The following is a 115,343-nucleotide window of genomic DNA, read 5'->3' as shown; positions in this document are numbered from 1 at the left end:
TCATTCATTAAATCATGATCTTGAACTGTTTTTACAAGCCCTAAAATGATAAGAATGGTAATGATACCCTTTAGAATACCTTTCATGTTGTAACACCCCTTTTTATCTTTATCTCTATATAAGTCGTTGTTTAGATTAATTATATTATAAAGACTCTATGTTAAAATTTCATGCATCTCTAGTACGGACTTTGTATCATTCAAAAGTAGTAAGTATAGTCATTTTGTTTTAAAAATCAAAGAAATGGGAACGGTTAAGTAAATAAAGAAGGAGTGAAGAGGTATGGACTTATTAGATTTTCATAAAAAAATTAAAGGTTATACACAAGAAAAACAACCAGGTTCTGAAAAAGATATGGATCCTAGACCTATTGCTGAAATGGAAGAATACAAAGCTGGCGGTAAACTAAAAGGAAAAGTCGCATTAATTACTGGTGGTGACTCCGGTATTGGTCGTTCAGTAGCGATTTTATATGCCAAAGAAGGCGCTGATGTCGCTATTGGTTATTATAATGAACATGAAGACGCTGAAGATACCGTCAATCGTTTAAAAGAAATCGGCGTTAAAGCAAAAGCATATTCTCATGATTTAAAAGATGCTGATCAATCAAAAAAACTTGTTGAAACTGTGGTTAACGATTTTGGTGGTCTCAATATATTAGTAAATAATGGTGGCGTGCAATTTCCTAATGAAGACTTTTTAGATATTAAACCAGAACATTTCAATGAAACATTTAAAACAAATATTTTTGGTATGTTCTTCTTAACACAAGCTGCAGTACCTCATTTAAGTAAAGGTGATGCAATTGTTAATACAACAAGTGTAACGGCTTATCGTGGTTCTGGTCACCTTATTGATTACTCAGCAACTAAAGGTGCTATTGTGTCGTTCACACGTTCTATTGCAACATCATTGATGGAAAAAGGAATTCGTGTTAATGGTGTAGCGCCAGGTCCAATTTATACTCCATTAATTCCATCAACATTTGATGAAGATAAGGTAGAAAATCAAGGTGGGGATACACCAATGGGTCGACGTGGTCAACCTGCTGAACTTGCGCCAGCTTATGTATTCTTAGCAAGTTATGCAGATAGTTCTTATATTACAGGTCAAATTATCCATGTTAATGGTGGCGATTATATTACGTCTTAGTATGTAGTACTTATGAAGATAATAAAGTATTCTGTCTACGTATAGCGTAGGGAGAATACTTTTTATATTTATAGAAAGAAAAGAGGAAAAGACAATGACTGAAAAAGAAAAAATGTTAGCACACGAATGGTATGATGCAAACTTTGATAAGGAATTAAGAATGGACAGACAGCGTGCTAAAGACTTATGCTTTGAATATAATCATACACGACCTAGTGATATAGAAAAACGCCAAGCGATTTTAAAAGAATTACTGGGCTATGAAGCGAAACAACTTTCAATCAGCAGTCCATTTGACACAGATTATGGTTGGAATATAAAAGTTGGAGAAAACGTGTTTATCAATAGCAATAGTTATTTAATGGATGGTGGTGGCATTACGATTGGCGATAACGTCTTTATAGGACCATCATGTGGACTATATACAGCACATCATCCACTCAATTATCAAGATCGTAATAAAGGATGGGAATTGGCAAAACCTATTCATATAGGAAGTAATATTTGGTTTGGTGCGAGTGTGACAGTGACACCAGGTGTTTCAATTGGTGATGGCTCAGTTATTGCAGCAGGTAGTGTTGTAACAAACGATATTCCACCGAATAGTTTAGCTGCTGGAGTGCCAGCAAAAGTGATAAGAACGATTGATCAAAATGAAACGATAAATATGCCTAATCACTTTGAATAATATAGTAACCAACCTTTAAGCAGTAACACGTATGCTTAAAGGTTGATTTTTATGTAAAATAACAATTTGTATTGAAATTAAATATTTATTATATAATATAATTAAATGATATAATTGTAGAGTGCTGAATGTGTGTATTACTATATGTGCATCATTGAAATAGTTCAATTCATTTTAATGAAACAACTTAAGAGAAATAAAAGCAACTTAGAAAGGATAATGAATATGACACTTAAGACATGTCTTACAAATCAATTAAGACGTAAATTGAATTTTTTATTTAAGCCAATACAAAGAAAAAATAAATCTGCTTATACAAGTAAAGTAATGACTTACGCTAAATATTATAAGAAGAATAACGTTAAGGAATATCAGATATTATATCAAGTGAGAGATGGAAAAAGTATCACAGATAGTCCATATGCAATATTTAAAAGTTTAATTCAGCAACCTCGTTATCGTAAATATAAACACATATGGGTAGTAGATCATCACGAAACATTGTTGTTTTATAAAGCAAGATTTAAGGACTATAAAAATGTAGAGTTTGTTATTAAAGAATCAAGAGAATATTTGAAAGCATTAACGGAGAGTAAGTATTTAATTAATAATTCTACTTTTCCATCCTATTTCATTAAAAAGCCAAAACAAATGTATATCAATACATGGCATGGGACACCTTTAAAATATATGGGATTAGACATTGAAAATAGTCTTTATGGTTCTCAAAATATTATTAAAAACTTTTTAAGCAGCGATTACTTAATTAGTCCTAATCACCATACGACGACGATTTTTAAACGAGCCTTTAGACTTGAAAATATTTATGGTGGAGAATTTTTGGAAATTGGATATCCTAGAATCGATTTAACTTTAAATTCAAATCGACAAGACATGATTAGCGAGTTGAATCATTATCTTCATATTAGTAAAGAACAAAGTATTTTATTGTATTGTCCAACTTGGAGAGGCGAGGATGTCAATGCACCAGAGGCAAGTTTAAATCATATCGTTGAAGAAGTTGAAAAACTTAAACATCATCTAGATTATCAAGTGTTAGTCAAAGTCCATCCTTATTTATATAAAGACGCGCTTAAAATAAAACGTTTAAAACCTTATTTAATTCCTGATTATTTTGATACCAATGAAATATTAGCGATCGTCGATTTAATGATTACAGATTATTCAAGTATCTTCTTTGACTATTTAGTAACCAATAAACCGATTGTCTTCTATACTCCAGATTTGGATGAATATCAATCATCACGAGGTATGTATATTGCTAATCGTGACCTACCTGGTCCTGTCGTTCATCATATTGAAGATGTGATTACAGCGATCAAGCAAAAAGTATATGATGATGATTCAGTAAAGAAAAAATATCAATATTTTAAAATTTTAAACGTCAATATACCTATCTAGATGATGGAACGGTTACTGAAACACTTATTAACATACTGTTTGAGGGTAAACGTAAGCGTCCTAAACGTAAGATCTGTGCTAAGAAAAGAGTGTTAATTTATCCTGGTGGTATGAAAAATAATGGTATTACAACGTCTATCATTAATTTATTAGAAAATGTCGATTATGAAAAATACGACATTACATTGTTTACTAATAAAAGTAAAAATCTTGAAGTTTTAAATAACTTAAATCGTATTAATAAGAACGTTAGAATTATTTTGAGAGTACCTCCATTAGTAGCATCATTGAAAGAAATGTATAGTATCGATTTCGTAAGACAGAGAGGATCAAAAAGTACGTTAGAACATTTGATATATCCGAAGAAAGTATACGAAAGAGAAATGCGAAAAGTATTTGGTCATAGCCAATTCGACTATGCGATTGATTTTAGTGGGTATTCTATGTTTTGGGCTAATTTAATTTTAGCAACAAAAGTAAAACGTAAATTGATTTATTTACATAGTGATATTAAAGCAGATATGGAAAGAAAAGTTAACGGTGTTAAAATACATTATCAAAATTTAAAAGGTGTACTCTCGCTGTATAGTCAATTTGATCAATTAGTATGTGTATCCGATGCTTCTAAAGATCAAAATAAACAGAAGATCAATGATAAATCATTGAATAAGAAATTTGTTACTTCCAGAAATACGATTAATTTGAATAAAATCAATCAACTAAAATTAGATGACTCTGAAAAATTTGAAAAACAACACCAATCCGTACTCGTACGCATCAATAATAGGGATATAAGTTCAGTACCATTTAAGGAAGACGATTTCAAAATTGTAACTGCAGGACGATTATCACCTGAAAAAGGTTTTGACTTACTTATTGAGGCATTTAGTAAAGTACATGTCAGTCATCCGCATACAAAGTTATATATTATGGGGGAAGGCCCTATCCGTGTTCAATTAGAACAACAAATAAAAAGGTTGAAATTAGAAAAACATGTCTTTTTATTAGGACAAAGGAAGAATCCATACTATATCATGAAACAAGCAGACGTCTTCTGCTTAATGTCTCATTATGAAGGACAATCAATGGTATTACTTGAAGAATTAACTTTAAAAGTTCATATTATCGCGTCAGATATTATAGCAAACCGCTATGTACTCGGTAATGGTAAATATGGTACTCTTGTAAGTCATGATATTGATGAGATCACAGTCGCATTAGAACAGTGTATTCAAAAACAACCATCTCAATATGAAGTATTTAACGCACAAGAATATAATCAATTAGCACTTAAAGAGTTTTATAAACTACTCAAATAGTAAAAAACGGTTAGCATATTAATAAAAGCTAACCGTTTTTCTATTAAATAGTGATGTTGTTATGTTTATTATAAGTCAAATAAGCTGTAATACCTTCTTCAATACTATATTTAGAGTTGTAACCTAATGCTTTGAGTGGGGTAATGTCAGCACAAGAATGTTTAATATCTCCAAGACGTGGGGCTTCAAATTGATAAGGTATATGATAATCAAAGCCATGTTCGAACGATTGAAAAACAGCTTTCAAATTTGTTTGTGTTCCTGTGCCTACATTATAGATAAAACCATCCGTTAGAGTAGTATTAAGAACAATTGATAGAGCATTGATTAAATCATCGATATAAACAAAATCACGTGTTTGTTCACCATCTCCATAAAATGTAAAGGTTGAATGATTTAAAAACTTAGTATTCATAATAGAAATGACTCCTGAATAATCAGATGTTGGATTTTGTCTAGGACCGTAAATATTAAAGAATCTTAAACAAGTACAAGGAATTTGATATAAATGATTATAAATCTTAGTATATTGTTCTCCGGCGTACTTTTGAATAGCATATGGAGATAATGGAAATGGTTTCGATTGTTCTACAGATTTAGGTAAATCGGGTAGATGACCATAAATAGCTGCAGAAGAAGCAAATATGACTTTTTTAATATTTGGATTATATGTTCGAATTGCTTCTAATATATTGACAGTAGCATCTATATTAATACGATTGGATAATTCTGGTTTTTCAATAGTTTCTACTACACTTACCATAGCAGCTAAATGAATGACAAAATCAAATTGTTCTTTTTGTATTAACTGTGTTACAAATTCAAAATCGGTGATGTCTTTGATATAAATATGTTCATTGTTCACAAAAGGTATATTCTTTAAAAAGCCGGAACTTAAGTTGTCAATAATATGTACTTCTGTGTCATGTTTCATAAAATATTCTGCTACATGGGAGCCAATAAAACCTGCTCCCCCAGTGATAAGTACTTTCATATAAATACTTCCTTTTCTAGATGTCGGTTAATTATGTTATGATTATTATACTTTATTTTATTTAAATTATAAATTATTTATATAAAAAATGTACTGATAGGGCTATATTGGTATTTGAAGAAAAGTTTAAACAAACAATTTTGTAAGCGGTTGCAAATAAAGGAGTAAGCATAGTAAAATGAAGTTAATGATAGAAAATATCATGATTAAGAAACAAAGGGTTAGAGAATGAATTTAAATATTTAAAAACATATAGGGGGTAATGAAGTATGGTAGTACCTTTCAAAAATGAACCTGGTATTGATTTTTCTGTACAAGAAAATGTTGAAAGATTTCAAAAAACGTTAGAAAAAGTAAAACATAGCTTAGGCCAGACGCTTCCTATTGTCATTGATGGTGAACATATCATTAAGGATGATACATTCGATTCAATTAATCCAGCGAATACATCTGAATTAGTAGCTAAAGTGTCAAAAGCGACAAAAGACGATGTCGATAACGCATTTGAATCTTCAAACAAGGCTTATGACGCATGGCGTAAATGGTCACACAAAGATCGTGCTGAATTAATGCTTCGTGTCGCAGCAATCATTCGTCGTCGTAAAGAAGAAATTTCAGCAGTCATGGTATATGAAGCGGGTAAACCTTGGGATGAAGCAGTTGGAGATGCGGCTGAAGGTATTGATTTTATAGAATATTATGCTCGTTCAATGATGGAACTTGCAGATGGTAAACCGGTCTTAGATCGTGAAGGTGAACACAATCAATATTTCTATAAACCGATTGGTACAGGTGTAACCATTCCACCTTGGAACTTCCCATTTGCAATTATGGCGGGTACAACATTAGCACCAGTGGTTGCAGGTAATACGGTGTTATTGAAACCTGCTGAAGACACAGTGCTTACTGCATATAAACTGATTGAAATTTTAGAAGAAGCAGGCTTACCTAAAGGTGTGGTAAACTTTGTGCCTGGTGATCCTAAAGACATTGGTGATTACTTAGTTGATTCTGTGCATACACATTTTGTGACATTCACGGGGTCTCGTGCAACAGGAACACGCATTTACGAGCGTAGTGCAGTTGTACAAGAAGGTCAAACTTTCTTAAAACGTGTGATTGCTGAAATGGGTGGTAAAGATGCGATTGTAGTAGATGAAGGTGTAGATACAGACTTAGCTGCACACTCTATTGTAACGTCAGCGTTTGGATTCTCCGGTCAAAAGTGTTCAGCATGTTCACGTGCCATTGTGCATAGCGCTGTTTATGATGAAGTCTTGGAAAAGGCAATTGAGTTAACAAAAGATTTAACAGTAGGTAATACTGTTGATAATACATTTATGGGACCTGTTATTAATAAAAAACAATTCGATAAAATTAAAAAATATATTGAAATTGGTAGTAAAGAAGGAAAAATTGAAATTGGTGGAGAAGCGGATGATTCAACAGGTTACTTTATCCATCCAACAATCATTTCAGGATTAACATCTTCTGATCAAGTGATGCAAGAAGAAATCTTTGGGCCTGTAGTTGGCTTCACCAAATTCGATAACTTTAATGAAGCCATTGATATTGCAAATGATACAGATTATGGCTTAACAGGCGCGGTCATCACAAACAATCGTGAACATTGGATTCAAGCTGTAAATGAATTTGATGTAGGTAACTTATATCTAAATCGTGGATGTACTGCAGCTGTTGTAGGTTACCACCCATTTGGTGGTTTCAAAATGTCAGGTACAGACGCTAAAACTGGCAGTCCTGATTATTTATTAAACTTTTTAGAACAAAAAGTTGTATCAGAGATGTTCTAACATAACGAAGTGGTAGGTGCTGTGGAAAGTCGAATTCGTTCGATTTTCCATAGCTTTTTTTATAGTCTTAAAAAGAAAATAAATACTCTAAACAATGTATGAAATATATCTAAAATTTATGAAAAATGAATAAATAAATAATTGTAAAAGTAAGTGAAAAAGGTTATCATTTAAGTGTTGAGAATGATTATTAATTACAAATAGAAAGTGTGACTGGAATGATAAATGTAAGCACTGCATCAAAAGATAAAAAGTATGTAGTTAAACAAATTGATATTCAAAATAAAAACATGCTATATCGTTTAGGTGCCTTTGGCTTAAATGTAGGTAGTAAAATCAGTATTAAACAAAAGTGCTTGTTAAATGGACCAAGTGTTGTTGAAATTAATGGCCAATGTGTAAGCATTCGTCAACGTGATGCACGTTTAATTATGTTAGAGGAGTAAGCCTATGCACGAAAGCTTCTGTATATTAGGTAATCCAAATGTAGGAAAGACATCATTGTTTAATGCACTAACCGGTTCGTATGAATATATTGGAAACTGGAGTGGCGTTACAGTTGAAAAGAAAGTTGGACAATTAAAGAAAGATATTGGCAATTTAATCGATTTACCGGGTATTTATGATTTATCACCTATTTCTAAAGATGAAACAGTTGTCACAGACTATCTGATGACAAATACATTTACAGGTATGATTAACATTATTGATGCCAGTCAATTAAAGAGAAACCTTCAACTTACAATACAATTAATGGAGTTAAATGAACCTATTATCATTGGATTAAATATGGTAGATGTGGCAACGCAAAGAGGTATTAAAATTAAATATGAAGGTCTAATGAGAAAACTGAAAGTACCTGTATTTCCCATTGTTGCTCGTAAAGGAAAAGGTACGGAGGAATTGCTAAATGAATTGTCTTTTTTAAATCCAAAAGAAAAACGTAACTTCAAAATCAGTTATGGTAAAGAAACTGAAGATGCGATTAAGCAAATGACTTCTATCATTCAAGCACATACAAAATATCCTTCAAAACGTTTACGCTTTATAGCAATTCAGTATTTATTAGACAATCCGGAAATCGAGCGAGAACTACCTTCAGTTATTTCCGAACAAATTGAACCTATTAAAGAGAAGTTAAGTCAACACTTAGATGTATCAATACGACAACATATTGAAATCATTCGAAATCAATACATTGATCGTCTATTAGATGGTGTCGTTGAATATCCGAATGAAGAACAGCAATTTTTAACTGAAAAACTCGATAAAATAATAATGAATAGATACTTAGGTATTCCAATATTTCTAGTCATTATGTGGCTGATTTTTCAAACGACATTTACTTGGATAGGAACACCATTATCAGATCAGCTAGATGCTTTCTTTAGCGGACCACTCACAGACTGGTTAAAGGCAGGCATGCATTATATACATGTTGCGCCATTTCTACAAAATTTGATTACAGATGGTATTGTAGCTGGAGTAGGTTCAGTCTTAGTATTTGTGCCACAAATTATTGTATTATTCTTCTTTATTTCACTTTTAGAAGATTCAGGATATATGGCACGAATTGCAGTTTTAATGGATAGAACAATGGAATCAATAGGATTAAGTGGAAAATCATTTATTCCCATGATTATTGGATTTGGTTGTAATGTACCCAGTATTATGACAACACGGAGTATTGAAAATGAAAAAGAAAGGCTAATTACTATTTTAATTGCACCTTTCATGTCATGTTCGGCGCGATTGCCAGTATATGCTATTTTTGTAGGCGTATTTTTTGAAAAGTATCAATCTCTTGTAGTCCTAAGTTTATATGTATTAGGAATTGTAGTGGCATTAATTGTAAGTACATTACTTAACAAGTTTATTCTTAAAAGTGAGAATTCCGTATTTATTGTGGAACTACCTACATATAGAGTTCCATCAGTTAAAACGTTATGGAGAAGTACTTGGGAAAAAGCAAAAGGATTTGTAAAAAAAGCAGGAACATTTATTTTTGGTGGTTCTGTAGTCATTTGGGCATTGAGTTACATCGGTCCTCATGGAGTGAATGTACAGATTGATGAAAGCTTCATGCACAGTATTGGAGAATTCTTTGGACATCTCATTGCTCCATTAGGATTTGGTAGTTGGCAAGCAGGCGCTACGTTAATTCCAGGATTCTTAGCTAAAGAAGTCATTGTAAGTTCTATGGCTATCTTGTATTCTTCTAGTGAAGGTGGTTTAGTCAATGTCATTCAACAACAGTTCACACCGTTATCTGCATATGCCTTTATGATTTTTATATTATTATATGTGCCATGTATTTCAACTGTTGCAACAATTCGTAAAGAAACAACATCATGGAAATGGACACTTACAGCATTAATTTATCCAATTTTTACAGCGTATATATTAACATTTGCATTTTATCAAATAACAAAACTACTTATATAAGGATGATGACAATGACTTTATTAATAAACGTAATCATTTTTGTTGCTATTTTTGGTTACGCTGCGTATACATTATATAAATTCTTTAATCGCTCTACTCAAGGAAAATGTGGTAGTTGCGATACAGATTGTAATTGTGATATTAATGCATCTAGCGAGTTAAATGAATTAAAATTAAATCATATAAAAAACAATAATTAATAATAAATAACCCCCGTCGAATTAAGACGGGGGTTATTTATTAAAACGATATAACGATGGTTTGATCAGTAATTAATCGTTTTAATATTAACTAATTTATGAAAAACGTCATCCATTTCTTTAGGCGTAAGTGTTGCCTCCTCATTTTTTTGCCACTCTAAAAAACCACCTATAATTGAACCAAAAACATAGAAAACTAAGCTTTTAGGAATGGTTTCTTCAAGTGCTATCCGATCCATATTTTCATAAACATCATTTTTGATAATATCTATAAGAAACTGATTTCTAACTTTGTTGTATTCATTATCCTCTTCTTGCATGTGTTCGATTTTAGACAATGTTTCACGATTTAATGAATTAGACAAAACTTGAAACGGACGATTAATACGTTCCTTAATATCAATTGCAAAGTAATTTTTCCCAATGACTTCAAGTAAATAGACGAGTAGTTCATATTTATCATAAAAGTGTTTATAAAATGTAGTACGATGAATACCAGCATTTTCACAAATTTTATGAACTGTAATAGAAGAGAAGGGTTCTATTTCTAGTAAAGCATATAAACTACTCGTTAACGCTTTCTTAGTCTTTATCACTCTTAAATCTTTATCATTCATGTCTTTCTCCCCTAACATGTAAACTATAAAATATTTATATAGAGATACATAATATATGATTATAGAATAGAAATATCTATAAATAAATAGAGAATAACTAATAAATTACAATTTAATAAAAGAAATGATTTTTTATGTTTAGCGTTAAATAATTTATAATATAGAAAAGTTTTAACTAGGATGAATAGGGTATACAAATTTTAAAGAAATTAATTAGAATTATAAATAAAAATTAAAAAATTATAGAAAAATAGTATTCTTTATAGAATGATTCAATGATAATTCGATAAAATATAAAAATACTCTATACTGGAGGATGGTAAAATATGAAAGGTAGTAAAAGATTAAATCAAATTAAAGAAGATAATAAAAAACAACTTAAAAAATTATTTAAGTATGACAAAAATAATGCTTTATCATTTAGTAAACCAGATCGTGAAAAAGTTCAAGATAAATTTGGTGTATATGTTATTTTTGATAAAAAAACACCAATATTTGTAGGGCAAACTGGAGGATATTCAACAGGTTATCAACCTATTACGAAAGACTTATTTAACAAAATGGGACAATATAACTTAAAATCTGATGTAGGCACAACAAAATTTAAAAAAGGCTTAGCTCAACAAAAAGGTTTGAACGAAGACGATATTAAATCAATCACTGCTGAAGATTATGGATTAAAATTCCAATATGTAAATGTTAAAGATGAGCCAGCATTTATCAATATATTAGAAATTTTAGCATTAGAATATGCTAAAGATAAAGGCTATGAATTATATAACTTCAATTAAGAACTATTGTATTCTTAAAATAAACTTAGTATTAAACAGTTATAAATCAATGTGTCAGAATTGATTAATGGAAGCGAGAAGAGGAATTCAAATGAATTCAGTCTCGCTTCTTATTTTTTATTACAATACAATAGAGTAAGGAGGAAGCTATTATGTTCTATTCAATGCTTTATCACTCTCCAGTAGGTAATTTAGAAATCGTTACAGACGGAGAAGTAGTGACGCAATTAGAATATTTATATCAATACACGCATTTACGTTTTCCTACAAATCATGAACTATATATTTTAAAAAAAGTAAAGCGATGGCTTGATGACTATTTCTTAGGAAATAATCCAGAGATTGATTTTCCTTTACAACCTCATGGTACATCTTTTCAACAAGAAGTATGGGCTTATCTTAATACGATCCCATATGGAGAGCTTACTACTTACGGAACGATTGCAAAACATATTGGTCAATTATTAAACAAACCAAAAATGTCTGCACAAGCTGTAGGTGGAGCTGTAGGAAAAAATCCAATTTCTATCATCATTCCTTGTCATCGCGTTGTAGGAAAAGATGGTAGTTTAACAGGATATGGTGGAACAATTGATAATAAAATTAAATTGTTAGAAATTGAAAATGTGAATATGAGTCAATTATATCGACCATTATACACAACTAAACCATAAATAAAAGGCGCCTAAGACATAATGAGTTGTCTTAGGCGTTTATAATGTTTTGGGGAGATGGGATGACGAATTCATTTTGAGTACATCGTCCCACCTTTTTTAATATCGGATTGATATACATTATTCAGGAGAATGATAATATCTAATATCATCTTCAATGTTTTCTAAATAAAAGATATGTTTATCGTTTTCTACGTTTTCAATCTCATGATTAAAAGATAAATCATCAAAACGTCTGAAGAACGATTCGTATTCTTTTACAGATACTTCTTGACGCTCATTTAATAAAGCTTGATGTGCTTTTTTATCTAAGTGTTGTTCAAAACCTTCCACTACTGTGGCGCTAAAGAATTCTCCCACTGATCCAGAACCATAACTAAATAATCCAATTGTTTGACCAGGAGTTAAAGTTCTGTTTTCAAGTAATGAAATTAAACTTAAATAAAGTGATCCAGTATATATATTACCTACATAACGATTATAGTATACAGCATCTTCATAACCAGACGTTAATCGAGATTGAGTCGTTTCATCAGTATCATTAATGATAGAATCTAATGCTTTTTTGCCCATTTTAGTAAAAGGCACATGGAAACATAATGATTCAAAATCGGATAATGATTTATCTTCACGACGTGCATACTCTTTCCAACTTTCTTGGAATGATTCAATATATGCATCTTTTGATAATGCGCCTGCAACAAGTGGATATTTATAACCAGTCGGTCTCCAGAAATCATACACATCTGCTGTATAAGCAACAGCATCATTGTTTAATTGTAAAATGCGAGGCTGATGTGAAATTAACATTGCCACTGCACCAGCACCTTGTGTAGGTTCACCGCCTGACTCGATACCATAACGTGCTGTATCACTTGCAATGACCAATACTTTTTCGTTAGGACGGTTTGCAAGATAATCTTTAGCAAGTTGAATTGCAGGTGTAGCTGCATAGCAAGCTTCTTTCATTTCAAAACAACGTGCAAAAGGTTGGATATTTAATAAATGGTGAATTTGAACTGCTGCGGCTTTAGCGTTGTCGATAGCAGATTCAGTAGCAACGATAACCATTCCAATATGTTTTTTATCATCTTCTGTTATAATATCTTTAGCAGCATTGGCTCCCATTGATACGATATCTTGAGATACTGGACTTACTGCCATTTGTGTTTGTCCAATCCCAATTAAAAATTTGTTTGGATCAACTTGACGAGCCTCTCCAAGCTTCGCCATGTCTACATAGTATTTAGGGACATAAAAATTGATTTTATCGATACCTATATTCACAGGCATGTCATCCTTTCGAATAGTCTAATTTTAACAATACAATACTCTGTATTTTACCAAAATAAATTACTAAAATACAATTATATCTATATTACAGGCAAGGAGATAAAGAATGAAACAAATCGCTATTGTAAGTGCTAAAAGAACGCCAATTGGCAAATATAAAGGGAAATTGAGAAATTATTCAGCTGTTGAACTAGGTACAACAGCTTTAAAAGGAGCTATTGAATCAATTGATATCGATCCAGCTCTTATTGAACAAGTTATTTTCGGAAATGTCTTACAAAGTGGTATAGGACAAAACTCTGCACGACAAATTGCTGTTAAATCAGGTATTCCTGATACAACTCCAGCGATGACGATTAATGAAGTATGTGGTTCAGGACTTAAAGCAATTATTTTAGGGAAGCAACTTATTCAATTAGGAGAAGCTAAAGTCGTTGCTGTTGGTGGTGTTGAAAGTATGACTAATGCACCTAAACTTATTTTAAAAGACGGAGAAGACCCTGTAGAAAGTTTTATGCATGATGGATTAACGGATGCTTTCCATTATGTTCCAATGGGAGTCACAGCAGAAAATATAGCTGAAAAATATCATGTAACACGTGAAATGCAAGACGAGTTTGCTAACCATTCTCATGCTAAAGCTGCAAAAGCCGTTGAAGAAGGTAAATTTGATAACGAAATTATAAAAATGACAGACGTTGAAGGTAATGAGATGACTTCTGATGAAGGTATAAGATCAAATAGTAGTGTTGAAAAATTATCTACTTTGAAAACAATATTTAAAGAGAATGGAACAGTCACTGGTGGTAATGCTTCGAGTATTAATGATGGATCATCTGCCCTTATTTTAATGGAAGCAACATTTGCAAAAGAACATGGATTTGAAATTCTTGGCATAGTAGGAGATTACGCTGAAGTAGGTTGCGATCCACAATACATGGGTTATGCACCTTTTTATGCAGTAGAAAAATTATTAGAAAAAACACATCAACACATTAATGATATTGATATTATAGAAATGACTGAAGCATTTGCAGCTCAAAGTATACCTGTTAAGGATCATTTAAAAATTCCTGATAGCATTTTAAATATTTATGGTGGTGCCATTGCATTAGGACATCCTATTGGTGCAAGTGGTGCACGTCTCGTTACAACACTTGTGAATGCTTTAGAACAAGAACATCAACATACAGGTATCGCAACAGCTTGCATTGGTGGAGGACTAGGCATTGCTTTAATGATTGAAAAGGGAGTACATTAATATGAAAAGTTTAGATAAAAACTTTCGTCATTTATCAAGAGAAGATAAATTAAAACAATTAGTAGACTACGGATGGTTAGATAAAACGAATTATCAAACATTATTAAGCAATCCAGTTATTGATGAGGAAGTGGCAAACAGTCTCATCGAAAATGTCATTGGCCAGGGTACGTTACCAGTTGGATTATTACCTAAAATTATCGTAGATGAGAAAGAATATGTGGTACCTATGATGGTTGAAGAGCCGTCAGTTGTTGCTGCTGCGAGTTATGGAGCGAAACTTGTTAACCAAACTGGAGGATTTAAAACGATAAAAAGTGAACGATTGATGATTGGACAAATCGTATTTGATGATGTTAAAGATACAGAAGACTTAACACAACGCATTCAAAAACAAGAAAACCAAATTAAACGTATTGCAGATAAAGCCTATCCTTCTATCATCCGTCGTGGGGGTGGCTATCGTGGTATTGATATAGATGCGTTTCCTAATGAACAGTTATTATCTCTTAAAGTATTTGTTGATACTAAAGATGCGATGGGCGCAAATATGCTTAATACCATTTTAGAAGCAGTGACAGCCTATCTAAAAAATGAGTTAACAGATCAAGAGATATTAATGAGTATCTTATCTAATCATGCAACGTCTTCTGTTGTAAGGGTAGAAGGTGAGATTGATATCAATGATTTAAATCGCGGCGATTATTCTGGTGAAGAAGTAGCTAAGAGAATGGAGCGTGCGTCAGTGCTTGCACAAGTCGATATTCATCGGGCAGCAACACATAACAAAGGAGTCATGAATGGAATTCATGCCGTTGTTCTAGCTACAGGTAACGATACACGAGGTGCTGAAGCAAGTGCGCATGCTTATGCAGCACGTGATGGTCAGTATAGAGGCATTGCCACGTGGAAATATGATGAAGCCCGTGGACGTCTTGTGGGCACAATTGAAGTACCGATGACTTTAGCCATCGTTGGCGGAGGAACGAAAGTATTACCAGTCGCGAAAGCTTCTCTAGACTTACTCAACGTTGAGTCTGCTAGAGAATTAGGACATGTAGTGGCTGCAGTAGGTTTAGCACAGAACTTTTCAGCTTGTAGAGCCCTTGTTTCAGAAGGTATTCAAAAAGGACATATGAGTTTGCAATATAAATCATTAGCGATGGTTGTAGGCGCTAAAGGTGAAGAAATTTCAAAAGTTGCTGAGCAACTTAAACAAGAACCTAAAGCAAATACCGAAGCGGCTAAACGTATTTTAAAATCAATACGTCAATCTTAAAAATAAGCCATGAGAATTTAGAAATGGAAGAGATTCCATCACTAAACTTTCATGGCTTATTATGTTATGTCAATTAATAAATGTAATTGTAATTACGCGCAGCAGATGCACTAATATATCGCGTACTGTATGCTAGCGGACGGTTATAATTATATTCTGAAACAAGAATTTTTCCATTACTGTAAACACGTTCAATGATGGCAACATGACCGTAATATCCTGCAGTTGATTGCATAATAGCATAGCGTTTAGGCTTATGTCCTGTTCTATAACCAGCACGTTGAGCTCTATAGTACCAGTTTTTGGCATTGCCCCATTGATTTGAAACAGGTTTACCTAATTGAACACGGCGTTGATATGCCCACCAAGTACATTGATATTTATTATAATAGTTATAACCAGCTGCTTCAGAAGTATGTGTATGTTCAACATTTTGATATGTATAAGTTCCAGTAAAAATAATTGTCGTAGCTAATATTAGACGTAAAATGAATGTTTTAATTTTCATTAAGTTCTCCTTAAAAATCAAATAATTTAAAATCTAAAATAATAATATTATTTAAAAAGTTGTAATACAATATAAGAAATGAATTATACAAATAACTGTAATACTTCTGAAATATACGTAATATACTGTAGCTAAATTTTTGTATAAAAAAAGACGCCACGATGGCGCCTTAGTGAGATGATACTTCCATGTAATGTATAATTACATTTTGTTGAAATCATACATCTGTGAATTGGTTAAAAACAGCTAATGCTCTTTTAACACTAGTCACCGGTATGTTTTCAAGACACGGATTTGTTCGAAAATATAGCAATATTTCGTTTTGGCTCTTCACGTCTTTAGGAAAAGTGTTATCTTGATTAATCCAATTTACCAATTCACCTAATGGTGTGTCATCGCCTATAAAATTTTGCATAAATTCGTAAAAGCTCAATTCATCACCTCATATTCGCTTGAGCCGATTTTGATTATAACATTTTTTGTAATTTGAAAATATAGTTTTGTTTATATGAAAAATAATTTATTTATAAATATTATTTTTCCATAAAGTATACATATTTGAGTAAGTTATCGAATGAATTCAAATTGAATGAATTTACATTTTTCTTACAAAAATAATGTATAATAAAAAAAGAATTTTTTAAGAAGGTGAGCAATTGGATATCAAGCATATGAAATATTTTATGGAAGTTGTGAATCAAGGTGGTATGACAAATGCTTCTAAATCTTTATATATTGCTCAACCAACTATAAGTAAAGCAATAAAAGATATTGAAAAAGAATTAGACATGCCTTTATTCGATCGACAAAAACGTTATTTAGTTCTTACAGATGCAGGAAAAGTGTTTTATAAAAAATGTGAAGAAATTTTAGCATTATATGATAATATTCCAAATGAAATTAATGGCTTGCTTGGTTTAGAAACAGGTCATATTAATATTGGGATGTCAGCAGTGATGGATATGCAACAGTTTATTAATATTTTGGCGGAGTTTCATAAATTATATCCAAACGTTACCTATAGTCTTAATGAAAGTGGGGGTAAATCGATTGAAAATCGTTTGATTAACGATCAAATAGACATTGGCATTACGACCATTCCTATAGATGAGAACACATTTGATTATGTGTCTTTATATAGTGAAGATTTAAGACTTATAGTGAGTGAAGAACATCAGTTAGCTAAGCGTTCATCTGTGACTATGGCTGATTTGAAAAATGAAGATTTTATATTATTCAATGAGGACTTTTATCTTAATGATAAAATTATAGCTGCTGCAAAAAATGCTGGTTTTATCCCAAATACAGTGTCCAATGTATCACAATGGAATTTCATCGAATATTTAGTAATAGCACGATTAGGCGTTAGTATTTTACCAGAACATATTGCCAAGATGTTAAAAGATGAGATTAAAAGTATAAAAATTGAAGACTCAGGTATGAGCTGGGAACTTGGAGCAATTTGGAAAAAAGATAAACTTTTAAGTTATGCCACTTCTAAATGGATAAAATTTATGACTGAGAGATTGGAAAACAAGTAAACGATTCATTTTTACAAATAGTGAAAAACCTTAACGTAGGTTCTCTCACTATTTTTTTATTTTTAAAACGGTTCCATAGAAAATAACTATAAGTTATATATAAAATCAATATTTTTATAATCTATCAATATAGATTACAATTTTGAATATAGACTAAAAAATCGCTGTAACAAATTCGACAAATTTATGGAGGTCAGTCGTTTTGAAAAAAGCATTAAATATTATAGAGATTATTCTTCAAATCGTATTGGTGGTAGCGATTAGTATTATAGGTTCACTGCTACAAAAATGGCTACATATACCATTAGCAGGAAGTATTATCGGTATGATATTATTTTATATTTTATTACATTTTAAAATTATTCGTGTTGAATGGGTTTCTAAAGGAGCCGACTTCTTATTAACCACAATGGTCTTCTTCTTTATTCCTTCAGTTGTAGGAATTATGGATATTGTTTCTAATATCACTACAAGTTATATTATTTTCTTCCTCTTGATTATTATTGGTACAAGCTGTGTGGCACTTGTTTCTGGATTTATTGCTGAAACAATGTCTAAGAAAAAACCTCATACTAAGAAAGGAAATCATTAAAAATGGATATATTAAAAGGCGTTTTAATGATATTATTAACTGTTGTAATGTATAAACTTGCTCAAATATTACAACGTAAATATAATAACCCATTATTGAATCCAGCATTAATCGGTTCACTTGGAATAATTATTGTTTTACTTTTAACACGTCAAAACTATCACGATTACATGATTGGCGGTCAATGGATTAACCATCTATTAAATGCCACTGTTGTATGTCTTGCTTATCCACTTTATAAAAATAAAGATAAGATTGTAGAAAATATTGGGGTCATTTTTTCAAGCGTCATGGCTGGCGTGATATTGAATTTTGTGTTAGTGTTTAGTTCGTTAAAGTTATTAGGTTACTCAGAAGAAACAATCGTAACTATATTACCTAGATCAATCACAGCTGCTGTAGGAATTGAAGTTTCTCAAGAACTTGGAGGTACAGATACGATTACAGTACTGTTTATCATTACTACTGGATTGATAGGTAGTATGATGGGTTCAATGCTACTTAAGGTTGGTCAATTTAAAACATCAATCGCGAGAGGTTTAACATACGGAAATGCATCACATGCTTTTGGAACTGCAAAAGCGTTAGAACACGACATCGAATCTGGCGCATTTAGCTCAATTGGAATGATTTTAACAGCAGTTATTAGTTCAATTCTTATTCCAATTATGATTAAGTTGTTTTACTAAAGGGAATACAGAAATAAAATGTATATTTAGGAAAGGGGCTATTTAATCAATGGCGAAAATTAAAGCAAATGAAGCATTAGTTAAAGCATTACAAGCTTGGGATATTGATCACTTATGGGGTATTCCAGGTGACTCAGTTGATGCAGTAGTAGATAATTTAAGAACAGTTAGAGATACTTTCAAATTTTATCATGTACGTCATGAAGAAGTTGCAAGCTTATCAGCTGCAGCATATACAAAGTTAACAGGTAAAATCGGTGTAGCTTTAAGTATTGGTGGACCTGGGGTTGTTCACTTATTAAATGGTATGTATGACGCTAAAATGGACCGTGTACCTCAACTTATTATTACAGGTCAAACGAATAGTACATTATTAGGTACAAAATTCTTCCAAGAAACTAACATTTCTAAAATGGTTGACGACGTAGCAGTATTCCATCACCAAGTTCAAAAAGGTGATGACTTATTTGAAATTACAAATGAAGCGATTCGTACTGCATATGAAAAAAATGGTGTAGCAGTTATTATTTGTCCAAATGATCTATTAACTCAAAAAATTAAAGACACTACAAATCGTCCAGTAGATACGTCTAGACCAGTGTTACCAACACCATCTTATCGTAGCATTAAAAAAGCTGCTAAATTAATTAACAAAAGTAAAAAACCAGTTATGCTTGTTGGGGTAGGTGCAAAAAATGCTTCAACTGAATTACAAGACTTCATTGAAGCAGCTAAAATCCCTGTAATTCATACATTACCAGCTAAAACTGTTTTACCTGATTCACATCCATACAGTGTGGGTAACTTAGGTAAAATTGGTACAAAAACGTCTTACCAAACTATTCAAGATGCTGATTTATTAATCATGGCTGGTACTAACTTCCCTTATGCAAATTACTTACCTAAGAAAAATATTAAAGCGATTCAAATCGATACAAATCCAAACGTAATTGGTGAACGTTTCGATATTAATGTTGGTATTGTTGGTGACGTTAAATTAGCATTCCATCAATTAACTGAAGCAATCAAACCAGTACCTCATCGTTCATTCTTAGACAAAACGTTAAAACGTAAAGCTGTATGGGATAAATGGATGGAAAAAGACATGAATAATACAAGTGCTCCAATTCGTCCAGAACGTTTAATGAAAGCTATCAATGATTACAGTAAAGATGACGCTGTATACTCAATCGATGTTGGTACTTCAACTGTTTGGGGTACACGTTACTTAGACTTAAATGTTAATAATAAATTTATTATCTCAGCATGGTTAGGTACAATGGGTTGCGGTCTTCCAGGTGCTCTTGCTTCTAATATTGCTTACCCAGGTCGTCAAGCAATTGCAATTACTGGTGACGGTGCATTCCAAATGGTAATGCAAGACTTCGCAACTGCTGTTCAATACGATTTACCAATGACAGTCTTCGTATTAAATAACAAACAATTATCATTTATCAAATATGAACAACAAGCTGCTGGTGAATTAGAATATGCCATTGACTTCTCTGATATGGATCATGCTAAATTCGCTGAAGCTGCTGGTGGTAAAGGTTATGTATTAAAAGACCCTAACCGTATTGATGAAATTGTTGAAGCAGCATTAAATGAAAATGTACCAACTGTTGTTGATGTACATGTTGATCCAAATGCTGCGCCATTACCAGGTCAAATCGTTAACGAAGAAGCATATGGTTATGGTAAATGGGCTTACAGATCTATCACAGAAGATAAAGAATTTGACTTTGATAAAGTACCACCAATCTCTGTAGCTGCTAAACGTTTCTTATAAGAAATAGATTCGACACACTGACGAAAGTAATGCTTTTGTCAGTGTTTTTTTATGAATATTTAAATTATAAAAAATGTAAAATATTAGTAAAAAAGATATTGAAAACGCTTTATATTATAGGTATAATTAAATTGTTAAAAAAGAACTGCGTGTTACTATTCGATTAGGCATGAGCAGATAAGCTATCATTATTTTTGTCATAAATGATGGGCTTATTTGGTCATGCTTTTTTAATGCGTAAAAAAGATATATTGAAAGGATTGAATCAAAATGTTTAAAAAGCTATTTGGACAATTGCAACGTATTGGTAAAGCATTGATGTTACCTGTGGCAATCTTGCCTGCAGCTGGATTATTACTAGCAATTGGAACAGCTTTTCAAGGTGAAGCATTACAGCAATATCTTCCATTTATTAAAAATGGAGTAATTCAAAATATTGCTAATATGATGACAGGTGCTGGTGGTATTATTTTTGATAACTTACCTATCATTTTTGCACTCGGTGTAGCAATAGGACTAGCAGGTGGAGATGGTGTAGCAGCCATTGCAGCTTTTGTCGGATTTATTATTATGAATAAAACCATGGGAGCATTCTTAAATGTTACACCAGCACAATTGGAAGATCCATCTAAAGGATTCGCAAATGTTTTAGGCATACCTACACTTCAAACTGGAGTGTTTGGTGGAATTATTATAGGGGCTCTAGCAGCTTGGTGTTATAACAAGTTTTATAATATTTCCTTACCATCGTATTTAGGGTTCTTTGCGGGTAAACGTTTTGTGCCGATTATGATGGCAACGACATCGTTTATTTTAGCTTTCCCAATGGCTTGGATTTGGCCATTCATTCAAAATGGATTAAATGCATTTAGTACAGGTTTGTTAGATTCTAATACTGGATTGGCAGTATTCTTATTTGGATTTATTAAACGATTACTTATTCCATTTGGTTTACATCATATTTTCCATGCGCCATTCTGGTTTGAATTTGGTTCTTGGAAAAATGCAGCTGGAGAAATTATTCGAGGAGATCAACGTATTTTTATTGAGCAAATACGTGAAGGTGTTCATTTAACTTCAGGTAAATTCATGCAAGGTGAATTTCCTGTTATGATGTTTGGATTACCAGCAGCAGCATTAGCAATTTATCAAACAGCTAAACCTGAGAATAAAAAGGTAGTTGGAGGTTTGATGTTATCAGCAGCTTTAACATCATTCTTAACTGGTATTACTGAACCGTTAGAATTTTCATTCTTATTCGTAGCACCATTATTATTCTTTATTCATGCAGTACTTGATGGATTATCATTTTTAACACTTTATCTACTACATTTACATCTAGGATATACATTCTCTGGAGGATTCATAGATTTTGTTTTATTAGGTATTCTTCCAAATAAAACACCATGGTGGTTAGTGATTCCAGTAGGATTAGTTTACGCTGTTATTTATTATGTTGTATTTAGATTCTTAATTGTTAAATTCAACTTTAAAACGCCAGGTCGTGAAGATAAACAAGCCTCTGTAGCTAATACATCTGCAAGTAAATTACCATTTGATGTGTTAGATGCAATGGGCGGTAAAGAAAATATCAAACATTTAGATGCTTGTATTACGCGTTTACGTGTTGAAGTCAATGATAAATCTAAAGTAGACGTTGAAGGACTAAAAGCGCTTGGTGCTTCAGGGGTGCTTGAAGTAGGAAATAATATGCAAGCGATTTTTGGTCCTAAATCAGATCAAATTAAACATGATATGGCACGCATTATGAATGGAGATATCACAAAACCTAGTGAAACCACTGTGACTGAAGATACATCAGATGAGCCAGTACAGTTGGAAGAGGTAAAAGAAACGGATATCTATGCACCAGGTACAGGTCATATAATTCCATTATCTGAAGTGCCAGATAAAGTATTCTCAGAAAAAATGATGGGTGACGGTATTGGATTTGTTCCTGAAAAAGGCGAAATTGTAGCACCATTTGATGGTACAGTTAAAACGATTTTCCCAACGAAACATGCCATCGGTTTAGAATCTGATACAGGAATTGAAGTATTAATTCATATTGGTATCGATACAGTGAAATTGAATGGTGAAGGTTTCGAAAGTTTAGTCGATGTCAATGAACCTGTCACACAAGGTCAACCATTAATGAAAATTAATTTAGCATACTTAAAAGAACATGCGCCAAGTGTCGTTACACCAGTGATTATTACAAATCAAGGTGATAAAACATTAACATTCGATGATGTTGATTCAGTAGATGCTGGTAAACGCATTATGACAATTAAGTAATAAAACAAGCCTGGGACATCATATGTGTCTCAGGCATTTTTAATGTGTTGACAGTCGATGACTGAATTGAAAAGGTGTGGTCTCAAGTTTTTCAATTCTAATCCTCTTTGCCATGGCGGGGCGACGAATTCAAAAAGAATGCTGTCCCCCTTATTTTTTATTTAATATACAACATTATTCAGTTATATCATTCTCAATTAATAATTTAATCGCTTTATGATCTGTAGCATTTCTAAATAAGTCATAAGCATTTTCAATGTCACTTAATTTACTATAATGTGTCACGAGTTGTTCTGGTTGAATGATTTTAGATTTGAGAGCTTCCAACAATTCTTCAGTGGTATTAGCAGAAACTAAACCCGTTGTAATGTTGATATTTTTAATCCATAATTTTTCGATATCAAATTGAACGGGTAAGCCGTGAACACCAACATTAGCAATTGTTCCATCGACGCCAATCAACTTTTGACATAAATCAAATGTTGCTGGAATACCAACTGCTTCAATAGCAACATCGACGCCACGATGATTGATATCTTTGATTTGTTGAATTGTTTCATTCACATGACTAGAATTAATTGTATGAGTCGCGCCAAATTTTTTGGCTGTAGCTAAACGATGATCGTCTAAATCAATCATAATTATTTTTGAAGGTGAGTAGAATTGAGCAGTTAATAAAGAAGCTAATCCAACTGGTCCAGCACCTACAATAGCAACAGTGCTACCAGGTTTTACTTTTCCTTTTAATACACCAATTTCATAACCAGTCGGTAAAATATCTGAAAGCATCACGAGTGCTTCATCAGATAAAGAAGTAGGAGCATGATATAAAGAATTATCTGCAAAAGGGACTTTCACATATTCTGCTTGCGTACCATCAACAAGATGTCCTAATATCCATCCACCGCCATTTTCACAATGAGCATAGATACCTTTTTTACAGTAATAACATTTGCCACAAGATGAGATACAAGACACAATGACTTTATCGCCGACTTTGAAGTTATTGACATTAGAACCAACAGATTCAACAATACCAATACCTTCGTGACCTAATGTGGTATATTGAGGAACTTCAGGTGTGTCTCCTTTAATAATATGTAAATCAGTACCACAAATTGTTGTTTTGACCATTCTAATAATAGCTTCAGTACTTTCCGTAACAACTGGTTTTTCTTTATCGACGAGCTTAGCTACGCCAGGTTTTTCATAGATGTAAGCTTTCATGTTGATTCCTCCAATATAAATTGTGAATTATTTCACAAACATTATAACATTAATTTAATAAGATGTATTCTATTTTGAAGAGAAAATCATTGAACTCTTGTTAAACGTATTTAACAAGAGGATTTAGATGAAAAAATAAGTGTAACATCGTAAAATAAATATGTATAAGAGAACTAGACCGTTAAATTAAATAAGTAGGTGAAAATATGACTAAAAATATTGAAAGTATAGAACAATTTCATCAATTTATTCAAACGCATCGATTAGTAGTGATTCATGTTATGCGGAATCATTGTTCAGTATGTCATGCGGTATTGCCACAAATTGAAGATATCGTCAATGATTATTCTAAAGTACATTTTGCTGTTATCAATCAATCTAATGTAGAAGCTATTGCGGGAGAACTATCTATATTTACTGTTCCAGTGGATTTAATATTTTTGGACGGAAAAGAAATGCATCGACAAGCACGTTTTATCGATATGCAAGATTTTGAGCACCAATTAAGTTTAATGCATGAGAGTTTAAAATAAGTTAAGAAAGCCTAAACACGATAAGTGAATTGTTGTGTTTAGGCTTTTTTTTACTATTTATTTAAGATTGATTCAATGATAGCATCAGCACGTTGTTGATGCTCTAAAATAATATGACTTGATTGTTTGAAACGAGTAAGTTCATCTTCTTCTAATGTCAGTTCAATGACACGATCAGCACCATTACCGTTAATCACTGTTGGCGTTCCAATATAAAGGTCATTTAATCCATATTCACCTTCAAGATAACTTGAAACATTCATAATCACATTTTTATTAAATAAAATAGCTTCTACAATACGTACTAAACTTAATGATATGCCAAAGTTTGTAGTACCTTTTCGAACGTAAATATCATATCCCACTTGAGTAGTTTGAGAAGCGATAGATTGTTTGAACGTGGTTTTGTCTACTCCTTTATTCAGTAAATCAAGAACAGGTTCGCCGGCAATTTGAGCATGAGACCAAACAGCTACTTGAGAATCACCATGTTCGCCAATAACAGGCGCATAGACATTTTGTGGTGCCACATCAAACGTGCGACTTAAGAAAAATTCGAAGCGGGCTGTATCTAATGAAGTTCCTGATCCAATAATTTTATTCTTAGGAAATTGAGACACACGTTTTATGACATAACTCATAATATCGACCGGATTAGATGGAAGTACAAAATAACCATCGAAACCATGAGCAATGACTTTTTGAATCATAGGCACAAAGATATTTACATTATCTTCTAATAATTTTAAACGTGTGTCGCCTTTATCTAATTTTGCACTTGCACAAATGACGACGATATCAGCATCACTACAATCACTATACGAACCAAGATGTACATCTACAAACTTATCTCCAAAAGGTGTAGCATGGTTTAAATCCCATACATCTGCTTTTGCTTTATCTTCATCAATATCAATAATAGCTAGCTCATCGACTAGTCCTTTATCTACAACTGCATGTGCAAAGGCAGAACCTACGAATCCACTACCAATAAGCACAATTTTATTTCGTTTCATTCATCATAACCTACTTTCTAAAATAAAATAAAAATTCTGATAATTATATTTAGAATAGCACGTATCACTATTTTTTTAAATCTTTAAAAGTTGAATAAGCGATTTACTAAAATATAATGACTCTGAGGTATATAATAATATAGAGTATAGGAGGTTAAAAAATGAAAAAACGATTGTTAACCGTAGCGACATCTGCAATTCTTGGAACTTTAGCTTACATTAAAGTAAAAGAAAAACGCAGTTATCAAAGCTTTATTACTGAAAAATATATTCGTATGTCTGGAATGAAAAAAACATTTGAAGATGTGAATGAGGCTAAAAAAGCATTAGAGGAAGTCAAACCTTTAACAGCTGGTAAATATGATGGGACAGATTATGAGTTTAAACATCGTGCGCATACTAGAAGTATTAATGGGTCTGTCACATATATTGTTAATGATAAAAGAGAACCGCATCAAGATGTTGTGCTTTACATTCATGGTGGTGCTTGGTTCCAAGATCCATTAGAGAATCATTTTGATTTTATTGATCAACTTGCAGGAGAATTGGATGCACGAGTGATTATGCCTGTTTATCCTAAAGTACCTCATAGAGATTATCGAACAACATTTGAATTACTAAAAAATATTTATCAAAAAGAAATATTAGAAGTAGAAAATCCACAACATATGACGATAATGGGAGATTCAGCAGGTGGTCAAATTGCTTTATCATTTGCACAATATCTTAAAAAAGACACACCATTACCACAACCAGGACATATTGTGATGCTGTCTCCAGTTCTTGATGCAACATTTAGCAATCCCGAAGCTAAAAAATATGAAAAAATAGATCCTATGTTAGGAATTGAAGGAAGTAAATATTTCATTCAATTATGGTCTGGTGATACGCCAATAGAAGACTATAAAATATCGCCAATTAACGGAGATTTAGAAGATCTTGGTCGTATATCTATTTTTATAGGAACAAAAGAAACGCTATATCCAGATGCATTAAAGCTCTCTAAAATGTTAAATGATAAAGGAATTGAACATGATTTTACACCAGGGTATAACTTATTCCATATTTATCCTATTTTCCCATTACCAGAACGTCAAAAGTTCTTTACACAACTAAAAAATATAATGGGAAAAGATTAAATACTAGTTTGAACGTTAGTGTTATTTTTAAAAGCATTCAAATAAAGAATAAAATATTTTTGATATCACATCTGCCTAGGCTGTTTTTAAAAGTAATAATAAAATAATGAGTAAAATGAGTATCATTCTAAGCATTTGAAATAAAATGAAAATCGAATTTTAGGTTGGGAAATTTTATCGAAATTCAATAAAAATATGTCACTTATTAATGGTCTAGCAGTAAGTAACATACCAATTCGCATTTTATATAAATATAAAAACAGATACTAACTTGTATTATTCTCTAGAGTTAGTATCTGTTTCTTTATATTCAGTATTAATAGTATCGTTATGTGAAGATAAGACATCTTCCTTTTTAATTTCAGTAAAGTTTAAAGTCGAGTGTGATGATTCGTTTTTATTGATTGTCTCGTTAGGAAATTGAGAATGATTGTTGATATAACGATGGTCAGTATCTAGGACAGAATGACTCATGTCATTTCCTTGTAGACTGCCAATCAAAATAAAAATGAGATAACTAGAACAAGCCAGTAAAACTAAAGCAAGATAAATGCCAACTGCAATTTTAACAGGTTTAGCCATAGATTTATCCATTTATGTCCTCCTAGAGTCATAGCAATGTTTACTTATAAACTAACATGAGAGTTTTAAGTAAATGTAAATAAGAAGTAAATATTTATCAATTTACTATTAATAAATGTAAGGTAATTAAATTTTTTTGGTATTAATTTGAAATAATCAATAATTTGCTTGAGAAAATATTGATATTCTATTAACTTTTTTATAATTTTATACTATTCTTAACTTAATATTTACATTTTTAAAGCTGACTAAATATTAAGATGATAGCATACCCTTATTAAAGGGTTTAACTCATTCATTAAGATGATATTAAATAAAATAAAAAATATGTTTAAAGAGAGGGACATCAGTTTGATTCTCATTATAATTTGTATCGCTTTGATATTATTTCTAGGAATCAGAGAGAAAAAGCGACATACACACCGTTTAAATAAGATTCCTTTACGAATAAATATTAATGGCATTCGTGGTAAATCAACCATTACAAGAATGATTTATAGTATTTTGCGAGAAGATCAATATCATGTTATTGGTAAAACAACAGGAACAGATGCCAGAATGTTGTATTGGTTTACAGAGAAAGAATATCCTGTCCTTAGAAAACCGCAAGGCGCCAACATAGGAGAACAAAGAGACATTGTGCAAAGAGTAGTTAAGCAAAAAAGCAATGCGCTTGTTAATGAATGTATGGCAGTTAATCCAGATTATCAAATTGTCTTTCAAGAAGATTTAGTAAAAGCGAATATTGGTGTCATTGTCAATGTTATGGAAGACCATATGGACGTATTAGGGCCGACACTTCAAGATATTGCTCAAGCATTTACTGCAACGATTCCCCGAAATGGAAAATTAGTAGTCATGAAGGATGAGTTTACAGACTTTTTTGCTAAAGAAGCTAAAAAACGTAAAACTGAACTTATTGTTGTAGATAAAAATGATATACCTGAATCATACTTAAGAAAATTTAATTATTTAGTATTTCCTGATAATGTAGCCATCGCTTTAGGTGTAGCTCAAGCTGTAGGAGTTGAAAAAGACGTTGCACTGCGCGGAATGTTAAATGCACCTCCCGATCCTGGAGCGGTTGAAATTAAATATTTTAATGCAAATAACACAAAAAATGTATTTGTTAATGCGTTTGCTGCTAATGAGCCTCAGTCTACGAAAGCGATATTAAATAAAGTGGAATCATACGATTATCCTTACACAAAAAAAGTAGTGATTCTTAACTGTCGTTCTGACAGGGTAGATCGAACGCGACAGTTCGTTGAGAACTTTATTGAGGACGTCGAATTTGATACCTTAATTTGTACAGGAAAAAGCACGCAAATGGTTACAGATTTAATGCAACGTCTACCTGAAAAAACATACATAAACCTTGAAAATCATGATTTTTCAGATATAGAAAAAGCGATTCTTAATGAATCACATCAAGCACTTATATTCTGTGTTGGAAATATTCATGGTCCAGGTGGAAAAATAGCAGAATTTATAGAAGGGATAGAATAAAATGATAGGTTCGGAGTTATACTTTTCCCTATTTGTTGGTATTGTATTAAGTTTAATTTTTGCAGAAAAATTTGGGATTAATCCCGCAGGTCTTGTTGTACCTGGTTATTTAGCACTTATTTTTGATCAACCCATTATGTTACTATCTGTATTGGTCATTAGTTGTCTCACTTATTTTATTGTTACGTTTGGTATTAGTAGATGGGTCATTCTTTATGGTAGACGTAAATTTGCAGCGATGATTTTAACTGGTATGGTTCTAAAATTTATTTTTGATTTAATTTATCCACTCACTCCATTTGAAGTTGTAGAAGTTTCAGGTATCGGAGTTGTTATTCCTGGTATTATTGCCAATACCATTCAAAAACAAGGTGTTGTAATTACATTAGCTACAACAATGTTATTAACATGTATTACTTATGTCATCTTGTTCTTATATAGCTTTATTAATTAATCGCGAGCGAGGAGCGCATAATAATGAAAAAGAAAAAACGATTATCAGCGAGCGAATGGTTACTTAAGCAATCAAAACGACATAAACGAAGAAACTTTTTGTATACGTTTATTGTCTTAGTTATCACAGTAGTACTTCTAATTTTTGCTATTCGAGCTGTTAAAGTTGAACCTGTAGAGACGATGCCACATTCAGGTAATAGTATTAGAAATACATATTTAGGAAATATCACTTTGAATAATGACATCAGAAAGGTCAATTTAAATGATGTTTTTAAAAGTTTAAGACAGCCATTACAACAAAGTGATTTTTCCACAGCTTCTTTATATGTGAACCAATTTTCTAAAAATCCTAAAGAAAATTTAAACAAAAACATAGAAAACATTATGTTTTTAAAAAAACAAAATATTAAAAGTATCAATTTAATTAATAGCACTATAGATAATGTACAAGCGCAAGATTTATCCAAAAAAGTTGAAGCACAAACAGATTATAATTTTTTAACTGGAAATGGTTCGAATCCAATTAATAGTAAAACAGTGCAACAAAAAGTTAAAAATAAAAAAGTCGCTAATGTTTCGTTCACAGATATTGAATCGTATTATGAAGATCCTTTAAAAAATACGACATCTATTAGCTTAGATCCCAAAATTTTTGTACCATTAATTAAAAACTTAAAGGAAAACAATGATCTTGTAGTTGTGAACGTAGATTGGGGGATTCCTAACGAACGTAATATAACAGATCGCCAAAAAGCTTATGCTCATGCATTAGTTGATGCAGGTGCAGATGTAATCATTGGCCATAATACAGTTATACAAAGTATTGAGAAATATAAACATGCTAGTATTTTTTATAGTTTAGGAAATTTAACCTCTACTGATTTTCTATCAAAAAATCAAAAAAGTATAGTGGTTCAACATGATTGGGATGGTCAGCATCATCAATTTCAAATTACACCTGTTCGCTCTGCAGATGGAAAATTAACAAAAGATCATATGAATAGTATGGAGTCACAACGTTATTACAATAATATTAAAGATAAAACAATTCATCTGAAAGAAAAGAATGGGGGGTATTCTTTTGAATATTAAACAACATTGGTTACCTATTGTTACAACACTCATTATTATTGCTATTTTATTAATGGTTACATTTGCTAGAGCAAATGAAGGTCTCGATAATTACGAAAAAAATGAATTAAATAAAGCCACGGAGCAATATTTATCTAAAGGGGCCAAGTAGTATGAATATCTATAATAAAGTGACACTATCAGTCATTTTAGTGATTACAATTTTAATCTCATTTACATTTTATTTTTTTAATAAAGAAGATAAACCTGATAAAGATGATCTATATGAAAACAAGATTGCTAACCGTAAATCAGCAACCTCTGATGAGCAAAAAACGTATGGTGTCGCTTCAAACAATGCTATCGCAACACGTGTAGGTAATAAAATTATTGAAGATGGTGGTAATGCAGTTGACGCAGCGGAAGGTGTCGCATACGCGCTTGCAGTAACAGAACCTCATTCATCTGGATTAGGTGGTGGCGGCGCTACACTTACCTACGATGGTAAAAATGGTGAAGAACCTCGCATGTATGAATATAAAACAACATCTTCATTTAATTACAAAAAGGGAGATAAAATAGGGACACCTGGTTTTGTACGCGGTTTACATGATATGCATGAAAAAGAAGGTAAAATGGATGAGAAAAAAATCTTAAACTATATCATTCCATTAGCTGAAGATGGCTTTGAAGTGGATTCAGAGTTAGAACGTAGTTTGAAATTATTTGGTTCTGACATTGATCGAAACTCTCCCTTCTTTAAAGGCAAGCGTACAGTTCGTGAAGGTGCAATTGTAAAACAACCTGCTTTAGCAAATACTTTAAAGAAAATTCGAGATAAAGGGCCGGATTATTTTTATAATCATATTGGAAAAAGTTTATCTAAACAATTAAAAAATCAACTCACTGAAGAGGATTTTAAACAAGTAAAAACAGAAGAAAAGAAACCTATTAGTACAAAATATTTAAACAATACTGTTTATGCTGCATCTAACCCATTAGGTGGGATTTTAATGGAACAAGGTTTGAAGATTGATGAAAGCGTAAATTCTGCAAATGATCGTACAGATTATATTACAGGGATTGTCAAATCTCGTGATATTATGTATCGAAATAGAGATATTGTTAATGGCAAAGAATCTAGTAGCAATACCTACTTGTCTCAAGATTATTTATTAGATAAGATTAACGGTATCAATTTTGACGAACAAGGTAGTGACTTCAATACACAACGTATTGATAACACAAGTACAACGCACTTTGTAGTGATTGATAAGAACGGTAAGTTAGCAAGTACTACAAATACATTATCAAGCTTCTTTGGAACAGGTAAATATGTTAAAGAAGGTTTTTACATGAACAACTCACTAACAAACTTTTCAACAGATCCAAACAGTCCAAACTATGGTGAGAAACATAAAGCACCACGTTCTTATACGTCGCCTACTATTATTGTTGGACCCGACTTCTATATGGGTATTGGTTCGCCAGGAGGAAATAAAATTCCAACGATTCTTAATGAAGTCATTGTAGATTATTTAAGAGGAAATGGTACGTTGCAAGAATCTATTAATAAGCCACGTTTTTATAATGATGGTGGAACAATCTTCTATGAAAATGCTATGGATGATAATGATGTCAATATTTTCAAAAGTCTAGGTTTCGGTGTAGAAGAAAAACGTAACGATCCTAACTTTGGTAGTGTTCAAGGTGCTGTTTATAACAAAAAAGATAGAACAGTGGAAGTTGGACAAGATGTAGGAAACAGATAATAAAAAAGGACAAAAATCAATCGGTTTTTGTCCTTTTTTTATTTACTCAAAATAAGTATTGAAATAATTATTTAAAACGCTATCATAAATACATAGATAGCTAAATTTAATTTATTTACAATAGAAAATATAAAAATAATAAATTGTCATTAATATAATTATATGAATAGTGATATAAAGGGTGAGACGTATGAAAGAAGCAGTATTAGGCATTGATCTTGGAACTAGCGCAGTTAAAATTATTGCGGTAAATCAAACAGGCCATGTAATCACTTCAACAAGTGTGCCTTTAAATTTAATACAATCCCAACCTGGATATAGCGAACAAGATCCAGAGGAATGGTTTAATGCAGTTAAAACAGGCATATATCGGTTAAATCATTCTGATGAAATGAAATCGTATAAAGTGAAGGGCATCTCATTCTCAGGTCAAATGCATGGACTAGTAGCCTTAGATAAAGAAGGTCACCCTGTACGACATGCTATCCTTTGGAATGATACACGTAATTCAGAACAATGTAAGCAAATTCGAGCGGTTTATGGAGAGCGATTAAATGGAAATCCGATTCTTGAGGGTTTTACACTCCCTAAGATGATGTGGGTAAGTACACATGAGACTGAACTATGGAAGAAAGTAGATGTGTTCGTTCTTCCTAAAGATTATGTACGTTATTGCTTAACGGGTAAGATTCACATGGAATATTCTGACGCTGCAAGTACGCTTCTTCTTAGTCCAGAAACGCATGATTGGTCAAAAGAAGTTGGAGATACATTTGATATAGGAGATGTTTATCCATCACTTGTGAAATCCACAGACGAAGTTGGAATGATTCAAGACCCCTTAGCGAGTGAACTTGGTTTTACATCTCCAGTAAAAGTATTTGCTGGGGGTGGAGATAATGCCTGTGGTGCCATTGGTGCAGGTATAATCAATGATAATGATACATTATGTAGTATTGGTACTTCTGGTGTAATCGTAAACGTAGAAAAAAGTAATCAAACGCAGTATAAAAATAATATACATTTTTTTGATCATAGTGTTCCAAATACATATTATGCAATGGGAGTAACGTTGGCTGCAGGATATAGTCTTAATTGGTTAAAGAGAACATTTTTTGATAACGATACGTTTGATGAAATTGTTAAACAAGCGAGTACCTCGTCAATAGGTGCAAATCGTTTATTATTTGCGCCTTACCTAGCTGGTGAGCGTACACCACATGGCGATGCATTTATTCGAGGGAGTTTCATTGGTATTAGCGGTAACCATTCTAAATCAGACTTTGCACGGGCGGTACTAGAAGGTATTACCTTTTCTTTATATGATTCAATTCAATTGATGCGAGAAGCGGGAAAAGAAATTACACATATTACTTCAATTGGTGGAGGGGCAAAAAGTGAATTTTGGCTTCAAATGCAAGCTGATATTTTTAATGCATCTATACGTAAATTAAAGCATGAAGAAGGACCAAGTATGGGGGCAGCAATGATTGCGGCGTATGGATTACAATGGTTTGATTCTTTTGATGACTGTGTAGCACAATTTATAGACGTTGAACATACATATGAACCAAATTTGCAACGACACCAACAATATGAATCTTATTACAACATTTATAAACAAATCTATCAACATACACATCAACTTACAGAAGCATTATTAAAGATTTAAAGCGTTTAGCCCATGATTATTTAGAAAGAAACTCGAAGAATCAGATGACAAAGTAGGGACAAACATCGTTTTTATGTCCCTACTTTTTTAATAGTAAATTCCGATTAACATTCCTTATTATAATTAAAATATTATATTTTATAACAAATATATTGACAAAAATCTAATATAGATATTAAATAATATATATAAATTCCTCATTCCAAATAACACTATCTGTTAAGTATGGAAAGGAGTGATAGTTATGAACGATACTCATTTCATTGATCAACTATCACACGTAAATATGATTGAGACCCTTTATTTAAATGCCAATGATTTTAAACCCTCTATGAATCTTTTCCTAAATGTATTATTTAAACGATTATTACTAGAATATTATGTATATATTCGTACAATTTATAATAAGTATGCATGTTTAGAAATGACATTTCTATCCTTTCAACTTTTTTCCAATCATTTTCATGATTTATGTTATATCATGTATACACTCATCGATACACAAAATATAACAACTTATTCTAACGTTTTAGAATAGTAAAACAATATAATTAAGTATGTTTGTGCGTATAAGAGATCCGCCTCGGTAAGAAACAGAGTGAGTAAGAAAACAATAAATAATTGATAAAATTCAATCAAGTGGTGAACATTCATATTACTAAAAGATGAATTATAACTGAGTGTATTTATAAACATCTTTTTCAGTAGAAGTGGGAATATTTCTCATTTCTACTGTTTTTTTATGAACAAAATTAATATTTTGCGTCTAATTTTTTTACATGAAAATTAAATTCGTTAAAATACTTAAAATGTGAATTATTTCACAAATTAATGTTGGATTTATTATATTAGGTGTTGAAAACGTTTTCTAACGGGTGTACTATGACATTGGCTAGGAAATTAGAGAGAAAGAGGTTAACGGGAAATGAATATTATTTTAGGTGTTGGAACACTTGTATTAGTATTAATTGTAATGACACTTTTCTTAAACTTTGCACCATATGGGAAACAAGGATTACAAGCCCTGTCGGGAGCAGCGTGTGCGACTTTCTTACCACAAGCATTCTTAAGTTATGCGATAGGTGGCGTTTTCCATATTCACTTCTTCCAAGTGATTGGAGATTTAGCAGGAAGTTTAGCTGGCGTTGCAGTAGGGATTTTGACATGTGTTAATTTAGGTATTTCCCCAGTATTTGCAGTTATCGTTGGTTTAGTATTACATGATTTTAAATTACTACCAGCATTTATTGCAGCGTATGTTATTTCATTTGGTATTAAATTTATTGAGAAGAAAGTACCAGAAGGGTTAGACTTAATTACAGTTATTTTAATTGCTCCAGCTGTTGCATTTGGCTTAGCAACGGTAATTAGCCCAGGCGTAATGGCTGTGTTGCAACAAATTGGTGGCGCAATTACTGCTGTAGGAGATAGTAATCCATACGCTTTAGCAGTGATACTTGGATTAGTAATTCCAGTTACAGGTATGACACCATTAAGTTCAATGGTACTGACAAGCTTATTAGGTTTAACAGGTGTACCAATGGCAATCGGTGCATTAACTTGTACAGGCGCTTCATTTGTTAACTACGTGATGTTTAGTAGATTAAACATTGGTGGTCCATCTAAAGCATTTGCAGTTTTTGTTGAACCGCTCACTCAAATTGATTTAATTGCTAAATATCCATTACAATTATATGGAACAAATGCCTTGATTGGTGTAGTAAATGCATGTATTGTAACATTTAGTGGACTAGTAATAAATGTAAAAGGTATGGCTACACCAATTGCTGGTGCAATTGTATTGTTTGGCTTTAATACACCAATGAAAGCAGTAATTACAATCATTGCTGTAGCAATTTCAAGTATCATTTTGGCGTTCGTTATCAGTACATTGATTAAAAAATTCAATCTCATGGATTTATCTATTAAATTACCATCTAAACAAAAACAACCTAAGGAGAGTGTTTAAGAATGGCTACTAAAAAAAATTATGACTATCAAAGTGCGTTTGATATTATTGGGCCAGTCATGATGGGACCTTCAAGTTCTCATACAGCTGGAGCAGTAAAAATAGGGAATGCTGCTTTTAATGTACTAGGAGGCATTAAACCAGAAACATTAGCAATTCATTATTATGAATCATTCGCAAAAACACACCAAGGGCATGGTACAGATTTAGCAATTGTAGGTGGTGCAATGGGTTATAGTACGTTCGATAGTCGAATTAAAGATTCATTAACTATTGCTAACGATTTAGGTATTCATGTTGACATTATTGAAGAAGATGGAGAAAGTATTGGAGAACATCCAAACTGTGCTTATTTAATTGCTGAAGCGAATGGACGTCATATTGAAGTGATTGGTAATTCTATAGGTGGCGGTACCATTAAATTGAAAAGAATTAGTGTTGAAGGTATAGATGTTAACTTTAATCATGGCTTACCTATTTTAGTCATGGATGGATCTAAAAATAAGTCGGAAGTGAATCATTTCTTAAATGAAGTAAACGAACTTGGCGTAAGTATAGACAAAGAATTGGTTGAAACAGATGATGATAATAGTTTAGTTGTTTTACCGTTAACAAAAGCAATCAAAGAATCAACATTAAATCAAATTAAAGAAAAATATAATCACTTAAACATATCCTATATAAAATAAAGGAGGATTAAAAATGTTCGATTCAATTAGAGAAACTATAGATTATGCTGTTGAAAACAATATGTCATTTGCGGATATTATGATTCAGGAAGAAATGGATTTATCAGGTCAATCACGTGATGAAGTTAGAGATTTAATGAAACAAAATTTACAAGTCATGCGTGATGCTGTAGTTAAAGGAACTACAGGAGACGGGGTAGAAAGTGTCACAGGGTATACAGGACATGATGCAGCTAAAATTCGTGATTACAACGAGAATTATCATGCTTTATCAGGTTATGAAATGATGGATGCAGTTAAAGGTGCGGTAGCAACAAATGAAGTCAATGCAGCAATGGGTATTATTTGTGCAACACCGACAGCTGGTTCCTCCGGTACGATTCCGGGTGTATTATTTAAATTAGAAAAAACACATGGTTTAACAGAAGATCAAATGATTGATTTTCTATTTGTTGCATCATTATTTGGACGTGTGGTTGCAAATAATGCGAGTGTTGCTGGAGCAACGGGAGGTTGTCAAGCAGAGGTAGGTTCAGCATCAGCTATGGCAGCAGCTGCTGCAGTATCGGTCTTTGGTGGTGAACCAGAAGCTTCGGGACATGCGATGGCATTAGCTATTAGTAACTTATTAGGCCTTGTGTGTGACCCAGTGGCTGGACTTGTTGAAATTCCATGCGTCATGCGTAATGCCATTGGTTCAGGAAATGCATTAATTTCAGCTGACTTAGCATTAGCTGGTGTGAAAAGTAGAATTCCAGTCGATGAAGTCATCGAAGCGATGGACAAAGTAGGGCGAAACTTACCAGCACAACTTAGAGAAACTGGACTAGGTGGTTTAGCAGGTACACCAACAGGAGAAGCCATTAAACAAAAAATCTTTGGTAATGCAGAAGATCCAGTCAATAGTTTTTCATAATATTTAAAATCCTAAACCATTCTTGAATGATAGCATATTCAAGAATGGTTTTTTATGCCTTAAATTATCAGAAAATTTCAAAAAATAATTGCAATATTTCACTTTTAATTATAAAATAACTCAAAAGGGGATGATGATATGCTTAGATTATATATCTTATTTTTAGCCTTCATCATTAATACAACGTTAACACGTGTATGGACGATCGAAGGAACTTGGGAGAATCTTTTACTTCAATCAATGTCTATGAGTATAATGTTTGTATTTCTTTTTTACTATGTGTGTTTTATGCTTGAAAATAGAAAACATAAAAAAATAGATAGACTTAGAGATGAAGAATAAACAAAAAGTCGAGACAGTTATGTGAATAACAAGATCTCGATTTTTTTATGAATTATTTGTCCGTATTTAAATCATATTGATAGAAAGCTAAATCAAGCCAACGTTCAAATTTATAGCCTACGTTTTCAATCGTACCAGCATGTTTAAAATTAAATGTTTCATGAAGTTTAATACTTGCTTCATTTGATGTATCTATGCCTGCCACTATAGTGCGATACTGGCGGTGTTTAGCATCATCAATTAAATGTTCGAGTAAATGTGATGCCACGCCTTTTCCACGATAGTCTTTATTTACATATATAGAATGCTCAATAGAATATAAATAGGCTGGCCAATTTCTAAATTGACCATACGTGGCAAACCCAGCTACTTTATGATCTATTTCAAATACAAATATAGGTTCATTTGCAAGCGCTTTTGTTTCGAACCATGCTTCTCGTTCATCAAGACTTTGTGGATGATAAGTATATACAGCCGTTGTATTCAATATGGCCTCATTATAAATATTTAATATATCAGGTAAATCTTTACGTTCTGCTTCTCTAATCATGATAAGCACCTACTTATAGTATTTATTGTTCATTTAAGCACTTGTATGAAGTTAAATTAAATATATGTCATATAATCTAACATTTTATTTAGAAAAATAAATGATATACTATGAATTAAGAATTTTAAAATTAAAGGAGTACCACTTAGTGAAAAATTGGACAAATCGACTCATGACCATTATTGGTGTGATTTTGATATTAGTAGCAGTATATTTATTCGCGAAACCATATATTGATAATTACTTACATCAAAAAGATAATGACGATAAAGTAGAACAATACGATAAAAATGATAAAAGCAATACATCAAAAGAAAGACCTACGATTCCAAAAGATAAATCGGAAATGGCAGGGTATATCAGTGTACCTGACGCAGAAATCAAAGAACCTGTTTATCCGGGTCCTGCGACACTTGAACAACTTAATAGAGGTGTAAGTTTTGCAGAAGGTGATGAATCACTTGATGATCAAAATATTTCTATTGCAGGACATACGTTTACTGATCGTCCACATTACCAATTTACAAATTTAAAAGCAGCAAAAAAAGGCAGCAAAGTTTATTTTAAAGTTGGAGATGAAACTCGAAAATATAAAATGACAAGCATTCGAGATGTAGATCCTGAAGATGTTCAAGTACTGGACGAACATAAAGGAGAAACCAATCAACTGACATTAATCACGTGTGATAATTATAATCAACAAACAGGCGTTTGGGAAAAAAGAAAAATTTTCGTAGCTAAACAAATTAAATAAATACTTTAGTTGACCGTTCATCTTCTCATTGATGAGCGGTTTTTATGCATAAAATTTTATTCTTTGTATGTAATTTCTAAATGTGAATATAGTTTCACTCTTCAAGTACTGACTTCAATCCCAATCATAAGATGGATATAATGGACGATGAAAAGTATTGTAAGGGGGAAACAACTCATGATTAGAGCAATTGCAGTAGATATGGATGGGACATTTTTAGATACAAATAAAGAATATGACAAAGCGCGCTTTGAGACAATTTTTCAAGAATTAAAACGAAACCATATTGAATTTATTGCAGCCAGTGGTAATCAATATGCTAAGTTAAAGTCTATTTTTGGAGAGCGAGACATGTATTTCATTTCTGAGAATGGTGCAGTGATTTATCATGGCAATCAATTGTATAATTATCGTAGTTTTGATCAAGCTATATATGAAAAAGTAGTGAATTATATTCATCTTGATCAACACATCGACGAATTCATTGTATGTGGACTTAAAAGTGCATATATTTTAAAAGATACGTCGGAAGCCTTTAAAAAAGATGCTCATTTTTATTATCGTCAATTAGAAGAAATAGATACATTTCAACCTTTACCTAATGATGAATATGTGAAGATTGCATTAAATATTAATCGTGAGACACACCCCACTTTGGATATAGATTTAGAAACAAAGTTTAAAGAAGAAATTAAATTGGTTTCAAGTGGCCATGATAGTATTGATATTATTATGCCTAATATGACAAAAGGCCAAGCGTTAAAACGTTTGTTAAAAAAATGGGAAATGTCACCATCAGAATTAATGGCATTTGGTGATGCTAACAATGATAAAGATATGCTAGAATTTGCAGAGCATAGTTATGTTATGGCAAATAGCGATGATCAATCATTATTTGATATCGCAAAATTTGTAGCGCCAAGTAATGATGAACAAGGGGTACTTCAAATGATAGAAGAAAAAGTATTAAAGAGTGAGATAGAATAATTTGTCGCCTCATTCAGTGGTCGACTACCAACACATAAAAATGCCTAGGACATCATAAGTTGTCCTAGGCATTTTTATATATCAAATCTTAGTTTAATTGAGTGTCACATTTACCTGTGTTAATGACAGATAATGCAGCATTTAATCCACCTTCAACTAAGTTTCTAACTGCTTCATCTGAGAAGAAAGCAATATGAGGTGTCACTAAGATGTTTTCATTTTCAATTAATTCAAGTAACGTTTTATCTTCAATTTCTTTACCTGTCCAGTCATATGTGAAGTAATCAGCTTCATTTTCATATGTGTCAATGGCAGCACCATATAAAGTACCATCATTTACAGCATCAATTAAAGCTGGTGTATCAATAACAGCACCACGAGCAGCGTTGACTAATACAGCGCCTTTTTTCACTTTGCTAAACATGTCAGCATCGAATAAGTGGAAGCTTTCTTTGTTAGCAGGTACATGTAAAGAAATGATATCAGCATCGGCAATGGCTTCTTCAACTGAATCTTTATATTCTAAGAAATCTAATGAGTTGTTTGGATATGCATCATAGCCTACTACTTTTGCACCAAAACCAGCATAAATTTTACCAGTTGCAGCACCAATACGGCCTGTACCGATAATTGCAACAGTCATGTTTTTAACAGGTGTAGACATGATAGGTGCAGCCCATTTGAAATTATGTTCTTGAACGCGTTTTTCAATTGCAGGAAATTTACGTACTAATTGTAAAGCAATTGATACTGAGTATTCAGCAATTGTTTCAGGTGAATAACTTGGTACGTTAGAAATTACAATATTGTGTTTTTTTGCAAGATCTAAATCATACATATCAAAACCAGCAGTACGTTGAGCGATTTGTTTAATACCGTATTTTTCAAGTTTAGGATAAACAGAATCTGATAATTTACCGAATTGCATTGTCGTTACGCCATCGAAACCTTCTAATTGATCTACTGTGTCTTCGCTTAAAATATCTTCAGAAGTAACAACTTCTACATTGTATTCTTTACCCCAATTTAAAGCGTCTTTTTTTTCGTAATCACGAGTTCCGAAAAACATAATTTTTGTCATTAAAATAACCCCATTTCATTTTGTATAAATAAGTTAAAATTTAATAAATACGTAAGACTAAAGTTAAAGTAAGAGATTGGGTACAACATCATTGAATGTTATCTCTAACACAACTTACAACCCTATTATATTGTGAATTAGTTCACAAATCAATTAAAAAGGGTCTTTTATTTTGTATAATGTGAAATTATATACATAAAATATCATTTAAAATAAAATATTACAACATAGAAATAGGTGGATCCTTTTGAGCTAATTATTTTGGGTAAAATAGTTTGTATTTTATAATTTGAGTAAGTTTTTAAATAGAGGAGTGGATGACTATCAATCAGATTCAAAATACCATTATAGATGCGTTTAAATTTAGATTTGCTACTAAGGAATTCGATACAACAAAAAAGATAAGTGATTCTGAATTCAATACCATTCTTGAAGCAGGACGATTATCTCCTAGTTCGTTAGGTCTTGAGCCTTGGAGATTTCTTGTGATTCAAAACGAAACGCTGCGTGAGAAATTAATACCTTATAGTTCCGGTGCACAAAAACAACTTAAATCTGCCAGTCATTTTGTACTAATTTTAGCTCGTAAGAATGTAACACCGACGTCTGATTATGTACAGTCATTTATTAGAGGAATTAAGCAGTATGAAGAGAGCACCATTCCAATGTTTGAAGATAAAGTACAGGAATTCCAAACACATTTTCACATTAATGACAACGCTAGAACCATTTTGGATTGGGCGTCTAAACAAACCTACATTGCATTAGGCAATATGATGACAGCAGCTGCATTAATGAATATTGATTCCTGTCCAATGGAAGGTTTCGATTTAGATGGCGTAACTGAGTTATTAGAACATGAAGGGATCATTGATAGTAATCAGTTTGCACCTTCAGTTATGGTAGCTTTTGGTTATAGAAAAGAGAATCCTACAAAACCTAAAACGCGTCAACCACAAGAAGATGTAATTGAATGGATAAATTAAGCATAGTTTTGTAAAAAAAAGGGTAAACAATCAATATACAAAACGTATCATTGAATGAAGTGAATTTAACATTACTTTATAGAGAGTTACGTTATGATTTATAAACAAAGAAAGAGGGATGAAAACGTATGGCAAAAGTAAATGTTAGAGATTTTTTAGATGAACAATATGATTTATTTATAAATGGTGAATTCCAACCAAGTGAAAGTGGAGAAACACTTACGGTAACTAACCCAGCAAATGGTGAAGAATTAGCTAAAGTTGCTAAAGCAAATGAAAAAGATGTTGATAAAGCAGTGCAATCAGCACATGATGCATTTGATAGCTGGAGTAAAATTTCTAAAGCAGAACGTGCAGATTATTTATTAGAAATTAGTCGTCGTATTGAAGAAAATAAGGAACACTTAGCAACAGTTGAATCACTTCAAAATGGTAAACCTTATCGTGAAACTTCAACGATCGATATTCCTCAAGTAGCTGAACAATTTAAATATTTTGCAGGAGTATTAACGACTGATGAAGGTTCGGTTAACCAAATAGATCATAACACGATGAGTTTAGTTGTAAATGAACCTGTGGGAGTAGTAGGTGCAGTAGTAGCATGGAACTTCCCAATCTTACTTGCATCTTGGAAATTAGGTCCAGCATTAGCAGCGGGTAATACAGTGGTGATTCAACCATCATCTTCTACACCATTAAGCTTAATTGAATTAGCTAAAATTCTTCAAGATGTGTTACCTAAAGGTGTAGTCAACGTCATTACTGGGAAAGGTTCAGAATCAGGTGATGCGATTTTCAAACATGAAGGTGTAAATAAATTATCATTCACTGGTTCAACAAATGTAGGCTATGGCGTTGCTAAAGCAGGCGCTGAACGTATTGTGCCAACTACATTAGAACTTGGCGGTAAAAGTGCTAATATTATCTTTGATGATGCAAATTTAGATCAAGTCATTGAAGGCGTTCAATTAGGTATTCTATTCAACCAAGGTGAGGTATGTAGTGCCGGTTCACGTTTATTAGTACAATCATCTTTATATGATAAATTATTACCAAAATTAAAAGAAGCGTTCGAAAATATTAAAGTAGGTGACCCATTCGCTGAAGATACAAAAATGGGTGCACAAACTGGCCCAGAACAAATTGAAAAAATTGAAAGTTATATTAAATTAGCAGAAGAAGATGACAAAGCAAATATCTTAACGGGTGGACATCGTATTACTGATAATGGTTTAGATAAAGGCTACTTCTTCGAACCAACCATCATTGAACTTTCAGATAATAGTCATAAATTAGCACAAGAAGAGATTTTTGGACCTGTTGTTGTTGTTGAAAAATTCGAAGATGAAGAAGAAGCAATTAACATTGCTAATGATTCAGAATATGGTTTAGCTGGTGGTGTCTTCACTACAAACTTACTTCGTGCATTAAATGTTGCAAAAGCAATTCGTACTGGACGTATTTGGGTTAATACGTATAATCAAATTCCAGCTGGTGCACCATTTGGTGGTTATAAAAAATCTGGTATCGGTCGTGAAGTTTATAAAGATGCAATTAAAAACTATCAACAAGTTAAAAACATCTTTATTGATACAAGTAATGAAACAAAAGGCTTATACTAATTAAAATATAATTAAATAGTTTAATAAATGTTTTGAAATGTCGACAAAGGTATATACTTTGTCGGCATTTTTTTATGGAGTATGATTAAGAAATAGAAAAGTATGACGGATTTCATTTTGAAGTTGTATAGTCTTTTCGGTAACCTCAATCCCACTTATATGCAGACGTTTTGATGAAAATCTAAATATTAAGATCTTCGAACTGAAATCAAAATTTAATATAAATTGTATTTTCAATTTAAATATTGATGGTTAATATAATATAAATACGTCTTTATACTTTAAGTTTGATGAAGTTTAAATACATTATATATTTTGAAAAGGGAAAATGATGAAACGTTTAAAATTTTTAGTTGTTTATTTAGTTATTACAATTATAGTAAGCGGTTGTTCAAACATTGATAATGTAAAGCGTCCTAAAGAAGCCTATACACCTAAATCATTAACTGTTGAATTTGTTCCATCTCAAAATGCTCAAATCCTTAACGCTAAAGTAAAACCTTTGCAACAATTATTATCTGATGAGCTGGAAGTTCCTGTAAAAGTACATATAGCAACAAATTATAATACAATGGTAGAAGGGTTGAAATCGAAAAAAATCGATATTGCATTTATTTCTCCTGTTTCTTACACATTAGCTCATGATGCTCATGCAGCAGATGTATTGTTAAAGTCAAAAGGTTACCTAGTAGATAATAAAGGGAATCGAACACATCATCTTGTAGATTACTATCGATCTCAAATTGTGGTTCGTAAAGACAGTAATATGAATCATTTAAAAGATTTGAAAGATAAGAAGATAGCGTTGCAAGATGTGGAATCAACGTCAGGATATATTTATCCTTTAGCATCTTTAATGGAAAAAGGAATAAAAAAGGCTGATATTCAAATTCAACAAGTGAAAGGTCATGATCAGGGGTTAATTGCATTATTAAATCATGATGTAGAAGCTGTTGCTACATATCAAGATGCTCGGGCAGATTTAAAAAAAGAGTATCCTAATATTTATCAAGAAACTAAAGTGATTTATCGCACAAAGAAAATTCCGAATGATACCATTTCAGTACGTAATGACATGAGTAACAAATGGAAAAAGAAAATTAGTCGAGCATTTATTGAGATAAGTCATACAAAAAAAGGTAAACAGATTATTAGTGATATTTATGGTCATCAAGGTTATGAAAAAGCAAAAGATAGTGACTTTGATACTGTAAGAAAATATCGAGATATTGTAGATTAAAAAAAGTTTGGATGATTGTCATCCAACCTTTTTTAATCAGGAACCACACTCACATCTCCATGAACAGTCATACTAAAACCTTCAGGTGATGTTAAATTCGTTTCTTTAGCGTGAGGTTGATAGATATCAATATGCGTTAATCCATAAGTATTCTTATTGTCTGGATTTACTTGATTAGATTGCCATGTATTCACAGCAATGTGATGATGATAGTGTTGTGTAGAAATAAATAAACTTTGAGGGAGTTTTGAAATGTGTTCAAAACCAAGTTGATCAATATAGAATTGACGAGCCTCTATCAAATTATGTGTTTTTAAATGGAGATGTCCTAGTTTTCCATCTGATGGAAAACCTTGCCAACCCTTTTCAGTACGATGTGAAATTAAATCTTGGACATCAACTTCAAGGGTATCCATTTTAATAAAGCCATTCTCCCATTCCCAACCACTAGAAGGGCGATCTTGATAGACTTCAATACCATTACCTTCTGGATCATTGAAATATAGCGCTTCACTTACTAAATGGTCACCGCCACCAACAGGCTGATTTAAACGACTCATATGATATAGGAAGTTAGCTAAGTCTTGTCGTGAAGGTAATAAATAAGCGATATGAAAAAGGCCAGCTTCTCTAAAATCAGGATGACGTCCATGATCTAAAAGATGAAGCGTTAACGTGTGACCATGTTCTCCAACATTAAAAATGGTTTGTGTGTCAGTTTTCTTTTTAATAGAAAAGCCGAGTACTTCAGAATAAAAGTGATTCATTTTGTTTAAATCTTTAACATTTAAAGTGACGTTCGTCACTTGCATTGCTTCTTTTGAATGAAATGCAGTCATGTATTATTGCCTCTCTTTTTTTATACTAAGTATATTAAATATACTAGAATGATTAATAGGAAACAAGATAAATCACTTGATTAAAAAAATCCTCTAGAGAATGATTCTCTAGAGGATTTTATTTTACTCTTATCCTAAATAAACATCTTGGTAACTATCATTTTTTTCTAATACATCTTTTGCAAATGGACAAGAAGCGATAATTTTTAAATTATTTTGACGAGCATGTTCTACAACTGCATCAACTAATTTAGTTCCTAAACCTTGACCACCTAATTCATCAGATACACCAGTGTGATCGATTTCAATTTCATTGTTATCTACTTGTTTGTAAGTGATTTCTGCTTTAGGATTATTTTCGTCTTCACCTACATAAAATTTATTGTTACCTTGTTTAATTTCTTCAGCCATATTACTTCACTCCTTATATAATGTCTTAGTATTATTTATCACATTTCTACTAAATTAAAACATTACATAAATAAAATTTAGAATATAAAAATTATAAAAAATTTAAATACAAAGTTATTGCTTTTTTATAAAAGAACAGATATAGTTGAGAACGAAATTATTACGTTTTGGAGGGGTTTGTGTGAAGAAGATGATCGCAATTATCGGTTTAATGTGTTTGTGTCTCATATTATCTGCTTGTAGTACAAACCGCGATATCACTCACAAACAGAAAAAAGTAACAACTGAGAATAAATTAAAAATTTATACCACGGTTTTTGCGTTTGAAAGCTTTACAAAACAAATTGGTGGTAAATATGTGGATGTAGATACGATTTATCCACCGGGTGCTGATATGCATACATATGAACCTAGTCAACGCGATATGATTAATATTGCAAAAAGTGATTTATTTGTTTATTCAAGTGATCATCTTGATCCAGTAGCAGCTAAAATTACAAAATCAATGAATAATAATGATATGAAATTAGCGGTTGCAAATAGTTTAAATAAACAAATCCTTGTGAATGAAGATGATGATCACGATGAACATGGACATCATCATGAAGCAACATCATATGATCCTCATGTTTGGCTTGATCCAATACTAGACCAACAATTCGCAAAGAAAATTAAAGATGATTTAGTTCATAAAGATTCTGCGCATCGTATATATTATGAGCATAACTATAAACAATTAGTTGAAGATTTAAAACAAATTGACCACACATTATCTAACATAACGACGCGTCCTAAACGAGATAAAGTCATTATTTCTCATGATTCATTAGGATATTTAGCGCGACGTTACCACTTCGAACAAGAAGGGGTTAGTGGTATGAATAATAAAGAGCCAAGTCAGAAAGACATCTTAGCGCTCATTAATCAAATAAAAGACACACATGAACCGTATATTTTATATGAACAAAATATTTCTTCAAAAATAACCGATGTGATTCGTAAAGAGACCCAAACTCAACCTGTAAATTTTAATAATTTAGCAGTATTGTCTCAATCTCAATCAGAAGATCAAACACTCACTTTTCAATCCATTATGAAAAAAAATATTCAAGCCCTCGATAAAGCATTAAACAAATAAAAAGGAGAGCAAGAAAGAATGTAACGCCATTCTTTCTTGCTCTCTTTTTTTATTTTTAATTTACCATCTAATATAACTTACAGTTGTATTGTAATATTCTTCAAAACCATGAATACCGTCTGCACCACCAAGGCCAGATTCTCTCCAACCTGCGTGATAACCATTGACTGCTTCTTCTGCCTCACAGTTCGCATACACTTCTCCAAATTTTAAACGTTCAGTAGCTGTCATAATTTCTTTTAAGTTTTCAGAGAAAATATAAGATGATAGACCTGCATTCGTATCATTTGCCATATCAATAACGTCATCAAAGTTTGTATACGTAGTTATAGCAAGAACAGGACCGAAAATTTCTTCTTTAAAAGCACTATCAGTCGTTTTTACATGATCTAAAATTGTAGGAGCGTAGAAGAATCCTTCACGATCTAATTTATAGCCACCTAATACTAAATCTGCGCCATGTTTTACTGCTTCTTGAACTTTATCATCAATACTATCTAATTGTTTTTGATTAATGATTGCACCATAGTCAGTGTTTTCATCGTATGGATCTCCAACTTGAAGCGCATCCATTTTATCTTTCACTTTATTAATAAAGTCATCATGTACATCTTCATGAACAAAGATACGTTCTGGACATGTACATACTTGGCCAGCGTTATTAATACGTGCAGTAACAATATAATCAACAGCTTTATCTAAGTCAGCGTGTTGTGTGACAAGAACAGGAGCATTTCCACCTAGTTCTAAGTTAAGTTTTTTAATGCTGTCAGCCGTATTTTTAAATACAGCTTTACCTGCGCCCATACTACCCGTTAATGAAACAAGCTGAATATCTTTATGAGTTGCCAATTGTGTTCCAACTGTTTCGCCAGTACCTGGAACGATTTGAATAAGACCAGCTGGAATAGTTGAATCACGGAAAAGTTCAGCAATTTTTAATGTTAATAATGTTGTTTCTTCACTTGGTTTGATAACGACAGAACAACCCGTTACAATAGCTGGAATCACTTTACGCATAAGCACTAAAATTGGAGCATTCCAAGGCACAATACCAGCCGTCACACCGATAGGTTTTTTTGTCAGTTGAATGGTTTCGTTTACTATACTATTTTGTAATACTTCACCTTTGTTACTCATACTTAAACTTGCCATATAATCAATGAATTCTATTGATTTATCAATTTCACCTTTAGCTTGTACTATTGTTTTACCTTGTTCTTTAACGTATAAATGAGCAATGTCATCTTTATGTTGTTCAAGTAAAGGAATTAATAATTTTACATGCTCAGCACGTGTAGGCGCTGGTACTTTTTCCCATTCAAGTTGAGCGTGTTTAGATTTTTCAATTGCGTCGTTGACCTCTTCTTCAGTAGCGAATGTAATCGTATCGATTGTTTCTCCCGTAGCAGGGTTAATCACGTCCATTGTTTCGTTTGACTTACTTTCTACAAATTCATTATTAATAAATAGTTGATTCGTCATTAACGACACCTCCATACCTATTATTCCCGTAAAGTATTAAATTTAATCTATAAAAAAAGAAGATTCAAAAGGAGATTAATGTTCTCCCTTTGAACCTTCTTTTTTTGCATATTTAAAATGTCTAACCCCTTTATATAAAATAGGAATGAGTAGAATAAAGCCGAATAACCCCATAATTGGAAATACTTTGCCAATAAGTGAAATAAAGCCGATAAATGTACAAATGAACGTCACGATTGTCATGACGATAATAAGTACAAAATATTGTTTTGAAAACGGTGTTGTGAAACGAGAGGCGAATGCGTACATTAAGCCTACAATAGTATTATAAATCACTAGAATCATAATAATAGACATGATAGTTCCCAAAATAGGTGAGATATGTCGTGCCAATAATAAGGTTGGAAGCGCTACGGATTTAATATCATTAAATTTTGTCATTAAACCTAAATTAATCATTAAAAGTAAAAATGTAATAATGACGCCACCAATTAATCCGCCCCAAATAGAAGCACGTTGGTCATGTAAACGTCCCCCCATGACACTTAGAAAACTGAAGGCAGCAGCAATTTGTAAACTGGCATAATTGATGCCATCAAACCACCATCCAAGTGAAATAGATGATTTATGTTGTGCATATTGATTTGCACTTTCAAAGTCAAGATGGCCAGTTGCAAGATAATATATCGCAATAATTGTGGCAACGATAACTAAGAAAGGTGTAACGATACCTAGTACTGCAATTAAACGATCAAACTTTAAAAATAATGTAATCAAAATAAGACCTACGAGAATAAGTGAACTAAGCCAATAAGGTAAATGAAAACTTTCTTGAATTGTAGATGCACCGCCTGCGCTCATAATAATAGCGAGTGAAAACAAAAATAATGTTAGGACAATATCAAATAATCGAGCAATCATAGGGTGTAAATAGTAATGAATGGATTCTGAATGATTATGTGATTTTATGTTGTAACCAGTATTTAAGACGAACATACCGCCTAGTGTGATGATTAATCCTGTAATCATAATCCCTAATACACTGAATTGACCGTTACTTGTGAAAAATTGGAATATTTCTTGACCTGTAGCAAAACCAGCACCAACGACAACGCCTACAAAAGCAAACGCTACGATCATCGATTCTTTTAAAACTTTCATTTTTAAAAATCCTTTCTAAATCAAACACATGAGAATATATTAATCTATTTTAAAGGACATTTTATTAAAAATAAATATTAAAGTTTACTTGTAATGAACATTGTATTTCTCGAAAATACATTTGAAAGAATTTGTATAAATTTTAAGTTATATAGGGTATATAATAGTTTATAGTTCTTATATAAATGTTATTTAAAAAATGTATTTAATATACTATACATTAGTCAGTAAAATTTGATAGGATAGTGCAATATATTCAATTTAAATAAGGAAGGTGTAGATATGTTATTTGATTTACCTGTAATGCTAGTTATTGTATTATTTCTTGCATTAGGTATCTTTAGTCAATGGTTAGCAAATCGAATTAAATGGCCTTCGATTGTAGTAATGTCGATTGTTGGTTTATTAGTAGGACCTATATTAGGACTAGCAAATCCTGAGCAAACGCTAGGTTCAGAGGTATTTAGTCCAATTGTATCTCTTGCGGTAGCAATCATATTATTTGAAGGAAGTAGTAATTTAGATTTTAGAGAATTAAAAGGCATTTCTAAGGCGGTTATACGTATTATTACGATAGGCGCCACAATTGCATGGGTTCTTGGAGCCATTGCCTTACATAAAATTTTAGGTTTTCCTATTTCTATCGCTATTGTTATGGGAGGATTACTTCTTATTACTGGACCAACAGTGATTCAGCCACTGTTAAAACAAGCAAAAGTTAGAAACAGTGTAGATACTGTCTTACGTTGGGAAAGTATTATACTTGATCCACTTGGTCCAATACTAGCATTAGCTGCATTTTATGTGTATCAAATCGTTGGACAAGGTTTTGGTTTCCAATTACTCCTTATATTTATTTTTAAAATGTTGATTGTAGCATTAATTGGCTTTGGTGCTTCATTCTTCTTCAATTGGCTTATCCAACGTGATGTCATACCACAAAATTTAATGCCTTCCATTCAGTTGGTGTTTATATTGCTCGTGTTTAGCATCTGTGACCAAATTCTCGATGAATCTGGTTTACTGGCAGTAACCATTTTTGGGTTAATGATGGCCCGTTATAAACGACATGATTTAATTTATAAAGAGTCAGATCATTTTATTGAAAATATGTCGTCCATTCTAGTTTCAACGGTGTTTATTTTAATAACATCATCATTAACACCCTCTGTATTGATGAATGTATTATCATGGAAGCTTGTGATTTTCTCACTTGTCATGATTGTGTTAGTACGTCCAATTGCTGTTTTATTATCTACCATTGGTACTGAAATCACTAAAAAAGAGCGTGCGCTTGTAGCCATGATGGCACCAAGAGGGATTGTTGTATTAACTGTAGCACAATTTTTCGGTGGATTATTCTTAAATGATAATATGAAAATGGCATCTTATATTACACCGGTAACATTTGGTTTAGTATTTATTACCGTAGTCATATATGGTTTTAGCTTTACACCAATAAGTAAAATGCTTGGTTTAGCAAGTACTGAACCTCCAGGTGTCATTTTAGTAGGTGAGAGCGAATTCTCTTATCACTTAGGTAGACAGTTACAATCGCATGGTATTCCAGTGATGGTGTTTAACTTGTTTAGTAACACTTCTGATAAAGCTGAAGAACTCGGTTTTGAAATTTTTAAAGGAAATTTATTATCAAGTAGTGATCGTATGTATGCAGACTTAATTCGCTATAACAAATGCTTATTAATGACCAAATCATTTATTTTTAATAGTCTTGCATTTAATGAGTTAGTTCCAGAATTTGGATTAAATAATGTAAATATGATGCCAGTATCATTTACAGATGATCAAGCACGTAATAATTTAAATGGACCGCTTCGTAATCATATTTTATTCGATGAGAAGCATAGTCCAAGATGGTTTGACAATGTGATTACGAATCAAAATATTGTCGAAGTTCCAGCCACTTCATATCATGATATTACAGATAAAGATATGATTCTTTATCACATTAATGACGATAAAGAAGCGACATTCCATAGAAGTACAAAATCAATGGATGAATATGACAATGGAACATATGGTATTTTAAGAAATGTATATAAATAATAAAAGCGCCCGGCGACAGTTCATTTGAAGTGTCTCCGGGCATTATTATAGGTTTATTTTAAATATCTGTCGTGCATTAATAATTTTAACATGCGAATTTGTTCCATAATGTCTTTACCGACATTCGTATCTCTAATTTTTTTACGTTGTAATTCTTCATCAACGACACGTCGTACTGATAGTTCATCAGCACCATCAGATAAGACATTCTCTTTAGAATCAAAGAATTGGTGTGCTACAAGTTGCATACCAAATGAGTTGTAAAGTAACGTGTAACCTGCGATACCTGTAGTAGATTGATACGCTTTTGAGAATCCACCATCAATGACTAACATCTTACCATTGGCTTTAATAGGATCCTCGCCATCGATTTCTTTTACTGGCGTATGTCCATTGATAATACGACCTTCATCAGGATTAAGTCCGAAATCTTTTAGCATTTTGCGAATCATATCTACATCTTCACGTAAGTAATAATACGGGTTTTTTGGTTCTTTATGAGACGCTTTATCTTCAATGAAGTAGCGCTCAAATGTAGTCATGGCACGTTTACCAAATAAAGAACTATATTTTCCTGTCCATAAATACCATACAAGATCCGTAGATAAATCATCTGTTTTCTCTTTGTCGCTAAATGCTAAGCGCACGTGACGTTCAAAGACATCTAATAAATCACGGCCTTTATGTTTTACACCTTCAATTTCAAAAGCTTCCATTTCGCCATGATCATCTACAGGAATGCACCCATGAATAAGAAGATTTCCATTATAAGGGAGGTATAATTTACCTTTTTGCATTAGAAAGGCCATATGACGTTTTAATTTTTCAGATTGTTGGAAAGACAGTAATAATTTATTAACAACATCTTCTTCTTCTGGTAATAATGTTGCAGGATCTTTAGGGTCCACCGTACTAAAGCAAGTATCTTTTAAAGGATATGTTTTACCATAAATTGTAATTTCGTTTGTATCATAATTTATTTTTTCTAAAACTAAACGGTCTTCCATTTCAAAACTTGGGCGACGTTTAATAATTGGCATTTCAAGCTTAAATTGAATCATTGCAATGGCTTGGTGAATCTTAGTAATTTGTGCTTCTTCGTGTTTAGATAAGCCCACTTTTTTATCCGGACGTTTTTTCGGTTTGAACGCTGGGTTATCGCCATCGTAATGTTTTTCAGCTAAAGTGAGGAGTGGTCTTAAATTAATACCATATGCATCTTCAATAATATCTAAGTTATCGTAGCGTGCACATATACGTAGTAAATTGGCTAAACACACTTTAGAACCTGCATAAGCTCCAATCCAAAGTACATCATGATTCCCCCATTGAATATCAACAGAATGATAGTCAATTAATGTATCCATAATTTTGTCAGGTTCTGGACCACGATCGTAGATATCACCCACAACATGAAGATGATCGACGACAAGACGTTGGATGGTATAAGATAATCCAATAATTAAATCATCTGATTGCTCAAGCTCGATAACTTGATTTAAGAGTGTTTCATAATACGATTTTTTATTATTAAATTCATTATTTTTATAAAGCAACTCTTCAATGATATATGTATACTCTGAAGGTAAAGCTTTACGTAGTTTTGAACGCGTATATTTTGAAGAACAATATGTGATTAAATCAATCAAACGCTCGATTGTCAGGATATACCATTCATTTAACTCACGTTTTGAATTAAAGTCATTCTTAATGAGCTTTAATTTTTCTTCTGGATAATACACTAGCGCAGCTAAATCATCTATTTCTTTTTGAGATATGTTACCTGCAAAAATATCGTTAATTTTAGCACGGACATTACCAGAGCCATTTCTTAATACGTGTTGGAACGATTTATATTCACCATGAAGATCGCTGACGAAGTGTTCAGTACCTTTTGGTAATTCTAAAACGGATTCTAGATTAATAATTTCTGTTGCAAGTTTTTCAGGACTATCAAATTGCTGAGATAGTAAATCCAAATACTTTTTCTTTAATTCACTTTCCGTAGATTGAGACATTTGATTTCACTCCTGTATGGGAAATTTATTAGATAATAAGCAGAGAAATAAAACCGCTTACATAAATTATCGTTAAAAAGCATCACTTTTTCAACAGTGATGCTTGAATTGTTGTAAATTTAATTTGAAAGTAAAATGAATGTCCTTATTTAGCGTTATTTTTTTTGAAGAATAGACGATAGAGTACATAAAGAATAATAATGATAAGAATCACATACATAAAATAAGAATATGTATGGATGCCAGACATTAATACATCGAAACTATCGCTAAGAAGACGACCAAGTAAAATTAAGGCAAAGTTCCAAATCGTTGTGCCTAATAAAGATAACATCGTAAATGTTGCCACGTTCATTTTATTGATACCTGCTGGAATAGTGATTAATACACGTAAAACAGGAATGAAACGACATAATAGAACTGCCCACGCACCATAACGTTTAAACCAGTCGTTCGCACGTTTCACATCATTTCCTTTAAGTTTGAACCATTTACCATACTTATCAACAAATCGATAAATACTTTCCTCTTTAATTAAACGACATAAATAATACAAAATAAGTAAACCGATAAATGAAGCAATTGTTGAAATAATAAATAAGACTAAAATTGAAAGACCTGATTTAACTGACATTAAACCTGCAAATGTTAATATAATTTCAGAAGGCACAACAGGCAAGACATTTTCTAATAAAATAAGAATAAAAATGGCTGCATAACCCCATTGGCCTATAAAATTTGTAATAATTTGTTCCATTATAAAGTTAAAAATCCTCCGTTATTAAACATTACTCGAATAAAAAATTCATAGTAAATTCATTATATAGGAATTTACTATGAATTGCTTGTTATAACATGATAGGGATTGTACAACTCATTTTAAGGATTTTAAATATTGATGATACAATTGTTCTGCTTCATTATCATCTTCCACGCCATAGACATTCATTCTACCATCTTTGAATAAGGTGATGTCATAATTACCGTCTTTAATTAGCTTAGCAAATGAGGTTGACTTTACAATATCACCTGGGAAATGTTCAGCATAGTCAAAAACAGTAGGTTGATATCTAAATAGGTAGGTTTTTCCGCATAAGCTTTCAATATTCTGTTGTTGTTTCGTTTCTAATAATTTGTAATGACCTTTACCACATACGTCACATTCATCATCTTTTAAAATATCGATATTCAATGCTTTATAATCAATATGAAATGTATCAAGAGTAATTAACTTATGAGAAAATCCATGACCAGATAAATAACGAATCGCTTCTGTGACCTCATAGCTTGCTACCTGTGTAATCACAGGCGGTAATACGCCATTAATAGCACAACTCTCTGCACTGGTTGGAATTTGTTTTAATAAACATTTCAAACAAGGTCCTTTGAAATCAATGCCGTAAACGGTACCTTTACTGCCTACAGCAGCACCATACACCCACGGAATATGGTGTTTTTGACAGGCTTCGTTAATAAGATAACGAATTTTGAAATGATCCATACCATCAATGACAATATCAGGATTGACGGCTTTTAAAATGTCCTCAATAGTTGTAGAGTCAATTTCTTGGTAATAAGTTTGAACGTTGACATTTGAATTAATGTGTTCAATCTTTTGTTTAACTGCGTGAACTTTAGGGACCATATTGTGAGCATCATCTTCAGTATAGAGTGCTTGGCGATGTAAATTAGATAATTCAACGATATCCATATCGACAATGGCTAAATGATGCGCACCCATACGTGCTAAAAGCTCTGCAACGTGACTTCCTAACGCGCCTGCACCAAGTATTAAAATGGTTGCATTGGAGAGGGCATTTTGGCCCTCCTCTCCAAATGCATGATAACGCAATTGACGGTGATAGCGTTGCATTATAAGAATCCTAAACCTTCAGTAGGGCTTGATGCTTGGGCAGTATATTTTACTGGAATACGTCCTGCTTCATATGAGAGACGACCTGCATGAATACCAAGTTTCATTGCTTCAGCCATTTTAACAGGGTCTTTTGCACCTGAAACTGCAGTGTTTAAAAGAATAGCATCAGCGCCTAATTCCATCGCATGACACGCATCTTTTGGTGAACCAATACCAGCATCCACAATAACGGGAACATTAGAATGTTTAATAATGTAACTTAAATTAAGTTGGTTATTAATACCACGTCCAGTACCAATTGGAGAAGCAAGTGGCATAACAGCATGAACACCTAATTCTTCTAAACGTTTCGCTAATACGACATCATTAGAAATGTAAGGACATACGATATAACCTTTTTCTAATAACACTTTACATGCTTCATATGTTTCAAATGGATCAGGTAACAATGTTTCATCGTCACCAATCACTTCAACTTTAATCATGTCACATACTCCAGCATGTTTTGCAATTTCAGCGATACGAATCGCTTCTTCAGCAGTTTTGGCGCCGGCTGTATTTGGAAAAGTAATAAAGTCGTTAAGATTAACACTTGCTAATGGATTAGGTAAGTTTTTATCATATAAATTCATACGTCTTACAGCAAAAGTCAGTACATTCGCTTCTGCTGCTTCAATCGCTTTTGTTTGCGTCGCTTCATCTTCAAATTTTCCTGTACCTAATAATAAACGAGATTTAATTTCTAATGGTCCAATTTTAAACATTTTATCCGCCTCCAACAAATTCTAATAATTCTAATCGATCATCTTCACGTACTGTATGTTGATCGTAGTCTTCTTGTTTAATTAAAGTTTTATTATGTTCGACAATGACACGTTTAGGATCTAATTCAAGAGATTCAAGTACAGATGTAATAGATTGTTCTGAATCAAAATTGAATGTGTCCCCATTAATGATACACTTCATGATTTAACCTCCTTGAAGCACTAAATGATTCATATCGACGCGGTTTAACACCGGTGAGTATCCAATTGGCGATATCACGACCGATAATAGGCGAAAGTAAAATACCGTTACGATAATGACCAGAAATCACAAATAAACCTTCATCAATACGGTCCATTATCGGTATTTCTCCTTCAGTATATGGACGGACACCAGACCACTGTTTAATGACTTTTCCGTGTGCGAGTTCTGGTATACGTTCATTTGCAAAGTGGTGTAACCAAGAGATGCCATCGTATGTATTACCAACTGAATAGTTATCAAACTCGCTTGTGGCACCAATTAAGAAACGATTTGGATATTTTGGCACGATATAACAGCCATTGGTCATAAATACGGTTTCTTTTAAATCCAAGTGGTCATTTTCAATCAGTAAAACTTCACCTTTTACACCGACTACATCTCTAGGTAGTGAGTATTGAGTTAATAATTTAGATGTCCATGCGCCTGCTGCCACAATGACTTTCTTAGCTTGTAATGTGCCTTGTGACGTTTCAACATCGTAGTACCCATTTTGGCGCTGAACAGATTGTACCTCTGTATTGACATATCGCTTAATTTGACGTTGCTTTAAAGATGTAAATAAAGCTTTAGTGTAGTGATTGGCATTAATCTGTCCATCTTGTGGAATGTAAATAGCCATTTCACTTGATGTTACTGTACCATTCGTTAAATGAGTCAGTTCCTCATCTGAAAGAACAATGACACTAGAATCTAAACCACTTAAAAACTGATACTGTTTTTCTAAATTTTCAACATCTTCAGGACGATTAGCTACTTTAATTAAACCTGAATTTTGAAACTGAATATCAATACCTGTCTCATCTTCTAAATCTTGACATAATTGTGGAAAGAGACTTCGTGATTCAAGAGCAAGTCTAAATAAATCAGTATCTTCAGTAAATTCATTTTGAGCACCTAACATGCCACCTGCTTTATATGACGCGTGTTTACCTGGTACGTCACGATCGATAAGTGCAATGTCAAGGTGAGATTGACTTAATTGGCGTGCAATAGACATGCCAATCACGCCCGAACCTATGATTAAAACATCATGCATCTTTCAACCACTCCTTTCGCAATAGTTCAATTTGTTGTAAAGATGCGTTCATAAAAAAAGAAATCGCACAAATTCCTTTAAAACCATGAGGTAATTGAAGAATCGTTTTTTCAGTGATACCTCCAATGGCATAAATGGGAATAGGAATCTCTAACACACGCTGAATCTCTGCTTTTGATCGAGGCAATTGATTAGGTTTTGAAGGTGTCTTAAAAATGTGACCAAAAAAGACATAATCAAGATCGTGTTCATAAGCTGCTTTAACAGATTCAATTGAATGTGTAGACATACTCACTTCAATCTCTGGATGCGTTGATTTATAGCTAAATGCATCTTCATCCATTTCTCGAAAATGAATATGAGAGAGGTGAAGTTGTTCAAGTAAATGTACATCACTATGAATAATGATTTTTGATTTAGGGAATCCTTTTTCTATAAGTGATGTTAAAAATGAAGACAAATCACTTGATGACATGGGAGTACGAAACAATAACCCATCTATTCCATCCGAGATATCAAGAAAATGTTGTACATCATCATTGGTTAAATCTTTATATTTCGTTATCGCTATAAAAATGAACATCACTCCTTATTAAACAAAAAACGCTATTTCCCTGCAGTAGGGAAATAGCGTTTTGTTTAACTTTACGATATCCTAGTCGCCACTTTCCTACGCCAGTACAAACTGGATCAGGTTCCAGGAATTATAAAGTTCTTTCTTTACTCTCAGCCTTAAACAAAGGCACTTCCAGTGGATCGTTTATTCAGTTGTGTTTAAAATAAACATCAGCATTTTTGCTTCAATTTCATTCTACAACCTTTTTTGATAGAGTTCAAATACAAAAGCAAATTAGATTTATAGCCATATCCTTTTTAATCAGGAAAACACGTTTTATATAGCCATGTATAAATTAAATAAAAAATATTCAAAAAATAATTGTAAACGTTTACAAAAGCTGTTAATATTATAAAAAATATATCAGAAAGCCTATGAGATGAGGCTTGAAAGGCGGTTGGAAACAACAGGGAAAGACGTGATTGGGAGTTTTCATTGTCAACGTATAAGTAGAATCAACACAATTTTAAAGGGAAGCAGGAAAAATAATTATGGTACAAAGACAAAAGAAAAGTAAGGTTCGTTGGTATTTCGCTATCGCATTCTTTATTATTGGGGTTATTGCATGTATGGATAGATCTAATATCTCATTTATTGCACCTCAAATGATGGAAGATCTTCACATGACAAAGCAACAATTTGGTTTATTAGCTTCATTCTTCTCACTGGGTTATGCATTGATGCAAGTCCCTTCAGGTATGTTAGCAGAGAAGTTTGGTCCGCGTAAGATGATTTCAATCGCATTATTATGGTGGAGTGCATTTACAATTTTAACGGGAATGATTAAACATCATGGTCTATTATATTTAGTACGTTTCTTATTTGGTATCGGAGAAGCGCCAATGTATCCATCTAATGCAGTATTCAATTCAACTTGGTTTGCTAAAGATGAAAAAGGGAGAGCATCGAGTGCGTTGTTAGCAGGATCATATTTCGGTCCAGTATTAGCACCAGTAGTTACCATCGCAATTGTTAATGCATTTAACTGGCAAGCTGTATTCTATATTTTCGGTGCGGTTGGTATTGTGATTGCAGCACTTTGGGCAATTATTGCAAAAGATTTACCAGAGCAACATCGCATGGTCAATGAAGCAGAAAAACAGTATATCATGCAACATCGTGATTTAGTAGAAACAACTAAATCCGTAGCACCTTGGAATCAATTTTTTAAACGCATGAGTTTCTATGCCATTGCAGGGCAATATTTCGTAGTTCAATTTGTTATTGCTCTATTCTTAATTTGGTTACCTACTTATTTAACTGAGCAATATCATGTACAATTTAAAGATATGACAATTAGTGCTTTACCATGGTTTATTATGTTTATTTTAATTTTATCTGCGGGTGCGATTTCAGATAAAATTTTGCATAGCGGTCAAAGTCGTTTTGTAGCGAGAGGGTTAATTGCAATTGTTGGCTTTATCGTATTTGCTATCTCCATCTTCTTTGCAGTTCATACACAAAACTTATATGTGACCATCTTTTGGTTATCACTTGGCTTAGGTGGTATGGGTATTTCAATGGGAATGAGTTGGGCAGCAGCAAATGACATTGGACGTAACTTTGCTGGTACAGTATCGGGTTGGATGAACTTATGGGGAAATATTGGTGCGTTAATCAGTCCGTTTTTAGCAGGTGCATTAGTATCATCACTTGGCTGGACAATGACATTCCAATTATTAATTATTCCAGCGGTGATTGCAGCTGTATTATGGTTCTTTGTGACACCAGACAAACCATTAATTAAAGACGAAAGTAGACATATTAAATAATATTTATACATTATCTACAAAAGTAAAAGCTTGGGACATTATCAGTTGTCTCAGGCATTTTTAATATATTGACTATCGATGACTGAATTGAAAATCAATGCGGCCTTTCTTCTTACTATCGTTTTCTTTTTATAATAGACGGGTAAAACGTTATAATTATATTTGGAAGGTGATTATATGATTATTATTAATGCGAAACTTAAAATTAAAGAAGATGTGCGTAATGACTATTTAGATTTAATGAACAAATTAGTTCAAAGTTCACGTCAAGAACCGGGTAATACATTTTATGCTCATTATGAAGATGTAGCAGAACATAACACATTCGTTGTTGTTGAAAATTATAAAGACCAAGAAGCGGTTCAAGCACATAACCATTCAGATCATTTCAAAGCATTTAGTGAAAATATAGGAAAATATGTCGCTGAAGAACCTGTCATTGATGTAGCAGAAACAAAATAATAACTAAACTTGCCTTGTCTAAGTGATATTTGTGCTTAGGCAAGGCGTTTTTCATGTTATGATAAGATGTATGAAAAATGAAAGGAAAGATAGTAGTGAGACATGTGATTGCTTCATTAATAAGGTTTGATAAGCCTAAAATTAATATATGGAAAGGTATACGCCAAGGATTATTAATGATTATCCCAACATTGATAGGGTATTTACTAGGACATTTTAGTTTTGGTCTACTCGTAGCAACCGGAACTTTGGCACATACTTATGTATTTAAAGGTTCAGCACAATCCATGTTAAGAACAGTCATTATTTGTACGTTATCCTTTACCATTTGTATGATGCTTGGAACATTAACTGTCAATCAGCCAGTTCTGTACGGCGTATTATTATTAATCGTTACTGTCATTCCATTCTATGTATTTAATGTGTTAAAAATTGCGGGTCCTTCATCCACATTCTTTTTAGTTACATTTTGCTTATCGAGTAACTTACCTGACGCTCCAGAACAAGCACCGATTCGTGGCTTAGCGATTTTTATTGGAGGAATGTTAGCGACATTAGTCGTCATTTTAACTATTGTATTCCAAAAACAAAAAGCTGAAGATCGAGCGATTACCTCTGACTTTCAGACGATTAATAATTTAATGCATCACTTTAATGATGCTGAAAAATTTAAAGACATTTCACAAGACATAGTAACGAAGTTTAAAAATTCAGAGAAACTATTGATTACATCGACTACTGCGATGAGTGAAAAGTTAAGTTCTCGCTTTGAAAAGTTATTGCTTCTTCATACATCAGCCCAAGGAATTTATGCTGAGTTACTTGAACTAAATGAAAAAAATATTCGTCCTATCCCTCAAGAACTGATTGAGATGATGGATATGATTACAAGAAATGCCTATAAATTATCTTCAAAACGAGAAAAATGGACGAAAAAAGTCGATGTGGATGAACCATTTGAAAGTTTGATGCAACACATACTTAAAATAGATGAAATTGCGCAATTACGACCGGAACAAATAGAATCTGAAGCGAGTATTCGTAAGCCGTTATATAGTAAACGTATCGTTCAAAACTTAACACTCGATTCCATTATTTTCCGTAATGCATTAACGTATGCTGTTATTATGGGCGCAGCTATTTTTGTCTCGTTATTTTTCAATATCCAACGCTCATATTGGATTCCATTATCCGCCCATACAGTATTATTAGGATTAACGACGATTCGTATGTTAGACCGTTCATTAGCACGGGGTCTTGGAACAATTGTAGGAACTTTACTTCTATCAGCCATACTCTTTTTCCAACCTCATTTAATTGTCGCAGTCATTTTAATGGGACTGTCTGCTATGATGACAGAAGGATTTGTCGCAGCAAATTATGCTTTTGCAGTTATTTTTATTACAACACAAGTCATCCTGTTAAATGGTTTAGCCTCTGGTAATTTATCCATTGATATTGCGTATACACGAATTGTTGACGTATTGATCGGGATTGTGATTGCGGTCATTGGTGTTTTAATCATTAATCGAAAAAATGCGTCAACCATGTTACCTACTGTGATTGCAGAAGTGGTACGTAAAGAAGCGGTTATTTTCCAATATTTATTTTCAGAAAATAAATACCAAGATACAGCACGTGATAGAACAGAAAGTTTATCATTATCTGTAAAAATGAATAACATGACACAAGTGTACAATTCAGCCAATGGTGAATTATTCTCAAGTAAAGAGGCCATTCGTTATTATTATCCAAGTATTTTTGCCTTAGAAGAAATTAGCTTTATGTTAATGCGTGCAATGCAAGACAAACAACGTCAACGCATTTCAGAAAAACAAATGGGAGAATATCTTGTCACATTTGAAAATGTAGCAAAACATTTTGAATTACGCGGTAGTCTTAATGAAAAAGAATTGACGGATTTACCACAGTATAATTATTTAAAATCTGCCTTAATGAAGTTACAAGATAATTGTGTAGCAACACGTAAAGACGTTGATCATACAAATCATCAGAAAACGGTGGACGCTTAATATCAATGTATGACGTTTCATTATAGCGTAGGGTGGTAAAGCTTACTAAACACTATAGAGGAGCGTGACATCATGCCTTGGACAATGAATGATTATCCACAAACTTGGAAACATTTAGATGAATTAGAGCGTAAAAAAGCCATTGATATTGCAAATGCGATGTTAAAAGATGGCTACAAAGAGGGAGACGCTATTCCTATTGCAACAAAACAAGCAGAAGAATGGTACAAAGATGCCAGTAAAGAAGAATTAGAAGAATTAAAACATAAACATATTACTCAACATCAAAAAGATCCATCAGCACAACCTGAACTGAATGATGAAGATGTTCATGTATATTATGAGAATCATGAATGGAAAGTTAAAACAGAAGATGCAAAACAAGCGTCTGATACGTTTAGTACTAAAAAAGAAGCAAAACAACGTGCCAAAGAAATTGCTAATAATCGTGGTACACACGTGATTGAACATCAAAAAGATGAATAATGTAATAGAGTCCGAGTAGCAATGAAACCTGCTATTCGGATTTTTTTATGACTAAATGACTCAGACTAAATGAGTAGCGTCAAGTCTAGGTTATCATTTTTAGTTCACTTAAGAGTTAGATATAATATACAGTGATGATTAAAGGAGGCAACAAATATGTACGTAGAGAGAAAATCATCATTGTACATTGAAGAGCTACGCAGTGAATTCAAAGAAAATATTGATAAGTTTAAGAATGGAGATGAAGCATTCGATAGGCTAGTGGGTTTCGTAGAACTCGATCATCTATATTCTTCTGCATTAAAAGAGATTAGTACGAAGTTAGATATTTTAGATGACAATTTTAATCATATTTACAAACATAATCCAATTCATCATATGGAACGTCGCGTCAAAGAAATGACGAGTTTAGTTAAAAAATTGCAACGTAAAGGTTTAACTGTAGATGCAGAAACAGCGAAAACCAATATTTTAGATATCGCCGGTATTCGTGTAGTATGTAACTACCTTGAAGATATTTATGTGATTGAGAAGTTATTATTAAAACAAGAGGACGTTAAATTACTTAAGCGTAAAGATTATATACAACACCCAAAAGAAAATGGTTATCGCAGTCTTCATATAGTCGTGTCGATTCCAGTCTTTCTAGCTGATAGAGTAGAAGCTACACCAGTAGAAATTCAAATTCGAACTATTGGTATGGATATGTGGGCAAGTTTAGAACATAAAATTCGTTATAAAAATAATACCAATACAGAGGACTATAAAGACAAACTTAAAGAATGTGCAGTAGAAATCTCAGATGTCGAAGCAAAAATGCAAACCATTCACTCAGAGATTCAAGATAAAGATAAATAATTTAGTCATATAGCGAAACGATAGAAACGTATAGCTATTGTTTCGCTTTTTTATATAAAATAAAATGATATATTTTTATGATAAAATAAAATAATAGTAATATATATTTTTTGGAGTTTTAAAATGATTGAACAGAATTTTAAGTCACAACGATATGAATTAAAACAATTTAAGGGTGAACACATTGAAGTCGCATTTGCCGGAAATATGAATGCAGATAAAACCATCGTATTTATACATGGAGCAATGATGACATATCGCATTATGTTGTTGTTTGAGCCTTATTTTAGAGAGAACAACCTTATTTTTGTTAACTGTCCAAGTAGAGGCGAAAGCTCTAACATTGTAAGAGAACAACATACGTTAGATGATTATTCCGAGCGTATCAATGATGTGCTTTCACAAGTTATCGAAACATACGGTATTAAAAATTTAATTATCATAGGTTATTCTATGGGAGGTATGATTGGCACACGCTTATTAAAATTTAATACGTTACCTATTTCACATCTGGTTTATTTAAATAGTGCTGCACGTATTACACCAAATCAAAGCATGTTGTCACGTTTATTTACTTCAAATAGTAAAAGAGATCATTTTAAAGATGAGATGATTGCTTGTAAAAATTTACCGCAATATATTTTGAAAAAATCTTTTCATAACAAAAATAATAGCATTCGTAATTTATTTTCATATATTGCACCCATTAAAACGATTATTACAGATATCATTTATTCTACAAACGCAGATTACCTTCCAGATATAGAAGAAATAGAACAATTTCCTAAACTGTTATTTATTTCAGGTGAAGATGACGAAATCATTCCTTACACGGATTCACAAGAAACAATGAAAATGTATAAAAAATATGGCGGTGAAGTAAATGAGGTCGTATATTCTGGTATCGGACATATCGACTTTCCTACTGTCTTGGATAATCTGCCTAATGGAACCATAGGTATTATTGACCACATTAAACAGTGGATTCAAGAAGAATAAGACGACCGGCAGACTTCACAAGCAAATGTTAAAATCATACTTGCTTATGACGTAGCGTCATTAGCTATGTTAACAGTAGGAGGTGAATGATATGTCACACTATACGATTGGAGAATTGGCAAAACAAAGTAAAGTCACGATTCGAACATTACAATATTACGATCGAAGAGGATTACTTATAGCTCATCGACAAACTGACTCTAATCGGAGATATTATACTGACGAACATGTAAAGCAGCTTGAACTGATTTTAGTATTAAAACAATTAGGATGTACGTTAGATGAAATAAAGACATTACTTGATGAAGATACAAATATGAACACGTTTAAAACATTACTTTCATTGAGAAAAGATGCGTTACATTCAAAAGTAGAGATGTACAGTCATACATTAAATCAAATTGAAAAAGTTGAAACATACATTTCTGAACAGTCAAGTGCGCCTATTAACCATCTTACTGACATAGATGACGCTATGAAACAAGAATATAAAATAGCATACTTTAGAAAAAAGATTTGGATAAGTGCTGGAATCTTAGGGATCATACACTATAGTGGTTTACTATTAAGTCTATTAGGACGTTCAATTAAGCCATTGATCGTTATATTCCCCATCTTAATCACATATGCCATTGTGCTGACAGCAATATATTTAAAAAAGGTGTTATATCTGTGTCCGAATTGCCAGCATACATTTAAACCTACATTAGGTGCCTTCGTGAAAGCGAAACATACACCTAAAACAAGACAATTAACATGTCCCAACTGCCATCAAACACATTATTGTATCGAAGTATATCAAAACGAATCGTAATAAACACCTGGCTTATCATGAGCTAGGTGTTTTAAATTACAAAAAAGTAAGCGCTTGCAAAATTTGAAATGGTGTATTACTATACTTGTATACAAGTTAACGTATTGAGGTGAAAAGATGGAACAACATTATCCGAAACAATGGAAAAACAGAATGACTACAGGGGAAAGTATCGCTGCGGAACTCAGGTTTCAGATTGTTAACAGTACACTTGAACCCGATACATTACTAACTGAAAATCAAGTGGCTAAACAATTCGATGTGAGTCGCTCTCCAGTTAGAGATGCATTTAAACTGCTGCAAACGAATCAACTCATTCACCTCGAACGTATGGGTGCAAGGGTTCTTGAATTTGGTGAACAAGAAAAGAAAGAATTATATGATTTAAGATTAATGCTTGAATCCTTTGCATTTTCAAAATTAAAGCATATTGATAGAAAAAAAGTGATTAAAGAAATGAGAAAACATTTAGAAATGATGAAAGTCGCTGTTCAATTTGAAGATGCTGAATCCTTTACGCAACATGATCTTCAATTTCATGAAGCATTGATTCACGCCTCTCGACATCATTATCTTCAAACATTTTGGAATCATTTGAAACCCATTGTAGAAGTACTTGTATTATGTTCAATGAGAGAGCGAATGAAAACAAATAAAGAAGATTTTGACAGAATACACCGTAACCATTCGATATTTATAGAAGCGGTAGAACGTTATGATACGGATACATTAAGAGAAGCGTTTCATTTAAACTTTGATGATGTAGGTAAAGATATTGAAAGCTTTTGGTTACAATAAATAGAAGGAAGAAGGAATAGGTATGAAATACATGATTGGAGTAGATATTGGAACAACAAGTACGAAGTCAGTACTTTATGATGAACATGGTCAATTTATTACAAAACATCATATTGGCTATCCTTTACATACGCCAAACGTTGATGTTTCAGAAGAAAATCCTGACGAATTATTCGATGCCGTATTAATGACAGTCAAACATGTGGTTCGCGAATCTGGGGTGCATAAAGAAGATATTAAACTCATTTCTTTTAGTGCGCAAATGCATAGCTTAATTGCATTAGATAGCCAACACGAGCGCTTAACTGAAAGCATGATTTGGGCGGATAATCGTGCGAATCAATATGCTGACTTGATACATGAACAATATGGGGGACATGACATTTATAAACGCACAGGTACGCCCATTCATCCTATGTCACCACTCTCTAAAATCTTTTGGATGAAACATGAACAACCAGATATTTATCAAAAAACTGCAATGTTTGCGGATATTAAAACGTATATTTTCTATCAACTTTATGGAGCATACGTGATGGATCACTCTATGGCTTCAGCAACAGGTATGTTTAACTTACAACAGTTAGACTGGGATCAAGAAGCACTTGAATTACTCGGTATTTCAACCTCTCAATTGCCTCAACTTGTACCAACAACATACATTTTAAAAGGGATGAAAAAACGTTATGCCACATTGATGGGTATCGATGAAAATACACCGGTTGTGGTTGGTGCAAGTGATGGGGTGTTATCAAATTTAGGCGTTAATAGTTATAAAAAAGGTGAAGTTGCAGTCACAATTGGGACATCAGGTGCGATTCGTACAGTCATTGATAAACCTCGTACAGATTATAAAGGTCGCATTTTCTGTTATGTCTTAGATGAAGACCATTATGTGATTGGTGGACCGGTCAATAACGGCGGTGTCATTCTTCGATGGTTACGAGATGAATTACTCGCCAGTGAAGTTGAAACAGCAAAACGCTTAGGAGTAGATCCTTACGATGTACTTACTAAAATAGCGAGTCGTGTTAAGCCAGGTGCAGATGGCTTAATTTTCCATCCGTATCTTGCGGGAGAGCGTGCACCCTTATGGAATGCGAATGCACGGGGTTCATTCTTCGGGTTAACATTGTCACATCAAAAAGAACACATGATACGCGCTGCACTTGAAGGGGTGTTGTACAACCTTTATACCGTCTATTTAGCACTTGTTGAAGTAATGAATGAAACGCCAAATACGATTAAAGCAACAGGTGGCTTTGCGAAAAGTGAAGTATGGCGTCAAATGATGGCAGATATTTTTGATACTGATGTTATCGTACCAGAAAGTTATGAAAGTTCTTGTCTAGGTGCGTGTGTCCTTGGTTTAAAAGCATTAGGAGACATTGAAGATTATTCAATTATCGAAAATATGGTGGGTACGACTCATGCACATCAACCCAACCAAGATACAGTAAACGTGTATCAACAACTTGTAACGATATTCATAAACTTAAGCCGTACACTTGAAGACCGCTATGAAGAAATTGCAGATTTTCAACGTAAACATATGAATTAATCTACGTATTTAAATCAATTAAACGTCAAAGGGGAGAAGACAAATGGGAACAATATGGACACTAGCAAGTGTTGTTATTGGAATCGTATTACTATTGACACTGATTATTTTCTTAAAACTAAACACATTTATTTCATTAATTATTACATCGATTGTCACGGCCATCTTATTAGGCATGCCTTTAAATAAAGTAATGGAAACGATAGAAGCAGGTATGGGCGGTACCCTAGGTCATATTGCACTTATCTTTGGATTAGGCGCAATACTTGGCAAATTACTTGCAGATGGTGGAGGCGCCAATCGTATTGCAGATACACTGATTGATACGTTTGGACAAAAACATGTTCAATGGGCGATGTTGATCGCAGCTTTCATCGTTGGTATTGCATTATTCTTTGAAGTAGGACTCGTATTACTCATTCCACTTGTATTTACCATTGCTAAACGTGCTAAAGTGTCACCACTGAAATTAGGATTACCTATGGTAACAGCGTTATCTGTGACACATGGTTTCTTACCACCACATCCTGGTCCTGTGGTCATAGCAAAAGAATTAAAAGCGAATATTGGACATGTGTTACTATATGGGATTATTATTGCCATTCCAGTGACACTCATTGCAGGTCCGATTTTCAATACATTTGCCCAAAAACTTATCCCTTCTGCTTATACACGTGAAGGGGATATTTCAGCACTTGGTTCACAAAAAGAATTTAAAGCATCTGAAATGCCAAGTTTTGGTTTAAGTATACTCACTGCTGTATTACCTGTTATTTTAATGTTATTATCAACGGTTGTTCAATTAGTGACTGGACATGAAAATGCTAAAAATCTGTTTGAACAAATCATTTACTTTATCGGTACAGCAGGTACAGCGATGCTAATTTCAGTCATCTTTGCTATTTTTTCAATGGGCTTACATAGAGGAAGAAAAATGGATGACATTATGAAATCTGTGACGAATGCTATTTACCCAATTGGGATGATGATTTTAATTATTGGTGGTGGCGGTACATTTAAACAAGTTCTCATTGATGGCGGTGTAGGGGATACGATTGCTAAGTTATTCGAAGGTTCAACCCTATCACCTATCTTACTAGCATGGATTGTCGCTGCAGTATTACGTATTGCCCTAGGTTCAGCAACTGTTGCAGCGATTTCAACAACAGGTATCGTCTTACCATTATTACAACATTCAGATGTAAATGTGGCACTTGTCGTACTTGCCATTGGTGCAGGTAGCGTGATCTTATCACACGTTAACGATGCTGGGTTCTGGATGTTTAAAGAATATTTCGGATTGACCGTTAAAGAAACCTTCTTAACTTGGTCATTACTTGAAACCATCATTTCAGTATCGGGTATCATCTTTATCTTATTCATTAGTTTGTTTGTATAACTTATAAAAGAAGTGAGAGAGAAATCAATGAATTTCAATCTTACTTCTTATTTTTTTATAGCATGGAAGAATACAGTCAATCGCTATGAATGACAATAAAAGAATGATAAACTTACTTATAATATAAAAGACAGAATGCGTAAAGGAGATATTCGAGTTTGAAACAGATAAAGAAAGCCATCATACCTGCGGCTGGTTTAGGGACACGTTTTTTACCAGCGACAAAAGCCATGCCTAAGGAAATGCTTCCTATTTTAGATAAGCCAACGATTCAATATATTGTTGAAGAAGCGGCACGTGCAGGCATTGAAGATATTATTATTGTGACGGGTAAACATAAACGTGCGATTGAAGATCACTTCGATAATCAAAAAGAATTAGAAATGGTCCTTGAAGAAAAAGGTAAAACAGACTTATTAGAAAAAGTACATTATTCTACAGATTTAGCGAATATCTTCTATGTACGCCAGAAAGAACAAAAAGGATTAGGACATGCCATTTATACCGCACGTCAATTCATTGGTAACGAACCGTTTGCAGTATTATTAGGTGATGATATCGTGGAATCTGAAGAGCCAGCGATTAAACAATTAATGAATGTATATGAAGAAACAGGACATTCTGTTATTGGGGTGCAAGAAGTGCCTGACAATGTGACTCACCGTTATGGCATTATTGATCCATTAGAGAAACAAGGTCGTCGCTATGAGGTGAAACAATTTGTTGAAAAGCCTGAACAAGGTACAGCACCTTCTAATTTAGCGATTATGGGACGTTACATTTTAACGCCAGAAATTTTTGATTATTTAAAAACACAAAAAGAAGGCGCCGGTAATGAGATTCAATTAACCGACGCGATTGAACGTATGAATAGTGCTGTTCCAGTGTATGCATATGACTTTGATGGTGATCGTTATGATGTTGGAGAAAAATTAGGATTCGTTAAAACGACAATAGAATACGCGTTAAAAGATCCTAAAATGAAAGATGAACTCGTCACATTTATTAAACATTTAGGATTATAATAATTAAAGTGCCTAAGACATTGAAGAACAAGTGGTGATTCTTCAATCTTCTTAGACACTTCAATCTCATCAAAACTAAACCTAAAAACAGGACACACCCTATTTTCCGCTAAGGCGTGCCCTGGATTAGAGAAGAGATAAATTGTCGACAAACACTTCTCTAACCATCAATCCTCAACATCTCAGAATTTTTTTCTGAGAATCTTTTCCTCAGCGTCTTAGGACTTCTCCTAAGACATTTTTATTATATAATATAAAATTTGAATATCATAGATATTGCAATAGTAATAATTCGACTAATAATAGCACTTTTCGGGAGAATTAAAATTTTCTTAGATAAGTGATGTTTTATTTTTAAAGAAATTCAATCCTAGTATGTTATTGATGAAAAAGCGAAGTTTGATAAAATTATAATAAATAAACTAAAACAGAGGTGTTATTTATGAAAAAACATATTAACGTTGTTGGTGCAGTTATTTATTCGGAAAATAAAATCCTATGTGCACAACGTAATGAAAATATGAGTTTACCTCTAAAATGGGAATTTCCAGGTGGAAAAATAGAAAAGGGAGAAACAGAAGAAGAAGCTTTAATTAGAGAAATAAATGAAGAAATGAAATGCGATTTAACTGTAGAAAGTAAAATAATAGCAGCTGAATATGAATACGATTTTGGGATCGTTAACCTTACAACTTATAAATGTACATTAAATAATGAAATGCCAACTTTAACAGAACATAAAGAAATAAAATGGTTAGAACCCGATGAACTTACTGAATTGGATTGGGCGCCTGCTGATATTCCAACTGTAGAAATAATTGTTAAAGGTAAAAATTAATGGAAGACAAACTAATATTAAATCTAAAACAATCCTTAAAAAAAGGATTTATTGATAAAAATCTGACAAATGAAAGTAATTTAACTCCTAAGTTACTTGTAAACAATAATAATCAAAACGTGCTTACTTCTATTATTAATGAATTAGAAAAATGTTGTTCTTTTTTTATATCTGTAGCATTTATAACAGAAAGTGGTTTAGCAAGTTTAAAAACTATATTCAATGATTTAAATCATAAAGGGATTAAAGGTAAGTTAATCACTTCTAATTATTTAGGTTTTAATACACCCAAAATGTATAGAGAATTATTAAAACTAGAAAATATAGAAGTTCGATTAACTGATGTAGAAGGCTTTCACGCTAAAGGATACATATTTGATCATAAAGATTATTCTTCAATGATTATAGGAAGTTCCAATTTAACATCGACTGCTATGAAAATAAATTATGAACATAATATTTTATTATCTACTCATAAAAACGGAGAGTTAATTTATAATTTAAAAAATCAATTTGAAGTGCTTTGGGAAAATAGTATAAGTCTAAATTCTCAATGGATTAATGATTACGAAGAAATATTTGAGTCTAAATTATATAAAGATTTTTTAAAAATAAATAGAGAACAAAATCATTTGGTTAACCGATTTAAAAAATCTAATGAAATCCAACCTAACATTATGCAAGAAGAAGCATTAATGTCTTTAAAAAATCTTAGAAATTCTGGAGAGAATAAAGGATTAGTAATTTCTGCAACTGGAACAGGTAAAACGATTTTATGTGCCTTAGATGTTAGAAACTATAATCCTCAAAAATTTTTATTTATTGTTCATAATGAAGGTATTTTGAAAAAGGCAATGAAAGAATTTAAAAAAGTTCTTCCTTTTAATCAAGAAACGGATTTTGGCTTTTATACTGGTAAACATAAAGATATCGAAGCAAAATATCTTTTTGCAACAATTCAAACATTGTCTAACAATAATAATTATGAAGTTTTTGATAAAAAAGAATTTGATTATATTGTTTTTGATGAAGCTCATAGAACAGATGCATCGACCTATCAGATTATAATGAATTATTTCCAACCTAATTTTATGCTTGGAATGACTGCTACACCTGAAAGAACCGATGAAGGAAATATTTTTGAGTTATTTGATAATAACATTGCTTATGAAATTAGGCTACCTAAAGCTTTAGAGAGCGATATTTTATGTCCTTTTCATTATTTTGGAGTAACTGATTACATTCATAATGGTGTAACAAGTGATGATTATACTGAATTAAAAGATTTAACTTCAGAGGAAAGAATAAAACATATTATTGAAAAAACAAATTATTATGGATACTCAGGTAGTCAGTTAAAAGGACTTATTTTTGTAAGTCGAAAAGAAGAAGCGACTGAAATAGCTGAAAAACTATCGTTTAATAATATTCCGAGTAAAGCTTTAATAGGCTCAGATACTCAGAATAAGAGAACAAAAGTAATAAATGAATTGGTTAATGGAAAAATAAATTATATTGTCACTGTTAATTTATTTAATGAAGGAATAGACATTCCAGAAGTTAATCAAATAGTAATGCTAAGAAGTACTCAATCTAGCATTATATTTACTCAACAACTTGGAAGGGGCTTAAGAAAAAGTTCAGAAAAAGAGTTTGTAACGATTATCGACTTTATTGGAAATTATGAAAATAATTATTTAATTCCTATTGCTTTATCAGATAATCAATCTCATAACAAAGACGACTATCGAAAATTTCTGACTGAACCTAATAAATTAAGTGGTGTGTCAACTATTAACTTTGAGGAAATAGCTAAAAAGAAAATTTTTAAATCAATTGATCATGCTAATTTAAATAGTACTAAAATAATAAAAGAAGCATTTGAAAGTGTAAAAGAAAGAATAGGTAGAACACCTATGCTTATGGATTTCATTACTCAAAATTCTATTGATCCCAAAGTGATTATCTCTAAGTTTAACAATTATTATTTATTTCTGAAAAAATATAATTATATTGAAAAAGATTTTAATAAAGATGCTGTTAAAAATTTAACTTTTTTATCAAAAGAATTACTACCCGGATTAAAACAAGCTGATTATAAAATTTTAGAAAGTATAATAAGTGAAAATAATTATGCATCAATACCTAAAGATGACTTGGAAACTTCTTTAAATATTCTATCTTTAAACTATTTTGGAAAAAATGAAAATGAAAGATATGGTAGTCCAATTATAGATATCAAGAGAAAAAGACTAAGTAAAACTTTTTCTAAGTATCTTGAAGATGAAGATTATCAAGCATTTGTTTTGGATATTCTAGCCATAGCAAAATATTATAATAAAAAAATTCAAGATTCTGGAAATGATTTAATCTTATATAATCAATATACACGCTTAGATTTTCTTAAATTAGTAAATTGGAGAAATCATGAGAAAAATATGGCAAATAATATATATGGCTATAGAATTTTGGATGAACACATACCATTATTTATTACTTATCATAAGTCAGAAGATATAGATGATAGTATAAAATATGAAGATCATTTCTTAAATCAAGAAGAGTTTGCTTGGGTTTCAAGAAAAAATGTATCATTAAAGAATAAAGAAATAAAGCAAATTATTAATCATAAAGAGGACGGAAAGACAATATATATTTTTGTTAAGAAAAATGACTCTGAAGGCTCGCAGCATTATTATTTAGGAGAAGCTGAGTATGTGAAAGGTAGCGCAAATGAGACAACTAATGTCACGGAAGATAAGATTGTGACCATGAATTTTATAATGAAAACTCCAATTAGAGATGATATTTATAGATATTTAGTAAATTAAATAGCGATTTATTGTTAGTTTTAATTAAATTAAATACATTGGGTGAATATATATTTAAACGTATTTTATCACTAAATATTTTTTAGAAAAGAAGCATAAGATTTAATGATTTTATGCTTCTTTTTTAATTAAAAAGGAATATGAAGGTATCGAAACTTTTTATTCCCTAACATACTTGTCATTTAAATTCAACTTACATGTGAAAAAATGAACAAACAAATTTTCAAATTATTGAACTATTTGTGAAAACCATCACATACCCCTTTTAAAATAAAAAAAAGCGTGTATGATAAGAATTGTAAGGAATAAGTAATTGGAGTGATACTAATGAGAAAAGTAATAGAAGGCGTTATCTTTTCTGAAGAAGGCAGCTACGATATTTATTTAAAAACAGGCGTAAACCAAGGATTAATTAGTGATATAAAAGATGGATATATGACAATTGATTCAATGTCTTATTTAGACGCTGAACGTCTATATTTCTATGGTCTCGAACGTAAAACACTAGTTACAAATTAAAATACAAAATTGAATGACCTCCTATAACATTCAAGAACGTATCCTATCATGCCCTCGTTGGTGAGCAGTCGAGGGCATATCCTAAATATACCCCCAATCATTTTTAGATAATGTGTTAAAACCCGCATCTCACTTCCCTTGATGCGGGTTTATTTTTATGATAAAGATTTAAAGTTGTTCTTCACTTCATTATATTGGTACTCTTGATTATATAATTTGAACTTATAGCCATCTTCACTAGAAAAAGGCATTCGAATATTTGGAATGTGATCCATTCGTGCAATAAATTCTCTTTCTTGGCGTGTACGTTCTTTGACACTCATGTGTAACCATTCTTCTTTAGTAAATAAATCTTCGAAACGAAATGAAAAACTTGTGCGACCTACTTTTTGACGTAATGCTTGAACTAATGGACTAAAATCTTTCGCAATCACAGACATATCTATTCCCCTTTATTTATAGTCATATATATCTTCACTTTATTACGTTTAAGTTTAAATTACAATCTATAATTGAGACTTTAAATTGATAATGACGTTTATGTATAAAGAATTATGGAAATGGAATGAATAAACAACAATAAAGGATGATGAATATGGCTAAATTAACAAATAAAGTTGCGATGATTACAGGTGCAAGTAGTGGCATTGGTGAAGCAACAGCCAAACGACTTGCTGAGGAAGGTGCTAAAGTTGTGCTAGCTGGTCGTAGTGATGAGAAGTTACAACGTGTTGCAGAACATTTGAATGAAGGCGACTACCTTATTACGCCAACCAATGTGATGTATCGTGATGACGTTGATGCTCTTGTAGAAAATGCGATTGCTAAATTTGGAAAAATTGATATCTTTGTCAATTGTGCAGGCATTAACTTATCTTCTAAAATCACAGATTACAAAGTAGACGATTGGGATAAAATGGTTGATACGAATATTAAAGGATTGTTATATGGTCTGAATGCTGTACTTCCTCATTTTGAAGAACAATCTAGTGGTCATATTGTCAATATGGCATCTATTTCAGGCTTTGAAGTTAATAAGACGAGTGCATTATACAGTGCAACGAAATCTGCTGTATTACGTATTGTAGAAGCTTTAGAAAAAGAGCTTGCGCGAACGGGTATTAAATCAACCAGTATTTTACCTGGAATGGTAGATACACCTATGACAGAAGGATCTGACTTTGGTGATAGAAAGAAATTAGATCCTGAGAATATAGCGGATGCGGTGATTTATGCAGTGACGCAACCTGCACATGTGAATGTTAATGAAGTTGTCGTTCGTCCAGTTTAAATCTAATGAGAATAAAAGCGTTTCGTGCCTATGGTAGGAAACGTTTTCTTTTTTTATCCGTCAATATTGGTGTTGAAATGTTACACTTAGATTGAAAGATCATATAACTTAAAAGGGTGATAAAGTGATGGAACAACGTTTATTTGAATTGTTAGATGTATTAGTTAAATATAATACGGAGAGTCCTCCTGGACGTAATACGGATCCTTTACAAGATGACATTGAACACTTATTAAAAACACTAAATTTTGATATTCAACGTGAACATTTATATGAAAATGATAGTGTTATCGTCGCAACATTAAAAGGGGAAGATGAGGATGCACCTAAATTAATTCTCAATGGTCATGTAGATGTGGCGAATGTGGACGATGATTCTAATTGGCAATATCCACCGTTTCAACTGACTGAAAAAGAGGGATGGCTATATGGTCGTGGTGTGAGTGATATGAAAGGCGGTATGGCCTCGCTGTTTTATGTGCTTGAAAAGTTACATCAAGAAGGACGACGACCTAAAGGAGATATTGTCGTGCAATCTGTAGTAGGAGAAGAAGTGGGTGAAGCGGGAACGAAACGCGCATGTGAAATTGGTCCTCAAGCAGATTTGGCATTAGTATTAGATACAAGTGAAAATATGGCACTTGGACAAGGCGGCGTCATTACAGGATGGATTACGGTTAAAAGTAAGAATACCATTCATGATGGCGCACGTAGTCAAACGATTCATGCAGGTGGAGGTTTATTTGGTGCGAGTGCAATTGAAAAAATGACCAAAATCATTCAAGCACTGAATGAACTTGAACAGCACTGGGCAGTGATGAAACATAGTCCTGGTATGCCACCAGGTGCGAATACGATTAATCCAGCAGTGATTGAAGGGGGACGCCATCCTGCTTTTATTGCTGATGAATGTCGTTTATGGATTACGGTTCATTATTTACCGAATGAAAGTTATGAAGACGTTACAAAAGAGATAGAAGCGTATTTAAATCGTGTTGCAGATGCAGACATTTGGTTGAGAGAGAATCCGTTACAGTTCGAATGGGGCGGTGAATCAATGATAGAAGATAAAGGAGAAATTTTTCCAAGTTTTACTATTCCATTAGAACATCCAGGCTTTAAACAATTACAAGATGCACATTATCACGTTCATCACAGTGAAATGAAACATGGTATGAGTACCACAGTGACAGATGGAGGTTGGACAGCTCATTTTGATATTCCAACCATTTTATATGGTCCAGGTAGTCTAGAAGAAGCCCATAGTGTAGATGAAAAGATAGAAGCACAAGAACTTCAAACTTATAGTGATGTGTTATATACATTCTTAAAACACTGGTATGAACATCCTGAGAAATAAACTAAAAAGCCAAGTCGTGCTGTTGAATGACACGACTTGGCTATTTTATAGTCACATTATTTTTTTAACGTGTTTCGAAGACGATTGACCCAGCTAGCTCTTCTTTTAGAAATGACGGGCATTCCTGAAGGCTGGGTTGCCTCCTTTTTTAGCTTTTTACCATACTTAACTGCTTCTTTCATCAAGTAAGCTTGTGAATTTAATGGAGATAAATCATTTTGAACGTAATGATACTCACCATACTGATCTTGATAACGTCCTTTTTGATTATCAGATAATTGTAAATTCATAAAGTCTACAAGACGTTTACCGATTTCTTTATCTTCTACAGGGAATAAGATTTCAACACGTTTAATCATGTTACGTGTCATGACGTCTGCAGATGATAAATAAATACGTTCGTCTCCATTATTGTAGAAGTAATAAATACGAGAGTGTTCTAATAGACGACCTACAATACTTACAACTTCAATATTTTCACTGACACCTGGAATGCCTGGTTTTAGGCAACAGATACCGCGAATAATGAGTTGAATGGTAACACCCGCTTGAGATGCTTCAAATAATTTTTCAATGATGGCCTTATCCGTTAAGGAATTCATTTTCATCATAATTTTACCGTTACCATGTTGACGATGACTTGCAATTTCTTTATCAATCCGATCAATAAAGACGTCACGAATATCGAAGGGTGCGACAATTAATTTATTATATTCAGGTTTAACTGAATAACCACTTAAATAGTTAAAGAAATTAATGGCATCTTCAGCAATTAATGTATCTGTCGTAATCACACCCATATCTGTGTATAGTTTTGCAGTTTTATCGTTATAGTTACCTGTACCTAAGTGTACGAATGAAGTTAATTTGCCTCCGATGCGTTTAACGACTAGAGCAATTTTACTATGCGTTTTTAAATGGGTCATACCATAAATAACGTGACAACCAGCATCTTCTAACATACGTGCCCAATGAACGTTATTTTCTTCGTCGAAACGCGCTTTTAATTCTACAAGGACAGTCACTTGTTTACCATTTTCAGCCGCTTCTTTTAAGCTTTTAATAATGGGTGAATCTTTACTTACGCGATAAAGCGTTTGTTTAATCGCAATCGTGTTAGGATCTTCAGCTGCTTCACGAATAAAGTCGACGATAGGTTCAAATGATTCATATGGATGATGGAAAAAGACATCACGTTTTAATGCAAGATCATACACATTATTGTTACCTAATGAACGTGGAATTTGTGGTGTGTATTTATCATATGTTAAATATTTTAATTTATGGGATAGATGATCAACTAAGCCAAAGATAAATGTTAAATCTAAAGGTCCGTTAAGTAAGTAAACATCTTGTTCATCTACTTCTAACGTTTCTGTTAGCCAACCTAAATCTTCGATAGAAGCGGTACGATTGTCGACTTCTAAGCGTACAGCAGAACCACTTTTACGTTCTTTTAAGAAACGTTCGATTTCGATAAGTAAGTCTTCAGCGCCATCTTCATGAATCGTTAAATCAGCATTTCTAGTAATTCTAAATGTAAAGGTATTTAATACTTCATAGCCTGTAAATAAGTGATTGATGAAGTGTGTAATGACATCTTCTACCATGACTACATATTGTTTTGAACCTTCATTATAAGTTAAGAATCTAGGGATAAGAGATGGAATTTGAACAATAGCTGAGTTAATGGCATCATCTGTATCGATATCTACGAAGATATTTAGACTTTTATTATTTAGTTTTGGGAAAGGGTGATATGCATCTATACCAAGTGGTGTTAACGTTGGTAAAATCGTGAGTTTAAAATCCCTTTCTAACTTACTTAAAATAGAGTCAGATAAGTTTTCTGGTTTACACATCACAATGTCATAATTGCGTAATTCTTCGATAAGTTCGTTATAGCGTTCATATTGCATATTGACATATTTTTTAGCTTTTTCTTGAATAGCATCTACTTGTTCTTGTGGTGTCATTTGTGTTTTATTTTCAGGTTTATCGAATCCCATTTTTACTTGGTCTTTTAAACCAGCCACACGCACCATAAAGAATTCATCTAAGTTCGAACTAAAGATAGATACGAAATTTAATTTTTCTAATAGTGGATTGTTGTTATCATAAGCTTCTTGTAATACACGATAGTTGAAATCTAACCAACTAAGTTCGCGATTATTATAGTATTTCGGCAAGCTAATATCATAGTCTCCCAATTGAGTTTGCATATTCAAAATACACCTCGTCATTTCTTCGATTATCAATCTTTCTATTTATAAACATATATAGTCTATGACAGAACTATCTATTCATAATATAGCATACAAATTTTAAGATTTTGTAAAGACAATGGATACTGATCCTTTAAGAATCTTTTCAATATGCTTTTTCTGTCTTAATGCTTGATATTTCTCAGCAATCGGTTCGCCTTCAGTATAATGTACGGTCAGTTCATAATCGTCATTGCCTTTTTTCGTTTCTTTTAAACTCACGTCTTGAACAAAGCCAGTTTGTGAAATATTTAAAGCATTCACAAATTTAATAATGCCACCTAATGCTTGAATGGTTTCAATTTCCTTATTACTAAACCAATCTGTTTCTTTACAATAGAACTTAAGTAAAGATTTATTTTTAAAACTTGCTAAAAGGGCGAGTTTAACGCGATCTTTATGTGTATAGCCATTAATCATTGAGTTCGCGATAATATAATACGTATGTGGAGAACTTGAATCTGAATCAATAAATCTACCTAAATAATAAATATAGGCGCCTGCTTCAAATAGACGTTGCTCTGCGTCATTAATCTTTAAATCACCTAAATCCATTAATTGTTTTAATAAAGATTGTGCTAATTTTAAACGACCTTGCGAGCTATGTTCTTCGATATGATAGTCATGTGCTAAGAAATAAATCGCTTCTTTACGCACATTATGTTTGTCAAATACATCTGGATAGCGTGAGCGAATTTGTTTAATAATATAGCCTTCACGTAAGCCATTTCTTGAAAATGTGAATTGCTTAGCATCTATTTTTTTATAAAGGGTCTTAAATACTGATACTGCTGGAAGAATAATATCTGCACGATCGCGACTTAATCCATCTAGGTTATTTAATTCGTCACGTGAACTTTTACGTATTATGTTGTACACTTCATCAATATCTTTATCTGACATTGTATAATTGTGTACGCCACTTATAGGATAAGTGTGTTCAGATTGATGAATACGTGCTACGTTACGTGCAGAACCACCAACGCCGACTAAGGCAACCTCTTGATCTTTAAGCCAATCCAATGTACTAAATTGTTGAGATAAAAATTTCTCCATATCTTTGATCGCACCTTTATCATTGTGGTCTTTGCCATCAAAGAATTTATGTTTTAACGTGACTACACCGAAAGGAAAACTATGTGATTCAAATAGTTCTTTATCCTTAAATAAAGTAACTTCCGTTGAACCGCCACCGATGTCTACAGATACGCCATTTTCAATTTCAGTGGTATGAATAATAGCATAGTAACCATAATATGCTTCTTCTTTTTCAGGAATAATTGAAATTTCAATATCAATTTCATCTTTCACTTTTTTAACAATGTCATCTTTATTCTTAGACTGACGAATCGCTGCTGTTGCGATAGGATGTAATGCTTTTACTTTAAATTTTTCAGATACAGATTTAAAACTGCGTAATGCTTCAATGAGTACGTTAATGCCTTCTTGGCTCATTTTATTTTCTTTTGTCAAGTATTGACTCAAGCGAGCAGGCGTTTTAATGTTGAGCAATTCATTTAATCCTGCATCTTTGCTAAATCTAAAGATAACTAATCTAATCGTATTTGAGCCAATATCTATCAATCCTATACGTTCTTCCATCATGGCCTCCTAAGTCTTTCAATACTTCCTATTATAGTTTTATTTTACATGAATTTTATAAATAGAAAAAGATACGAATCCTATTTGCATTTCTTTGGATGTAGAAAAGAATTCAATTGTAAAACGATTTCATTTTTAGTATAACGTTTAATCTAAACTGTTTAGTGGAACAATAAGGTTGTATTAGAAAACAAGTTCACTAGGAGTGTGACAAGATGAAACGTTTAGAAGATAAAATTGCAGTTATCACAGGTGCAAGTACAGGTATTGGACAAGCATCAGCAAAAGTGTTAGCTAAAGAAGGGGCGCATGTCTTAGCACTTGATATTTCAGATGAATTAGAAAAAACTGTAGATGACATTAATCAAGAAGGCGGTAAAGCGACAGCTTATAAAGTTGACATCTCTCAAGATCAACAAGTGAAAGATTTTGCTGAGAAAGTTAAACAAGACTATGGTCACATTGATATTATCTTCAACAATGCAGGTGTAGATAATGGGGCAGGACGTATTCATGAATATCCAGTTGAAGTATTTGATAAAATTATGTCTGTTGATATGAGAGGGACGTTCTTAGTAACGAAATTCTTATTACCATTAATGTTGGATAATGGTGGTTCAATCATTAATACAGCTTCATTTTCAGGACAAGCAGCAGACTTATATCGTTCTGGTTATAATGCCGCTAAAGGTGGCGTCATCAATTTCACTAAATCGATTGCGATTGAATATGGACGTGAAAATATTCGTGCGAACGCGATTGCACCAGGTACCATTGAAACACCGCTTGTAGATCATTTAGCTGGTACATCTGAAGATGAAGCGGGTAAAACGTTCCGTGATAATCAGAAATGGGTCACTCCACTTGGTCGTTTAGGACAACCTGAAGAAGTAGGTAAATTGGTTGCTTTCCTAGCATCAGATGATAGTTCATTTATTACAGGTGAAACGATTCGTATTGATGGCGGTGTGATGGCATACACTTGGCCTGGTGAAATGTTAAGTGAAGATAAATGGAAACATTCTGTAGAATAAATCATAATGGATATATTAGCATTTAAGTGTGAGAGATGGCTTCAATGTGAAGCTGTCTCTTGCTTTTTATGTATTTAGATAAATTACCATATTTTATGAAAATGTTATAATGTTGATGTCGTCTTTCCTTTAGACGGTCGTACGTTTAAAGGGGGTGAAGTTATGACGTTAATATTTGTACTCGTTATCGCACCTATATTAAATAGGTGGCTCAATATATTGTTTGATTATTGGTTTGAACAATATAAGAATAAAAAAGACGGCAGATAATCCAATACACAAAGAACCCCTAGTCTAGGGCAATAGACTAGGGGTTCGTATCGTTATGACGTTAATACTCGTTAATGTGATATTAACATAAGTAGATGTAATATTTCAATATTCAAATTACCATTTGATTTGATTGTACGTTTGGTCATTTAAAGAACGTACAATTTCAGTGATTAATCGTACTGAATTTTCATAATCATCTGTATGGAGAACAGATACATTTGAGTGCATATAGCGTAATGCTACACCAATGGCAATTGTTGGAATACCATCGTTAGCAACATGGATACTACCAGCATCTGTACCACCGCGTGGTGTGGTATCCCATTGAACCGTAATATAATGTTTTTTTGCCACTTCTTTAATATGTTGACGTAAGCCTTGATGTGCCACATTTGAAGCATCCATTAAAATAATGACTGGACCGTCACCAATGGCTGTATCACTACCATATTGTGCCATTCCAGGTGTATCGTATGCGACCGCAACGTCGACTGCGATAGCTAAATCGGGGTTGATTTTATTTGCTGCGACTTTAGCGCCACGTAAACCAACTTCTTCTTGTACAGTGCCACCTGCATATAAATTAATACCAATTGATTCATCTTTAAGATTGTTAAGTACGTCAATAGCCAGTGCACAACCGTATCGATTATCAAATGCTTTGGCAGTTAAATATTTACCATTTGCAAGTTGTTCAAACTCACTATAAGGTGTAATCATATTTCCAATTTCAATACCGTATTGTTCAGCATCTGCTTTACTTCTAACACCAATATCAATAAACATGTCTTTGATATCGATAGACTTTTTGCGTGCGTCTGGTTCGAGTACATGTGGAGGTTTAGAACCAATGATACCTCGTATCTCTTTACCATCGTCAGTCGTGATAGTTACTTTTTGAGATAACATCACTTGGCTCCACCAACCGCCAATAGGTTGGAATTTAATAAACCCGTTATTGTCAATTTTAGTGACGATGAATCCAATTTCATCTAAATGACCAGCTAACATTAATGATTTAGATCCCGTTTTACTTTTCTTTTTACCAAAGATACTACCCAAACCATCTTCGATAATCTCATCACTAATAGGTGTTAAATAGTCTCGCATTTTTTCTTTAACTTGGTATTCATAACCAGCGATACCATTAACATCTGTTAATGTTTTTAGTAATTCGATAGATTCTTTCATACATTGAGTCCTCCTAAAATGTTGTTAAGTGTATTGTAGCATGAATAAAATGAATTTTATGAAAAATAGTTTATCATATCTATGTAAATTAAATGTATCCTATTCATAGTTAGTAAGTGATATAATTTGTGTAAAATTAATATGGGGAAGTAGATGAGTATGATGAAAAAAGTCTTAACATTATTTGCGTTGTTAGTGTTAAGTGTGAGTATATTAGGAGCTTGTACTCAATCACGTTCAAAAACATACGAAGGTGATATTGATGGTAAGCATGTTCTTACAACATTAACTTATAAAAATAATAAAGTGATTAAACAATCAACTGTCAGTACGTTAAAATATGAGGACCTCGGAATGTCTAAACAAGAAGGTAAAAGATCTTTTAAAGATTATCGTCCATTAAAAGGAAAAAAGGGTGTAACATATACGCTAAGTAGTAAGCATCAAAAAATAGTTGAAAATATAGATATTGATTATAACAAAGCAAACTTAAAAGACGTTAGTCGTTACTTTACATTAGCGCATTATTCTAAAAACTATAAAAAAGTAACAATGGACGGTACGGTCAAAGAACTTAAAAAAATTGGATTCCAGAAAAAAAGCAATATGAATGAAGAATAATATAAAAGTGAGACAACAATTGGCTTAGATGGATTGTCTCACTTTTTTGTTGACTATTGAATAAGTTTTAATTTATAACTTGCGATATCTTCAATATGTCCATTTTTTCTTTTAATCACAATATGATCTTCTGTAATTTCGTTTGGGCTTTTAACACCTACTGCAGCCGCAACATTAAATAATCCTTCATGTAAACTCGTCACATAGTTTGTGACACGATATTGCTTTTCTTCAACAATTAAAGCTTTTTCTTTTTTAGGATCAGTTGTTGCGACACCAACAGGGCAAGTATTTAAATGACATTGTTGACTCATAATGCAACCAATACTAATCATCATACCTCTTGCAATATTACATAAATCAGCACCAAGTCCGAGAGCAATGGCTACTTTATCAGGTGTAATAAGTTTTCCAGATGCGAATATCTTCATATATTTGCGTGCATCATAACGTTCTAAAACACCAGTAACGATTGGAAGGGCAGTAAAAAGTGGGAGGCCAACACCATCTTGTAATTCTTGGAATGTTGCGCCAGTTCCACCTTCACCACCATCAACAGTAATAAAGTTTGGATAAATATCTAGATTAATCATTTCTTGAACAAGGGCCTCAACTTCATCAACTCTGCTTACAACAATTTTAAAGCCTACAGGTTTCTGACCGAGCTTTTGCAACTTAGCTACAAATTCTAATAATTCTTTCGGATTATTAATGAAATCGAAACGGTTAGGCGAGTTGACAGTCTGATGGGGTTCGATACGACGAATTTTAGCAATTTCTTCTGTGACTTTATTGCCCTCCATATGACCACCACGGGTCTTAGCACCTTGTGCAAGCTTAATTTCAAATGCTTTAACTTCTTTATAGTTTGCCACATTTAAGAAAGCTTCTTCACTAAAAGCACCGTCTTTATCTCTCACGCCGAATAAACCTGGTCCAATTTGATAAATAATATCGCAGCCACCTTTAAGATGATATTCAGATAATCCACCTTCCCCTGTATTCATCCATGTGCCAGCACGTGCAAGTCCTTGAGATAATGCAGTAATCGCGCGCCCACCTAATGAGCCATAACTCATACCAGATTGGCCTACTAAACGTTTGACTTTAAAGGGATGTGCTAATTCTTCGCCTATAATAACTGCATGATCATCTGATAAATAATAAGGATCGATGTGTTTATTCTCACGATGTTCTTCACGCTTAAACAATCGTTCATTATCGATTGAATAAATAAATGTTGAAATCATTGAATGGTTATCAATTTGAAGTTCTGACTTTTGTAATGGAAACATAGCGTTTCGAATATAAAAGCCTTCTTCATAGTTTTTTTCTGTACCAAAACTAGTCATTCTTAAATGATATTTACCTGCTAAAACGATATCAGTATATTGATTTCTTGAAAATGGTTTTCCTTCGGTATCATTTGCAAATAAATATTGACGTAATTCTGGTCCTATTTTCTCTGAAAAGTAACGTACTCTGCCTAATACAGGAAAGTTACGTAACACACTATGTTGTTCTTGTCTTTTATCTTTGAATAAAAGAAATAATCCAACCATTAATATAGAAAGTAACACCATAATAATAAGAATATTAACTATAAATTGCATGACAGTAAGTAAAGTTGTCATGCCCATCCCCCCTCAATTCTCTTTATACTGTAAATCTTACATCAAAAAATTTTATTTACAAATATAAATAAATAGATTTAATATTTATCTTTAAATATCAAATTATGGAAAAGTTAGAATCTCTTATGACAATAATGTTTTTAAATGATAAAGTACTATATGCGTAGATAGTTGAGGTGATATATGAAAAAAGAAAAAGATGTGATCACACAAGTGGTATCAAAAAATCGATGGAGTAGTCCTAAAATAATAAAAAAGGATTTTCTACTCATTCCTTTATTTATCTTTTTCCAAATTTTAACGCCTATTATTATTGTTTTTGGCGTATTAGGTGTGACGGCTATGGTTACCCAACAACCACCGCCATCTTATTTATATAATGTGATGCTAAGTCTAAGTTTTGTGATTGCCCAATTTATTGTGTTAGGATTATTTTTTACATTACACAAATTTTATATTGCGAGTGTTGTACGACGACAATATCGTATTGCGATTCATCAGTATTTGAAATTTATGTTCATCATCGTAATGGTTAGTGTGATGTTATATTATGGTTTTAATGCATTGGCACACATATTACCGCATCCTTTTGGCTACGTAGACACACAAGCACAACGTCGTTTAGAAGGATTGTTTATTCATCCAAGTGCACTGATATTCACTTTTATTTCAGTAGTATTATTACGCCCCTTAATTGATGAGTTACTATTTCGTCATCTATTGATTCATGAATTAGGTAAAAAATTTAATCTTTTAGTAATGATGATTGTTAGTGTGTTAATAGAAACTATTGTCCAAGTATATGATTTAATTTCAATATTGGAAGCCATACCTTACATGATTATTTCAATAGGTGCAGTGATGGTATATATGAAAAGTGGGAAAAATTTAGCAGCGTCCTATCTTTATCATAGTACTGTACAACTCATCATATTTATTATTACAATGATTGATAAGCTTGTTTAAATAGAAAGAATAGGAGAGTTATATGACTTCGGAACATAATGATACATACTACCAAACCTCAGAGCAGCGACCGATAAGAAATGAATTTGATTCAAAACGTATTGTTAAACGTGATTTTTGGCTCATACCTACATATTTAGTCATGAATATTGTTTTTCCGTTGATTCTTACATTTATTGTGATGGGAATAATTTCAGGCATCACAGGAGGTCATATATCGGAAAGTAAGTTTACAAAATATTATTTAGGATACGCCCAAGTCTTTACGTTAATTGGTCAATGTCTTGTATTAGTAGTCTTTTATTTAATGCATCGCAAAACCATTATTCCTATTGCCATCTCACGTTTCAAAGCTTTAAAAAAACATATCCCACTCATTATTATTATGATGGTGGCCCTTTATGTGTTGCAAGGGGCATATGGTTATTTAGTAGAATTTTTACCGAAACAATATCAGTTTGATGATACAGAAAATAACAAAATGATTATTAAAATGTTTGAAATCAATTGGCTTTGGCCTGTTTTATTTTTAGATATTGTGATTATTACACCTGTTGTAGAAGAATTATTATTTAGACATTTGTTGATTCATGAGTTAGGTAAAAAATTAACGTATGGTGTGATGTATGTCGTGTCAGTACTCGGATTTGCAGGATTACATATGACAAGTGCATCATCACCATTTGAAGTTGGTCCTTATATAATTATGGCTACAGGATTTGTTGTGGCATATCACTTAAGTGGTCGAAATTTAGCGATGACGATTACCCTACATATGATAAATAACTTTGTTTCTTTTATAGCGATTATGATGAGTATCATTTGGGGTTAAGGGTAAGAGGTAAAGTCATTGAAATTCAAAAAATAGTAACATTGAATTTCATTACTTTGCCTCTTTTTTTGTTATGATAAAAAAGAATATGTCATCCCATTAAAAAGTAAAGATAAGGAGGAAACGCTTGTGTTATTAGAAGTAAAACATCTGACCTACAAAGCAGATCAACGAACGATACTCAATAATATTAATTTTAAATTAGATCAAGGTGAAACCGTTGCAGTGGTTGGTCCTTCTGGAAGCGGAAAAAGTACATTCTTAAAGCAACTCAACAATTTAATTAGTCCGACTGAAGGAGAATTATTATTTAAAGGAAAACCATATGATGAGTACAGTCCTGAAGAATTACGTTCTAAAATTAGTTACATGATGCAACAAAGTGAATTATTTGGAACGACAGTAGAAGATAATATGGCTTTCCCAGCATTAACGCATCATGATCAATTTGATGAAGATAAAGCGAATGATTTACTTAATAAAGTCGGCTTGTCAAACTATAGTCTAGATTCAAAAGTAAAACATATGTCTGGTGGAGAACGTCAACGTATTGCTATTGCACGCCAGTTAATGTATCAACCAGAGATATTACTCCTAGATGAATCAACGAGTGCACTTGATACGCAAAATAAAGAAAAAATTGAAGATATTATCTTTAAATTAGCAGATGAAGGCGTCGCTATATTATGGATTACGCATAGTAATGATCAAAGTATGAGAAATTTCCAAAGAAGAATTACTATTAAAGACGGTCAGATTACAAATGAGGAGGTGTTAAGTCATAATGAGTAATACAGCGCTTTGTTTAACAGCATTATTATTATTAATTCCTATTATTATTTCATATAAAGAAGGCTTACATATTATCAAAGATTTAGTCGTTGCTTCGATTAGAGCAGTAGTTCAATTATTAATTTTAGGATTGATATTAGAATATATTTTTAAAATTGATCAAGTATGGATATTATTGATTGCAGTATTAGTCATTATTATTAACGCTTCTTGGAATACAATTCATCGTGCATCGCCTGTTATGCATCATGTGTTTTGGATTTCTTTTGTTTCTATATTTATATCAACAGCAATTCCATTAGCATGTGCAGTGCTTGCTGGTGCCATCGATTTTAAAGCAAATGATGTCATTCCTATCGGCGGTATGCTTGCAAATAATGGTTTAATTGCCATTAATTTGGCATATCAAAATTTAGATCGTGCGTTCGTTCGAGATGTAGATGATATTGAATCTAAGTTAACATTAGCAGCAACGCCAAAGCTTGCATCTAAAGGGGCGATTCGTGAAAGTATTCGTTTGGCGATTGTTCCAACAATCGATTCTGTAAAAACATATGGATTAGTGTCTATTCCGGGTATGATGACAGGATTAATTATTGGAGGTATGGCACCATTACAAGCCATCAAATTCCAATTACTTGTTGTGTTTATTCATACTACTGCAACGATTATGTCTGCATTGATTGCAACGTATTTAAGTTATGGTCAATTCTTTAATGCACGTCATCAACTCGTAGCACGTACAACGAATATAAAAGACAATAACTAAATCTCAACGACACATTTTTTCGCACAAAAGTTTAAGAAATTATTATATAATGAAACAGTTACGAATGATAAAGGTTACCATTGCGTAACTGTTTTTTTATACCAAAATATAGAAAGAAAGGAGTTCTATGCATGTCTGTCATGCGAGTGGCAACCTTCATTATTAGTGTGTTTATCGTCGGTATGGTTGAGATGATGGTTGCAGGAATTATGAATTTAATGAGTGGAGATCTCGGTGTCTCTGAAGCAATTATTGGTCAGCTTGTGACTTTATATGCATTAACATTTGCTATTTGTGGCCCCATACTTGTTAAGCTTACAAATCGCTTTGCAGTACGACCGGTCTTATTATGGACACTCGTTGCATTTATTATTGGAAATGCCATGATTGCGATGGCGCCTAACTTTACTATTTTAGTGATTGGACGTATCTTATCTTCAGCAGCAGCGTCACTCATTATCGTTAAAGTCTTAGCTTTAACAGCGATGTTAACGATACCTAAAAACAGAGGAAAAATGATTGGTGTCGTTTATACTGGATTTAGTGGGGCTAACGTATTTGGCGTCCCGATCGGTACGATGATTGGGGATGCAATAGGTTGGAGATTTACGTTCTTATTTATTATTATTGTGAGTGTGATCGCCGGTGTACTGATGATGGTGTATTTACCATCAACATCAGAATTAAATCAAGTTCAACGTCAATGGGGTTCAACTTCAAATAAACAGCCAAATACATCTAAAATTTTAAGACCGGTGGAGGTAGTCAAATATTTAGCAATTACTTTTTTAATTTTAGTAGCAAATTCTGTGACATTTGTTTATATTAATCCTCTTATTTTGAATCATGGTCATCAAATGGGATTTGTATCATTGGCGTTATTAGTGAATGGGATTGCAGGAGTGATTGGTACGTCGTTAGGTGGCATATTAGCAGATAAACTTAGCAGTAAACGTTGGCTAATCATTGCCTTTTCTATTTTTATAGTTATGATGTTGATAATGAATCTTATTTTGCATACTGTTACCCTATTATTAATTGGATTGTTTATATGGAATATTGTACAGTGGAGTACCAACCCAGCAATTCAAAGTGGTATAATTGAACATGTTGAAGGTGATACGAGTCAAGTGATGAGTTGGAATATGTCGAGTCTGAATGCGGGAATAGGATTTGGGGGCATTATTGGAGGACTCGTTGTTTCAAATATCTCTGTTCAAGCAGTCACGATTGTGAGCGCGATGGTTGGAGCTATGGGTCTTATTATTGTCTTAAGTTTAAAAAATATGTCTTATATGAGACATTAAAGAGGAAGTGGAACAGAATTCATTTTGAATTCATTGTTCCACTTCTTTTTATTTATATATATAACAATAAGGTGTTTGAGGAGAATAAGATGGCCACGGCATAGTGTGGTATGTCGCAAAATAGATTAAATCATCTATCATGTGTTTACTGAGATGACGTTCATGTTCTAATGAGTTCACACCATGCGCTTTTAAAATCTCTAATTTTCCAAACCAAAACACTAAATCTAAAATATGATAAGCAGATTGAAACGGTGATGCATTAGAAAGGCACCAGTCAAAACGTAACTTCCAACAATGGGGATTGTTGTCAAGTTGATTTAAAAATGAAATTGTAGGTGTTTCGAAATAATGCGTTGTCACCATACGGGCTTGGTCTTTACCAGTTTGAGCTTGGGAAATGTGAAGGTGTATATCATTTAATTTCATGACTTCCACAAAGCGCTCAGATGATAGTTTTCTAGATTCATTACGAATATAGATATTGCCTTCTTCTTTCGTAGTACCTATAACAACCGGTTTAGTAAATTGAGAAAGAGGACGAGACATGTTTGACTCTTGAATAGGTGCATAAATCAATTCAAGACCTTTTGATTTCCCGCGTGATGCTTCATCATAAGCCATTAATGATAATATATCTAAAGTTGTTAAGTGAGTCATTCTTTTTTTAGGACAATAGGTATCTTTCAGATAGGCAAAATGAGCTGCTTTCTTTTGTCCTAATAAATGAGAATCAAGACGTAGCGTTCCACTTAATAACATCACTTGATGATAGTATTTGTCTAATTCTGGTCGTTGCATTAATGCCATAATACTCATACTGCCAGCAGACTGTCCCATTAATGTTATATTGTTTGAATCTCCACCGAAATATTTAATAAACGTATGTACCCATTGGAGTGCATTAATTTGATCAGACAAACCATTGTTTTTATTATAATCGCTATTGAAGTAAGACCAGTCTAAAAACCCTAAAGCACCTAAACGATAATTAAACGTAATGACAATGACATCATGTTGTGCAACAATATGTTCAGGTGTATAAAGTTCCTGAGAACCATGTCCGTTCACAAAGCCACCACCATAAAAGTAGATAATGACAGGCTTATTGTTATATTGATTGTTTTGACACCAAATATTTAAATATAAGCAGTCTTCACTTTGGTTAAATAATTGAGCATGTGATGAGAAGAAGGTTTCGAGTTTGTTGTACGGTTGTGGTGGTATAGATTTAAACGATGTTGCTTCAATGGTCTTATCCCAAGTTTTTAAGCATTTCGAGTGTTTAAATCGATGTTCATTGATAGGTTTATCAGCATAGGGAATCCCAAGAAAGTAATTAATTTTCTTTTTAGTATAGCCTTTAATATCTCCGCCATGTGTTTTAATTAAAGTCAACAGTATCATCTCCATACTTATCTTATATCTAATATAACATTAAAAAAAACGTCTGAAACAAGGTGAGACTATTCTCTAACTTGTTTCAGACATTTGAATGATTATTCGTTACCTTTAGCAGCTGCTTCAGCTTCTTCTGGTGAACCGTCTTTCATTTTTTTATTGATTTTCTTAGCACGTTTGAAGTAAATACTATTGAAGTGACTTGAAGAACCAATTTTATAAAAAATGAGGGACAACACTATAATAGCAATAAAGTCATATGGGTAGTGAATCCAGTTCATACCTTTAAATTCTTTACTACCTATAAATGACATAGCAGCTAATAAAATAAGATAGACAATAATCCATAAGCTACCGCCAATTTGCTTTTTAGTATTTTTCCAATTCATTTTATATTCATAGAAGAAGTAAATTGGTAAACCTAAAATAATGATTAAAATAACTTCTGCTGTAGTAGGCCACATTGCCCAATAAATGGCCAATGATGCTAATACAAATGATAAAGGTGCCATGATTTTTAATAATTTTCCACGGAAAGGACGATGCAATTTAGGTCCCATTTTACGTAACGCAATAACGGTAGTAGGGCCTGTAAGATAGGCTACTAATGTTGCAGTTGAAATAACAGCTGCAAGTACGCCCCAATCACGGAATAACGTTACCATGATAATACTCATGACAGCATTAAATGCAATCGCAACACGTGGAATGTTATATTTTGAATTAATTTTTCCTAAGAATTTAGGAATATGACCATTTTTTTCCATAGCGCTTAATACACGACCAGTAATGGCTACAAATGATACACCAGTACCAAATGGAGATACTACGGCTTCAATATAAAGTAAAATGGCTAACCAATTAATACTTAATAAAATTGCCATGTCTGCAAATGGTGAATTAAAGTTAATACCGTGCCAACCATGTGAATGAATCATTGATTGTGGCATTGAAGTAATAAATGTACTTTGTAATATAATGTATAAAATTGCACTTAATGTTAGTGAAATGGCGATACCACGTGCAATGTTTTTCTCAGGATTTTTAATTTCTGAGCCCATATTAATGATCGTTTGGAATGCATTAAATGAGAAGATAATACCTGATGTTGTTGTTGCTGCAAAGATAGGTGCACTACCATATGGCATAAATGTATTCAAGGAATGACCATAGTTTCCTGCATCAAACCCTGAGATCGTTAACATAATAATTGTTAGGAGTGGCACACCTAATTTAAATACAGAAATTAAACTTGTAAAAGATGTTAATAATTTTACAGACCAATAATTTAATAATGAAAAGACAATAATGATAATGTAAACAACAAATAAACCAACTGTGCTTACAGAACCATTATGCATCAATGCCTGAGTTGGCTTAGCCCAGTCCCAAGGCCAAGAGCTGATATATTGGACTGCAGATACTGCTTCAATTGGAATAATCGTTACGAGTGATACCCAATTTGCCCATGCAGCAATAAAGCCAAGTAATGACCCATGTGTATATTGAGCATAGTTACTCATGCCACCAGATTGTGGAAACATTGTTCCTATTTCAATATAGTTATAAGAAATCGTTCCAATAACTATGAAGCCTATGACCCATGAGAAAATGGATGCTGGTCCAGCGACTGAAGATGCTTCCCATGCTCCAAAGAGCCAACCAGAACCAATTAACGAACCTAAACCGAGTAACACGAGTTGCGTTAAGCTAATTTTATTATCGTTTTTATTCTTTCCCATAAATACTCCTTTTAATTTATTTTATTTTTTATAAAAAAACTACGATATAATTATACGCTTATCATTTAATTAGTCAAACTAAATATTTAGGAGATTTCAAAATATTATTAAAAGGAGTTTATTAGATTTTTCTACAATATAATGATGATAATGTTATGAAAAAGTGTGTAGTGAAACCGATGTAGAGATGATAGGCATAAAATCGTATGATTTGAAATAATACAAAAAAACCCTGTAAAGAAGGAAAACTTCTTTACAGGGTTAAAACATTTAATTAATATTTTTGGTCACCATTTAATTTAACTAGGATTTTAGCTTGTGATTTATCATTCACTAATTGATTGAATCCTGATTCAACGATGTCAGCTAATTCAATTTTATCTGTTACAACGCTCTTAACATCTAAGCTGCCATTTGCGATTAAATCAATTGTTTGTTGGAATGTTGTTGGTGTATAAGCAATAGTAGACGTTAATTTAACACCAGAGTTTGTCAATAACATTGGATCAAAGTTAACTTCGTGTGCAAAGATTGAAACAATGACAACACTACCTCTTGGGCGTGTTACTTTTACAGATTGTGCTAATGTTACTCCAACACCAGCTACTTCAAAGGTTACATCTACACCGTTTTCAGTATGTTCGTTTACGAATTCTAGTGGATCAGTATGACCAGAGTTTACAACGTGAGTTGCGCCCACTTCTTTAGCTTTAGCTAAACGTTCTTCTGATAAATCAAATACAAAGATTTTACTAGCACCAGCTGCTTTAGCTGCAACGACTGTTAATAAACCAATTGGACCTGCACCAAAGATAGCCACTGTATCACCAAATAATAAGTTACCTTCTTTAACAGCTTGCACTGCTACTGCTGTTGGTTCAACTAATGCACCTTCTTGAGCAGACACATTTTCAGGTAAGTGATACACATTGTCTTCAGGTGCATTAGTAAATTCAGCGAAACCACCATCTGAACCCAATCCGATGAATGTATACCCATCGTATAAATCTAGATTTTCTTCTTTTTCACGTGCAGAAACAGTTGGGTTTACAACGACACGGTCGCCTTTTTTATATTTTGTAACGTCTTTCCCCACTTCTTCAACGATACCTGAGAATTCATGTCCTAAAGTTACAGGTGCTTTTTGACCTAAGAATGGATCAGGTTTGTCAGTTGAAATAAATACTGGGCCTTCTAAATATTCGTGTAAGTCAGTACCACAAATACCAGCCCAAGATACTTTAACTTTTACCTCGTTATCTTTTAATTTTTTTGGTTCACGATCTTCAACGCGAACATCTTTTTGACCATACCATACTGCTGCTTTCATGATATATAACATCCCTTTCATAATAAAAACACTTTACAATTATAGATTAATACGAGTAACTCAGAAATTCAAATATATATAAATGAATTGTTACACACTTTAGAAAAATTTGACAATTTTGCGAATTTTAATTGTAGGCAATATAAAAAGGCTAGAATGTACTGTCTACAATGAATAGTTGTATATAAGGAATATTAAAATTAAAAACTTAAAAAAATAATTAGGTAAAAAAATTAATTATTACGTATAAATAATGTTTCAAAAAATTATAAAGGGTATATAAGTATAGGTGGTGGAATTTTAACGATTTCTATTAAAATTCAATTTTTTAAAACTTTATTACGCAATGGCCATATGGTTCTTGATTGAGACAATCAAACATAGAATACTTTGGCTTTTTTGTATTTAAAATTTTCCATCATTAATACGATAGAAGGGGACATCCTATGACGCTTAGTATAAAGAACCTTACTAAAATTTATTCTGGAAATAAGAAAGCAGTCGATAATATTTCTTTAAATATTGAAGCTGGAGAATTTGTTGCATTTATTGGAACAAGTGGTAGTGGTAAAACAACAGCATTAAGAATGATTAATCGCATGATTGAACCTACAGAGGGTTCAATTGAAATGAATGGTAAAGATGTACGTAGCATGAATCCAGTAGAATTACGTCGTAGTATTGGATACGTGATTCAACAAATTGGATTAATGCCACATATGACTATCAGAGAAAATATTGTGCTTGTTCCAAAACTTTTAAAATGGTCTAAAGAAAAGAAAGATGCTAAAGCAAAAGAGTTGATTAAATTAGTCGATTTACCTGAGGATTATTTAGATCGTTATCCGTCTGAACTGTCGGGTGGACAACAACAACGTATTGGTGTAGTTAGAGCGCTTGCAGCAGAACAAGACATTATTTTGATGGACGAACCGTTCGGTGCATTAGATCCTATAACTAGAGATACGTTACAAGATTTAGTTAAAGATTTACAAAAAAAGTTAGGAAAAACGTTTATTTTTGTAACTCATGATATGGATGAAGCGATTAAGCTAGCAGACAAAATTTGTATTATGTCGAAAGGCCAGATCGTTCAATATGATACACCGGACAATGTTTTAAGATATCCAGCAAATGATTTTGTTAGAGAATTTATTGGACAAAATAGACTGATTCAAGATCGACCAAACATGAGAACGGTTGAAGATGCAATGATCAAACCCATTACGATTCAAGCTGACGATTCTCTTAATGATGCAGTCAATATTATGAGAACCCATCGTATAGACACTATTTTTGTAGTGAATAATAAACATCGTCTTTTAGGTTTTTTAGATATTGAAGATATAAATCAAGGATTACGTCAAGGTAAAGAATTAATTGATACGATGCAGCGTGATGTTTATAAAGTACATATCGATTCAAAACTACAAGATTCAGTACGAACTATTTTAAAGCGTAATGTACGTAATGTGCCTGTAGTAGATGATCATCATACATTAATTGGACTGATTACACGAGCAAACTTAGTAGATATTGTGTATGACTCCATTTGGGGTGAAGAGAATGAAACGAGTCACTCTTCTAAAACCTATTCAAATGAAGTTGAGCGAGAGAATGAACGTCAAAATGAAACGCAACAACGTTTAACATCGCAAGGTACACAACGTTATCATGAAGATATTATGAACGGAACAGATAGAGAACATACCCATCATACTGATGATACGGGAGTGGATCGTTAATGAGAGACTTTTTTGCACAATACGGAGAAGAACTCGTATCGAAAACGATAGAACATTTCTATATTTCTATTATTTCGTTACTTATTGCTATTGTCGTAGCTGTACCACTTGGTATTTTATTATCAAAAACAAAACGTACGGCGAATGTTGTATTGACTATTGCAGGTGTACTTCAAACGGTACCAACACTTGCCATTTTAGCGCTTATGATTCCAATTTTTGGTGTAGGTAAGACACCAGCAATTGTAGCTTTATTTATCTATGTATTATTACCTATCTTAAATAATACAGTATTAGGAGTTCAAAATATTGATAAAAACATTATTGAAGCTGGAACAAGTATGGGGATGACAAAACTTCAATTAATGAAAGATGTGGAATTACCCCTTGCCTTGCCATTAATTATTAGTGGTATACGTCTTGCAAGTGTATATGTCATTAGCTGGGCTACACTTGCGAGTTATATTGGTGCAGGTGGTTTAGGTGATTTAGTATTTAATGGCTTAACTCTCTATGAACCACCAATGATTATTAGTGCTACAATTTTAGTGACTTGTTTAGCACTAATTGTGGATTTCTTATTATCTTTAGTTGAAAAATGGGCTGTACCTAAAGGACTTAAAGTATCTAGATAGTTTAAAAGGGAGGAATGAACAGCTATGAAAAATATTAAATATATATTTATCGTTCTTGCATTGTCTCTCGTCGTATTATCTGGATGCGGCTTACCCGGTTTAGGTGACAGTAATTCGAAAGACAGTGTGAAAATCACAGCGACTGAAAGTAGTGAAACCAAAATAGTAGCAAATATTGAGAAATTAATGATTGAACATTATACAAATGGAGATATCAAACCAATCATTATTGGAAATTTAGGTTCAAGTATTGTTCAACATAATGCACTTATGCGTGGAGATGCTAATATGTCAGCGGTGCGTTTTACAGGAACAGAGTTAACCAGTGTACTTGATGCACCCCCAACTAGAGATGCGAATAAAGCTATGGATGAGTCACAGCGATTATTTAAAAAGAAATATAATCAAAAATATTATCATTCACTTGGCTTTGAAAACACGTATGCGTTTATGGTAACAAAAGAAACTGCTGATAAATATCACTTAGAAAAAGTATCAGACTTAGAAAAATATAAAGATCAGTTACGCTTGGGTATGGATACTCAATGGATGAATCGTGCCGGAGATGGATACCCAGCTTTCCAAAAAGAGTATGGCTTTAAGTTCAAAAGTGCACGTCCAATGCAAATTGGTTTAGTGTATGATGCACTTAAAAACAAAAAATTAGATATTGCCGTTGGTTACTCCACAGACGGACGTATTGCGGCATATAATTTGAAAATCTTAAAAGATGACCGTAACTTTTTCCCACCATATGATGGTAGTCCGTTAGCCACAGAAGAATTAATTAAAGACCATCCAGAGATTGATAAAGCTTTAACAAAACTAGAAAATACAATAAGTACAAAAGAAATGCAAAAACTGAATTATGAAGCAGATGGAAAAGGAAAAGAACCAGCCGTCATTGCAGAAGAATTTATTAAAAAACATAACTATTTTGAAGATAAGAAAGGTGGTCAATAACAGTGAAAGGGAATGTGTTAAGTTCGCTTTATGAATATTACACTTTGAATTTTGGCTATCTGATGGAACTCTTTTTTAAACATTTATTAATGTCTATATATGGAGTATTGTTTGCCTGTATTATTGGCATTCCAATTGGTATTTTAATTGCACGTTATTCAAAAATAGCATGGCCAGTGATTACTATTGCTAATATTATTCAAACCGTGCCAGCCATTGCAATGCTTGCTATACTGATGTTGGCGTTAGGGCTCGGTCCATCAACGGTTGTATTTGCAGTATTTTTATATGCCTTGCTACCGATTATTAAAAACACCTACACAGGTATGACAGAGGTTGACTACAATATTAAAGACGCAGGTAAAGGTATGGGAATGACTAATAACCAAGTTATGCGTATGATTGAGCTTCCACTATCGTTATCTGTGATCATCGGTGGTATTCGTATTGCACTTGTTGTAGCAATAGGAATTGTTGCTATTGGTTCATTTATTGGCGCACCGACGTTAGGAGACATTATTATTCGTGGAACCAATTCTACTGATGGTACAGTCTTTATTCTTGCAGGTGCGATTCCAATTGCATTAATTGCTATTTTAATTGATATTGGTCTACGTTTATTAGAGAAAAAATTAGACCCCACACATCGTTCTAGTAAACGAGTACAAAGTTTAAGATAAATTAAAAGCGTTGCTTAGACGATGACTAAGTTGTTACTTAGTTCGTCAGCAACGCTTTTTTTATTAGAATAATAGTGAAGCAAGTGGTGGTACGATTACAACAATAATCACACCTACAATCACTACTGCAATACTTCCCATTGATTCTTCTGTTTCTCCTAGTTCTTTAGCAGCGGCAACACCAAGTGTGTGTCCACTTGTACCAAGAGCTAAACCACGTGCAATTGGATTTGAAATTTTAAACATTTTTACAATTTTGCCACCTAATGCTGAAATAACGACAGCGTTAAGGATAACTGCTAATGATGTTAATTCTTTTACGCCACCGATACCGTCAGATACTGGTAAGGCAATCGCAGTTGTTGCAGCTTGAGGTAACATAGACGCACTAATTTGATCACCTAAGTGGAATAATGTTGCAACTAAATAGATTAAGATTAAAGCTACTAGTGTACCCACAGCAATACCACCAAAAATTTGTAACCAATACTTTCTAAGTACATGACGTTTTTTATAAAGTGGAATCGCGAAACTAATTGTTGCAGCTTCTAAGAAGAAGTTGATAATATCTCCACCAATTTTATAGTTATCGTAACTAATACCTGTTACTTTTAAAAAGACAATTCCTGCCACCATCGCTACAAATAAAGGTGCCAGTAGGAAAAAGCCATTTGTTTTTTTATAGAAATATTGTGCAATAATATATGGAATTAATGAAACTAAAATACCAAAATAAGGTGTTGTAATACCTAAGTGATCAACCATTAGTTTTCCTCCTTAAGTCGTGTTTTTTCATTTTGTTCTTCAGTAGGGAATAATGTTTTTGTTACAAATAATTGTGATACATAGCCCACACTGACTAATAATAATAATGTTGAAATAATAATTAATAGAATAATTAAAATTGGATGTTGACTTAAAAGTGGTAATGAATTAATAACTGATACACCGGCTGGTACGAATAAGAAGCCGATATTATTTGTTAGAGCGGTTCCCACACCCTCTACTTGACGTAATTTTACGACTCCTGAACTTAATAAAATAAATAATAGTACGAGTCCGATTACCGATGCAGGCATTGGAAACGGAATAAATGATTCAATAATTTTTGAAACAAATAATACAGCAACAATAGTTAATACTTGGATAAAGAAATTGTAAGTTTTACCTGCTTTCTTATCTCCCTGAGTATTAGCGGTAGTTGAATTGTTTTTCGCCATATTGATACTCTCCCTCTTTTTCTTTTCTCTTGATAGTAGTATAAAATGAAACCGCTTTCTTTAGTTGGATTTAGAAGTGAGTTACGAAAATTAATAGGTGAGTTGCAGTATTTTCCAGTTGAAAATCAGAAAGTGTTTATAGAACAACAAATAAGCTATGATGTCATTAAAACAGCTTTTAATCTAACACTTGATTATATGAAGCGTTAGGTTAAAAGCTAACTTAGAATAGATATTAAACAAGACCAATTTCTTGTTTGAATGATTTCATAAATGAACGACTAACTTGAAATTTGACATTCGTTGTCATTGTCACTTGATACGTATAATTAAACCATTGTTCGACACTTTCGATATACTGCTTATTAATAATCGTAGCCCTATGGATTTTTATAAACAATTGCTTAGGTAATTTCTTCTCATAATAATTGAGTGGTTCTGTCGTTTCATATGTTTTTTTTAAAGTCGTAATAGTCGAAATTCCGTTGTTCACAGAAATCGCAACAATATCGTCTAGATTAATGACATAAATACGTTCATCCACTTCGATAGGAAGTACACTTTGATTATTATTATAAGAAGAAGTACTCGTTTGTGATTGTGGAGAGTGAATAGGATCAGACAATGTTTGAACCTGTTGTTTAGCGTTTAATAATCGTTTTACTTTTTGAACTGCTTGTTCAATCCGTTCTAATTCAAAAGGTTTTAATATATAATCCACTGCATCTAATTCAAATGCCTTTACTGCAAACGTATCATGTGCCGTAGCAAAAATGATATAAGGGGGGTGTTGCATTTTTCGAATTTTATGAGCTAAATCAATCCCATTCTCATCCATTAAATTAATATCTAAAAATACTAAATCATAGGTATGACAGAGTAGTTTTTCTAAAGTTTCTTCAATATTTTCAGCTTCATCGATTATTTCGAAACTAGATATTTCATTTAATAAGTAATGTAATTCATTACGTGCTAATGGCTCATCGTCAACAATAAGTGTCCTCATTTAACGTTCCTCCTTTATTAAATGGTATGGAATCATACAGGATACTGTTGTTCCATGATTAGATGTATCAAAGTGTAACGTTGCACTAGAACCATATAAACCAGTGAGGCGGCGATTTAAGTTTTCTAATGCACTGCCAGTTCCAGTGTCTGAAGCTACACTGATTTGTCCAAGTGAGGGTAATTTTTCAGGCGCTATACCATGTCCATTATCACTAACTGATATTTTTAATGAGGTTTCTTTGTATTGAACGTCTACACAAACAATGTTATCTTTTCGTCGATGTTTGAATGCGTGTTTAATTGCATTTTCCACCAAAATTTGAATGATAAATGGTGGAATTAGCACTTGTTTATAGACATCATCAATATGATATTTAATTGTAAATCGATCTGGAAAACGTGCTTGTTCTAATGATAAATATGCTTTGACTTGTTGTAATTCTTTTTCTAAAGTAATCGTACTATTACGCGCACCTTGTAAGTTTGATCTGAAAAATTGGCTCAATTGCAAAAGTAACTTGCGTGCTTTTTCACTGTCAATACGTACGAGTGCTGAAATGGTATTAATCGCATTAAAGAAAAAGTGTGGATTAACTTGAGCTTGTAGAGACTTAATTTCAGCATCTCGTAACAATTTACTTTGCGTTTCGGCAAGTCCCAATTCTAATTGACTTGAAAAAATATCTGCTAAACCTCGAGCAAGTTGTTTAGTTGATGTCGTAATATGATTATAGTCTGTAAAATAAAATTTTAAAGTACCTGCGACGTTTCCATTCGTCATTAAGGGGATAACGATAGCTTCTCGAAGTGGACAATTCGGATTATTACATCCAATGTCCTCTTTTGAATTGGCTTCTTTTAATTGACCTGTGCGTATGACTTCTTTAGATAAATTAGTAATGATTTCTTTTTTAGCGACATGATGATCGCTACCCGCACCTACGTGTGTTAAAATATCGGTTTTATTAGTAATTGCCACAGCAGATACTTTCATTAGTCTCAGTATAATTTCAGCTACAGGACGAGCTGATTTTTCATTTAATCCTGAACGAAAATAAGGTAGTGTTTTGTTTGCTAATTCAAGGACGTCATGAGTTTGAATTGCACGTGTTTGTTCTTCTTGTTTTAAAGTAGACAGAATAATAGATAAAAATAACGCAGTTCCAATACTATTAATTAATATCATCGGTAAAGCAATAAATTTTACCAATGACCAAGCATTAGAAACATCATCAGCAAAAATTAAAATACAAGCCATCTGAATACTTTCGTTTATTAATCCAATCATTGCACCTATTAAAACAGTTGGATAACGATTATGTCTCATGGTGCGATATCCATAAAATCCAGAAATTAATGCAATGATGACTGATGAAAATAGGTAAGTATAAGCATTTGCTCCACCAATGATGATTCGTGATAAGCCCGAAATAATACCAACGATAATCGCCACAAAAGGACCACCAATTAAACCAGACATTCCAATCGTTAATACTCGTGTATTCGCAAGTGACGTTTCGTTATTTAGATGATAGTAAATATTACTAGAAATAATTTTGCCATGCTCAATTTCAATTCCAGTAAAGTTAGAAATAATTGCGAATAATGAAAATAAAATGGTGAGTTCTATTTGAGAACGTAATTTTTCACGTGCACTCATAATCGTCTTGAAGTGATTAATATTCATTAAAATGTAAGCAATAATAATAATTAAGCCCACACGTTCAAGTAATAAAATAAATAAATTAAACATTTTTGCACCTATTAAGTATATTAATAAAATTTAAAAGTTTTACTACACTTTTTATTATAGTATGGAAAATTTAAAGTTGATAGTTTAAAATGTTTACTTATAAATACTTAGCACTTAATTTATATTAAATGATAATTTATTTTGGAAAATAATATTTAAAAAGAAAAAAAGATTTTTATATCCCATTATAGTAAGCTATGATAAAATTTTAATGTAGTTTAAAATTATATAGTTTTTGGGCAAAGTAGGAGGAATTTTTTTATAATGGAGTCTTCAAAAGAATTTAAGGGAGATAATCGGTTACTCGTTGGAATTATTATTAGTGTATTAACATTTTGGTTGTTTGCGCAATCGTTACTTAATATTGTGCCCACACTACAATCATCATTTAATACCGATTTGGGTACCATTAATATTGCAGTGAGCTTATCTGCCTTATTTTCTGGTTTGTTTATTGTAGGTGCTGGAGATGTTGCTGATAAATTTGGTCGCGTCAAAATGACTTATTTGGGACTAGGCTTAAATATCATTGGTTCATTATTATTGATTATTACACCAGTTCCATGGTTATTACTGATTGGACGTGCTTTGCAAGGTTTATCAGGTGCATTCATTATGCCATCAACTCTTGCGATAATTAATGAATATTACATAGGAAAAGAAAGACAACGTGCATTAAGTTTTTGGTCTATTGGTTCATGGGGCGGAAGTGGAATATGTTCATTGTTCGGTGGATTTATCGCTTCAACAATAGGATGGCAATGGATTTTTATTATTTCTATTGCTTTGTCGATACTTTCATTTTTCTTAATTAAACACACACCAGAAACAAAAAATGAACCAGATACTGATACAGACAATAGCGGTTCAAAATTTGATGTTATAGGTTTGATTTTATTAGTTATTACATTATTAAGTGTCAATGTGATGGTAACACAAGCATCTGATCGTGGATTATTATCATCTGTCATTCTATCATTATTTGGAATATTTTTAATTGCTGGTATATTCTTTGTTCTTCGTGAATTTAAAACTGAGAACCCACTTGTTGATTTTAGTTTATTTAAGAATAAAGGATATAGTGGTGCTACACTTTCAAACTTCATGTTAAATGGAGTAGCAGGTGGTACGCTCATCGTAGTAAATACATACTACCAAAGTCATTTAGGTTTCACTTCATTACAAGCAGGATTAATCTCTATCACTTATTTAGTAGCAGTTCTTGTAATGATTCGTGTAGGTGAAAAACTATTACAAAAATTAGGTGCTAAAAAGCCATTGCTCATAGGTAGTGGATCTACATTTTTAGGGTTACTACTTTTATCACTAACCTTCTTACCTAATTTGTTTTATATTATTTCAAGTATTATTGGTTACCTACTATTTGGTATTGGGCTCGGTATGTATGCAACACCATCTACAGATACAGCAGTTGATCAAGCGCCAGATGATAAAGTGGGGGTTGCCTCTGGATTGTATAAAATGGCTTCATCATTAGGAAATGCATTTGGTGTAGCTTTATCAAGTACGATTTATGGTGTTTGTGCAGCGAAAATGAATTTAGAACTTGGTGGTTTGGCGGGCGTACTCTTTAATGCCATCATCGTTTTAACTGCTTTCTTTGTCATTTTCTTCTTAATTCCAAGTAAAACTAAACGTGCTTAATTAAAACTGGATATTCATACCATTTAAATCTGAGGTGCGCTAGAGTGCCTCAGATTTTTTTATTGATAAAAAAATAAATGTAAACATAATAATGAATACTTATACAGAGTGATAATGACTTCTACGTCAATTATTGAAAAATAAAATTAGTTCTAATTTTATCAAATTATTTAGAATATTCTGTTTATATTATTGACGATATTTTATTAAAGTAGTATTTTAAAAATAATATTAAAAGAAGGAGTCGAATGTTATGAAAATAGCAATTGCTGGTTCAGGAGCGTTGGGAAGTGGTTTCGGTGCAATGTTATACCGCCAAGGTAATGATGTTACACTCATTGATGGTTGGGAGCCACAAGCAACAGCTGTAAAACATGAAGGTTTACATATTGATATAAATGGAGAAGACTATCATTTAAACATTCCTATGTATCAAGATACAGAAATACCAAGTGATCTTCAATTTGATATTGTATTTTTATTTACAAAAGCTATGCAACTTGAGAGCATGTTAACACATATCCAGCCACATATTCATGATACAACAATTATGGTGTGTACAATGAATGGTTTAAAACATGAAGACCGTATTGTAAATTATGTAGATAAATCACGTATTGTTCGTGGTGTAACTACATGGACGGCCGGATTAGAATCACCTGGACATACTCATTTAATGGGTAGTGGTCCAGTAGAGATAGGTTCTCTTGTGCCAGAGGGACAGAATAATGTTGAAGTGATATATAATCTATTAGAACAAGCAAAACTTAATCCACATAAAAGTGAAGACTTGCAACAATCTATTTGGAAGAAGATTTGTGTAAATGGTACGGCAAATGCGCTATGTACCATTTTAGAATGTCGTTTATCAACATTAAATGAAAGTGAATACGCAAGAAAACTTGTATATGACATTACTAAAGAGATAGTAGAAGTTGCTACTGTTGATGATGTACATTTAAATGCAGATGAAGTCTATCACTATCTTATCGATTTAAATGATAAAGTAGGTCCACATTTCCCATCAATGTATCAAGATTTGATTAATAATAATCGACGTACTGAAATTGATTACATTAACGGAGCAGTGGCTCGCTTAGGTTCAGAACATCATATCGATGCGTCAATTAATCAATTTGTAGCGAACATGGTACATGCCAAAGAAGAGCAATGTCAAGCTAAGTAAATAGAGTGCAAAAGTGAGTTAAAAGTGATTAACTCACTTTTTAATTTGTAATCATTAAGGGTAAATATAATATATAGTGAGATAAGGAGTTGTGAAATTAATGAAACAATCAACAAAAAGAGTTATCATGACGGGCGTTATTGGTGGATTATTAAGCGGTGCAGTTAAAATGGGATGGGAAGCACTCATCCCTCCTAGAACACCACAACGTGAAGAAGAACCACCACCAATGACATTACTGCATAAATTGAATTTACCTGACAATGTTAAACATGCTACGTACCGTTATAACGAGAACGATATACCTATAACTGTCATGGGCATTCATTATGGCTTTTCAATTGCAAATGCTATCGTATATGGATTACTTGCTGAAAAGTGTCCAAAAGTGACGACATTAAGAGGCACATTCTTCGGTATTTTGATTCATATTGCTTTTCATGAATATATACTACCTAAATTAAATCTAACACCACAAGTTAAAGATTTACCTAAAGAAGAACGCATTTCAGAATTATTAGGTCATATTGTTTGGATGAATACGATTGATTTAATACGAAATAGTCATCGATAAATAAAAAAGGAAGAGCGTGAGCGTCTCGCTCTTCCTTTTTATATAATTAATCTTATCAATGATTAGAAGTGTCTGAGGATGTTTCTGAAGTAGTTTGACGCTTTATTTCTATGCGTTGTCTTAATTTTTCTCCCTCAATTTTACCGACTTTCGCATAATGACTATGAGCAAAATGCATTTGAATAATTAAAAACGTTGCACTTATAGCCCAATATAAACTTAACGCTGATGCTGAATGTAATGATGCATAAGTAATAAATAAAGGGGATAAGACCATCATAACATAATAAGATCGACGTTCATTTTTAGGATAATGGATTGAGTTGACAAGAGGTTGTATAAAATACATCACAGCTGCAATGATGGTCATGATTATATCAGTATGCATTAAATTAAACCATAAAAAATGAGGATGCTGAGTAATACCACCACTTGTTGGATATTTAATTGACGTATATAATCCGAGAAGAATTGGAATTTGAATTAAAATTGGAAATGTGCCAATTAAATTTTTAAAAGGATTGATTCCATACTCATTATATTTTTTCATTAATAATTTATTTGCTGCACGTCGTTCTTCAGGCGATTGAGCTTCTTTAATTTTTTCTTGGATTTTATTAATTTCTGGTTTTACGACATCTGTTTTGCCACGAATAACATGAATATTTTTTACTTGAATACACATGAGTGGCATCAGTATTAAACGCAATATAAATACAATGACGATAATAGCTAAACCATAGTTTTCGTTGAATGCATGTCCTAAGACATGGAGTAAATCATCCATCGGTTTTACAAATACAGTATAAAACAGGCCGTGTTGTGCTTCTTTATGAGAATAGTCACAACCTGCAAGCATTATTAAGGACATCGGTAATAAGAACCATTTCTTTTTCATATTTAAACTCCTATACACTGGTCTTTAATAATCTTAGTCTTAGTGATATAAGCTTAACATAATAATGAAGAAAAGAAGAAATACATGTTTTAATAGACTATATTGGTCGTTTGGATAGCGTTGTGATTTTAAGGATAAAATAACTCCATAGACTTGTCAGTAATAAGACGAAGCTAAATAATGTTATTTTCGCTTGTAATGGTAACCATGACATCATAAAACGCCAATCAGAATTTGATAATAAGAGTATTGGAAGTAAGTGAAGTATCGCTAAAATAAGTGTGAAAGTTAACATCATCATACTTATTTTGATGAGTAATCCACCAGACATCGTTTTAAAATAAATAGACTTAAATTTAAAAATTAAGCGATAGATTATTAGAAAAACACTTGCTACAGCTATCAGTAAAATAATAGTGATGATGATAAATACGATATTCCACTGATTAATAAGATATTGTAACGTTTTAATATGTTGACCATTACTCATTTGTGTATTGAGATGCTGTGCAAGTTCGGCTACATTTTTTGAATAGCTATTAGCAAGAACTACAATGCCATAGTCTTTTTTGGGATTTAAAATAATATATGAAGAATAGTTTTCAAGTGTACCAGGATGATATACAATTGTTTCTGAATGATTATCATCAATAAACCAACCTGCTGCATAGTGAACGTCTTGAGAATGATCTATTGCTTTAACTTTAGGCTGATGCGTTAGTTGAACTAATGATGCTACTTTTTTTGGCGGATTAAGTTGAAACTTCAACCAAGAGGCTAAATCTTTCGTGTTAGTCATCATATAAGCAGCTGGATTATCTCCTAAATTAAATTCAGGACTATCAGCATAAGCTTTTCCTTTTTTTATTACATACCCTTGAGCGTCATTGTTCTTTTTCATATTACTTTCTTTTACTGTTGATTGCGTCATATGTAATGGAGTGAAAAGATGTGTGCTTAAATAATTCGCATATGATTGATGAGAAGCCTTTTGAACAATCAAACCTAAAATATCATAATTCATGTTGGAATACTCAAATTGCTTGCCTGGTTTAGCATCTAAGTTACGTCCTTTGATACTATGAACAAGGCCTTCTAGACTGTTTGTGTCTTTTGTGATGTTGTCATCATTTGTGATGTCTCCTGAAATACCACTTGTTTGAGCAATCAATTGATCTACTGTGATATCTACTTTTTTATGATTATATTTCATATAGAAACCTGGAATATACTGGCTGACTTTATCATTGAGATTGATTTTATGTGCCTCAACAAGTTGCATCATTGCATAACCAGTAAATGCTTTGGTATTTGAAGCAATTTCAAAACGCGTATGCGGTGTGACTTTGGATTTCTTTTTAATATTTGAAAAACCATAGCCTTTATTAAGAATCGTCTTATTATTTTTTACAATAAGAACGGACATTCCTGGAATATGATCGTCTTTCATTTTATTAACAATCATGTTATCAATATAACTTTGTGACGATGGACTAAACATTGAATAACTAGATTTTAATTTAATAGCTATGGAAAGAATAATGATTCCTACTAATAAAATCATCCCAATCATGATCAATTTTTTTTTCATTTTCCCTTACTTCCTTACTTAATACTTCTTAAAATTAAACCTCTAAAAATAGTATAGCAAGTTTAAACTTAAACGGCCCTATACAAATATTAAATACTGTTGACACCTCTTTAAAACTGATAAAAAGAAAATATTTCAAAAATATAATTGTAAAAAGTTACTTAAAATGTAATTTATACTATATTATTTCCGTGGAAATGTATACTTTTTCACTAAATGGGAGTATATTTTATCCATTAAAAATGAATATAAAAAGAGGTAAGGATGGATTATGTTCACTCAATTTAAAAGACTTATTATTGGTAAGCCCAAAAAAAATAGAGACTTAAAAAATGAAAAAATAAGTAACTTTAAGGCTTTAGCAATTTTATCTTCTGACGCATTATCTTCAGTAGCATATGGTCCAGAACAGATTTTAATTACTTTATCTGTGGTTGGAGCTATTGCATCTTGGTATACATTGCCCATTGCGACCGCTGTTTTAGTGCTACTTGCGGCATTGATTCTATCATATCGTCAAATTATATATGCTTATCCTAAAGGCGGAGGAGCGTATATGGTTTCTAAAACAAATTTAGGAGAAAAATGGGGATTGCTTGCAGGTGGCTCTTTATTAGTAGACTATATTTTAACCGTCGCAGTAAGTATTTCATCAGGTGCAGATGCTTTTGTCGCAGCGTTTCCAGGATTATATCACCATAAAGTATTCATTGCATGTTTATTAGTACTATTTATTCTAATAATGAATTTACGTGGTTTAACAGAGTCAGCAACTGTGCTCTCTTATCCAGTTTATTTATTTATACTTGGATTAATAGTCATGATTGTTATTGGAACATGGAAAGTGGCAACAGGACAAGCTGAACCTCATATGCATGCGACAGTAGGAACCGCAGTGCCAGGTGTCACATTATTTTTATTACTTAAAGCATTTTCTTCAGGTGCATCATCTTTAACAGGTGTAGAAGCTATTTCGAATGCAGTAACAAACTTTAAAGATCCTGGTTCTAAAAATGCAGTTAAAACGTTAATTACTATGGGAATGATATTAGCTTTCTTACTTGTAGGTATTGTGGGATTAGCATATTGGTATGGTATTATGCCACAGACTGAAACAACCGTATTATCTCAACTTGCAATGAATATTTTAGGGCATAATGTAGGATATTATTTTGTACAAGTAACGACTGTTATGATTCTTGTCCTTGCTGCTAATACTGGATTCACAGCCTTTCCAATGTTAGCTGCAAGTATGTCAAAAGATAAATATATGCCACGTATGTTTAACGTAAGAGGAGACCGTTTAGGTTATTCAAATTCAATTATTACATTAGGCATTTGTGCAATGTTGCTTATTATCTTTTTCCATGGTAAAACTGAAAATCTTATTCCTTTATATGCAGTAGGTGTATTTATTCCTTTTACACTAGCTCAATATGGGATGGTTTTAAAATGGATTCGTGGTAGTGAAAAAGGATGGTCTACTAAAATTATTGCAAATGCTATAGGGGGTACTATTACTTTTATCGTATTTATGATTTTCTTAATTACGAAATTTAGCCAAGTATGGCCAATCTTAATCTTTTTACCGATTGTTGTATATATATTTACGCGTATTAATAGACACTACAAGGATATTGCTGAGCAACTTAGCACAACTAAAATTGTTCAAGATATGCCAGTAGTTGATAAAAATCTAGCGATTGTACCCGTTAATACGATCACTACAGCATTAAATAAATCTATTTATTATGCACATATGATTGCAGATGATGTGATTGCTGTACATGTATCTTTCGGAGACCAAACTGATAATTTATTTATTGAAAAATGGAACAAACAATATCCAGATATTAGACTAGTGACGTTACACTCAGAATATCGCAGTGTCATTCGTCCGATTTCTCGATTTATCGATAAAATTAATAAAAAAGCGAATGCTCAAAACTATGTCATCACAGTGGTTGTCACTGAATTTATTCCTAAAAAACCATGGCATAACTTTTTACACAATCAAACGAGTTTGCGATTAAAAATGCATTTATTCTATCAAAAAAATGTTATTTTAGCGACGGTTCCTTATAAATTACAAAAGTAGAAGAAAATAAAAAGAACTCGAGAGATACAGGTCTCTTGAGTTCTTTCTATATATTAATGATTTAATTCATTGGCAAGTACAATTTCATTATAGTTAATATTTTCACGTAATTGCGTGGCAATTTCATTGGTAACTTTATTTTTAGAAATCAATTCGTCTAAAATTTGACGCTGAGTATACAATGCATCTAATTTAGCATCATATTGTTGTTGAGTGTTTAATTCATGCATAAATTTATTTTCTTCACGTTGATGTTTTCGATTATGATGTTGTCTTAACGTACGTGATAGTGCGTAATATTGGTTGATAATTAAACTGACTTCGAGGACATTTGTGCTATTTTGTTCTTCTTGAAGTCTCAAAGTCACCTGACGGTTAACAATACGTATAATGTGTTGTACTTTTTTAAAGTTATTTCTTAATTCTTTTCTGTCAGTATAGCGCTGTTGTTCAAATGAGGATTGATTCACACTATGATGTGAATCTTTTCGCGCTTTAAATCTAAGTATGATTAACTTACTAAAACGATTTAATTTCTCAATAAAAGACATTTCTCTAAATGATTGTGTAAATTCCATTACTTTGCGATAATCACTTAAATCTTTTTTAGTAATACGCTCCTGTTTAATTAACTGTTGAAGCGTCTCAGTTTCAACTTCTTCTGCAATGTCTCTTAATCGATGTAATTCTTTCGTATTTTTATCATCGCTTTCCATGTCGATTAAAAATGATAATTCATTAAAATATTGATTCAGAATAGGTCGATAATCGATATCTTTGTGCGTAGCTGCTTTTTCTTTTAATGTGCGAATAACATGTTGAATCATGAAAATTTTAGCGGATTGATAACTCATACCTTTGAAGTGTGATTGTTGTTTGGATGGCGTAATGAATGGAAGAATCATTTGTGCAAAAATTAAACTGATAAGTACCATCATTGAAGCAATAAATAGTAAATCGTTTCTATGATCAAAGTTCTGATTGCCGTTAATAATGAATGGTAATGTTAATGCCATTGACAATGAAATCGTTCCATGAATGCCACACAAAGTCATAATAAATGCATAACGACTCCGTTTTGGTGGTTGTGTTTCTTCTTCGTCATCGAGATATGCTTCAACATTTTTCGGATAGTAAAAATCTTTGAACAAAACATAGACCCAAATAAATCTAAAGATATAGATGGCAAATGCTATAAGGAATGCTACCACAATTAGAAAAACTAAATTTTGTGGTTCATTACGTACAATTTCCAAAATAACTTCTGGCACAATATATCCTAAAACGACGAAGACAAAGCCATTTAATGCATAACTTAATGTATTCCAAATTTGATTATAGTTCATTTGTAATTCAGTTTGGGCGCGAATGAGACGATCTCGTTCTAAACCATGAATCAACCCAGCTACCACAACTGCAATAATCCCAGAAGCATGAACTTCTTCAGCAATAAAATAAATGACAAAAGGAGTAAGTAATTGGATGAAAGTCAATGTATTACTATCTTTTAAACCTTTATTAGAAGTGAGGTAAACACGTAAACTGACGACTAAAGCGCCAATTATTGCACCTACTAAAATACCAAGAAATGTTGAGAGTAGAAATTGACCAATTGCATTTATAGCTGAAAAACTACCTGTCACCAGAGCAGTCACTGCAATTTTAAAAGAAATAATACCTGCAGCATCATTTAATAGAGACTCTCCTTCTAAAATTGCCATAGACCCTTTGGGTAATACTTTACCTTTAGTAATGGCTGATACAGCAACTGCATCTGTCGGACATAAAATAGCTGCAATAGCAAAAGCAGCTGGCATCGGTAAATTAGGCCAAATCCAATGGATGAAAAAGCCGACTCCAATCACAGTTGTAAATACTAATCCCATGGCCATAAGAACGACAGGTTTTCGATATTCTAGAAGTTTTTCTCGAGAAACATGTGTCCCTTCCACAAATAAGAGTGGGGCAATGACAGCCATCATAAAGACTTCTGGTTCAAATTTAAAATGTAGTGGAATGGGTAAGATGAATAAAGCGACACCTAAGGCAATTTGAATGAAAGCTGTTGGAATGTTGGGGAAGCGATGATAAATAATAGAACTAATGATAACAGCAAGTATAAATAATAAAAAAGCTTCTAACAATTCCATATGTATTGTGACTCCTTTTTTTAAATAATTAATATTTTATCATGATTAAAAAGATAATGAGATATTTTAGTATATTTCATTCTTAAGACATAGAAAAGCGAAACTGAATTCAGTTCCGCTTAAATAAAATATCTAATGATTGATTGATTCTCGAGGTTGCTGACGTGTTTTTTCAGCTAAATATTCAGCGTTTTTCTTATACTTTTTATAAAACAAGAATAAGAATATAAACCAAACTGGTGAAATACATATGGCTACTCTCGTATCAGCACTAAAGAACAATAATACAAATACAAATAAGAAAAATGCAAGAATAACATAAGCCATTGCTTTACCGCCTAGAAGTTTAAATTTATTATGTTTATGTTCTTCAGGATTTTTTCGTACATATATAATGTAAGAAATAATGATCATTGCCCAAACGACTATAAATAATACAGTTGAGAGTGTAGTGACATAAATAAATAATTGAATTGCATCTGGGAATATAAAGTTTAATAATGCGGCTAAAAGTAATGTTCCAGAAGATACCAGCATTGATAAGTAAGGCACACTATGATGATTTGTCTTACTTAACATTTTAGGTCCTAATCCTTGTTTAGATAAACCAAATAAAATACGACTATTAGAATAAATACCACTATTCGTTGCAGAAGCGGCTGCTGTTAATACGACAAAGTTAACCAGTCCTGCTGCAAAAGGTAAGCCAATCATACTAAATAACATCACAAATGGACTGGCATCAGGGTTAATCTTATTCCAAGGAATCACTGACATGATCACAAGTAAACCTCCCACATAGAATAATAAAATTCTAACAGGTACATTATTAATTGCTTTTGGAATAACTGTGCGAGGATCTTTAGTTTCTCCAGCTGTAACACCTATTAGTTCAATACCAATAAATGAGTAGACAGCAATTTGAAATGACATTAAAAATCCAGCTGGTCCATTTGGAAAAATACCGCCATGATTTACAAGATTACTAAAAGACGCATGTCCATACGATGTTTTAAATGAAAAGAAAATCATAACTAAGCCAACGATAATCATAGCAATAATAGTAATAATTTTTATAATAGAGAACCAAAATTCTAACTCTCCAAATAATTTTGCACCAAGCATATTGAATGAAATAAGTAAGAGTACGATAAATAATACGGTTAGCCAGTGAGGAACGTTTGGAAACCAAAAACTAAAATATTGTCCCATTGCTGT

At 32.6% G+C, this 115,343-nt stretch carries 105 protein-coding genes, 1 pseudogene and 1 riboswitch (2 of these 107 cut by a window edge); of the genes and pseudogenes, 68 read left to right on the top strand and 38 right to left on the bottom strand.

The genetic code is table 11. The features are described from left to right. Window positions 1-86, bottom strand: the start of a protein-coding gene (locus HMPREF2953_RS09335; RefSeq protein ID WP_070673018.1) for a hypothetical protein. Its footprint begins 121 nt before the window's first position; only the first 86 of its 207 coding nucleotides appear in the window; the start codon lies at window positions 84-86; its stop codon lies beyond the left edge, outside the window. A gap of 196 nt (window positions 87-282) precedes the next feature. Here HMPREF2953_RS09335 and HMPREF2953_RS09330 point away from each other — a divergent pair, with 196 nt between their 5' ends. From HMPREF2953_RS09330 to HMPREF2953_RS09320, 3 genes and pseudogenes are all read left to right on the top strand, one after another. Continuing rightward, entirely contained in the window at window positions 283-1,152 is an 870-nt protein-coding gene (locus tag HMPREF2953_RS09330) for an SDR family oxidoreductase (protein WP_002488266.1), read from the top strand. A 94-nt stretch (window positions 1,153-1,246) separates the two neighbouring features. Then, window positions 1,247-1,840, top strand: coding sequence for a sugar O-acetyltransferase (locus HMPREF2953_RS09325; protein WP_070673016.1), 594 nt, complete (start codon window positions 1,247-1,249; stop codon window positions 1,838-1,840). A gap of 225 nt (window positions 1,841-2,065) precedes the next feature. Next, window positions 2,066-4,581 (top strand): annotated as a pseudogene (locus tag HMPREF2953_RS09320) (CDP-glycerol glycerophosphotransferase family protein). A gap of 43 nt (window positions 4,582-4,624) precedes the next feature. Here HMPREF2953_RS09320 and HMPREF2953_RS09315 read toward each other — a convergent pair. After that, window positions 4,625-5,575 (bottom strand): NAD-dependent epimerase/dehydratase family protein, encoded by a 951-nt coding sequence (locus HMPREF2953_RS09315; RefSeq protein WP_070673014.1) that lies wholly within the window; start codon window positions 5,573-5,575, stop codon window positions 4,625-4,627. Window positions 5,576-5,844: 269 nt separating this feature from the next. On the opposite strand from HMPREF2953_RS09315, the gene pruA reads away from it, so the two are divergent. The 4 genes from pruA (at window position 5,845) to HMPREF2953_RS09295 (ending at window position 10,034) form a co-directional block, all read left to right on the top strand. Then, entirely contained in the window at window positions 5,845-7,389 is a 1,545-nt protein-coding gene (pruA, locus tag HMPREF2953_RS09310; RefSeq protein ID WP_049419029.1) for an L-glutamate gamma-semialdehyde dehydrogenase, read from the top strand. A gap of 218 nt (window positions 7,390-7,607) precedes the next feature. Further along, window positions 7,608-7,835 carry a FeoA family protein gene (locus HMPREF2953_RS09305; protein WP_002449375.1) on the top strand — a complete coding sequence of 76 codons (228 nt, stop codon included), beginning with the start codon at window positions 7,608-7,610 and terminating at the stop codon, window positions 7,833-7,835. Between the two features lie 4 nt (window positions 7,836-7,839). Next, complete coding sequence (feoB, locus tag HMPREF2953_RS09300; RefSeq protein WP_070673012.1) at window positions 7,840-9,834, top strand: ferrous iron transport protein B; 1,995 nt, start codon at window positions 7,840-7,842, stop codon at window positions 9,832-9,834. An 11-nt stretch (window positions 9,835-9,845) separates the two neighbouring features. Beyond that, complete coding sequence (locus HMPREF2953_RS09295; RefSeq protein WP_002449289.1) at window positions 9,846-10,034, top strand: FeoB-associated Cys-rich membrane protein; 189 nt, start codon at window positions 9,846-9,848, stop codon at window positions 10,032-10,034. Between the two features lie 65 nt (window positions 10,035-10,099). Here HMPREF2953_RS09295 and HMPREF2953_RS09290 read toward each other — a convergent pair whose 3' ends face one another. Next, entirely contained in the window at window positions 10,100-10,651 is a 552-nt protein-coding gene (locus tag HMPREF2953_RS09290; RefSeq protein ID WP_049334764.1) for a TetR/AcrR family transcriptional regulator, read from the bottom strand. A 326-nt stretch (window positions 10,652-10,977) separates the two neighbouring features. Here HMPREF2953_RS09290 and HMPREF2953_RS09285 point away from each other — a divergent pair, with 326 nt between their 5' ends. Together HMPREF2953_RS09285 and HMPREF2953_RS09280 are read left to right on the top strand one after the other, a co-directional pair. Beyond that, window positions 10,978-11,442, top strand: a complete 465-nt coding sequence (locus tag HMPREF2953_RS09285; RefSeq protein WP_070673010.1) for a hypothetical protein — start codon at window positions 10,978-10,980, stop codon at window positions 11,440-11,442. A gap of 152 nt (window positions 11,443-11,594) precedes the next feature. Further along, window positions 11,595-12,116, top strand: coding sequence for a methylated-DNA--[protein]-cysteine S-methyltransferase (locus tag HMPREF2953_RS09280; RefSeq protein WP_070673008.1), 522 nt, complete (start codon window positions 11,595-11,597; stop codon window positions 12,114-12,116). 120 nt (window positions 12,117-12,236) lie between these two features. On the opposite strand, the gene HMPREF2953_RS09275 is transcribed toward HMPREF2953_RS09280, so the two are convergent. Continuing rightward, window positions 12,237-13,403: a hydroxymethylglutaryl-CoA synthase gene (locus HMPREF2953_RS09275; protein ID WP_070673005.1), complete on the bottom strand. Its 1,167-nt coding sequence runs from the start codon at window positions 13,401-13,403 to the stop codon at window positions 12,237-12,239. Window positions 13,404-13,515: 112 nt separating this feature from the next. On the opposite strand from HMPREF2953_RS09275, the gene HMPREF2953_RS09270 reads away from it, so the two are divergent. Together HMPREF2953_RS09270 and HMPREF2953_RS09265 are read left to right on the top strand one after the other, a co-directional pair. Next, window positions 13,516-14,670: a thiolase family protein gene (locus tag HMPREF2953_RS09270; protein ID WP_070673004.1), complete on the top strand. Its 1,155-nt coding sequence runs from the start codon at window positions 13,516-13,518 to the stop codon at window positions 14,668-14,670. A gap of 1 nt (window position 14,671) precedes the next feature. Further along, entirely contained in the window at window positions 14,672-15,949 is a 1,278-nt protein-coding gene (locus tag HMPREF2953_RS09265; RefSeq protein WP_070673002.1) for a hydroxymethylglutaryl-CoA reductase, degradative, read from the top strand. A gap of 73 nt (window positions 15,950-16,022) precedes the next feature. Here the strand turns inward: HMPREF2953_RS09265 and HMPREF2953_RS09260 are convergent, their stop codons facing one another. After that, on the bottom strand, window positions 16,023-16,457 hold the full coding sequence (locus HMPREF2953_RS09260; protein WP_070673000.1) for a CHAP domain-containing protein: 435 nt from the start codon (window positions 16,455-16,457) through the stop codon (window positions 16,023-16,025). 217 nt (window positions 16,458-16,674) lie between these two features. Continuing rightward, the gene (locus HMPREF2953_RS09255) at window positions 16,675-16,890 is read right to left on the bottom strand and encodes a sterile alpha motif-like domain-containing protein (RefSeq protein ID WP_002454831.1); all 216 of its coding nucleotides are present in this window, start codon (window positions 16,888-16,890) and stop codon (window positions 16,675-16,677) included. A 223-nt stretch (window positions 16,891-17,113) separates the two neighbouring features. Between HMPREF2953_RS09255 and HMPREF2953_RS09250 the strand changes: the two genes are divergently transcribed. From HMPREF2953_RS09250 to ptsG, 5 genes are all read left to right on the top strand, one after another. Continuing rightward, window positions 17,114-17,998 (top strand): cidABC operon transcriptional activator CidR, encoded by an 885-nt coding sequence (locus tag HMPREF2953_RS09250; RefSeq protein WP_019835139.1) that lies wholly within the window; start codon window positions 17,114-17,116, stop codon window positions 17,996-17,998. A 202-nt stretch (window positions 17,999-18,200) separates the two neighbouring features. Further along, window positions 18,201-18,590, top strand: coding sequence for a CidA/LrgA family protein (locus tag HMPREF2953_RS09245; RefSeq protein ID WP_002449529.1), 390 nt, complete (start codon window positions 18,201-18,203; stop codon window positions 18,588-18,590). 2 nt (window positions 18,591-18,592) lie between these two features. Further along, entirely contained in the window at window positions 18,593-19,279 is a 687-nt protein-coding gene (locus HMPREF2953_RS09240) for an LrgB family protein (RefSeq protein ID WP_002449420.1), read from the top strand. A gap of 49 nt (window positions 19,280-19,328) precedes the next feature. Then, complete coding sequence (locus HMPREF2953_RS09235) at window positions 19,329-21,068, top strand: pyruvate oxidase (protein ID WP_049334757.1); 1,740 nt, start codon at window positions 19,329-19,331, stop codon at window positions 21,066-21,068. A gap of 270 nt (window positions 21,069-21,338) precedes the next feature. Further along, a complete protein-coding gene (ptsG, locus tag HMPREF2953_RS09230; protein ID WP_002449343.1) occupies window positions 21,339-23,366 on the top strand; it encodes a glucose-specific PTS transporter subunit IIBC in 2,028 nt (675 codons plus the stop codon). Window positions 23,367-23,540: 174 nt separating this feature from the next. On the opposite strand, the gene HMPREF2953_RS09225 is transcribed toward ptsG, so the two are convergent. Continuing rightward, complete coding sequence (locus HMPREF2953_RS09225; protein WP_070672998.1) at window positions 23,541-24,593, bottom strand: zinc-dependent alcohol dehydrogenase family protein; 1,053 nt, start codon at window positions 24,591-24,593, stop codon at window positions 23,541-23,543. 206 nt (window positions 24,594-24,799) lie between these two features. Here HMPREF2953_RS09225 and HMPREF2953_RS09220 point away from each other — a divergent pair, with 206 nt between their 5' ends. Further along, complete coding sequence (locus HMPREF2953_RS09220) at window positions 24,800-25,126, top strand: thioredoxin family protein (protein ID WP_017175066.1); 327 nt, start codon at window positions 24,800-24,802, stop codon at window positions 25,124-25,126. 53 nt (window positions 25,127-25,179) lie between these two features. Here HMPREF2953_RS09220 and HMPREF2953_RS09215 read toward each other — a convergent pair whose 3' ends face one another. After that, window positions 25,180-26,142, bottom strand: coding sequence for an L-lactate dehydrogenase (locus tag HMPREF2953_RS09215; RefSeq protein WP_070672997.1), 963 nt, complete (start codon window positions 26,140-26,142; stop codon window positions 25,180-25,182). Between the two features lie 161 nt (window positions 26,143-26,303). Between HMPREF2953_RS09215 and HMPREF2953_RS09210 the strand changes: the two genes are divergently transcribed. Then, window positions 26,304-27,281: an alpha/beta hydrolase fold domain-containing protein gene (locus HMPREF2953_RS09210; RefSeq protein WP_070672995.1), complete on the top strand. Its 978-nt coding sequence runs from the start codon at window positions 26,304-26,306 to the stop codon at window positions 27,279-27,281. Window positions 27,282-27,557: 276 nt separating this feature from the next. On the opposite strand, the gene HMPREF2953_RS09205 is transcribed toward HMPREF2953_RS09210, so the two are convergent. After that, window positions 27,558-27,875 (bottom strand): hypothetical protein, encoded by a 318-nt coding sequence (locus HMPREF2953_RS09205; RefSeq protein WP_053091104.1) that lies wholly within the window; start codon window positions 27,873-27,875, stop codon window positions 27,558-27,560. 339 nt (window positions 27,876-28,214) lie between these two features. Here HMPREF2953_RS09205 and pgsB point away from each other — a divergent pair, with 339 nt between their 5' ends. From pgsB to HMPREF2953_RS09155, 11 genes are all read left to right on the top strand, one after another. After that, window positions 28,215-29,372: a poly-gamma-glutamate synthase PgsB gene (gene pgsB, locus HMPREF2953_RS09200; protein ID WP_070672993.1), complete on the top strand. Its 1,158-nt coding sequence runs from the start codon at window positions 28,215-28,217 to the stop codon at window positions 29,370-29,372. A gap of 1 nt (window position 29,373) precedes the next feature. Next, window positions 29,374-29,826: a poly-gamma-glutamate biosynthesis protein PgsC gene (pgsC, locus tag HMPREF2953_RS09195; protein WP_002488291.1), complete on the top strand. Its 453-nt coding sequence runs from the start codon at window positions 29,374-29,376 to the stop codon at window positions 29,824-29,826. A 23-nt stretch (window positions 29,827-29,849) separates the two neighbouring features. After that, window positions 29,850-30,920: a CapA family protein gene (locus tag HMPREF2953_RS09190; protein ID WP_070672992.1), complete on the top strand. Its 1,071-nt coding sequence runs from the start codon at window positions 29,850-29,852 to the stop codon at window positions 30,918-30,920. Then, the gene (locus HMPREF2953_RS11510; RefSeq protein ID WP_002488200.1) at window positions 30,910-31,071 is read left to right on the top strand and encodes a hypothetical protein; all 162 of its coding nucleotides are present in this window, start codon (window positions 30,910-30,912) and stop codon (window positions 31,069-31,071) included. Before HMPREF2953_RS09190 ends, HMPREF2953_RS11510 begins: the two co-directional genes overlap by 11 nt. Window position 31,072: 1 nt before the next feature. Further along, window positions 31,073-32,671: a gamma-glutamyltransferase gene (locus HMPREF2953_RS09185; protein ID WP_070672990.1), complete on the top strand. Its 1,599-nt coding sequence runs from the start codon at window positions 31,073-31,075 to the stop codon at window positions 32,669-32,671. A 190-nt stretch (window positions 32,672-32,861) separates the two neighbouring features. Then, on the top strand, window positions 32,862-34,343 hold the full coding sequence (gene xylB / locus HMPREF2953_RS09180; RefSeq protein WP_070672988.1) for a xylulokinase: 1,482 nt from the start codon (window positions 32,862-32,864) through the stop codon (window positions 34,341-34,343). A 244-nt stretch (window positions 34,344-34,587) separates the two neighbouring features. Further along, on the top strand, window positions 34,588-34,881 hold the full coding sequence (locus tag HMPREF2953_RS09175; RefSeq protein WP_070672985.1) for a sugar ABC transporter permease: 294 nt from the start codon (window positions 34,588-34,590) through the stop codon (window positions 34,879-34,881). Window positions 34,882-35,268: 387 nt separating this feature from the next. After that, window positions 35,269-36,312 carry a PTS sugar transporter subunit IIC gene (locus tag HMPREF2953_RS09170; protein WP_002449239.1) on the top strand — a complete coding sequence of 348 codons (1,044 nt, stop codon included), beginning with the start codon at window positions 35,269-35,271 and terminating at the stop codon, window positions 36,310-36,312. 2 nt (window positions 36,313-36,314) lie between these two features. Then, complete coding sequence (locus HMPREF2953_RS09165) at window positions 36,315-37,001, top strand: serine dehydratase beta chain (RefSeq protein ID WP_070672983.1); 687 nt, start codon at window positions 36,315-36,317, stop codon at window positions 36,999-37,001. 13 nt (window positions 37,002-37,014) lie between these two features. Next, complete coding sequence (sdaAA, locus tag HMPREF2953_RS09160; RefSeq protein ID WP_049334746.1) at window positions 37,015-37,917, top strand: L-serine ammonia-lyase, iron-sulfur-dependent, subunit alpha; 903 nt, start codon at window positions 37,015-37,017, stop codon at window positions 37,915-37,917. A gap of 138 nt (window positions 37,918-38,055) precedes the next feature. Continuing rightward, the gene (locus tag HMPREF2953_RS09155; protein ID WP_049334745.1) at window positions 38,056-38,259 is read left to right on the top strand and encodes a hypothetical protein; all 204 of its coding nucleotides are present in this window, start codon (window positions 38,056-38,058) and stop codon (window positions 38,257-38,259) included. 52 nt (window positions 38,260-38,311) lie between these two features. On the opposite strand, the gene HMPREF2953_RS09150 is transcribed toward HMPREF2953_RS09155, so the two are convergent. Continuing rightward, on the bottom strand, window positions 38,312-38,809 hold the full coding sequence (locus HMPREF2953_RS09150; RefSeq protein ID WP_049334744.1) for a GNAT family N-acetyltransferase: 498 nt from the start codon (window positions 38,807-38,809) through the stop codon (window positions 38,312-38,314). A gap of 148 nt (window positions 38,810-38,957) precedes the next feature. On the opposite strand from HMPREF2953_RS09150, the gene srtA reads away from it, so the two are divergent. Further along, window positions 38,958-39,563: a class A sortase SrtA gene (srtA, locus tag HMPREF2953_RS09145; protein ID WP_070672981.1), complete on the top strand. Its 606-nt coding sequence runs from the start codon at window positions 38,958-38,960 to the stop codon at window positions 39,561-39,563. Between the two features lie 177 nt (window positions 39,564-39,740). After that, window positions 39,741-40,550: a Cof-type HAD-IIB family hydrolase gene (locus HMPREF2953_RS09140; protein WP_070672978.1), complete on the top strand. Its 810-nt coding sequence runs from the start codon at window positions 39,741-39,743 to the stop codon at window positions 40,548-40,550. Between the two features lie 88 nt (window positions 40,551-40,638). On the opposite strand, the gene HMPREF2953_RS09135 is transcribed toward HMPREF2953_RS09140, so the two are convergent. Continuing rightward, window positions 40,639-41,631: a D-lactate dehydrogenase gene (locus HMPREF2953_RS09135; RefSeq protein WP_070672976.1), complete on the bottom strand. Its 993-nt coding sequence runs from the start codon at window positions 41,629-41,631 to the stop codon at window positions 40,639-40,641. A gap of 317 nt (window positions 41,632-41,948) precedes the next feature. Between HMPREF2953_RS09135 and HMPREF2953_RS09130 the strand changes: the two genes are divergently transcribed. The 3 genes from HMPREF2953_RS09130 to HMPREF2953_RS09120 all read left to right on the top strand — a co-directional run bounded on the left by HMPREF2953_RS09130 (window position 41,949) and on the right by HMPREF2953_RS09120 (window position 45,479). Further along, window positions 41,949-42,617, top strand: a complete 669-nt coding sequence (locus HMPREF2953_RS09130) for an NAD(P)H-dependent oxidoreductase (protein WP_083310598.1) — start codon at window positions 41,949-41,951, stop codon at window positions 42,615-42,617. A 128-nt stretch (window positions 42,618-42,745) separates the two neighbouring features. Beyond that, window positions 42,746-44,239 (top strand): aldehyde dehydrogenase family protein, encoded by a 1,494-nt coding sequence (locus HMPREF2953_RS09125; RefSeq protein ID WP_070672974.1) that lies wholly within the window; start codon window positions 42,746-42,748, stop codon window positions 44,237-44,239. 331 nt (window positions 44,240-44,570) lie between these two features. Beyond that, window positions 44,571-45,479 (top strand): phosphate/phosphite/phosphonate ABC transporter substrate-binding protein, encoded by a 909-nt coding sequence (locus HMPREF2953_RS09120; protein ID WP_070672972.1) that lies wholly within the window; start codon window positions 44,571-44,573, stop codon window positions 45,477-45,479. 32 nt (window positions 45,480-45,511) lie between these two features. On the opposite strand, the gene HMPREF2953_RS09115 is transcribed toward HMPREF2953_RS09120, so the two are convergent. Together HMPREF2953_RS09115 and HMPREF2953_RS09110 are read right to left on the bottom strand one after the other, a co-directional pair. Continuing rightward, window positions 45,512-46,318 (bottom strand): VOC family protein, encoded by an 807-nt coding sequence (locus HMPREF2953_RS09115; RefSeq protein ID WP_070672970.1) that lies wholly within the window; start codon window positions 46,316-46,318, stop codon window positions 45,512-45,514. Between the two features lie 129 nt (window positions 46,319-46,447). Beyond that, window positions 46,448-46,729: a GNAT family N-acetyltransferase gene (locus HMPREF2953_RS09110; RefSeq protein WP_002448625.1), complete on the bottom strand. Its 282-nt coding sequence runs from the start codon at window positions 46,727-46,729 to the stop codon at window positions 46,448-46,450. Between the two features lie 181 nt (window positions 46,730-46,910). Between HMPREF2953_RS09110 and HMPREF2953_RS09105 the strand changes: the two genes are divergently transcribed. Beyond that, window positions 46,911-47,867, top strand: coding sequence for a metal ABC transporter solute-binding protein, Zn/Mn family (locus HMPREF2953_RS09105; protein ID WP_070672968.1), 957 nt, complete (start codon window positions 46,911-46,913; stop codon window positions 47,865-47,867). A 60-nt stretch (window positions 47,868-47,927) separates the two neighbouring features. Here HMPREF2953_RS09105 and aldA read toward each other — a convergent pair whose 3' ends face one another. Beyond that, on the bottom strand, window positions 47,928-49,352 hold the full coding sequence (gene aldA / locus HMPREF2953_RS09100; protein ID WP_070672966.1) for an aldehyde dehydrogenase: 1,425 nt from the start codon (window positions 49,350-49,352) through the stop codon (window positions 47,928-47,930). A 75-nt stretch (window positions 49,353-49,427) separates the two neighbouring features. Further along, the gene (locus tag HMPREF2953_RS09095) at window positions 49,428-50,513 is read right to left on the bottom strand and encodes a YkvI family membrane protein (RefSeq protein ID WP_070672964.1); all 1,086 of its coding nucleotides are present in this window, start codon (window positions 50,511-50,513) and stop codon (window positions 49,428-49,430) included. 282 nt (window positions 50,514-50,795) lie between these two features. Between HMPREF2953_RS09095 and HMPREF2953_RS09090 the strand changes: the two genes are divergently transcribed. Further along, window positions 50,796-52,580 carry a cation:proton antiporter gene (locus HMPREF2953_RS09090; protein ID WP_070672962.1) on the top strand — a complete coding sequence of 595 codons (1,785 nt, stop codon included), beginning with the start codon at window positions 50,796-50,798 and terminating at the stop codon, window positions 52,578-52,580. A gap of 53 nt (window positions 52,581-52,633) precedes the next feature. Here the strand turns inward: HMPREF2953_RS09090 and HMPREF2953_RS09085 are convergent, their stop codons facing one another. The 7 genes from HMPREF2953_RS09085 to HMPREF2953_RS09055 form a co-directional block, all read right to left on the bottom strand. After that, the gene (locus tag HMPREF2953_RS09085) at window positions 52,634-54,598 is read right to left on the bottom strand and encodes a fructose-bisphosphatase class III (protein ID WP_049334735.1); all 1,965 of its coding nucleotides are present in this window, start codon (window positions 54,596-54,598) and stop codon (window positions 52,634-52,636) included. Window positions 54,599-54,743: 145 nt separating this feature from the next. After that, window positions 54,744-55,355 (bottom strand): undecaprenyl phosphate transporter UptA, encoded by a 612-nt coding sequence (locus HMPREF2953_RS09080; RefSeq protein WP_002448460.1) that lies wholly within the window; start codon window positions 55,353-55,355, stop codon window positions 54,744-54,746. Window positions 55,356-55,472: 117 nt separating this feature from the next. Beyond that, complete coding sequence (locus HMPREF2953_RS09075) at window positions 55,473-56,471, bottom strand: ThiF family adenylyltransferase (RefSeq protein ID WP_070672961.1); 999 nt, start codon at window positions 56,469-56,471, stop codon at window positions 55,473-55,475. Beyond that, window positions 56,471-57,238, bottom strand: coding sequence for a thiazole synthase (locus HMPREF2953_RS09070; protein WP_017175037.1), 768 nt, complete (start codon window positions 57,236-57,238; stop codon window positions 56,471-56,473). The genes HMPREF2953_RS09075 and HMPREF2953_RS09070 overlap by 1 nt, the downstream gene beginning before the upstream one ends. Before the next feature lies 1 nt (window position 57,239). Then, a complete protein-coding gene (gene thiS / locus HMPREF2953_RS09065) occupies window positions 57,240-57,440 on the bottom strand; it encodes a sulfur carrier protein ThiS (RefSeq protein WP_017175036.1) in 201 nt (66 codons plus the stop codon). After that, window positions 57,424-58,539: a glycine oxidase ThiO gene (thiO, locus tag HMPREF2953_RS09060; RefSeq protein WP_017175035.1), complete on the bottom strand. Its 1,116-nt coding sequence runs from the start codon at window positions 58,537-58,539 to the stop codon at window positions 57,424-57,426. Before thiO ends, thiS begins: the two co-directional genes overlap by 17 nt. Next, the gene (locus tag HMPREF2953_RS09055) at window positions 58,532-59,122 is read right to left on the bottom strand and encodes a thiamine phosphate synthase (RefSeq protein ID WP_002488780.1); all 591 of its coding nucleotides are present in this window, start codon (window positions 59,120-59,122) and stop codon (window positions 58,532-58,534) included. Before HMPREF2953_RS09055 ends, thiO begins: the two co-directional genes overlap by 8 nt. A gap of 67 nt (window positions 59,123-59,189) precedes the next feature. Then, a riboswitch (TPP riboswitch) is annotated at window positions 59,190-59,299 on the bottom strand. Between the two features lie 347 nt (window positions 59,300-59,646). Here HMPREF2953_RS09055 and HMPREF2953_RS09050 point away from each other — a divergent pair. The 14 genes from HMPREF2953_RS09050 (at window position 59,647) to HMPREF2953_RS08985 (ending at window position 75,550) form a co-directional block, all read left to right on the top strand. Continuing rightward, entirely contained in the window at window positions 59,647-60,927 is a 1,281-nt protein-coding gene (locus HMPREF2953_RS09050; RefSeq protein WP_070672959.1) for a pyruvate MFS transporter, read from the top strand. 177 nt (window positions 60,928-61,104) lie between these two features. After that, on the top strand, window positions 61,105-61,389 hold the full coding sequence (locus HMPREF2953_RS09045) for a putative quinol monooxygenase (RefSeq protein ID WP_002448351.1): 285 nt from the start codon (window positions 61,105-61,107) through the stop codon (window positions 61,387-61,389). A 95-nt stretch (window positions 61,390-61,484) separates the two neighbouring features. Next, window positions 61,485-63,422 carry an FUSC family protein gene (locus HMPREF2953_RS09040; RefSeq protein WP_029376764.1) on the top strand — a complete coding sequence of 646 codons (1,938 nt, stop codon included), beginning with the start codon at window positions 61,485-61,487 and terminating at the stop codon, window positions 63,420-63,422. A gap of 72 nt (window positions 63,423-63,494) precedes the next feature. Then, on the top strand, window positions 63,495-63,908 hold the full coding sequence (locus HMPREF2953_RS09035; RefSeq protein ID WP_017175031.1) for a DUF2188 domain-containing protein: 414 nt from the start codon (window positions 63,495-63,497) through the stop codon (window positions 63,906-63,908). Window positions 63,909-64,064: 156 nt separating this feature from the next. Beyond that, a complete protein-coding gene (locus tag HMPREF2953_RS09030; RefSeq protein ID WP_017175030.1) occupies window positions 64,065-64,766 on the top strand; it encodes a GTP pyrophosphokinase in 702 nt (233 codons plus the stop codon). Between the two features lie 123 nt (window positions 64,767-64,889). After that, the gene (locus HMPREF2953_RS09025) at window positions 64,890-65,765 is read left to right on the top strand and encodes an alpha/beta fold hydrolase (RefSeq protein ID WP_070672957.1); all 876 of its coding nucleotides are present in this window, start codon (window positions 64,890-64,892) and stop codon (window positions 65,763-65,765) included. Window positions 65,766-65,856: 91 nt separating this feature from the next. After that, a complete protein-coding gene (locus HMPREF2953_RS09020; RefSeq protein WP_049334724.1) occupies window positions 65,857-66,579 on the top strand; it encodes a MerR family transcriptional regulator in 723 nt (240 codons plus the stop codon). A gap of 117 nt (window positions 66,580-66,696) precedes the next feature. Next, window positions 66,697-67,377, top strand: coding sequence for a GntR family transcriptional regulator (locus HMPREF2953_RS09015; protein ID WP_049416321.1), 681 nt, complete (start codon window positions 66,697-66,699; stop codon window positions 67,375-67,377). A gap of 22 nt (window positions 67,378-67,399) precedes the next feature. Beyond that, window positions 67,400-68,938, top strand: a complete 1,539-nt coding sequence (gene gntK / locus HMPREF2953_RS09010; protein WP_049416318.1) for a gluconokinase — start codon at window positions 67,400-67,402, stop codon at window positions 68,936-68,938. Between the two features lie 43 nt (window positions 68,939-68,981). Further along, window positions 68,982-70,337: a gluconate:H+ symporter gene (locus HMPREF2953_RS09005; RefSeq protein ID WP_070672955.1), complete on the top strand. Its 1,356-nt coding sequence runs from the start codon at window positions 68,982-68,984 to the stop codon at window positions 70,335-70,337. Window positions 70,338-70,495: 158 nt separating this feature from the next. Next, entirely contained in the window at window positions 70,496-71,362 is an 867-nt protein-coding gene (gene galU / locus HMPREF2953_RS09000) for a UTP--glucose-1-phosphate uridylyltransferase GalU (RefSeq protein WP_049334720.1), read from the top strand. A 442-nt stretch (window positions 71,363-71,804) separates the two neighbouring features. Continuing rightward, window positions 71,805-72,200, top strand: coding sequence for a (deoxy)nucleoside triphosphate pyrophosphohydrolase (locus HMPREF2953_RS08995; protein ID WP_070672953.1), 396 nt, complete (start codon window positions 71,805-71,807; stop codon window positions 72,198-72,200). Then, window positions 72,200-75,031 carry a DEAD/DEAH box helicase gene (locus HMPREF2953_RS08990; RefSeq protein ID WP_070672951.1) on the top strand — a complete coding sequence of 944 codons (2,832 nt, stop codon included), beginning with the start codon at window positions 72,200-72,202 and terminating at the stop codon, window positions 75,029-75,031. Before HMPREF2953_RS08995 ends, HMPREF2953_RS08990 begins: the two co-directional genes overlap by 1 nt. 327 nt (window positions 75,032-75,358) lie before the next feature. Beyond that, window positions 75,359-75,550 (top strand): hypothetical protein, encoded by a 192-nt coding sequence (locus tag HMPREF2953_RS08985; RefSeq protein ID WP_002448449.1) that lies wholly within the window; start codon window positions 75,359-75,361, stop codon window positions 75,548-75,550. Between the two features lie 155 nt (window positions 75,551-75,705). Here HMPREF2953_RS08985 and HMPREF2953_RS08980 read toward each other — a convergent pair whose 3' ends face one another. Further along, window positions 75,706-75,990, bottom strand: coding sequence for a DUF1413 domain-containing protein (locus tag HMPREF2953_RS08980; RefSeq protein WP_049334717.1), 285 nt, complete (start codon window positions 75,988-75,990; stop codon window positions 75,706-75,708). 155 nt (window positions 75,991-76,145) lie between these two features. On the opposite strand from HMPREF2953_RS08980, the gene HMPREF2953_RS08975 reads away from it, so the two are divergent. Further along, the gene (locus HMPREF2953_RS08975) at window positions 76,146-76,841 is read left to right on the top strand and encodes an SDR family oxidoreductase (protein ID WP_070672949.1); all 696 of its coding nucleotides are present in this window, start codon (window positions 76,146-76,148) and stop codon (window positions 76,839-76,841) included. Between the two features lie 127 nt (window positions 76,842-76,968). After that, entirely contained in the window at window positions 76,969-78,201 is a 1,233-nt protein-coding gene (locus tag HMPREF2953_RS08970; protein ID WP_070443838.1) for an acetylornithine deacetylase, read from the top strand. A 56-nt stretch (window positions 78,202-78,257) separates the two neighbouring features. Here the strand turns inward: HMPREF2953_RS08970 and HMPREF2953_RS08965 are convergent, their stop codons facing one another. Beyond that, the gene (locus HMPREF2953_RS08965) at window positions 78,258-80,423 is read right to left on the bottom strand and encodes an RNA degradosome polyphosphate kinase (RefSeq protein ID WP_002448409.1); all 2,166 of its coding nucleotides are present in this window, start codon (window positions 80,421-80,423) and stop codon (window positions 78,258-78,260) included. Window positions 80,424-80,525: 102 nt separating this feature from the next. After that, the gene (ppx, locus tag HMPREF2953_RS08960) at window positions 80,526-82,067 is read right to left on the bottom strand and encodes an exopolyphosphatase (RefSeq protein ID WP_070672946.1); all 1,542 of its coding nucleotides are present in this window, start codon (window positions 82,065-82,067) and stop codon (window positions 80,526-80,528) included. Window positions 82,068-82,282: 215 nt separating this feature from the next. On the opposite strand from ppx, the gene HMPREF2953_RS08955 reads away from it, so the two are divergent. After that, a complete protein-coding gene (locus HMPREF2953_RS08955; protein ID WP_002448573.1) occupies window positions 82,283-83,101 on the top strand; it encodes an SDR family oxidoreductase in 819 nt (272 codons plus the stop codon). A gap of 387 nt (window positions 83,102-83,488) precedes the next feature. Here the strand turns inward: HMPREF2953_RS08955 and HMPREF2953_RS08950 are convergent, their stop codons facing one another. Continuing rightward, a complete protein-coding gene (locus tag HMPREF2953_RS08950) occupies window positions 83,489-84,565 on the bottom strand; it encodes a M42 family metallopeptidase (protein ID WP_070672944.1) in 1,077 nt (358 codons plus the stop codon). A gap of 159 nt (window positions 84,566-84,724) precedes the next feature. Here HMPREF2953_RS08950 and HMPREF2953_RS08945 point away from each other — a divergent pair, with 159 nt between their 5' ends. Continuing rightward, the gene (locus tag HMPREF2953_RS08945) at window positions 84,725-85,186 is read left to right on the top strand and encodes a DUF1307 domain-containing protein (RefSeq protein ID WP_083310603.1); all 462 of its coding nucleotides are present in this window, start codon (window positions 84,725-84,727) and stop codon (window positions 85,184-85,186) included. Between the two features lie 53 nt (window positions 85,187-85,239). Here HMPREF2953_RS08945 and HMPREF2953_RS08940 read toward each other — a convergent pair whose 3' ends face one another. Next, window positions 85,240-86,820 carry an FMN-binding glutamate synthase family protein gene (locus HMPREF2953_RS08940; RefSeq protein ID WP_070672943.1) on the bottom strand — a complete coding sequence of 527 codons (1,581 nt, stop codon included), beginning with the start codon at window positions 86,818-86,820 and terminating at the stop codon, window positions 85,240-85,242. Window positions 86,821-87,003: 183 nt separating this feature from the next. On the opposite strand from HMPREF2953_RS08940, the gene lnsB reads away from it, so the two are divergent. The 5 genes from lnsB to HMPREF2953_RS08915 all read left to right on the top strand — a co-directional run bounded on the left by lnsB (window position 87,004) and on the right by HMPREF2953_RS08915 (window position 91,486). Continuing rightward, on the top strand, window positions 87,004-87,786 hold the full coding sequence (lnsB, locus tag HMPREF2953_RS08935) for a CPBP family lipoprotein N-acylation protein LnsB (protein WP_070672941.1): 783 nt from the start codon (window positions 87,004-87,006) through the stop codon (window positions 87,784-87,786). Between the two features lie 22 nt (window positions 87,787-87,808). Continuing rightward, on the top strand, window positions 87,809-88,618 hold the full coding sequence (locus HMPREF2953_RS08930; protein ID WP_070672939.1) for a CPBP family intramembrane glutamic endopeptidase: 810 nt from the start codon (window positions 87,809-87,811) through the stop codon (window positions 88,616-88,618). A 129-nt stretch (window positions 88,619-88,747) separates the two neighbouring features. Next, entirely contained in the window at window positions 88,748-89,410 is a 663-nt protein-coding gene (locus HMPREF2953_RS08925) for an ABC transporter ATP-binding protein (RefSeq protein ID WP_017175003.1), read from the top strand. Continuing rightward, window positions 89,403-90,179, top strand: a complete 777-nt coding sequence (gene fetB, locus HMPREF2953_RS08920) for an ABC transporter permease (RefSeq protein ID WP_048682571.1) — start codon at window positions 89,403-89,405, stop codon at window positions 90,177-90,179. The genes HMPREF2953_RS08925 and fetB overlap by 8 nt, the downstream gene beginning before the upstream one ends. Before the next feature lie 131 nt (window positions 90,180-90,310). Next, a complete protein-coding gene (locus tag HMPREF2953_RS08915) occupies window positions 90,311-91,486 on the top strand; it encodes an MFS transporter (protein WP_070672937.1) in 1,176 nt (391 codons plus the stop codon). 48 nt (window positions 91,487-91,534) lie between these two features. Here the strand turns inward: HMPREF2953_RS08915 and HMPREF2953_RS08910 are convergent, their stop codons facing one another. The 3 genes from HMPREF2953_RS08910 to HMPREF2953_RS08900 all read right to left on the bottom strand — a co-directional run bounded on the left by HMPREF2953_RS08910 (window position 91,535) and on the right by HMPREF2953_RS08900 (window position 95,959). Beyond that, window positions 91,535-92,884: a carboxylesterase family protein gene (locus HMPREF2953_RS08910; protein ID WP_070672935.1), complete on the bottom strand. Its 1,350-nt coding sequence runs from the start codon at window positions 92,882-92,884 to the stop codon at window positions 91,535-91,537. Window positions 92,885-92,985: 101 nt separating this feature from the next. Then, window positions 92,986-94,629 (bottom strand): APC family permease, encoded by a 1,644-nt coding sequence (locus HMPREF2953_RS08905; protein WP_049334705.1) that lies wholly within the window; start codon window positions 94,627-94,629, stop codon window positions 92,986-92,988. A gap of 274 nt (window positions 94,630-94,903) precedes the next feature. Beyond that, a complete protein-coding gene (locus tag HMPREF2953_RS08900; protein WP_049334846.1) occupies window positions 94,904-95,959 on the bottom strand; it encodes a 2,3-butanediol dehydrogenase in 1,056 nt (351 codons plus the stop codon). Window positions 95,960-96,405: 446 nt separating this feature from the next. Here HMPREF2953_RS08900 and HMPREF2953_RS08895 point away from each other — a divergent pair, with 446 nt between their 5' ends. The 4 genes from HMPREF2953_RS08895 to HMPREF2953_RS08880 are packed head-to-tail and all read left to right on the top strand — an operon-like array spanning window position 96,406 to window position 99,982. Next, a complete protein-coding gene (locus tag HMPREF2953_RS08895) occupies window positions 96,406-97,704 on the top strand; it encodes a betaine/proline/choline family ABC transporter ATP-binding protein (RefSeq protein WP_070672933.1) in 1,299 nt (432 codons plus the stop codon). After that, a complete protein-coding gene (locus HMPREF2953_RS08890; RefSeq protein ID WP_017174996.1) occupies window positions 97,704-98,339 on the top strand; it encodes an ABC transporter permease in 636 nt (211 codons plus the stop codon). Before HMPREF2953_RS08895 ends, HMPREF2953_RS08890 begins: the two co-directional genes overlap by 1 nt. A gap of 24 nt (window positions 98,340-98,363) precedes the next feature. After that, a complete protein-coding gene (locus HMPREF2953_RS08885; protein ID WP_070672932.1) occupies window positions 98,364-99,302 on the top strand; it encodes an osmoprotectant ABC transporter substrate-binding protein in 939 nt (312 codons plus the stop codon). A 2-nt stretch (window positions 99,303-99,304) separates the two neighbouring features. Continuing rightward, window positions 99,305-99,982: an ABC transporter permease gene (locus HMPREF2953_RS08880; protein ID WP_070672930.1), complete on the top strand. Its 678-nt coding sequence runs from the start codon at window positions 99,305-99,307 to the stop codon at window positions 99,980-99,982. A gap of 63 nt (window positions 99,983-100,045) precedes the next feature. On the opposite strand, the gene lrgB is transcribed toward HMPREF2953_RS08880, so the two are convergent. Both lrgB and lrgA read right to left on the bottom strand, forming a co-directional pair. After that, window positions 100,046-100,747 (bottom strand): antiholin-like protein LrgB, encoded by a 702-nt coding sequence (lrgB, locus tag HMPREF2953_RS08875; RefSeq protein WP_048762187.1) that lies wholly within the window; start codon window positions 100,745-100,747, stop codon window positions 100,046-100,048. Continuing rightward, entirely contained in the window at window positions 100,747-101,202 is a 456-nt protein-coding gene (gene lrgA, locus HMPREF2953_RS08870; RefSeq protein ID WP_049416301.1) for an antiholin-like murein hydrolase modulator LrgA, read from the bottom strand. Before lrgA ends, lrgB begins: the two co-directional genes overlap by 1 nt. A gap of 45 nt (window positions 101,203-101,247) precedes the next feature. Between lrgA and HMPREF2953_RS11505 the strand changes: the two genes are divergently transcribed. Further along, on the top strand, window positions 101,248-101,412 hold the full coding sequence (locus tag HMPREF2953_RS11505; protein ID WP_176746048.1) for a hypothetical protein: 165 nt from the start codon (window positions 101,248-101,250) through the stop codon (window positions 101,410-101,412). Between the two features lie 25 nt (window positions 101,413-101,437). Here HMPREF2953_RS11505 and HMPREF2953_RS08865 read toward each other — a convergent pair whose 3' ends face one another. Next, on the bottom strand, window positions 101,438-102,208 hold the full coding sequence (locus HMPREF2953_RS08865; RefSeq protein ID WP_070672928.1) for a response regulator transcription factor LytR: 771 nt from the start codon (window positions 102,206-102,208) through the stop codon (window positions 101,438-101,440). Beyond that, window positions 102,209-103,963, bottom strand: coding sequence for a sensor histidine kinase (locus HMPREF2953_RS08860; protein WP_070672926.1), 1,755 nt, complete (start codon window positions 103,961-103,963; stop codon window positions 102,209-102,211). A 264-nt stretch (window positions 103,964-104,227) separates the two neighbouring features. Between HMPREF2953_RS08860 and HMPREF2953_RS08855 the strand changes: the two genes are divergently transcribed. The 3 genes from HMPREF2953_RS08855 to HMPREF2953_RS08845 all read left to right on the top strand — a co-directional run bounded on the left by HMPREF2953_RS08855 (window position 104,228) and on the right by HMPREF2953_RS08845 (window position 107,388). Next, window positions 104,228-105,628, top strand: a complete 1,401-nt coding sequence (locus HMPREF2953_RS08855) for an MFS transporter (RefSeq protein ID WP_070672924.1) — start codon at window positions 104,228-104,230, stop codon at window positions 105,626-105,628. 253 nt (window positions 105,629-105,881) lie between these two features. Continuing rightward, window positions 105,882-106,814, top strand: coding sequence for a 2-dehydropantoate 2-reductase (locus HMPREF2953_RS08850; RefSeq protein ID WP_070672921.1), 933 nt, complete (start codon window positions 105,882-105,884; stop codon window positions 106,812-106,814). A 100-nt stretch (window positions 106,815-106,914) separates the two neighbouring features. Further along, window positions 106,915-107,388 carry a DUF1440 domain-containing protein gene (locus HMPREF2953_RS08845; RefSeq protein WP_002454890.1) on the top strand — a complete coding sequence of 158 codons (474 nt, stop codon included), beginning with the start codon at window positions 106,915-106,917 and terminating at the stop codon, window positions 107,386-107,388. Window positions 107,389-107,443: 55 nt separating this feature from the next. Here HMPREF2953_RS08845 and yidC read toward each other — a convergent pair whose 3' ends face one another. Together yidC and HMPREF2953_RS08835 are read right to left on the bottom strand one after the other, a co-directional pair. Beyond that, window positions 107,444-108,286: a membrane protein insertase YidC gene (yidC, locus tag HMPREF2953_RS08840; protein ID WP_002448436.1), complete on the bottom strand. Its 843-nt coding sequence runs from the start codon at window positions 108,284-108,286 to the stop codon at window positions 107,444-107,446. 97 nt (window positions 108,287-108,383) lie between these two features. Beyond that, entirely contained in the window at window positions 108,384-109,877 is a 1,494-nt protein-coding gene (locus tag HMPREF2953_RS08835; RefSeq protein WP_070672918.1) for a serine hydrolase domain-containing protein, read from the bottom strand. Between the two features lie 271 nt (window positions 109,878-110,148). Here HMPREF2953_RS08835 and HMPREF2953_RS08830 point away from each other — a divergent pair, with 271 nt between their 5' ends. Further along, window positions 110,149-111,975 carry an APC family permease gene (locus tag HMPREF2953_RS08830; protein ID WP_070672916.1) on the top strand — a complete coding sequence of 609 codons (1,827 nt, stop codon included), beginning with the start codon at window positions 110,149-110,151 and terminating at the stop codon, window positions 111,973-111,975. 53 nt (window positions 111,976-112,028) lie between these two features. Here the strand turns inward: HMPREF2953_RS08830 and HMPREF2953_RS08825 are convergent, their stop codons facing one another. Further along, a complete protein-coding gene (locus HMPREF2953_RS08825; protein ID WP_070672914.1) occupies window positions 112,029-114,125 on the bottom strand; it encodes a cation:proton antiporter in 2,097 nt (698 codons plus the stop codon). 132 nt (window positions 114,126-114,257) lie between these two features. Next, window positions 114,258-115,343, bottom strand: the 3' portion of a protein-coding gene (locus HMPREF2953_RS08820; protein WP_002488816.1) for an amino acid permease. Its footprint extends 315 nt past the window's final position; only the last 1,086 of its 1,401 coding nucleotides appear in the window; the start codon falls outside the window, past its right edge; it ends in the stop codon at window positions 114,258-114,260.

It is taken from the genome of Staphylococcus sp. HMSC072E01 (genome assembly GCF_001814125.1).
In the GTDB taxonomy this organism is placed as follows: domain Bacteria; phylum Bacillota; class Bacilli; order Staphylococcales; family Staphylococcaceae; genus Staphylococcus; species Staphylococcus hominis.
Note: the sequence above shows the minus strand (reverse complement) of the source record. Positions and strands in the feature narration are given on the sequence as shown.

Coding starts and splice junctions, on each gene's coding strand:
- HMPREF2953_RS08940 (WP_070672943.1), bottom strand. CDS start 86,820: ATGACAACTTTACTTACTGTCATGCAATTTATAGTTAATATTCTTATT.
- HMPREF2953_RS09085 (WP_049334735.1), bottom strand. CDS start 54,598: ATGTCTCAATCTACGGAAAGTGAATTAAAGAAAAAGTATTTGGATTTA.
- HMPREF2953_RS08915 (WP_070672937.1), top strand. CDS start 90,311: ATGTCTGTCATGCGAGTGGCAACCTTCATTATTAGTGTGTTTATCGTC.
- HMPREF2953_RS08890 (WP_017174996.1), top strand. CDS start 97,704: ATGAGAGACTTTTTTGCACAATACGGAGAAGAACTCGTATCGAAAACG.
- HMPREF2953_RS09070 (WP_017175037.1), bottom strand. CDS start 57,238: ATGTTTAAAATTGGACCATTAGAAATTAAATCTCGTTTATTATTAGGT.
- pruA (WP_049419029.1), top strand. CDS start 5,845: ATGGTAGTACCTTTCAAAAATGAACCTGGTATTGATTTTTCTGTACAA.
- HMPREF2953_RS09025 (WP_070672957.1), top strand. CDS start 64,890: ATGATTGAACAGAATTTTAAGTCACAACGATATGAATTAAAACAATTT.
- HMPREF2953_RS08965 (WP_002448409.1), bottom strand. CDS start 80,423: ATGCAAACTCAATTGGGAGACTATGATATTAGCTTGCCGAAATACTAT.
- HMPREF2953_RS09005 (WP_070672955.1), top strand. CDS start 68,982: ATGGGAACAATATGGACACTAGCAAGTGTTGTTATTGGAATCGTATTA.
- HMPREF2953_RS08900 (WP_049334846.1), bottom strand. CDS start 95,959: ATGAAAGCAGCAGTATGGTATGGTCAAAAAGATGTTCGCGTTGAAGAT.
- ptsG (WP_002449343.1), top strand. CDS start 21,339: ATGTTTAAAAAGCTATTTGGACAATTGCAACGTATTGGTAAAGCATTG.
- HMPREF2953_RS09125 (WP_070672974.1), top strand. CDS start 42,746: ATGGCAAAAGTAAATGTTAGAGATTTTTTAGATGAACAATATGATTTA.
- HMPREF2953_RS09050 (WP_070672959.1), top strand. CDS start 59,647: ATGGTACAAAGACAAAAGAAAAGTAAGGTTCGTTGGTATTTCGCTATC.
- HMPREF2953_RS09020 (WP_049334724.1), top strand. CDS start 65,857: ATGTCACACTATACGATTGGAGAATTGGCAAAACAAAGTAAAGTCACG.
- HMPREF2953_RS08990 (WP_070672951.1), top strand. CDS start 72,200: ATGGAAGACAAACTAATATTAAATCTAAAACAATCCTTAAAAAAAGGA.
- lrgB (WP_048762187.1), bottom strand. CDS start 100,747: ATGGTTGATCACTTAGGTATTACAACACCTTATTTTGGTATTTTAGTT.
- HMPREF2953_RS09165 (WP_070672983.1), top strand. CDS start 36,315: ATGGCTACTAAAAAAAATTATGACTATCAAAGTGCGTTTGATATTATT.
- HMPREF2953_RS09280 (WP_070673008.1), top strand. CDS start 11,595: ATGTTCTATTCAATGCTTTATCACTCTCCAGTAGGTAATTTAGAAATC.
- HMPREF2953_RS08945 (WP_083310603.1), top strand. CDS start 84,725: ATGATGAAAAAAGTCTTAACATTATTTGCGTTGTTAGTGTTAAGTGTG.
- HMPREF2953_RS09215 (WP_070672997.1), bottom strand. CDS start 26,142: ATGAAACGAAATAAAATTGTGCTTATTGGTAGTGGATTCGTAGGTTCT.
- HMPREF2953_RS09015 (WP_049416321.1), top strand. CDS start 66,697: ATGGAACAACATTATCCGAAACAATGGAAAAACAGAATGACTACAGGG.
- HMPREF2953_RS09270 (WP_070673004.1), top strand. CDS start 13,516: ATGAAACAAATCGCTATTGTAAGTGCTAAAAGAACGCCAATTGGCAAA.
- HMPREF2953_RS09135 (WP_070672976.1), bottom strand. CDS start 41,631: ATGACAAAAATTATGTTTTTCGGAACTCGTGATTACGAAAAAAAAGAC.
- HMPREF2953_RS09285 (WP_070673010.1), top strand. CDS start 10,978: ATGAAAGGTAGTAAAAGATTAAATCAAATTAAAGAAGATAATAAAAAA.
- HMPREF2953_RS09305 (WP_002449375.1), top strand. CDS start 7,608: ATGATAAATGTAAGCACTGCATCAAAAGATAAAAAGTATGTAGTTAAA.
- HMPREF2953_RS08845 (WP_002454890.1), top strand. CDS start 106,915: ATGAAACAATCAACAAAAAGAGTTATCATGACGGGCGTTATTGGTGGA.
- lnsB (WP_070672941.1), top strand. CDS start 87,004: ATGAAAAAAGAAAAAGATGTGATCACACAAGTGGTATCAAAAAATCGA.
- HMPREF2953_RS09175 (WP_070672985.1), top strand. CDS start 34,588: ATGAACGATACTCATTTCATTGATCAACTATCACACGTAAATATGATT.
- HMPREF2953_RS09095 (WP_070672964.1), bottom strand. CDS start 50,513: ATGAAAGTTTTAAAAGAATCGATGATCGTAGCGTTTGCTTTTGTAGGC.
- HMPREF2953_RS09115 (WP_070672970.1), bottom strand. CDS start 46,318: ATGACTGCATTTCATTCAAAAGAAGCAATGCAAGTGACGAACGTCACT.
- HMPREF2953_RS09265 (WP_070673002.1), top strand. CDS start 14,672: ATGAAAAGTTTAGATAAAAACTTTCGTCATTTATCAAGAGAAGATAAA.
- HMPREF2953_RS09185 (WP_070672990.1), top strand. CDS start 31,073: ATGAATATCTATAATAAAGTGACACTATCAGTCATTTTAGTGATTACA.
- HMPREF2953_RS09055 (WP_002488780.1), bottom strand. CDS start 59,122: ATGTTCATTTTTATAGCGATAACGAAATATAAAGATTTAACCAATGAT.
- HMPREF2953_RS08985 (WP_002448449.1), top strand. CDS start 75,359: ATGAGAAAAGTAATAGAAGGCGTTATCTTTTCTGAAGAAGGCAGCTAC.
- sdaAA (WP_049334746.1), top strand. CDS start 37,015: ATGTTCGATTCAATTAGAGAAACTATAGATTATGCTGTTGAAAACAAT.
- HMPREF2953_RS09120 (WP_070672972.1), top strand. CDS start 44,571: ATGAAACGTTTAAAATTTTTAGTTGTTTATTTAGTTATTACAATTATA.
- HMPREF2953_RS09330 (WP_002488266.1), top strand. CDS start 283: ATGGACTTATTAGATTTTCATAAAAAAATTAAAGGTTATACACAAGAA.
- HMPREF2953_RS09225 (WP_070672998.1), bottom strand. CDS start 24,593: ATGAAAGCTTACATCTATGAAAAACCTGGCGTAGCTAAGCTCGTCGAT.
- fetB (WP_048682571.1), top strand. CDS start 89,403: ATGAGTAATACAGCGCTTTGTTTAACAGCATTATTATTATTAATTCCT.
- HMPREF2953_RS08865 (WP_070672928.1), bottom strand. CDS start 102,208: ATGAGGACACTTATTGTTGACGATGAGCCATTAGCACGTAATGAATTA.
- HMPREF2953_RS08970 (WP_070443838.1), top strand. CDS start 76,969: ATGGAACAACGTTTATTTGAATTGTTAGATGTATTAGTTAAATATAAT.
- thiS (WP_017175036.1), bottom strand. CDS start 57,440: ATGAAGTGTATCATTAATGGGGACACATTCAATTTTGATTCAGAACAA.
- HMPREF2953_RS08830 (WP_070672916.1), top strand. CDS start 110,149: ATGTTCACTCAATTTAAAAGACTTATTATTGGTAAGCCCAAAAAAAAT.
- HMPREF2953_RS09315 (WP_070673014.1), bottom strand. CDS start 5,575: ATGAAAGTACTTATCACTGGGGGAGCAGGTTTTATTGGCTCCCATGTA.
- HMPREF2953_RS09150 (WP_049334744.1), bottom strand. CDS start 38,809: ATGATTAGAGAAGCAGAACGTAAAGATTTACCTGATATATTAAATATT.
- HMPREF2953_RS09295 (WP_002449289.1), top strand. CDS start 9,846: ATGACTTTATTAATAAACGTAATCATTTTTGTTGCTATTTTTGGTTAC.
- yidC (WP_002448436.1), bottom strand. CDS start 108,286: ATGAAAAAGAAATGGTTCTTATTACCGATGTCCTTAATAATGCTTGCA.
- HMPREF2953_RS08825 (WP_070672914.1), bottom strand. CDS start 114,125: ATGGAATTGTTAGAAGCTTTTTTATTATTTATACTTGCTGTTATCATT.
- HMPREF2953_RS09110 (WP_002448625.1), bottom strand. CDS start 46,729: ATGGCTGAAGAAATTAAACAAGGTAACAATAAATTTTATGTAGGTGAA.
- HMPREF2953_RS09205 (WP_053091104.1), bottom strand. CDS start 27,875: ATGGATAAATCTATGGCTAAACCTGTTAAAATTGCAGTTGGCATTTAT.
- HMPREF2953_RS09325 (WP_070673016.1), top strand. CDS start 1,247: ATGACTGAAAAAGAAAAAATGTTAGCACACGAATGGTATGATGCAAAC.
- HMPREF2953_RS08855 (WP_070672924.1), top strand. CDS start 104,228: ATGGAGTCTTCAAAAGAATTTAAGGGAGATAATCGGTTACTCGTTGGA.
- HMPREF2953_RS09260 (WP_070673000.1), bottom strand. CDS start 16,457: ATGAAAATTAAAACATTCATTTTACGTCTAATATTAGCTACGACAATT.
- HMPREF2953_RS09220 (WP_017175066.1), top strand. CDS start 24,800: ATGACTAAAAATATTGAAAGTATAGAACAATTTCATCAATTTATTCAA.
- HMPREF2953_RS08835 (WP_070672918.1), bottom strand. CDS start 109,877: ATGAAAAAAAAATTGATCATGATTGGGATGATTTTATTAGTAGGAATC.
- HMPREF2953_RS08905 (WP_049334705.1), bottom strand. CDS start 94,629: ATGGGAAAGAATAAAAACGATAATAAAATTAGCTTAACGCAACTCGTG.
- ppx (WP_070672946.1), bottom strand. CDS start 82,067: ATGGAAGAACGTATAGGATTGATAGATATTGGCTCAAATACGATTAGA.
- gntK (WP_049416318.1), top strand. CDS start 67,400: ATGAAATACATGATTGGAGTAGATATTGGAACAACAAGTACGAAGTCA.
- HMPREF2953_RS09235 (WP_049334757.1), top strand. CDS start 19,329: ATGGCGAAAATTAAAGCAAATGAAGCATTAGTTAAAGCATTACAAGCT.
- HMPREF2953_RS08895 (WP_070672933.1), top strand. CDS start 96,406: ATGACGCTTAGTATAAAGAACCTTACTAAAATTTATTCTGGAAATAAG.
- HMPREF2953_RS09030 (WP_017175030.1), top strand. CDS start 64,065: ATGTACGTAGAGAGAAAATCATCATTGTACATTGAAGAGCTACGCAGT.
- HMPREF2953_RS09170 (WP_002449239.1), top strand. CDS start 35,269: ATGAATATTATTTTAGGTGTTGGAACACTTGTATTAGTATTAATTGTA.
- xylB (WP_070672988.1), top strand. CDS start 32,862: ATGAAAGAAGCAGTATTAGGCATTGATCTTGGAACTAGCGCAGTTAAA.
- HMPREF2953_RS09035 (WP_017175031.1), top strand. CDS start 63,495: ATGCCTTGGACAATGAATGATTATCCACAAACTTGGAAACATTTAGAT.
- feoB (WP_070673012.1), top strand. CDS start 7,840: ATGCACGAAAGCTTCTGTATATTAGGTAATCCAAATGTAGGAAAGACA.
- aldA (WP_070672966.1), bottom strand. CDS start 49,352: ATGACGAATCAACTATTTATTAATAATGAATTTGTAGAAAGTAAGTCA.
- thiO (WP_017175035.1), bottom strand. CDS start 58,539: ATGCATGATGTTTTAATCATAGGTTCGGGCGTGATTGGCATGTCTATT.
- HMPREF2953_RS09140 (WP_070672978.1), top strand. CDS start 39,741: ATGATTAGAGCAATTGCAGTAGATATGGATGGGACATTTTTAGATACA.
- HMPREF2953_RS08950 (WP_070672944.1), bottom strand. CDS start 84,565: ATGAAAGAATCTATCGAATTACTAAAAACATTAACAGATGTTAATGGT.
- HMPREF2953_RS08955 (WP_002448573.1), top strand. CDS start 82,283: ATGAAACGTTTAGAAGATAAAATTGCAGTTATCACAGGTGCAAGTACA.
- HMPREF2953_RS09210 (WP_070672995.1), top strand. CDS start 26,304: ATGAAAAAACGATTGTTAACCGTAGCGACATCTGCAATTCTTGGAACT.
- HMPREF2953_RS09045 (WP_002448351.1), top strand. CDS start 61,105: ATGATTATTATTAATGCGAAACTTAAAATTAAAGAAGATGTGCGTAAT.
- HMPREF2953_RS08885 (WP_070672932.1), top strand. CDS start 98,364: ATGAAAAATATTAAATATATATTTATCGTTCTTGCATTGTCTCTCGTC.
- HMPREF2953_RS08930 (WP_070672939.1), top strand. CDS start 87,809: ATGACTTCGGAACATAATGATACATACTACCAAACCTCAGAGCAGCGA.
- HMPREF2953_RS08860 (WP_070672926.1), bottom strand. CDS start 103,963: ATGTTTAATTTATTTATTTTATTACTTGAACGTGTGGGCTTAATTATT.
- HMPREF2953_RS09240 (WP_002449420.1), top strand. CDS start 18,593: ATGGATATATTAAAAGGCGTTTTAATGATATTATTAACTGTTGTAATG.
- HMPREF2953_RS08850 (WP_070672921.1), top strand. CDS start 105,882: ATGAAAATAGCAATTGCTGGTTCAGGAGCGTTGGGAAGTGGTTTCGGT.
- HMPREF2953_RS09130 (WP_083310598.1), top strand. CDS start 41,949: ATGACTATCAATCAGATTCAAAATACCATTATAGATGCGTTTAAATTT.
- HMPREF2953_RS09290 (WP_049334764.1), bottom strand. CDS start 10,651: ATGAATGATAAAGATTTAAGAGTGATAAAGACTAAGAAAGCGTTAACG.
- HMPREF2953_RS08995 (WP_070672953.1), top strand. CDS start 71,805: ATGAAAAAACATATTAACGTTGTTGGTGCAGTTATTTATTCGGAAAAT.
- HMPREF2953_RS09190 (WP_070672992.1), top strand. CDS start 29,850: ATGAAAAAGAAAAAACGATTATCAGCGAGCGAATGGTTACTTAAGCAA.
- HMPREF2953_RS09090 (WP_070672962.1), top strand. CDS start 50,796: ATGTTATTTGATTTACCTGTAATGCTAGTTATTGTATTATTTCTTGCA.
- HMPREF2953_RS11505 (WP_176746048.1), top strand. CDS start 101,248: ATGAAACCGCTTTCTTTAGTTGGATTTAGAAGTGAGTTACGAAAATTA.
- lrgA (WP_049416301.1), bottom strand. CDS start 101,202: ATGGCGAAAAACAATTCAACTACCGCTAATACTCAGGGAGATAAGAAA.
- pgsC (WP_002488291.1), top strand. CDS start 29,374: ATGATAGGTTCGGAGTTATACTTTTCCCTATTTGTTGGTATTGTATTA.
- HMPREF2953_RS08980 (WP_049334717.1), bottom strand. CDS start 75,990: ATGTCTGTGATTGCGAAAGATTTTAGTCCATTAGTTCAAGCATTACGT.
- HMPREF2953_RS09075 (WP_070672961.1), bottom strand. CDS start 56,471: ATGCAACGCTATCACCGTCAATTGCGTTATCATGCATTTGGAGAGGAG.
- HMPREF2953_RS09155 (WP_049334745.1), top strand. CDS start 38,056: ATGCTTAGATTATATATCTTATTTTTAGCCTTCATCATTAATACAACG.
- HMPREF2953_RS09080 (WP_002448460.1), bottom strand. CDS start 55,355: ATGGAACAAATTATTACAAATTTTATAGGCCAATGGGGTTATGCAGCC.
- HMPREF2953_RS08975 (WP_070672949.1), top strand. CDS start 76,146: ATGGCTAAATTAACAAATAAAGTTGCGATGATTACAGGTGCAAGTAGT.